Annotated in this window: 81 protein-coding genes, 1 tRNA gene and 6 pseudogenes; 23 read left to right on the top strand and 65 right to left on the bottom strand. The window is 71.1% G+C overall.

Features of this window, described 5'->3' with window-relative positions; genetic code table 11:
• From AB0L21_RS27870 to AB0L21_RS27850, 5 genes are all read left to right on the top strand, one after another.
• The coding region (locus tag AB0L21_RS27870; protein ID WP_365787118.1) for a thioester reductase domain-containing protein at positions 1–4002 on the top strand (4002 nt) is incomplete at its 5' end.
• Between the two features lie 99 nt (positions 4003–4101).
• A complete protein-coding gene (locus AB0L21_RS27865) occupies positions 4102–4857 on the top strand; it encodes an alpha/beta fold hydrolase (protein WP_365787116.1) in 756 nt (251 codons plus the stop codon).
• A 124-nt stretch (positions 4858–4981) separates the two neighbouring features.
• Positions 4982–5545, top strand: coding sequence for a dihydrofolate reductase family protein (locus tag AB0L21_RS27860; RefSeq protein WP_365706331.1), 564 nt, complete (start codon positions 4982–4984; stop codon positions 5543–5545).
• Positions 5546–6108: 563 nt separating this feature from the next.
• On the top strand, positions 6109–7173 hold the full coding sequence (locus AB0L21_RS27855; protein ID WP_365787114.1) for a biotin/lipoate A/B protein ligase family protein: 1065 nt from the start codon (positions 6109–6111) through the stop codon (positions 7171–7173).
• Between the two features lie 217 nt (positions 7174–7390).
• Positions 7391–8059, top strand: a complete 669-nt coding sequence (locus AB0L21_RS27850) for a hypothetical protein (RefSeq protein WP_365787112.1) — start codon at positions 7391–7393, stop codon at positions 8057–8059.
• A gap of 409 nt (positions 8060–8468) precedes the next feature.
• Here the strand turns inward: AB0L21_RS27850 and AB0L21_RS27845 are convergent, their stop codons facing one another.
• The 9 genes from AB0L21_RS27845 to AB0L21_RS27805 form a co-directional block, all read right to left on the bottom strand.
• Positions 8469–9992 (bottom strand): NCS1 family nucleobase:cation symporter-1, encoded by a 1524-nt coding sequence (locus AB0L21_RS27845; RefSeq protein WP_365787110.1) that lies wholly within the window; start codon positions 9990–9992, stop codon positions 8469–8471.
• Between the two features lie 123 nt (positions 9993–10115).
• Positions 10116–11135: a TIGR03842 family LLM class F420-dependent oxidoreductase gene (locus tag AB0L21_RS27840; protein ID WP_365706322.1), complete on the bottom strand. Its 1020-nt coding sequence runs from the start codon at positions 11133–11135 to the stop codon at positions 10116–10118.
• Between the two features lie 11 nt (positions 11136–11146).
• Positions 11147–12541 (bottom strand): dihydropyrimidinase, encoded by a 1395-nt coding sequence (gene hydA / locus AB0L21_RS27835; protein WP_365787108.1) that lies wholly within the window; start codon positions 12539–12541, stop codon positions 11147–11149.
• Between the two features lie 106 nt (positions 12542–12647).
• Positions 12648–13490 (bottom strand): nitrilase-related carbon-nitrogen hydrolase, encoded by an 843-nt coding sequence (locus AB0L21_RS27830; RefSeq protein ID WP_365706318.1) that lies wholly within the window; start codon positions 13488–13490, stop codon positions 12648–12650.
• Positions 13491–13645: 155 nt separating this feature from the next.
• The gene (locus tag AB0L21_RS27825; RefSeq protein ID WP_365787107.1) at positions 13646–15211 is read right to left on the bottom strand and encodes a PucR family transcriptional regulator; all 1566 of its coding nucleotides are present in this window, start codon (positions 15209–15211) and stop codon (positions 13646–13648) included.
• Positions 15212–15228: 17 nt separating this feature from the next.
• On the bottom strand, positions 15229–16512 hold the full coding sequence (locus tag AB0L21_RS27820) for an aspartate aminotransferase family protein (RefSeq protein WP_365787105.1): 1284 nt from the start codon (positions 16510–16512) through the stop codon (positions 15229–15231).
• Positions 16509–17351: a nitrilase-related carbon-nitrogen hydrolase gene (locus AB0L21_RS27815; protein ID WP_365787103.1), complete on the bottom strand. Its 843-nt coding sequence runs from the start codon at positions 17349–17351 to the stop codon at positions 16509–16511. The genes AB0L21_RS27820 and AB0L21_RS27815 overlap by 4 nt, the downstream gene beginning before the upstream one ends.
• 204 nt (positions 17352–17555) lie before the next feature.
• Positions 17556–19244 carry a hypothetical protein gene (locus AB0L21_RS27810; RefSeq protein ID WP_365787101.1) on the bottom strand — a complete coding sequence of 563 codons (1689 nt, stop codon included), beginning with the start codon at positions 19242–19244 and terminating at the stop codon, positions 17556–17558.
• A 150-nt stretch (positions 19245–19394) separates the two neighbouring features.
• A complete protein-coding gene (locus AB0L21_RS27805; RefSeq protein WP_030645334.1) occupies positions 19395–19646 on the bottom strand; it encodes a helix-turn-helix transcriptional regulator in 252 nt (83 codons plus the stop codon).
• Positions 19647–19708: 62 nt separating this feature from the next.
• Between AB0L21_RS27805 and map the strand changes: the two genes are divergently transcribed.
• Both map and AB0L21_RS27795 read left to right on the top strand, forming a co-directional pair.
• The gene (gene map, locus AB0L21_RS27800; RefSeq protein WP_365787099.1) at positions 19709–20485 is read left to right on the top strand and encodes a type I methionyl aminopeptidase; all 777 of its coding nucleotides are present in this window, start codon (positions 19709–19711) and stop codon (positions 20483–20485) included.
• Positions 20486–20608: 123 nt separating this feature from the next.
• Complete coding sequence (locus tag AB0L21_RS27795; protein WP_365706306.1) at positions 20609–23152, top strand: ATP-dependent Clp protease ATP-binding subunit; 2544 nt, start codon at positions 20609–20611, stop codon at positions 23150–23152.
• A gap of 361 nt (positions 23153–23513) precedes the next feature.
• Here the strand turns inward: AB0L21_RS27795 and ggt are convergent, their stop codons facing one another.
• Positions 23514–25316, bottom strand: coding sequence for a gamma-glutamyltransferase (gene ggt / locus AB0L21_RS27790; RefSeq protein WP_365706304.1), 1803 nt, complete (start codon positions 25314–25316; stop codon positions 23514–23516).
• A gap of 108 nt (positions 25317–25424) precedes the next feature.
• Here ggt and AB0L21_RS27785 point away from each other — a divergent pair, with 108 nt between their 5' ends.
• Positions 25425–26171 carry a hypothetical protein gene (locus AB0L21_RS27785; RefSeq protein WP_365706302.1) on the top strand — a complete coding sequence of 249 codons (747 nt, stop codon included), beginning with the start codon at positions 25425–25427 and terminating at the stop codon, positions 26169–26171.
• Between the two features lie 108 nt (positions 26172–26279).
• Positions 26280–27845, top strand: coding sequence for a CocE/NonD family hydrolase (locus tag AB0L21_RS27780; protein WP_365706300.1), 1566 nt, complete (start codon positions 26280–26282; stop codon positions 27843–27845).
• 48 nt (positions 27846–27893) lie between these two features.
• On the opposite strand, the gene AB0L21_RS27775 is transcribed toward AB0L21_RS27780, so the two are convergent.
• The 9 genes from AB0L21_RS27775 to AB0L21_RS27735 form a co-directional block, all read right to left on the bottom strand.
• The gene (locus AB0L21_RS27775; RefSeq protein ID WP_365706299.1) at positions 27894–28772 is read right to left on the bottom strand and encodes an amino acid ABC transporter permease; all 879 of its coding nucleotides are present in this window, start codon (positions 28770–28772) and stop codon (positions 27894–27896) included.
• Entirely contained in the window at positions 28769–29413 is a 645-nt protein-coding gene (locus AB0L21_RS27770) for an amino acid ABC transporter permease (protein WP_365706297.1), read from the bottom strand. Before AB0L21_RS27770 ends, AB0L21_RS27775 begins: the two co-directional genes overlap by 4 nt.
• Before the next feature lie 11 nt (positions 29414–29424).
• Positions 29425–30336 (bottom strand): glutamate ABC transporter substrate-binding protein, encoded by a 912-nt coding sequence (locus AB0L21_RS27765; RefSeq protein ID WP_365706295.1) that lies wholly within the window; start codon positions 30334–30336, stop codon positions 29425–29427.
• Positions 30337–30353: 17 nt separating this feature from the next.
• Positions 30354–31097: an amino acid ABC transporter ATP-binding protein gene (locus AB0L21_RS27760; protein ID WP_365787097.1), complete on the bottom strand. Its 744-nt coding sequence runs from the start codon at positions 31095–31097 to the stop codon at positions 30354–30356.
• Positions 31098–31232: 135 nt separating this feature from the next.
• Positions 31233–31652, bottom strand: a complete 420-nt coding sequence (locus tag AB0L21_RS27755) for a DUF6278 family protein (RefSeq protein WP_365706291.1) — start codon at positions 31650–31652, stop codon at positions 31233–31235.
• Positions 31653–31667: 15 nt separating this feature from the next.
• Positions 31668–32447: an exodeoxyribonuclease III gene (locus AB0L21_RS27750; protein WP_365706289.1), complete on the bottom strand. Its 780-nt coding sequence runs from the start codon at positions 32445–32447 to the stop codon at positions 31668–31670.
• Positions 32448–32482: 35 nt separating this feature from the next.
• The gene (locus tag AB0L21_RS27745) at positions 32483–33118 is read right to left on the bottom strand and encodes an MBL fold metallo-hydrolase (RefSeq protein WP_365787095.1); all 636 of its coding nucleotides are present in this window, start codon (positions 33116–33118) and stop codon (positions 32483–32485) included.
• 36 nt (positions 33119–33154) lie between these two features.
• Positions 33155–34444: a 4-carboxymuconolactone decarboxylase gene (gene pcaC / locus AB0L21_RS27740; protein WP_365706285.1), complete on the bottom strand. Its 1290-nt coding sequence runs from the start codon at positions 34442–34444 to the stop codon at positions 33155–33157.
• Between the two features lie 489 nt (positions 34445–34933).
• The gene (locus AB0L21_RS27735) at positions 34934–35572 is read right to left on the bottom strand and encodes a site-specific integrase (RefSeq protein ID WP_365787093.1); all 639 of its coding nucleotides are present in this window, start codon (positions 35570–35572) and stop codon (positions 34934–34936) included.
• A 16-nt stretch (positions 35573–35588) separates the two neighbouring features.
• Between AB0L21_RS27735 and AB0L21_RS27730 the strand changes: the two genes are divergently transcribed.
• Entirely contained in the window at positions 35589–36041 is a 453-nt protein-coding gene (locus AB0L21_RS27730; protein ID WP_365787091.1) for a hypothetical protein, read from the top strand.
• A 45-nt stretch (positions 36042–36086) separates the two neighbouring features.
• On the opposite strand, the gene AB0L21_RS27725 is transcribed toward AB0L21_RS27730, so the two are convergent.
• From AB0L21_RS27725 to AB0L21_RS27700, 6 genes are all read right to left on the bottom strand, one after another.
• Positions 36087–36803, bottom strand: coding sequence for a hypothetical protein (locus tag AB0L21_RS27725; protein WP_365787088.1), 717 nt, complete (start codon positions 36801–36803; stop codon positions 36087–36089).
• Between the two features lie 32 nt (positions 36804–36835).
• Positions 36836–37666, bottom strand: coding sequence for a hypothetical protein (locus AB0L21_RS27720; protein WP_365787086.1), 831 nt, complete (start codon positions 37664–37666; stop codon positions 36836–36838).
• Positions 37629–37973 carry a hypothetical protein gene (locus tag AB0L21_RS27715; RefSeq protein WP_365787084.1) on the bottom strand — a complete coding sequence of 115 codons (345 nt, stop codon included), beginning with the start codon at positions 37971–37973 and terminating at the stop codon, positions 37629–37631. Before AB0L21_RS27715 ends, AB0L21_RS27720 begins: the two co-directional genes overlap by 38 nt.
• A 123-nt stretch (positions 37974–38096) precedes the next feature.
• The gene (locus tag AB0L21_RS27710; protein ID WP_365787082.1) at positions 38097–38477 is read right to left on the bottom strand and encodes a hypothetical protein; all 381 of its coding nucleotides are present in this window, start codon (positions 38475–38477) and stop codon (positions 38097–38099) included.
• A gap of 87 nt (positions 38478–38564) precedes the next feature.
• A complete protein-coding gene (locus AB0L21_RS27705; protein WP_365787080.1) occupies positions 38565–39512 on the bottom strand; it encodes a hypothetical protein in 948 nt (315 codons plus the stop codon).
• Position 39513: 1 nt separating this feature from the next.
• Positions 39514–39795 carry a hypothetical protein gene (locus tag AB0L21_RS27700; RefSeq protein ID WP_365787078.1) on the bottom strand — a complete coding sequence of 94 codons (282 nt, stop codon included), beginning with the start codon at positions 39793–39795 and terminating at the stop codon, positions 39514–39516.
• 641 nt (positions 39796–40436) lie between these two features.
• On the opposite strand from AB0L21_RS27700, the gene AB0L21_RS27695 reads away from it, so the two are divergent.
• A complete protein-coding gene (locus tag AB0L21_RS27695; protein WP_365706271.1) occupies positions 40437–41981 on the top strand; it encodes a M1 family metallopeptidase in 1545 nt (514 codons plus the stop codon).
• A 117-nt stretch (positions 41982–42098) separates the two neighbouring features.
• On the opposite strand, the pseudogene AB0L21_RS27690 reads toward AB0L21_RS27695, so the two are convergent.
• A pseudogene (locus AB0L21_RS27690) lies at positions 42099–42158 on the bottom strand (DUF4186 family protein); the annotation flags it as partial.
• Positions 42159–42893: 735 nt separating this feature from the next.
• Here AB0L21_RS27690 and AB0L21_RS27685 point away from each other — a divergent pair.
• Positions 42894–43103 (top strand): annotated as a pseudogene (locus AB0L21_RS27685) (transposase); the annotation flags it as partial.
• Here AB0L21_RS27685 and AB0L21_RS27680 read toward each other — a convergent pair.
• Positions 43098–43231, bottom strand: a pseudogene (locus AB0L21_RS27680) (helicase-related protein); the annotation flags it as partial. The pseudogenes AB0L21_RS27685 and AB0L21_RS27680 overlap by 6 nt on opposite strands.
• Positions 43232–43597: 366 nt before the next feature.
• Here AB0L21_RS27680 and AB0L21_RS27675 point away from each other — a divergent pair.
• Positions 43598–43699 carry an LPXTG cell wall anchor domain-containing protein gene (locus AB0L21_RS27675; RefSeq protein ID WP_365787076.1) on the top strand — a complete coding sequence of 34 codons (102 nt, stop codon included), beginning with the start codon at positions 43598–43600 and terminating at the stop codon, positions 43697–43699.
• Between the two features lie 252 nt (positions 43700–43951).
• Here AB0L21_RS27675 and AB0L21_RS27670 read toward each other — a convergent pair whose 3' ends face one another.
• Together AB0L21_RS27670 and AB0L21_RS27665 are read right to left on the bottom strand one after the other, a co-directional pair.
• Entirely contained in the window at positions 43952–45520 is a 1569-nt protein-coding gene (locus AB0L21_RS27670; protein ID WP_365706267.1) for an alpha-L-arabinofuranosidase B, read from the bottom strand.
• Positions 45521–45898: 378 nt separating this feature from the next.
• The gene (locus tag AB0L21_RS27665) at positions 45899–47332 is read right to left on the bottom strand and encodes a glycoside hydrolase family 43 protein (RefSeq protein ID WP_365787074.1); all 1434 of its coding nucleotides are present in this window, start codon (positions 47330–47332) and stop codon (positions 45899–45901) included.
• Positions 47333–48009: 677 nt separating this feature from the next.
• Between AB0L21_RS27665 and AB0L21_RS27660 the strand changes: the two genes are divergently transcribed.
• Both AB0L21_RS27660 and AB0L21_RS27655 read left to right on the top strand, forming a co-directional pair.
• Entirely contained in the window at positions 48010–49434 is a 1425-nt protein-coding gene (locus AB0L21_RS27660; protein ID WP_365787126.1) for a family 43 glycosylhydrolase, read from the top strand.
• A gap of 107 nt (positions 49435–49541) precedes the next feature.
• Positions 49542–49828, top strand: a pseudogene (locus tag AB0L21_RS27655) (transposase); the annotation flags it as partial.
• A gap of 382 nt (positions 49829–50210) precedes the next feature.
• Here the strand turns inward: AB0L21_RS27655 and AB0L21_RS27650 are convergent.
• Complete coding sequence (locus tag AB0L21_RS27650) at positions 50211–50696, bottom strand: transposase (protein ID WP_365787072.1); 486 nt, start codon at positions 50694–50696, stop codon at positions 50211–50213.
• Positions 50697–51521: 825 nt separating this feature from the next.
• Positions 51522–51695 (bottom strand): hypothetical protein, encoded by a 174-nt coding sequence (locus tag AB0L21_RS27645; RefSeq protein ID WP_365787070.1) that lies wholly within the window; start codon positions 51693–51695, stop codon positions 51522–51524.
• Positions 51696–52023: 328 nt separating this feature from the next.
• Here AB0L21_RS27645 and AB0L21_RS27640 point away from each other — a divergent pair, with 328 nt between their 5' ends.
• Positions 52024–55356: a type ISP restriction/modification enzyme gene (locus AB0L21_RS27640; protein WP_365787068.1), complete on the top strand. Its 3333-nt coding sequence runs from the start codon at positions 52024–52026 to the stop codon at positions 55354–55356.
• Positions 55357–55530: 174 nt separating this feature from the next.
• Here AB0L21_RS27640 and AB0L21_RS27635 read toward each other — a convergent pair whose 3' ends face one another.
• A complete protein-coding gene (locus tag AB0L21_RS27635; RefSeq protein WP_365787066.1) occupies positions 55531–56016 on the bottom strand; it encodes an IS110 family transposase in 486 nt (161 codons plus the stop codon).
• Between the two features lie 154 nt (positions 56017–56170).
• Here AB0L21_RS27635 and AB0L21_RS27630 point away from each other — a divergent pair, with 154 nt between their 5' ends.
• Positions 56171–56446 carry a hypothetical protein gene (locus AB0L21_RS27630; RefSeq protein WP_365787064.1) on the top strand — a complete coding sequence of 92 codons (276 nt, stop codon included), beginning with the start codon at positions 56171–56173 and terminating at the stop codon, positions 56444–56446.
• 258 nt (positions 56447–56704) lie between these two features.
• Here AB0L21_RS27630 and AB0L21_RS27625 read toward each other — a convergent pair whose 3' ends face one another.
• The 6 genes from AB0L21_RS27625 to AB0L21_RS27600 form a co-directional block, all read right to left on the bottom strand.
• The gene (locus AB0L21_RS27625; protein ID WP_030052720.1) at positions 56705–56908 is read right to left on the bottom strand and encodes a cold-shock protein; all 204 of its coding nucleotides are present in this window, start codon (positions 56906–56908) and stop codon (positions 56705–56707) included.
• A gap of 244 nt (positions 56909–57152) precedes the next feature.
• Entirely contained in the window at positions 57153–57491 is a 339-nt protein-coding gene (locus AB0L21_RS27620) for a MerR family transcriptional regulator (RefSeq protein WP_365706237.1), read from the bottom strand.
• 396 nt (positions 57492–57887) lie between these two features.
• A complete protein-coding gene (locus tag AB0L21_RS27615; protein WP_365706235.1) occupies positions 57888–58196 on the bottom strand; it encodes an SCO5918 family protein in 309 nt (102 codons plus the stop codon).
• A gap of 49 nt (positions 58197–58245) precedes the next feature.
• Positions 58246–58650, bottom strand: a complete 405-nt coding sequence (locus tag AB0L21_RS27610; protein ID WP_365787062.1) for a CBS domain-containing protein — start codon at positions 58648–58650, stop codon at positions 58246–58248.
• 46 nt (positions 58651–58696) lie between these two features.
• Positions 58697–60187, bottom strand: coding sequence for a DEAD/DEAH box helicase (locus AB0L21_RS27605; RefSeq protein WP_365706231.1), 1491 nt, complete (start codon positions 60185–60187; stop codon positions 58697–58699).
• Between the two features lie 345 nt (positions 60188–60532).
• Complete coding sequence (locus AB0L21_RS27600) at positions 60533–60736, bottom strand: cold-shock protein (protein WP_006136369.1); 204 nt, start codon at positions 60734–60736, stop codon at positions 60533–60535.
• A gap of 1618 nt (positions 60737–62354) precedes the next feature.
• Between AB0L21_RS27600 and AB0L21_RS27595 the strand changes: the two genes are divergently transcribed.
• Positions 62355–63563, top strand: a complete 1209-nt coding sequence (locus AB0L21_RS27595) for a PP2C family protein-serine/threonine phosphatase (protein ID WP_365787060.1) — start codon at positions 62355–62357, stop codon at positions 63561–63563.
• Positions 63564–63746: 183 nt separating this feature from the next.
• Here AB0L21_RS27595 and AB0L21_RS27590 read toward each other — a convergent pair.
• The 9 genes and pseudogenes from AB0L21_RS27590 to sigJ form a co-directional block, all read right to left on the bottom strand.
• A pseudogene (locus AB0L21_RS27590) lies at positions 63747–63845 on the bottom strand (sensor histidine kinase); the annotation flags it as partial.
• 2 nt (positions 63846–63847) lie between these two features.
• Positions 63848–64249, bottom strand: coding sequence for an ATP-binding protein (locus AB0L21_RS27585; RefSeq protein ID WP_365787058.1), 402 nt, complete (start codon positions 64247–64249; stop codon positions 63848–63850).
• A 414-nt stretch (positions 64250–64663) separates the two neighbouring features.
• Positions 64664–64737 (bottom strand) — tRNA-Met (locus AB0L21_RS27580).
• 463 nt (positions 64738–65200) lie between these two features.
• Positions 65201–65593 carry a hypothetical protein gene (locus tag AB0L21_RS27575; protein WP_365787056.1) on the bottom strand — a complete coding sequence of 131 codons (393 nt, stop codon included), beginning with the start codon at positions 65591–65593 and terminating at the stop codon, positions 65201–65203.
• Positions 65594–66842: 1249 nt separating this feature from the next.
• Positions 66843–68762 (bottom strand): ABC transporter ATP-binding protein, encoded by a 1920-nt coding sequence (locus tag AB0L21_RS27570; protein WP_365787054.1) that lies wholly within the window; start codon positions 68760–68762, stop codon positions 66843–66845.
• A gap of 184 nt (positions 68763–68946) precedes the next feature.
• Complete coding sequence (locus AB0L21_RS27565) at positions 68947–69405, bottom strand: carboxymuconolactone decarboxylase family protein (protein WP_365706220.1); 459 nt, start codon at positions 69403–69405, stop codon at positions 68947–68949.
• A 47-nt stretch (positions 69406–69452) separates the two neighbouring features.
• Positions 69453–69935, bottom strand: coding sequence for a cupin domain-containing protein (locus AB0L21_RS27560; RefSeq protein ID WP_365787052.1), 483 nt, complete (start codon positions 69933–69935; stop codon positions 69453–69455).
• Positions 69932–70870, bottom strand: a complete 939-nt coding sequence (locus AB0L21_RS27555) for an NADP-dependent oxidoreductase (protein ID WP_365706216.1) — start codon at positions 70868–70870, stop codon at positions 69932–69934. Before AB0L21_RS27555 ends, AB0L21_RS27560 begins: the two co-directional genes overlap by 4 nt.
• A 160-nt stretch (positions 70871–71030) precedes the next feature.
• Complete coding sequence (gene sigJ / locus AB0L21_RS27550; RefSeq protein WP_365706214.1) at positions 71031–71957, bottom strand: RNA polymerase sigma factor SigJ; 927 nt, start codon at positions 71955–71957, stop codon at positions 71031–71033.
• Between the two features lie 435 nt (positions 71958–72392).
• Here sigJ and AB0L21_RS27545 point away from each other — a divergent pair, with 435 nt between their 5' ends.
• A complete protein-coding gene (locus tag AB0L21_RS27545; protein WP_365787050.1) occupies positions 72393–72644 on the top strand; it encodes a hypothetical protein in 252 nt (83 codons plus the stop codon).
• 381 nt (positions 72645–73025) lie between these two features.
• Positions 73026–73514, top strand: a complete 489-nt coding sequence (locus AB0L21_RS27540) for an SPW repeat protein (RefSeq protein WP_365706210.1) — start codon at positions 73026–73028, stop codon at positions 73512–73514.
• 106 nt (positions 73515–73620) lie between these two features.
• Here AB0L21_RS27540 and AB0L21_RS27535 read toward each other — a convergent pair whose 3' ends face one another.
• From AB0L21_RS27535 to AB0L21_RS27480, 12 genes and pseudogenes are all read right to left on the bottom strand, one after another.
• Positions 73621–74211, bottom strand: a complete 591-nt coding sequence (locus AB0L21_RS27535; protein ID WP_365706208.1) for a hemerythrin domain-containing protein — start codon at positions 74209–74211, stop codon at positions 73621–73623.
• An 11-nt stretch (positions 74212–74222) separates the two neighbouring features.
• Positions 74223–75422 carry a hypothetical protein gene (locus AB0L21_RS27530; RefSeq protein WP_365787048.1) on the bottom strand — a complete coding sequence of 400 codons (1200 nt, stop codon included), beginning with the start codon at positions 75420–75422 and terminating at the stop codon, positions 74223–74225.
• Positions 75423–75642: 220 nt separating this feature from the next.
• Positions 75643–77364, bottom strand: a complete 1722-nt coding sequence (locus AB0L21_RS27525) for a RecQ family ATP-dependent DNA helicase (protein ID WP_365787124.1) — start codon at positions 77362–77364, stop codon at positions 75643–75645.
• Between the two features lie 117 nt (positions 77365–77481).
• Positions 77482–78332 (bottom strand): annotated as a pseudogene (locus AB0L21_RS27520) (AfsR/SARP family transcriptional regulator); the annotation flags it as partial.
• 146 nt (positions 78333–78478) lie between these two features.
• A complete protein-coding gene (locus AB0L21_RS27515) occupies positions 78479–80233 on the bottom strand; it encodes an SWIM zinc finger family protein (protein ID WP_365787123.1) in 1755 nt (584 codons plus the stop codon).
• An 887-nt stretch (positions 80234–81120) separates the two neighbouring features.
• Positions 81121–83976: a DEAD/DEAH box helicase gene (locus AB0L21_RS27510; RefSeq protein ID WP_365787046.1), complete on the bottom strand. Its 2856-nt coding sequence runs from the start codon at positions 83974–83976 to the stop codon at positions 81121–81123.
• 96 nt (positions 83977–84072) lie between these two features.
• Positions 84073–84654 (bottom strand): sugar kinase, encoded by a 582-nt coding sequence (locus AB0L21_RS27505; RefSeq protein ID WP_365706201.1) that lies wholly within the window; start codon positions 84652–84654, stop codon positions 84073–84075.
• Entirely contained in the window at positions 84651–85796 is a 1146-nt protein-coding gene (locus AB0L21_RS27500; protein WP_365706199.1) for an ROK family glucokinase, read from the bottom strand. The genes AB0L21_RS27505 and AB0L21_RS27500 overlap by 4 nt, the downstream gene beginning before the upstream one ends.
• A 116-nt stretch (positions 85797–85912) precedes the next feature.
• Entirely contained in the window at positions 85913–86683 is a 771-nt protein-coding gene (locus AB0L21_RS27495; protein WP_365706197.1) for an ATP-binding cassette domain-containing protein, read from the bottom strand.
• Positions 86680–87723, bottom strand: a complete 1044-nt coding sequence (locus AB0L21_RS27490; protein ID WP_365787044.1) for an ABC transporter permease — start codon at positions 87721–87723, stop codon at positions 86680–86682. The genes AB0L21_RS27495 and AB0L21_RS27490 overlap by 4 nt, the downstream gene beginning before the upstream one ends.
• Positions 87720–88724, bottom strand: coding sequence for a sugar ABC transporter substrate-binding protein (locus AB0L21_RS27485; protein ID WP_365706193.1), 1005 nt, complete (start codon positions 88722–88724; stop codon positions 87720–87722). The genes AB0L21_RS27490 and AB0L21_RS27485 overlap by 4 nt, the downstream gene beginning before the upstream one ends.
• 163 nt (positions 88725–88887) lie before the next feature.
• Positions 88888–89625: a GntR family transcriptional regulator gene (locus AB0L21_RS27480; protein WP_365706339.1), complete on the bottom strand. Its 738-nt coding sequence runs from the start codon at positions 89623–89625 to the stop codon at positions 88888–88890.
• Positions 89626–89755: 130 nt separating this feature from the next.
• Between AB0L21_RS27480 and AB0L21_RS27475 the strand changes: the two genes are divergently transcribed.
• Positions 89756–90772, top strand: coding sequence for a Gfo/Idh/MocA family oxidoreductase (locus AB0L21_RS27475; RefSeq protein ID WP_365787042.1), 1017 nt, complete (start codon positions 89756–89758; stop codon positions 90770–90772).
• Between the two features lie 446 nt (positions 90773–91218).
• On the opposite strand, the gene AB0L21_RS27470 is transcribed toward AB0L21_RS27475, so the two are convergent.
• From AB0L21_RS27470 to AB0L21_RS27460, 3 genes are all read right to left on the bottom strand, one after another.
• Complete coding sequence (locus AB0L21_RS27470; protein ID WP_365787041.1) at positions 91219–92403, bottom strand: cytochrome P450; 1185 nt, start codon at positions 92401–92403, stop codon at positions 91219–91221.
• A gap of 149 nt (positions 92404–92552) precedes the next feature.
• A complete protein-coding gene (locus AB0L21_RS27465; RefSeq protein ID WP_365706187.1) occupies positions 92553–93230 on the bottom strand; it encodes a response regulator transcription factor in 678 nt (225 codons plus the stop codon).
• Between the two features lie 98 nt (positions 93231–93328).
• The gene (locus tag AB0L21_RS27460; protein ID WP_365787038.1) at positions 93329–94591 is read right to left on the bottom strand and encodes a histidine kinase; all 1263 of its coding nucleotides are present in this window, start codon (positions 94589–94591) and stop codon (positions 93329–93331) included.
• A 199-nt stretch (positions 94592–94790) separates the two neighbouring features.
• Here AB0L21_RS27460 and AB0L21_RS27455 point away from each other — a divergent pair, with 199 nt between their 5' ends.
• Positions 94791–94991: a hypothetical protein gene (locus tag AB0L21_RS27455; RefSeq protein ID WP_365706184.1), complete on the top strand. Its 201-nt coding sequence runs from the start codon at positions 94791–94793 to the stop codon at positions 94989–94991.
• A gap of 147 nt (positions 94992–95138) precedes the next feature.
• Entirely contained in the window at positions 95139–95525 is a 387-nt protein-coding gene (locus tag AB0L21_RS27450; protein WP_365706182.1) for a ribonuclease domain-containing protein, read from the top strand.
• 105 nt (positions 95526–95630) lie between these two features.
• On the opposite strand, the gene AB0L21_RS27445 is transcribed toward AB0L21_RS27450, so the two are convergent.
• The 3 genes from AB0L21_RS27445 to AB0L21_RS27435 all read right to left on the bottom strand — a co-directional run.
• Entirely contained in the window at positions 95631–97970 is a 2340-nt protein-coding gene (locus AB0L21_RS27445) for an MFS transporter (protein ID WP_365787036.1), read from the bottom strand.
• Between the two features lie 247 nt (positions 97971–98217).
• The gene (locus AB0L21_RS27440; protein ID WP_365787034.1) at positions 98218–99126 is read right to left on the bottom strand and encodes a DMT family transporter; all 909 of its coding nucleotides are present in this window, start codon (positions 99124–99126) and stop codon (positions 98218–98220) included.
• 142 nt (positions 99127–99268) lie between these two features.
• The coding region (locus tag AB0L21_RS27435; protein WP_365787120.1) for an integrase core domain-containing protein at positions 99269–99368 on the bottom strand (100 nt) is incomplete at its 5' end.

Raw genomic sequence — 99368 nt, 5'->3', positions numbered from 1 at the left:
CTGGAGATCGGCCCCGACGCCGTCCTCACCGCCCTGACACAGGACACCCTCGAAGACGCCACCGCCATCCCCCTCCTGCGCCGCGACCACGACGAAAGCCGGAGCCTCGTCCGGGCCGTCGGCGCGCTGCACACCCACGGCGTCCGAGTGGACTGGGTGGCCTTCTTCGCCGGTACCGGCGCCCGCCGCACCGAGGCGCCCCTGCCCACCTACGCCTTCCAGCACGAGCGTTACTGGATCAAGCCCGTCGCCGGTGCCGTGGATGCCGCCGGCCTCGGTGTCCGGTCGGGCGGACACCCGCTCTTCGGCGCCCAGGTGGAACACGCGGACGGCCGGGGCGCGCTGTTCACCGGCCGCGTCTCGGTGCGCAGCCACCCGTGGCTGACCCGCTACGCCCTCCTCGGAGCGACCGCACTGCCGCCGGAGGCGCTGGTGGACGCCCTCGTGCGCGCCGGTGACGAACTCGGCACGGGCGCCGTGGAGTCACTGGTCCTGGACATGCCGCCGACGCTGCCCGAGGACGGCCGGCTCCAGCTCCAGCTGTCCGTCGAGGAACCGGACGCGAACCTGGCGCGGGCCTTCACCCTGCACGCCCGCCCCGACGGCGGCGACCTGCCGTGGACGGTGTACGCGCGGGGACGGCTGGGCCACGGCACCGCGAGGGCGCCGTTCCGCCCGGCCGCGTGGCCGCCCCCCGAGGCCGCCGCGCTCGCCCTCACGGACACGGACACGGCCCAGGGCGTCACCGCCGCCTGGCGGCTCGGCGACGAGGTGTTCGCCGACGTCGTCCTCGACGAGGCGCTGCACGGCGAGGCCGCCGACTTCGGCCTGCACCCGGCGCTGCTGCGCTCGGCCCTGTACGCCGGAGGGCTCACCGGCCCGCACGCGGAACGCGACGAGGAGACGCTCGCCGTCGAGTGGAGCGGTTTTCAGCTGTACGCCACCGGGGCCACCGCCCTGCGCGCCCATCTCGTCCGGACGGGCGAGCACACCGTCGCCGTGCGTCTCGCCGACCGCTCCGGCCAGCCCGTGGCCTTCGCTCGGGCCGTCACCAGCCGCACGGTGGACGCCGGCCGGGTGCGCGACGCCGTGTCCCGGGACGCCGACGCGTTGTTCCGCGTGCACTGGCGGGCCACGCCGCTGCCCGCGCCGCTGACCGCACCGGCCCTCGCCGTCGTCGGCGAGGACTTCGACCGCCTCGCCGACGCCCCCGCCGGTGCGGGAGCCGACCGCCTCACCCTGGCCGAGGCGACCAGGCGGGCCGAACGCGGCCAAGCCGACGCGGTCGTGGTGTTCAGGCCCGCCGTCGACCCGCAGGGCGCGGACGTCGTGGCCGCCGTGCGCGCGCACACCCACGCCACCCTCCGCCTCGTCCAGCGGTGGCTGGCCGACGAGCGGCCCGGTGCCGTGCCGCTGGTCGTGGTGACCCGGGGCGGTGTGGCCACCGGAGCCGAGACGTTCCTCGACCCGGCCGGCTCGGCCGACTGGGGTCTGCTGCGCTCGGCGCAGTCGGAGGCCCCGGACCGGATCGTCCTCGTGGACGCCGACACGGACGACCCCGACGCCCTCGTGGGCCCCCTGTCCGCGGTGGTCGCCTCCGGAGCCGGCCAGGCCGCGATCCGCGACGGCCGCGTCCTGCTGCCGAGCGTGCTCCGCGCCCCCCGCGCCGGAAACGACGGCGCCCGCCCCTGGAACCCCGAGGGCACGGTCCTGATCACCGGTGGCACCGGCAGCCTCGGCGCCCTGTTCGCCCGCCACCTGGCGCGCGAGCACGGGGTGCGGCATCTGCTGCTGGTCAGTCGCCGGGGCCCCGCCGCGCCGGGCGCCGAGGAGCTGCGGGCGGAGCTGGCCGCGCTGGGTGCCACGGCGACCGTCGTCGCCGCCGACATCGCCGACCGCGCCGCACTGGCCGCCGTCCTCGGCGCCGTGCCCGCCGAGCACCCGCTGACCGGCGTCCTGCACCTGGCCGGTGTCATCGACGACGGACTGGTCACCGACCTCACCCCAGAGCGCCTCGACGCCGTGTTCGCGCCGAAGGCCGACGCGGCCTGGCACCTGCACGAACTGACCGAGGAGCTGGACCTGTCCGCCTTCGTCCTGTTCTCCTCCATCGCGGGAGTCATCGGCGGCGGCGGCCAGGCCAACTACGCGGCGGCCAACGCCTTCCTGGACGGGCTCGCCGCCCTGCGCGCCGCCCGGGGCCTGCCCGCCACCTCGGTGGCCTGGGGGCTGTGGGCCCAGGACTCCGGCATCACCAGCGACCTCGACGAGGCCGACATCGCCCGCATCACCCGCGCCGGGTTCGGAATCATCTCCCCGCAGCAGGGCCCCCGGCTGCTGGACGCCGCCCTCGCCCTGCCCCTGGCCGCCCCCGTCGTCACCCCGCTGGACCTCGCCGCGATGCGGGAGCGCCCCGCGCAGGTGCCGCCGCTGCTCACCTCCTTGGTGCGCAGGCCGGTGCGGCGCGCCGCCAACAACTCCGAGCGCACGGCGGGCGACCTGGCACGGCGCCTGACCACGGCCGACGAACGCGAACAGCTCGCCCTCGTCCTGGACGTGGTGCTCGCCGCCACGGCGGCGGTCCTCGGCCACGGCAACCCGTCGTCCGTCGCCGTCGAACAGGCCTTCACCGGGCTCGGATTCGACTCGCTCACCGCGGTGGAACTGCGCAATCGCCTCGCCGCGGAGCTGGACCTGCGCCTGCCCGGCACCCTGGTCTTCGACCACCCCACCCCGCGGGCCCTGGCGGAGTTCCTGCGGACCGCCCTGGTGGACGGTGCGGGCGGCGGCACGGGCGCGGCCCCCGACCAGGGGGAGGACTACGCGGCGGAGATCCGCCTGGACGAGGCGATCCGGCCCGCCGCCGAGGTCGTACGCCGGGTGGACGACCCGGCGCACGTCTTCCTGACCGGTGCCACCGGCTTCCTCGGCGCGTTCCTGCTGCGCGACCTGTCGCGTTCCACCCGCGGCACCCTGCACTGCCTTGTCCGCGCGCGCGACGCGGCCGACGGCCTGCGGCGGCTGCGGGAGAACCTGCGGTACTACCGCGTCTGGGACGAGGTGGATCCCGCCCGGATCAAGGTGGTCGTCGGTGACCTCGCCGAGCCCAGGTTCGGCCTGAGCGAGGAGGAGTTCGACGACCTGGCCCGCACCGTCGACGTCGTCTACCACGGCGGCGCCCAGGTGCACTGGCTGCACCCGTTCGGCACGCTGAAGGCGGCCAACGTGGGCGGCACGCAGGAGGTCCTGCGGCTCGCGGCACGGCACCGCACCGTACCGGTGCACCACCTGTCCACCATCGGGGTCTTCGCGGGCGAGCGTGCGGGGGGCCGGCCGCTGGGGGTGGACGACCCCACCGGCCCCCCCGAGGCACTGCCCAGCGGCTACCTGCGCAGCAAGTGGGTCGCCGAGCAGGTCATCGGCATCGCCCGCGACCGGGGTCTGCCGGTGTCCGTCTACCGCGTGGACGTCCTCTCGGGCGACGGGGTCAACGGCGCCTGCCAGACCCGTGACTTCGTCTGGCTGAGCCTGCGCGGACTGATCCAGGCCGGAGCCGTCCCGGCCGGCCTGGACGCCGCGGTCCCGCTCACGCCCGTGGACTACGTCAGCTCCGCGGTGGTCGCCCTGTCACTGTCGGGTCGGAGCGGCCCGGGCACCTTCCACCTCTACAACCAGAGCCACATGACCTTCGCCGAGTTCGTCACCGAGCTGCGGGCCCGGGGTCACGTCCTGGAGGAGCTGGACTGGGACTCCTGGAGTGCCCTCGTGAAGTCGGACTCCGACAATGTGATGCTTCCGCTGCTGGAGGCGTTCGAGATGCTGGCGAAGGGCAACGGAACGTTCTACCCGCCGGTCGACTCGAGCCTGGCCGAAAAGGCGCTGAAGGACACCGGGATCGAGTGCCCGGAGATGACGGTCGACCTGTTCCGGCGGTACGTCACCTTCTTCACGGAGGCCGGCTTCTTCCCGCCGGTGGAGGCGGACGCACACCTCTCCGCCTGACCCCGAGCCATCTCCCCCAGCCGTTCGCGACGACAAGCGGCTGCCCGTCTCGCCCGGACCGGCCGGGCGGGGCGCGGCAGCCGCTGGATTGGAACCGACATGTCCGTAGTGGAGAGCCGCTGGTTTCGGCGGTTCGCGAGCTCCGAGGGCAGCAAGCTCCAGCTCGTCTGTTTCCCGCACGCGGGCGGCGCGGCCAGCGCCTACCTGGGCCTGACCCGGGCCCTGGCGCCCGACATCGACGTCGTGGCCGTCCAGTACCCGGGGCGTCAGGACCGCCGGCTGGAGCCCGCGCTGACCTCCCTCACCCATCTGGCGCGTGCCGTCGCCGAGGAACTGGCCCGAGCCCCGCGGCGCCCGTACGCGTTCTTCGGCCACAGCATGGGCGCGGTCGTCGCCTATGAAACGGCCCGTGCGCTCACCGAGTTCGACCTGGCCACCCCGCTGCGTCTGATCCTCTCCGGGCGGGGCGCCCCGAGCGTGGAGCCCCGGGCCGGCGACCGCCTGGAGGGCGACGCGCCCCTGATCGCCGAGATCCGCCGCCTGGGCGGCACGGGCAGCCGGGTCCTGGACGACCCGGAGCTGCTGGAGATGGTGATGCCCACCCTCCGCGCCGACTACGGGGCCCTCGGGCGCTACCGCTGGCTGCCGGGGCCGCCCCTCGACATCCCCCTGACCGTCATGGTCGGCACCGCCGACCCGATCGTCACGGTCGACGACGCCCGCGGCTGGCTCGCCCACTCCACGCGCCCGGGTGACCTCCTCACCTTCGACGGCGGCCACTTCTACCTCGACACCCAGCTCCCGTCGGTGGCGCGAGCGGTGCGCACGCTCCTCGCACACGCCACGCCGGTGTGAACGGGCCCCGCCCGACGGAAAACGGGAGGCAGGACGGCCGCTTGCAGGGGATCCGGCGCGCCGCGATGAGTCCTGCGGCGTCCGGCGGTCGTACTGTCGAACCCGTTACCGAGGAGGACTCCTGATGCGCAGCGTGACCTATTCGATGAGCGTCTCACTTGACGGCTACATCGTCGGGCCGGACGGCGACTTCGACTGGTCGGGGCCCGACGAGGAGGTCTTTCGCTTCTGGATCGACGAGATTCGAGACGTCGGCGTCCACCTGTTGGGACGACGGCTGTACGAGACGATGCTGTACTGGGAGACCGCCGACCAGGATCCCTCGCTCGACGACGCCATGCTCGAGTGGGCCGCGCTCTGGAAGCCGCTCCCGAAGGTGGTGTTCTCGACCACGCTGTCGGCGGTGCAGGGCAATGCCCGCCTGGCCTCCGGCGGCCTGGCGGAGGAGATCGAGCGGTTGCGGGCCGAGCCGGGGGAGGGCGACATCGCGATCGGCGGCGCGACTCTCGCCGCCGAGGCGGCCACGTCGGGTCTGGTCGACGAGTACCGGGCCGTGGTCTACCCGGTGCTGGTCGGCGGCGGCATTCCGTTCTTTCCCCGACGGGAGCGCCGGGTGGATCTCGAACTCGTCGAGACGCGCACCTTCAGCTCGAAAGTCGTCTACCTCCGCTACCGCGTGGCGCGTTAGCCGGCTCGTCCGCCGGGCCCTGGGAAGAACGGGCCGGTCAGGCGGCGCGGGTGATGTCGCCGACTCGGCCTCGGCTGAGGGGGACACGGTGGGCGGCCGGCCGGTCTGAGCGGGGGTGTGCGTCGCCCTGGACGCCGGTGCGGCACCGCGCCGAGGCACCGCCGGGGAGGCGCGGGTGGTCGGTGGCGGCCCGCCGGCTGGGGAGCCGCGCCCCGGTCCACCTCCTCGAAGAGGGTCGCCGCCCGTGCGGCGGTATCCTTGGCCCAGCCGCCGGTGCCGGGCAGCGCCAGGACGACGCCGGCGAGGCCGACCAGCAACGCGCTGGGCCGCCGGCGAGCGCACGGGACCGGCCGAGGTCAACGCCCTCGCGCCGCGAGTGCCACGGCCGGCCTTCCCGCACGCCATCCCCTCGGCGGTCCGCGCTGGCCGTGGCCCTGGCCTGTGCCGGTCCGTCGCGTGGACGGCTGCCTCTCCCGGGTGATCGTACGGACGTGACCGGCGGCCGGGGAACACCACGCCCGGCCCCCGCGTTGATCTCGTGCGGGAGGAACGGAGGCCAGGCAGTGCACGGTGAGTACAAGGTTCCGGGCGGCAAGCTCGTCGTCGTGGACGTGGACGTCGAGGACGGCGTGCTGCGGCACGTGCGCGTGGCGGGTGACTTCTTCCTGGAGCCGGACGAGGCGCTGGAGGCGGTGAACCGCGCGCTGGAGGGCGCCCCGGCGGACACGGACGCGGCGGGGCTGGCCGCGCGGATCGATGCGGCGCTGCCGGCGGGGACGGTGATGTACGGGCTGACGTCGGAGGGCGTCGGCATCGCGGTGCGCCGCGCGCTCGCGCACGCCACGGACTGGACGGACTACGACTGGCAGCTGATCCACGAGGCCCCGCAGCCGCCCGCCCTGCACATGGCGCTGGACGAGGTGCTGACCGCCGAGGTGGCCGCGGGCCGGCGGCCACCGACGCTGCGGGTGTGGGAGTGGGGCGCCCCGGCGGTGATCATCGGCAGCTTCCAGTCGCTGCGCAACGAGGTGGACCCGCAGGGCGCCGCGCGGCACGGCATCGAGGTGGTGCGGCGGATCTCCGGCGGCGGCGCGATGTTCGTGGAGCCCGGCAACACGATCACCTACTCGCTGTCGGTGCCCGAGTCCCTCGTCCAGGGCTTGTCCTTCCAGGACAGCTACGCCTATCTGGACGACTGGGTGCTGGGCGCCCTCGGCGACATGGGGATCCGGGCCTGGTACCAGCCGCTGAACGACATCGCGACCGACCAGGGCAAGATCGCGGGCGCGGCGCAGAAGCGGATCGTCGGACCCGGCGGCGGCCCGGGCGCCGTCCTGCATCACGTGACCATGTCGTACGACATCGACGCGGACAAGATGGTCGAGGTGCTGCGGATCGGGCGGGAGAAGCTGTCCGACAAGGGGACCAGGAGCGCGAAGAAGCGGGTCGACCCGCTGCGGCGGCAGACGGGGTTGCCGCGCGAGGCCGTGATCGACCGGATGATCGCTTCCTTCCGCGCGCGCTACGGCCTGGCGCAGGGCAAGGTCACCGACGAGGAGCTGGCCCGGGCGGTGGAGCTGGCGCGCACCAAGTTCTCGTCGCCGGAGTGGACGGCGAGAGTGCCGTAGCCGTACCCGCGCCGGACCGGCTGCCGTCGGCGGCTGGGGGCGTTCACGGTCGGCTGGGGTGCATAACGGGCAGAGCGGTACGTCGTGCACGCGCGGCCGTGACCGGGCGGGTACGCAGCGAGTTGGCACTTCCGCCCCACAGGGAGTCGTGTGACACTGTCGTCCCCGTCCACCATGCGGACCCCTTCCGCACCCCCTCCCCCACGAGAAGTGCGCTGTGCGTTCCCTTCCTCTGCCGCTCGCCCTCACCGCGCGTCTGACGCCGGTCGCGGTGCTCGCCTGTGCCGGCTGGGCGCTGACGTCCGGCCCGGCCGCGCCGCCGGCCTCCGCCGGGCACCCGGCGGCCCAGAAGACGCCCGCCGGGTCCTCCGCCGCCGCCCCGTCGTCCACCACGGCGGCGAAGACGTACACCACCGCGCCCGCTCCCTGCTCCGCCGTGCCCGCCGGCACCGTCAAGTCCCTGGTGCCCGGGGCGAAGACGGCCGGCAAGGAGATCCCGTCCACGGACACCGAAGTGCGCCGCACCTGCTCCTGGAACGCGCTCCAGGGCTACGACTACCGCTGGCTCGACGTGTCGTTCGAGATCAGCGAGTCGGACCAGGAGGCGAAGGAGGAGTACGGACAGCGGGTCGCCGAGAAGAGCGGTGGCGGGGTGGTGCCGGGGCTCGGGGACAGCGCCTACTCCGTCGTGAACCTCACCACGGAGGACGGTCAGCAGACCCGTGAGGGCGTGGTGTTGGTCCGTGCCGCCAACGCCCTCGTCGTCGTCACCTACAACGGAAGCGACTTCGAGAGCAAGAAGGCCCCCGGGACGGACGAGATCAACAAGGGGGCCATCAAGGCGGCGAAGTCCGCGGTGGCCGCGCTGGGCGGCGGCCGGGGCTGAGCCCCTGCGCCGGTGGTCAGGCCGCGGGTCCGTGTCCGTGGGTGCCTCCTCGATGCCGCGGACCACGAAGCCGACCCGGGGGCCGAGTTCGACGCGGTCGCCGTCGCGCAGGCGGACGGCCCGGTCCGGCACCAGGACACGGTCGTTGACGCGCGTGCCGTTGGTGGCGCCCTGCGCGACCTTGCCGGACAACGCCCGGCTCCCGGCCGGTTTCCGCCCGGTCCGCCGTGGCACGGGAGGGCTGAAGTCGGCGTGCTGGGGTTGCCGGTGAAGCCGGGGCGCACCGAGGACGGAGTGCTGCTGGTCAGGACGGACACCGGTGAGGTCGCGGTGCGGATGGCCCGGGCGGAGGCCGTGACCGCGGTCGACGACTGCCCGGGCGCCGCGCCTCCTGATGACGCCGGTCCGCTCAGCCGCCGGCGCGCCGTCCCGAGGCCAGGGTGAGGGTCAGGTACAGCACCAGGGAGGTGCCGAGGCCCACCGCCCAGCCGTAGTCCGCGAGGGGCGCCAGGGCGGGGATCGGGCGGCCGTCGGTCAGGGGTTTGAGGCTCGCCCCGCCGATCGCGAGGACGCCGCCCGCCAGGAACGCGACGACCGCCCGCCAGTTCCAGCCGCGCGCGTACCAGTACCGGCCGCCCGGGCGGTACAGGTCGCCGAGGTCCAGGCGGGTGCGGCGCAGCAGCCAGTAGTCGGCGACGAGGATGCCGGCGACCGTGCCGAGCAGGCCGCCGACCAGGCCGAGCCAGGTGAAGATGTAGCCCTGCGGGTCGGAGTACAGCTTCCACGGGAAGATCAGCACGGCGAGGACGGCGGTGATCAGGGCGCCGGTGCGGAAACTCACCTTCCTGGGCGCCACGTTGGAGAAGTCGAAGGCCGGGGAGACCAGGTTGGCGGCGATGTTCACGGACAGCGTGGCGACCAGGACGGTCACGAGCGCGTACAGCAGGCCGGCCACGTTGTCCGTCTTCGCGGCGAGCTGCACCGGGTCCCAGACCGGTTCGCCGTACACGGCCTGCGAGCCCGAGGTGACCAGCACGGACAGGAACGCGAACAGGGTCATCGTGGTCGGCAGGCCGAGTGCCTGGCCCCAGGTCTGCGCGCGCTGGCTCCTGCCGTAGCGGGTGAAGTCGGGGATGTTCAGCGACAGCGTCGACCAGAAGCCGATCATGCCCATGAGGGAGGGCCAGAACAGCTTCCAGAAGTCGCCGCCCCAGCCGAGCTTGGACGGCTGGTCGAACAGTGGCCCGACGCCCCCGGCCTTGTCGCTCATCCACCACAGCATCACGAACGCGCCGACGAGGACGAACGGCGCGGCCCAGTTCTCGAAGCGGCGGATGGTCTCCATGCCGCGATGGATGATGGCCACCTGGATCGCCCAGAAGATCGCGAAGGACAGCCACATGGTCCAGGCGTAGCCGCCGATGTGCGCGGCGTTCTTCCAGGTGTCGCCGATGAGCTTCCCGGCGAGGAAGTAGATCGCCTCGCCGCCGATCCAGGTCTGGATGCCGAACCAGCCGCACGCCACCAACGCCCGTACGACGGCGGGCAGGTTGGCGCCGCGCACGCCGAAGGAGGCGCGGGCGAAGACCGGGAAGGGGATGCCGTACTTGGGGCCCGCGTGCCCGGTCAGCAGCATCGGCACGAGCACGATCAGGTTGGCGAGGGCGATGGTGAACACCGCCTGTTTCCAGTCCATGCCCACCGCGATCAGCCCGGAGGCGAGGGTCCAGGAGGCGGTGTTGTGGGCCATGCCGACCCACAGGGCGGAGAAGTTGTACGTCGTCCAGGTGCGCCCGGCCACGGGGACCGGGAGCAGGTCCTGGTTGGCGTAGGGGCCGCTGGGCGGTGGTGTGCCGGGGGCGAGTTCCACGCGCCCGTCGGGGAGGGTGACCTGGCCGGATATCGGTACGGCCGTGGGAGCGGTGTCGGTCATGGGCTGGCCAATCGGGGAGAGACGGATCGGGCATGGCCGTGCGGGCACCAGCCCCCTCCCCCGGGACGGCGGGGAGGGGAGACCAAGAGGGGCGTGGGGGGACTCGGCGAGCGTGGACGGGGGTCAGGAGTTGACGGCGGGGATGACGTGGTGGCCGTAGGCCTCGATCGTGGCTTCCTGCGCGTCGTGCATGTCGTACACCGCGAACTGGTCGACGCCGAGGGCGCGCAGCGCGGTCAGTTTCTCGATGTGCTTCCCGACCGGGCCGATGACGCAGAACCGGTCGACGATCTCGTCGGGCACGAACGCGGTGTCCGGGTTGCCGCTGCGCCCGTGGTGGGCGTAGTCGTAGCCCTGCCGGGCCTTGATGTAGTCGGTGAGTTCCCCGGGGACCTGCGCGGAGTGCTCGCCGTACCTGGTGACGAGGTCGGCGACGTGGTTGCCGACCATGCCGCCGAACCAGCGGCACTGGTCGCGGGCGTGCGCCAGGGCTTCGGGCGAGTCGTCCTCCGTGACGTAGGCGGGCGCGGCGACGCAGATCGTCACCTCCGACGGGTCACGGCCGGCCGCGACCGCCGCGTCCTTGACGGCCTTCACCATGTACTCGGTCAGGTACAGGTCGGCGAGCTGGAGGATGAACCCGTCGGCCTCCTCGCCGGTCATCTTCAGCGCTTTCGGTCCGTACGCGGCCATCCAGACCGGGAGTTCGGCACCCTCCTTGATCCACGGGAACCGGATCTTCGTGCCGCCGAGGTCGGCCTCCTCGCCCCGGCCGAGGGCACGGATGACCTTCATGGCCTCGCTGATCCGGGCGAGCGTGTTGGGTTTGCGGCCCGCGACACGCATCGCGGAGTCGCCGCGGCCGATGCCGCAGACGGTGCGGTTGCCGAACATGTCGTTGAGGGTGGCGAAGGTGGAGGCGGTGACCTCCCAGGTGCGGGTACCCGGGTTGGTGACCATCGGGCCGACCTTGAGCTTCTGTGTGTTCGCGAGGATCTGGCTGTAGATCACGAACGGTTCCTGCCACAGCACGGCGGAGTCGAAGGTCCAGCCGTAGCGGAAGCCGTTGCGTTCGGCCCGTTTCATCAGGCTGATGACCCGGGATGCGGGCGGGTCGGTCTGGAGGACGAGTCCGAAGTCCATGGGCGCCACTCCTAGGTGAGGTACTGGCAGGTGGAGCGCGGGGTGAAGACGCCGTGCCCGGCGCGTCCGGTGTACTCCCGCTGGTCGATGACGAGTTCGCCGCGCGACAGGACCGTCTCGACGCGGCCGGTGACGCGCTTGCCCTCGTACGCCGAGTAGTCGACGTTCATGTGGTGGGTCTCGGCGGACATCACCTGCTGCGCGTGCGGGTCGTAGATGACGACGTCCGCGTCGGCGCCCGGGGTGATGGTTCCCTTCTTCGGGTACAGGCCGAACATCCGGGCCGGGGTCGCGCAGGCGATCTCGATCCAGCGGCGGCGGGAGATGTGCCCGTCCACGACCGCCTGGTGGAGCAGGTCCATGCGGTTCTCCACGCCCGGCAGCCCGTTGGGGATCTTGGAGAAGTCGCCGCGGCCCAGTTCCTTCTGGCCGGTGAAGCAGAAGGGGCAGTGGTCGGTGGAGACGACCTGGAGGTCGTTGGTGCGCAGGCCCTGCCACAGCCTGGCCTGGTGCTCCTTCGGCCTGAGGGGCGTGCTGCACACGTACTTGGCGCCCTCGAAGCCGGGCTCGGCCAGGTTGTCCGTCGACAGGAACAGATACTGCGGGCAGGTCTCCCCGAAGACGTTCAGCCCCTCGTCGCGTGCCCGCGCCAGTTCGGCCACGGCCTCCATGGCGGAGACGTGCACGACGTACAGGGGCGCGCCGGCCACCTGGGCGAGCCTGACGGCCCGGTGGGTGGCCTCCGCCTCCAGCAGGGCCTTGCGTACCTCGCCGTGATAGCGCGGATCGGTCTCGCCCCGGGCGAGCGCCTGCTCGACCAGCACGTCGATGGCGATGCCGTTCTCGGCGTGCATCATGATCAGCCCGCCGTTCTCGGCGGAGCGCTGCATGGCGCGCAGGATCTGCCCGTCGTCGCTGTAGAAGACCCCGGGGTAGGCCATGAACTGCTTGAAGCTGGTGACCCCCTCCTCGATCAGCAGGTCCATCTCCTTGAGCGTCTCCTGGTTCACATCGGAGACGATCATGTGGAAGGCGTAGTCGATCGCGCAGTTTCCCTCGGCCTTGGCGTGCCAGGTGTCCAGTCCCTCGCGCAGGGTGTGGCCGACGCTCTGCACCGCGAAGTCCACGATGGTCGTCGTACCGCCCCAGGCGGCGGCCCGGGTGCCGGTCTCGAAGGTGTCGGAGGCGAAGGTGCCGCCGAACGGCAGCTCCATGTGGGTGTGGGCGTCGACGCCGCCCGGGATGACGTACTTGCCGGTGGCGTCGATCGTGCGGTCCGCGCTCCAGTTCTGTGAATCGGGCGCGGCGAGGGCGACGATGCGGGAGTCCTCGATGAGGACGTCGGCGTGGATCTCGTCGGACGCGGTGATGACTAGGCCACCGCGGATGACGGTGCGCGTGGTCATGGGGTGCCTCTCTCTCGTGGCCGTCTGCGGGTCGTCTGTGGCTGGTCGCGCCCACGCGGCGGGAGCCGCATGTCCGCTACGGCCCCGCGCCCCCTCGGGGCGCGCCTCACGGCGCCGTCAGCGGCCCGTACGCCCCCGGCGCGCGGTCCCGGTAGAACTGCCAGCGGTCGCGGACCTCGCGGAGTGTGGCCAGGTCGAGGTCGCGGACGACCAGTTCGGTCTCCTTGTCGCTCGCGACCTCGCCGACGAACCGGGCCTCCGGGTCCACGAAGTAGGTGGTGCCGTAGAAGTCGTTGTCGCCCAGGTCCTCCACGCCGACCCGGTTGATCGCGCCGACGAAGTACTCGTTGGCGACGGCCGCCGCCGGCTGCTCCAGCTGCCAGAGGTAGCGGGACAGGCCGCGCGAGGTGGCCGACGGGTTGAAGACGATCTCGGCGCCGGCGAGGCCGAGCGCCCGCCAGCCCTCCGGGAAGTGGCGGTCGTAGCAGATGTAGACGCCGATCCGGCCGGCGGCGGTGTCGAAGACGGGCCAGCCGCTGTTGCCGGGGCGGAAGTAGAACTTCTCCCAGAATCCCTGGACTTGGGGGATGTGGGTCTTGCGGTACTTGCCGAGGTAGGAGCCGTCCGCGTCGATCACGGCGGCCGTGTTGTAGAGGACGCCCGGCTGCTCCTCCTCGTACATGGGCAGGACCAGGACGATGCCCAGCTCGCGGGCGAGGGTCTGGAAGCGCCGGACGGTCGGGCCCTCCGGGATCCGTTCGGCGTACTCGTAGAACGCCTTGTCCTGGACCTGGCAGAAGTAGGGGCCGTAGAACAGCTCCTGGAAGCAGAGGACTTGGGCGCCCTGCGCGGCGGCGTCGCGGGCCGCCTGCTCGTGCACCTGGATCATGGACTCCTTGTCGCCGGTCCAGGCGGTCTGGAAGAGGGCGGCACGGATCACTCGGCTCATCGGGACCTCCGGTAGCTCGGTGTGCGGTGAGCGTAGGAAGCCCGGACGGCCGGTTCGACGGGCAGCGTGTCACGTCCGCGGGTGGTCGGCGTGCCACCGTGTCACGCGTGCGCGGTCCCATGTTTCACCACCGTGGTCGCAGGTCGTCGCATGTTTCACCCCTGTTGCGCGTCATGCGCGAGGAGCGCGATGTGCACGGAGGCCGCCTGTTCGAAGTCGTCCAGGTCGACGCCGAGGCGGGCCTGTATGGCCTCCAGGCGGCGGTAGAGGGCCGGCCGGGAGACATGGTGGAGCTGGGCGGTGCGGGACTTGTTGCGGCCCGTCGCCAGATAGGTCCGCAGGACGTTGAGCAGCTCCGGTTCGGCGTCGCACAGCAGTCCGTCCAGCTCGCGCTCGGCGAAGGACTGCACCTGCGGGTCGTCGCGCAGCAGGCGGATCAGCCCTCGCAGATGGACGTCCTTGAGGCGGACGACGGCCGGCAGGTCGAGGGCGGCCGAGGAGCCGGCGACGGCGTCGGCGACGTGCCGGGCCTCGCGCAGCCCGGCGGGCACGTCGTCCCACGCGGTGCGGGGACCGGCGGCGGCGACCACGGCCGGGGACGCGGCGCGCAGCCGGGTCGCGAAGTGCGCGGTGAGCGCCTCGGCGTCCTGGTCGCGGGCGAGGCTGAGCAGCACGGTGGAGGCGCCGTCCGCGAGTTCGGCGACGAGGCCGGGCAGCCCCAGCAGGCGCAGCACGCGGTCGAGTCGCTCCGGCGTGCGGCCTCGCACGACGAGCGGGACGAAGGTCCGCCGGTTGACCGGCAGCCCGGCCGCCCGGGCCCGCGGCAGCAGCTGCCGGGCCGGTACGACCCCGGAGACGAGGTCGGTCAGCAGGCTCTGCGCGGACTGTTCCTCCCAGCTGTGCGCGCAGGCGCCGCCGAGCATCCGGTGCAGCACCAGGGCCTCGGCGGCCCGCTCCGCGAGCAGCCGCCCCGTGGCCGCGTCGCCCCGGTAGCCGCACAGCAGCAGCCGGCCCCACCGCTCCCCGCGCCCGCCCAGCTCGGCGCGGATCCAGCCGTCGCCGGCGCTGCCGCCGGCCTGCCGGGCGATCCGCTCCCAGTCGCGCAGTACGTCGTCCACCGCGGACCGCTCCCCCGCCGTGCCGAGGACGCGGTGGGCGAGGTTGGTGACGACGACCGGGCAGCCGCTGTGCCGGGCGACCTCGTCGAGCAGCCGTTGCAGTGGGGCCCCGGCCGTGATCAGCCCGGTGAGGGCGGTGCGTACGGTCTCCGACAGGCTGATCGCGGCGAACTTCCGCCGCACGAGCCGGGACTGCACCTCCTCCGTCAGCTCGGCGAAGGGGAACGGCCGGTGCAGTACGACCAGGGGCAGCCCGCACCGCTCGGCGGCCCGGCGCATCACCTCGGGCGGGGCGGGGAAGGCCCGGCCGAGACCGAGGACGACGGCCGCCGCCTCCGCCCGGTGCAGGGACTGGATGTACTCGGCCTGCCGGGCCTCGTCCCCGGCGAGCAGCACGCCGGTGGTGAGGACCATCTCCCCGCCGCTGAGCATGACGCCGACGTCGGCGGCCTCGGCCACGTGCACCCAGCGCACCGGCCGGTCGAGCTGTGCGGCGCCGGCCACCACCTCGGGCTCCCCGGCGAGCACGCGCTCCAGGGTCAGCACCTGGCGCACGGAGAGGGCGGGTTCCAGGACGTGCCGGGACTCCGAGGTGATGCTCATGGCCGTACACCCGTTCTCTAGTACGTGCTCCTCAGCGCCTGTTCCAGGATCGCCGCGCCCTCCTCGGCCTCGGCGACCGTCAGCGACAGCGGCGGGCTGATCCGCAGGGCGCTGGTGTCGTGCCCGCCGCCCTTGCCGAGGAGCAGCCCGCCCTCCCGGGCCGCCTCCAGCACCGCGGCGACGGCCCGCGGGTCGGCCTCGTCCGTGCCCGGTCTGACCAGCTCGACGCCGATCATCAGCCCGCGTCCGCGCACCTCCCGCACCCCGGGCAGCTGCGCGCCGACCGCCCGCAGCCGCTCGAGGAGCAGGCCGCCGACGCGCCGGGCGTTGCCCTGGAGGTCGTGTTCCAGGAGGTAGGTGAGGTTGGCGAGGCCGGCGGCCATGGTGATCTGGGTGCCGCCGAAGGTGGAGATGCTGTTGGCGTCCAGGCAGTTCATGATCTCGGAGCGGGCGATGACCCCGCCGATGGACATGCCGTTGCCGATGCCCTTGGCGAAGGTGACGATGTCCGGCGGGCCGCTGCGGGCGTGCGCCTGCCAGCCCCAAAAGTGGTCGCCGGTGCGGCCCCAGCCGGTCTGCACCTCGTCGGCGATCCACAGGACGCCGTGCTCCTTCAGCACCTCCCGGAAGGCGGCGTAGAGGCTGTCCGGCGGGGAGGTGAACCCGCCGACGCCCTGGACGGGTTCGGCGATCAGCGCGGCCGGCGGCCGGGTGTGGCCGAGGACGTCCTTGAGGTCGGCGACACAGGCGTCGATGAACGCCCGGTCGTCGAGGTGGGCGAACGGCCCCCGGGTGCGTACACCGCCGTGGACGTACAGGGTCTGCAGCGGGGACAGCGAGGTCGGGGACCAGCCGCGGTTGCCGGTGACACCGATCGCGCTGAAGGACCGGCCGTGGTAACTGTTGCGCATGGCGAGGACGGTGTTGCTGCGCCGGTAGGTGGTGGCGAGCAGCAGGGCGGTGTCGTTGGCCTCGGTGCCGGAGGTCGTGAAGAACACCCGGGCGTCCGGGATGCCGCTCAACTGGGCTACCCGCTCGGCGAGTTCGACCATCGGCCGGTTGAGGTAGAGGGTGGAGGAGTGGATGATCCGGCCGGCCTGCTCGGTGACCGCCTTGGTCACCTCGGGCAGCGCGTGCGCGGTCAGCGTGGTCAGGATGCCGCCGAAGAAGTCCAGGTACCGTCGGCCGGCGGAGTCCCAGACGTGGCGTCCCTCGCCGTGGCTGATCTCGATCGGGTCGTCGTAGTAGAGGGCGAGCCAGTCGGGCAGGGCCCTGCGGTGGCGGGAGTAGAGGTCGTTCACGGCTCCACCAGCCCTTCGTAGGCGTCGGGGCGGCGGTCGCGGTAGAAGGCCCACTGCCGCCGCACTTCCTCGATGAGGTCGAAGTCCAGGTCGCGGACGAGGAGTTCCTCGCTCTTGTCGTCGGCGACCTCACCCACGAACTGTCCGCGCGGATCCACGAAGTACGACGTCCCGTAGAAGTCGTTGTCGCCGTACTCCTCCTGTCCGACCCGGTTGATGGCCGCGATGAAGTACTCGTTGGCGACGGCCGCGGCGGGCTGCTCCAGCCGCCACAGGTGGGCGGACAGGCCCCGGTGGGTGGCCGACGGGTTGTAGACCAGCTGGGCACCGTTCAGCCCGAGTTGCCGCCAGCCCTCCGGGAAGTGGCGGTCGTAGCAGATGTAGACGCCGACCTTGCCGACGGCGGTGTCGAAGACGGGCCAGCCGAGGTTGCCGGGCTTGAAGTAGTACTTCTCCCAGAAGCCCTTGACCTGCGGGATGTGGTGCTTGCGGTACTTGCCGAGGTAGGTGCCGTCCGCGTCGATCACGGCGGCGGTGTTGTAGTAGAAGCCGGACTGCTCGACCTCGAAGACCGGGACGACCGTCACCATGCCGGTCTCGCGCGCCAGCTCGCGCATCCGGCGGACCGTCGGCCCGTCGGGCACCGGCTCGGCCCAGCGGTAGTGCTCCGGCTCCTGGACCTGGCAGAAGTAGGGGGCGTTGAAGACCTCCTGGAACCCGATGATCCGCGCGCCCCGGCGGGCCGCCTCGCGGGCGTGCTCCTCGTGTTTCGCGACCATGGACTCGGTGTCGCCGGTCCAGGTGGCCTGGACCAGAGCGGCGCGGACGACGTTGGTCATGAGCTGCTCCTTCGACACGACGTCAGAGCCTCTACGCCCGTAGAGCAGGCCGTAGAGGGACGAAAGTAAGCCTCCGCACGGCCCTTGCCAAGACCATCGCCGTCAACCCGCTGAGTCGATCACGATTCGCACCCCTGTGGGTGAGCTGCCGGCCCGACCGGGCGCGGAACCGTGACACACCAGGACACTACCCACCCCGGCCCGTCACGCGTTGTACCCGGCGACGCGCAGCGCGTGCACGAGGTCCCAGTGCCGCTCGTCGGAGACACCGAGCGCCGCGTCCAGGAGCAGCGGGACCAGGCGCCCGGGGTCGGCGGCGACAGACCGGGCGGCCTCCTCGGGCGTACGGACGCGTACGTAGGCGTCCAGCAGGGCCCGCACCTCCCGGCGCCTGCCCTCGTCCTCCAACCGCAGCACGGCCGCGCCGATCTGCTCAGCGGGCCGGGCCACGCCCTGCCGCAGCAGCTGCCGGCCGTCGCCGTCCCGGCCGGCCGCGGCGAGCGCGTCGGCGGCGGCGGCCAGCCGCTCGGCGGGCAGCGCGGCGGCTTCCCACAGCAGCGTGGCCCAGTCGGCGCCGAGCCCGGCCCCGTGCAGGGCGTCCGCGAGCAGCGGCAGCCCGCCCACGGGCCACCGCGCGGCCTCGACCAGCACCACATGCGCCTCCCCGCTCCGCCCCTCCCCCCGCAACCGCGCCAGCCGCCCGACAACCCCGTCGACGGCCTCCCTGGCCCCCTCGTCCACGGCCGCGGCCTCCGGCACCAACGGCTCCGCCGCCTCCCCGGCCCCCGCGAACCGGGCCCCCCGCGGCGTCCGCGGCCCGCCGTCCGCCCCGACACCCCCGGAAGCCTGCGGTACGACGACGGGTGCGGCCTCCTCGGCATCGACGACCCCGGCGAACCGGGCACTGCCACGGCGACGTTTGCGGGGTTTGGCGGTGGGGTCGGCGGAGGCGGGCGTGGGCGAGGGGCTGACGCCCGGCAAGGAGGCACCGTGACCGGCGGCCGGTGAAGGGGGCACGTCAGAAGCGGTCGTCCGGGAGGCGGAGGCGGGCAGTACGACGCCGCGACGGGCCTCCTCGGAGGGCACGGTGACCCGGGGGCGGGAAGCCATGGGCGGAACGGCACGGGAAGGCCCCACGTCGACGTGCGACGCGGGAGCGACACCGGGGGCGGGTCCGGGCTGAGCGGACTGGCCGGCCTCGCCGGGCTCGATGGGCGGGACGGCCTGGCCGCGCTGGGCGAACTGACCAAGCTGACCGGGCTGGGCGGGCCGGCCGAGCTGGGCAGGCTGACCGGGCTGGCCGAGTTCGGCGGGCTGGGCAAGTTGGGCGGACTGGCCGGACTGGCCAGGCTGACCGGGCCGGCCGGGGTGGGCTTCGCCGTAGCCGGTGCGCCGGTCCAGCGCCTCCAGTCGGGCGCGGAGTTCCGCGCAGCGGGACGTGGCGCGGGTGTGGTCGTCGCGGGCCCAGGCGAGGTCGAGCCGGAGGGCGTCGGCCTGGTCCTCGGGGACCGGCGTGGACAGGCGGCGGGTCAGCCCGGCGTGGCGTTCCGCGGCGTACCGCTGCTCGCGGAGCATGACGTCGAGCCGGTCGGCCAGGGCGTCCCGGGCGCCGGGCCGGGCGTCGTACGCGGTGACCGCGGCGGCGTACAGCGCGCGGGCCCTTTCCCGCTCGGCCCCGGCGGCGGGGCCGTACAGCGCGCCGAGATCCTCCAGCAGCGCCTCCACCACGTCCCAGGGCGGCACCTCACGCCCGTCCAGGCAGGCGCGCATGCCCTCGGGGTCCCGCTGCCAGAAGACCCCGTTCCAGCCGCCGCGCGGTTCGAGGCGCGCCAGCAGAGCGTCCAGGTAGCCCGCGAACCCCCGTACCGGACCGGGGAGTTGATCCACAGCCATCGTCCAGCTCCCGCCCGACCGCCAGCACCTTCGTCCGGGTAGGCAACACCAGTCGTGTTACGGGCTTGCTACGGAGAGTTTTCCGGCAGCACGCGGTCCGCTCATTGCGGGGTCCTGGCCGTTGCGCGCCCGGCCCGCCGTACGGGCCTCTCAGACGGCTGCCAGGGCGCACCGGGCGACCAGGTCGTCCATCGACAGGCCGAGGACGCGCGCCAGCGCGGCCACGGTGAAGAACGCCGGCGTCGGCGCCCGCCCGGTCTCGATCTTGCGCAGCGTCTCGGCCGAGACGCCCGCCTCGGCGGCGACGTCGACCATGCTGCGGTCGCCGCGCGCCGCCCGCAGCAACTGCCCGAGCCGCTCGCCGCGTTCGCGCTCTTCGGGGGTGAGGGGGGTGCGCACCATGCGGCCCATTCTAATACCACCCCCCACCTCCTCCCCATTCAAATACCGGTATAGTAATTGGCATGGTGGAACTGAAGACGGACACGTCGATCGACGCGATGCACGCGGCGGGCCGGGTCGTCGGCCGCGCCCTGACGGCCGTACGGGAGGCCGCGCACGTCGGCGTCTCCCTGCTGGAGCTGGACGAGGTGGCCCGGGAGGTGCTGCGCGAGGCGGGCGCGTCCTCGCCGTTCCTCGGCTACCGCCCCTCCTTCGCCCCGACCCCCTTCCCCGCGGTGATCTGCGCCTCGGTGAACGACGCGATCGTCCACGGCATCCCCACCCGGTACCGGCTCCGCGACGGCGACCTGCTCTCCGTCGACTGCGGCGCGCAGCTGGACGGCTGGGCCGGCGACTCGGCGATCAGCTTCACGGTGGGCCGCCCGCGCCCCGCGGACCTCCGGCTGATCGAGACCGCCGAGCGGGCGCTGGCGGCGGGCATCGACGCGGCCGTGGCAGGGAACCGCATCGGCGACATCGCGCACGCCGTCGGCCGGGTCTGCCGTGCGGCCGGTTACGGCATCCCGGACGGCTTCGGCGGCCATGGCGTGGGCCGCCGTATGCACGAGGACCCCGAGGTCCCCAACGAGGGCCGCCCCGGCCGCGGCCTCCCGCTCCGCCCCGGCATGGTCCTCGCCATCGAGCCGATGGTGATCGCGAGCGGCGAGGACGCCTACTACGCGGCGGCCGACGGCTGGACCCTGCGCACATCCGACGGCTCGCGGGCGGCCCACGTCGAGCACACGGTGGCGATCACGGAGAACGGCCCCCGGGTCCTGACGGCACGAGAAGTCCCTTGAGGGGCGCGGGGCCGTATCCGGGCGAACATGCCCACCCCCACGGATCGTGTCATCGTGGGCATGAGCAACCCGCCCCCGGGTTACCCGGCCGCTCCGCATGTCGTCAGCGAAGGAACTCACGCGATGACCAACGGCTACCCTCCTGACCCCTTCGGTGAATTCCTGGCCCGCTTCTTCGGCGGCACGGGCGGAGCCCCCGGGCCCCGCCACATCGACATCGGCCGCCTGCTCAGCCAGCCGGCCCGGGAGCTGGTCAGAGGAGCCGCCCAGTACGCCGCGGAGCACGGCAGCCGGGACCTGGACACCCAGCACCTGCTGCGCGCGGCCGTGTCGACGGAGCCCACCCGGAGCCTGCTGAGCCGGGCGGGCGCGGACCCGGACTCGCTCGCGACGGAGATCGACGACCGGGCGGGCCCGGTCCAGCACCCGCCGGGGGAGGCACCGCCGCCGACCTCGCTGTCGCTGACCCCGGCGGTCAAGCGCGCCCTGCTGGACGCGCACGACATGGCGCGGGCGAGCGGTGCCGGGTACATCGGCCCGGAGCATGTGCTGAGCGCGCTGGCGGCGAATCCGGACTCGGCGGCAGGGCACATCCTGAACGCGGCCCGGTTCTCGGCGGGCGCCCTGCCGCCCGAGGCCCCGGAGAGCGCGCCGCCCCGCCCGGAGCGGCAGCGCCAGCGGCCCACCGGCACGCCGACCCTGGACAAGTACGGCCGTGATCTGACCGACATGGCCCGGCAGGGCCGGATCGATCCGGTGATCGGCCGGGAGACGGAGATCGAGCAGACCATCGAGGTGCTGTCGCGGCGCGGCAAGAACAACCCGGTGCTGATCGGTGACGCGGGCGTCGGGAAGACGGCCATCGTGGAGGGCCTGGCCCAGCGGATCGCGGACGGGGAGGTCCCGGACGTCCTGGCGGGGCGCAGGGTGGTCGCCCTGGACCTCACCGGGGTGGTGGCCGGCACCCGCTACCGGGGCGACTTCGAGGAACGCCTCAACAACATCGTGGAGGAGATCCGCGCGCACTCCGACCGGCTGATCGTGTTCATCGACGAGCTGCACACCGTCGTGGGCGCGGGCTCCGGCGGCGAGGGCGGCGCGCTGGACGCCGGGAACATCCTCAAGCCGGCGCTGGCCCGGGGCGAGCTGCACATCGTGGGCGCGACCACGCTGGAGGAGTTCCGCCGGATCGAGAAGGACGCGGCGCTGGCCCGCCGCTTCCAGCCGGTCCTGGTGCCCGAGCCGACGGCCGAGGACACGATCGAGATCCTGCGCGGGCTGCGGGACCGGTACGAGGCCCACCACCAGGTCCGCTACTCCGACGAGGCGCTGGTCGCCGCCGTGGAGCTGTCGGACCGGTATCTCACCGACCGGCGGCTGCCGGACAAGGCGATCGACCTGATCGACCAGGCGGGCGCACGGGTCCGGCTCGGTGCCCGGACGAAGGGCACGGACGTACGCGCGCTGGAGCGCGAGGTCGAGCAGCTGGTCCGGGACAAGGACCAGGCGGTCGCCGACGAGGACTACGAGCAGGCGAAGCAGCTGCGCGACCGGATCGGAGAGCTGAAGCAGCGGATCGCCCAGGTGTCCGGCGGCGACAAGGCCGACGAGGGGCAGGACCTGGAGGTGACGGCGGAGGCCATCGCCGAGGTGGTGTCCCGGCAGACCGGCATCCCGGTCAGCCGGCTGACCCAGGAGGAGAAGGAGCGGCTGCTCGGCCTGGAGCAGCACCTGCACCAGCGGGTGGTGGGCCAGGAGGAGGCGGTCGCCGTGGTGTCCGAGGCGGTGCTGCGCTCCCGCGCGGGGCTGGCGAGTCCCAACCGGCCCATCGGCAGCTTCCTCTTCCTCGGCCCGACCGGCGTCGGCAAGACCGAGCTGGCGCGGGCGCTGGCGGAGGCGCTGTTCGGCAGCGAGGACCGGATGGTCCGGCTGGACATGAGCGAGTACCAGGAGCGGCACACCGTCTCCCGGCTGGTGGGCGCGCCGCCCGGGTACGTCGGCCACGAGGAGGCCGGTCAGCTCACCGAGGTGGTGCGCCGGCACCCGTACTCGCTGCTCCTGCTGGACGAGGTCGAGAAGGCGCACCCGGACGTCTTCAACATCCTGCTCCAGGTGCTCGACGACGGCCGGCTCACCGACTCGCAGGGCCGGACCGTGGACTTCACCAACACGGTCATCGTGATGACCAGCAACCTGGGCTCGGAGGCGATCACCCGGCGAGGTGCCGGGATCGGGTTCGGGCCGGGTGGCGCGGAGGCCGACGAGGAGGCGCGGCGCGAGCAGGTCCTGCGGCCGCTGCGCGAGCACTTCCGGCCGGAGTTCCTGAACCGGATCGACGAGATCGTGGTGTTCCGGCAGCTGACGAGCGAGCAGCTGCGGCAGATCACCGATCTGCTGCTGGAGACCACCCGGCGGCTGCTGGACGGGCAGGGCGTCTCGGTCGAGTTCACGAGCGCGGCCGTCGACTGGCTCGCCGAGCGCGGCTACGAGCCGGAGTACGGCGCCCGGCCGCTGCGCCGCACCATCCAGCGGGAGGTGGACAACCAGCTGTCCCGGCTGCTGCTGAACGGCACGATCTCCGAGGGCAGCCGGGTGACGGTGGACGCGCGGGACGGGCGGCTGGACTTCCGCACGGAAGCGGCCCAGCCGCCGGCGCCCGAACTCTGACCGCGACCTCCGGGCACCGGGCCACGCTGCGGCCGTCGGCCGGCGCCGTCAGCGCGTCGCGCCTCCGGCCGCCAGCGCGCCCTGGCTCGGCGCCCCGGGCTCCGACCATCAGCCCGCCACGGCTACAACCGCCAGCCGCCCCACCACAGCACCCGGGGCTCCGACCACCAGCCCGCCATGACTACGACCACCAGCCCACCCCAACACAGCACCCCCCGGCACCAGCCACCAGCCCACCCCGGCACAGCACCCCAGGCGCCGACCATCAGCCCGCCACGGCTACAACCGCCAGCCGCCCCACCACAGCACCCCGGGCACCGGCCACCAGCCCGCCCCGGCACAGCACCCCCGGCTCCGGTCGTCAGCGCGCTGGTTGGACCACCATCGCCGAGCCGCCGCCGCGCCGTACCTTCTCGGCGGCGGCCAGCCACTTGCCGCCCGGCAGCCGCTGCACGCCCGTGGCCGCCCCGATCTCCGGGTTGAGGCTGAAGGAGTGCCCGATCGCCTCCAGCCGCTTCCTCAGGTCGCTGTTGTAGAGCCCCGGTTCCAGCTCGGTCCTGGCGGCGTTGCGCTGGCTGGCGCGTGGTGCGGCGATCGCGTCCACCAGGGGCAGTCCCCGGTCCAAGAACCCGGTGAGCGTCTGCAGCACGGTGGTGACGATGGTCGCGCCGCCGGGTGAACCGAGCGCCACGACCGGCCTGTTGTGCCGGTCCAGGACGATCGTCGGGGAGATGGAGGAGCGCGGGCGCTTGCCCGGGCCCGGCAGGTTCGGGTCGTGCACGGCCGGGTTGGCCGGGGCGAAGGAGAAGTCGGTCAGCTCGTTGTTGAGCAGGAAGCCCCGGCCCGGGACGGTGATGCCGCTGCCGCCGGTCTGCTCGATGGTGAGCGTGTAGGCGACGACGTTGCCCCACTTGTCGGCCACGGTGAGGTGGGTGGTGTTCTCCCCCTCGTAGGTCGTCGGGGCCGCCGTACCGCCCTGGCCGCAGGGCGCCGGGTGCCTCGGGTCGCCGGGCGCGAGCGGGCTGGTGAGGACCGCGTCGTCCTTGATCAGGCAGGCGCGCGAGTCGGCGTACCGCTGCGACAGCAGTTGCGCGGTCGGTACGTCCTCGAAGGCGGGGTCGCCGACCCAGCGCCCGCGGTCGGCGAAGGCGATCCGGCTGGCCTCGATGAAGTGGTGCAGGTACTGCACCTCGCTCGCCTTGGACAGGTCGGTGTTCTGAAGGATGTTGAGCGCCTCGCCGACCGTGGTGCCGCCGGAGGAGGAGGGCGCGATGGAGTACACGTTCAGGCCGTGGTACGACGTCCTGGTGGGCGCCTGGAGCTTGGCGCGGTAAACGGCGAAGTCCTTCTCGGCCAGCTTGCCGGGGCGGGCGTTCCAGCCGGAGGCGGGGTCCACGGGCGGGTGTTCGACCGTTTTGACGATGTCGTCGCCGATGTCCCCGCGGTAGACGGCGCCGATGCCCTGCCGGCCCAGCTGCTGGTAGGTGCGGGCGAGTTCGGGGTTCTTGAACGTGGAGCCGACGACGGGCAGCTGTCCGTGCGGCAGGAACAGCTTCGCGGTGTCCGGGAAGTAGCGGAACCGGGTCTCGTTGGACGCGGTCTGCGCGCGGAAGGTGTCGTCCACCGTGAAGCCGTCGCGGGCCAGCCGCTCGGCGGGCTTCAGCAGGGTGCCGAGCCGCTTGCTGCCCCACTGGTCCAGCGCCTTCTGCCAGGTGGCGGGCGTGCCCGGGGTGCCGACGCTCAGGCCGCTGCTGACGGCGTCGGCGAAGGCGAGCGGCTTGCCGTTCTCCGTGAACAGGTCGGCGTCGGCGCTCAGCGGCGCGGTCTCGCGCCCGTCGATGGTGTGCACCGTACGGGACTTGGCGTCGTAGTAGACGAAGTAGCCGCCTCCGCCGATGCCGGCCGAGTAGGGCTCGGTGACGCCGAGCGCGGCGGCGGTGGCGACGGCCGCGTCCACCGCGTTGCCGCCGTGTTCGAGCACCTCGATGCCGGCGGCGGAGGCGTCGGCGTCGACGCTGGCGACGGCGCCGCCGTAGCCGACGGCCACGGGGACCTTCGCCGGCGTCCTGTTCGTCGTCGCGGCGGGTGGCGCCGCCGCCCCCACCGACACCACGGCGGCCGAGACCGCCAGTACCGCCAGTTTCCGCGTGCCTGGACGACCCATCCGTACCTCCCGTCGGGACAGTCCGCGCAGCGTAACCGGATTCTCGGTACTACCGACAGTACGCCTGCGCACCGGGGTCGTCGCCCGGGCCCGCTACCATGCGCGGCCATGAACGACGACGTGCGCAACATCGTCCTCGGGGTCATAGCCGCGGGCGTCTCGGCCGCGCTGGGCTGGGTCGCCCGGACGTACCTGTGGAAGCGGCGGCTGCGCCGCAAGCAGGCCTTCTTCGGGCTGCCGGACCACGCCGAGTCGCTGCTGGTGGTCAACCGCAACGCGGGCGGGCCGGAGCTGTCGGTGATGCGGCACGACGTGTTCGCCCTGCTGGAACTGTCCGCCCTCATCAAGGACTGCAACGCGCACGCGCGGGTGGTGGCGCACGACGCCGCCCAGCAGGGGTTCGGCGAGCGCACGGAGTTCTGCCTCGGCGGTCCCGCCTCGAACCGCCGGATGGAGGCCCACCTCTCCTCCCTGTTGCCGGGCGTGCGGGTGAACGCGGAGGCCGCGACAGGCCCGGACGTCGGTACCTTCCGGATCGGCGGCGAGGAGTACCGCATGGAGGGCGGCCGCAGCGAGTACGTGCTGCTCGCCCGGCTCACCGCGGACGGCGGCCGGGACAGCCGCCCGGTGTTCCTCTTCTGCGGCCAGCGGGCGATCACCAACCAGGCGGCGACCCGCTATCTCGCCCGCCACCACGAGCGGCTGGCCCGCAAGTACGGCGGCGGCTCCTTCGTGTTGCTGCTGAAGGTGGTCAACTCCCAGGCGTACGGCCCCGATGTGGTCGAGCTGGTGGCGGACGTGACGCGGGCGGCGCGGACGCCGCTGCCGGAGCCCGCTTCCACCACCGCCGAGTGACGCTTCAACAATCTTTACCCGCACGTAACTTACCGACGGGTTACTTGCGGTAAGGAGGCGCGGTTACCGTCGGGTCACTTTGCATGGACACGAGTGAAGGAGTGACCCATGGGACACGGTCGCACCGCGCTGCGCGCCTCCGCCGCCGGAGCCGTCTCGGCGGCGCTGCTCGCCGGCTCCGTCGTCGGTCTCGCGCCGGCCGCCGAGGCCGCCCCGAGCGTCCGGTTCGTCGACATCACCGGCGACGGCGGCACCGTACTGAAGGCCAACGTCCTCACGCCCGGGGGCGCCGACGGCTCGCGCCGCCATCCGCTCATCGTGCTGCCCACCAGCTGGGGCCTGCCGCAGGTGGAGTATCTGGCCCAGGCCCGGAAGCTGGCCGACTCGGGCTATGTGGTGCTCACCTACAACGTGCGCGGATTCTGGCAGTCCGGCGGCCGGATAGAAGTGGCCGGTCCGCCCGACACGGCGGACGCCTCCAAGGTCATCGACTGGGCCCTGGCGCACACCCCCGCGGACCCGGAGCACATCGGCATGGCCGGGGTGTCGTACGGCGCCGGGATCAGCCTGCTCACCGCCGCCCACGACAAGCGCGTCAAGGCCGTGGCCGCGCTCAGCGGGTGGGCCGACCTGATCGACTCGATCTACTCCGGGCGCACCCAGCACCTCCAGGCGGCGGCCGTGCTGGACGGCGCGGCCACCCTCACCGGCCGCGAGAGCGCCGAACTGCGCGCCATCTTCGACAACCTGTACTCCTCGGACCTGTCGAAGGAACAGGAGATGATCGACTGGGGGCGGACACGTTCCGCCGCGACCTGTGTCGACCAGCTCAACGAGAACGGCGCCGCCGTCCTGCTGGCCAACGCCTGGGGCGACACCGTCTTCCCGGCGAACCAGTACGCCTCCTTCTACGAGAAGCTGACCGTCCCCAAGCGGCTGGAACTGCGCCCCGGCGACCACGCGACACCCGAACTCACCGGCCTGTTCGGGCTGCCCAACGACGTGTGGACGGACACCCGGCGCTGGTTCGACCACTACCTCAGGGGCGCCGACAACGGCGTCGACCGTGAGCAGCCGGTCCGGCTGAAGTCCCGTACCGCGGGGGAGTACGAGGGCTACCCGGACTGGAAGTCGGTCACCGCGACCCGGCGGAAGCTGGCACTCACCGGCTCGCCCACCATCCACGCGAACGTCGACTCCGGCGCGGACGGCGGGACCGTCTTCCTCTCCAGCATCCTGGACCAGGTCGCCCAGCTGCCGCCCGTCGCCTCCCTGCCGCTGCTGCCGCGCCGCTGGGCGGCCGTGTGGCAGTCGGAGCGGTACGGCGCCGCCCAGCGGGTGCGCGGCACGGCCACCCTGCACACCACGCTCACCCCGTCCAGGGAGAGCGGCACGTTCATCGCCTACCTGTACGACGTGGGCCCGCTCGGCCTCGGCAAGCTGGTCACGCACGCGCCCTACACCTGGCACGGGCGGACGCCCGGCGAGCCGTTCGCCGTCGGCCTGGACCTGTTCTCCACGGCCTACGACGTCCCCGCCGGGCACCGCCTCGCGCTGGTGGTCGACACGGTCGACCCGCTCTACGCCGAGCACAACCCGTCCGGCGCGCAGCTGACCTTCTCCTCGCCCCCGGACGACCCGTCGTACGTGTCCGTCCCGCTCGGCGAGCAGTGATCTCCGGCTGCCGCCGGACGAGCCTGGCCCGTTGAACTGCCGCCCCCCTCATGGTTTCGGGGCCGTGGGGGGCACCCCACCCGGCAGCAGCGCCCCCGGCCCGGGGGTGGCGACCGCCACCCCCTTGGTCTTGGGGCTGCGCCGCTCCCGCCGGGACACCCAGTCGGCGAACCAGGAGAGCAGCATGCACATCCCGATGTAGATCGGCGAGATCACCATCACCACAGGGATGAACGGCAAATCGTAGTCGAGGTTGGAGGCGATGAGCTTCCCGGCGTGGAGGAACTCCTCGTAGGTGATGAGAAAGCCGAGGGAGGTGTCCTTCAGGGCGACCACCAGCTGGCTGATGATGGCGGGCAGCATGGCGCGCACCGCCTGCGGGACGAGGACGTGCGCCATGACCTGGGTCTTGCGCATGCCGAGCGCGAACGCCGCCTCGCCCTGGCCGCGTTCGACGGCGTTCACGCCCGAGCGGAAGACCTCGGCGAGCACCGAGCCGTTGTAGAGGGTGAGTCCGGCGACCAGCGCGGGCAGCGGCTGCACCTTCAGCGCCACGAAGATGAAGAAGATCATCACCAGGACGGGCATCGCGCGGAAGAACTCCACGACGACCGTGGCGAGCCAGCGCACCGGCCGGTGGTCGGACAGCCGGCCGGTGGCCAGCAGCCCGCCGAGCGCGAGGGAGAGGACGGCCGCGAGGGCGAACGCCTTGAGGGTGTTGCCGAGCCCGCGCAGCAGCAGTTCCTGGATGCCCTTGTACGCGAAGGGCATCCACTTGGTGTACGTGAACTGGCCGGTGGCGAAGAGGAGATACAGGATCCAGGCGAGGAGCGCGAGGATGACGACGGTGGACAGGACGGCGTAGAGGGCGTGCCGGCGGCGGGTGCGCGGGCCCGGCACGTCGTAGAGCGCGGTGGCCTCGGTCATCGGGCCACCCCCCAGGTCCGCTCCAGCACGTTGAACAGGGCGCTGATGGCCAGCGTGATGACGAGATAGCCGACGGCGATCCAGACGAACGTCCAGATGATGTTGTAGCCCAGTTCGTTGAGCGTCTTGTACGTGCCGAGCAGTTCGGTCACGCTGAACGCGCCCGCGATCGCCGAGTTCTTGGCGAGCGCGATGAGGGTGGAGCCGACGGGCGGGATCACGGATCGGAACGCCTGCGGCAGCACCACCAGCGACAGGGTCTGCCCGAACGTCATCCCGAGGCTGCGGGCCGCCTCGCCCTGCCCCTTGGGCACGGTGTTGATGCCGGAGCGCAGCGCCTCGCAGATGAACGCCGAGGTGTAGCAGCCCAGGGCGAGGACGGCGAACACCTGGAAGGGCAGCACCAGTCCGAAGCGGGGCAGGCCCAGCAGCACCGCGAAGAACAGCAGGGTGAGCGGGGTGTTGCGCAGCACGGTGACCCACACGGTGCCGAAGACCCGCAGCGAGGCGACGGGGGCGACCCGGAAGGACGCCATCAGGAAGCCCAGAGCGAGGGCCAGCAGGGAGGCGTAGACGGTCAGTTGCAGCGTGCCGAGGAAACCGTCGCCGTAGGTGGAGAAGTTGTCGGTCAGTACGTTCATGCCGTCCTCGGTCAGCTCGCCGGATAGCGGTCGATGGCGGGAGGTCTGGGTGCGGGCACGCCGGACAGGCCGAGCGTGGCGTCGTACGCCTTCTTCCAGTCGCCGTTCTTCTCCCGGGCCGCCAGGGCGTCGTCGAGGGCGAAGCGCAGCGCGTTGTCGCCGTGCGGGACGCCGATGCCGTACGGCTCCTCGGAGAACGGTTTGCCGACGACCTTGAGTTCGTCGGGGACCTTGGCCGCGTAGCCGATCAGGATGGCGTCGTCGGTGGTGACGGCGTCGACCTGGTAGGTGAGGAGGTTGTCCACGCAGACGGAGTAGGTGTCGTAGGCGACCAGGACCGCCCTCGGGTAGTCGGCCTTGATGCGCTGGTACGGCGTGGAACCGGCCGCCGAGCAGACCCGCTTGCCGGCGAGGTCCTGCGGGCCGTGGATGTCGTTCTCGTCCTTGCGGACCAGGAGCGACTGGCCGGCCAGGTAGTAGGGGCCGGCGAAACCGACGAGCTTCTTGCGGCCCGCGTTGATGGTGTAGGTGCCGACGTAGTAGTCGATCTGGCCGTTCTGCAGGGCGGTCTCGCGGTTGGCGGAGGCGATCGTGCGGAAGCGGACGGTCTTCGGCGGGAAGCCGAGGGATGCGGACATCATCTTGGCGATCTCGATGTCGAAGCCGGAGTAAGTGCCGGTGGCCGGGTCCTTCTCGGCGAGGTAGGGCTGGTCCTCTTTGGCGCCTACGACGAAGTAGCCGCGTTTCTTCGCCCGGGTCCAGGTCGGGGAGGCGGGCAGGCGGAAGTCCCGGGCCACCTGGTAGTGCGGGAGCTTCTCGGGCGCCGGGCCCTTGCCGGGCGGGCTGCCGCCCTTGCCGCAGGCGGCGGCCAGCAGGGCGAGGAGGACGCACAGGGCGTGGGGCACACGGGTGGGACGGAACACGGGTCGCACTCCCCCGGTCAGTGCTTGAGGATCTTGGAGAGGAAGTCCTTGGCGCGGTCGCTGCGCGGGTTCGTGAAGAACTCGTCGGGGCTGCGGTCCTCGACGATCCGGCCGTCGGCCATGAAGACGACACGGTTGGCGGAGGCGCGGGCGAAGCCCATCTCGTGGGTGACGACGACCATGGTCATGCCGTCCCGGGCGAGTTGCCGCATGACCTCCAGCACCTCGTTGATCATCTCCGGGTCCAGGGCGGAGGTGGGCTCGTCGAAGAGCATCGCCTTGGGTTCCATGGCGAGCGCGCGGGCGATGGCCACGCGCTGCTGCTGGCCGCCGGAGAGCTGGGCGGGGTACTTGTCGGCCTGGTTCAGCAGGCCGACGCGGTCGAGGAGATCCCGGGAGCGGCGGTCGGCGTCGTCCCTGTTCCGCCTGCGGACCTTGACCTGGGCGAGGGAGAGGTTCTGCAGGACCGTCTTGTGGGCGAAGAGGTTGAAGGACTGGAAGACCATGCCGACCTCGGCACGCAGCCGGGCGAGGGCCTTGCCCTCCGCGGGCAGCGGCCGCCCCTCGAGCAGGATGGTGCCGGACTCGATGGTCTCCAGCCGGTTGATCGTCCTGCACAGCGTCGACTTGCCCGACCCCGAGGGGCCGATGACCACGACCACCTCCCCCCGGCCCACGGTGAGGTCGATGTCCCGCAGGACATGCAGCTCCCCGTAGTACTTGTTGACGTTCCGCAGTTCGATCAACGGATCGACGGCCATCCGCAGGCCCACCCACTCTCAGCTGTGTCGTGGTGCCGCAACCTATCCAGACGACAGCGGAGTTGAGGGACGACACGCACCTTCCGGGCAATAGCCGTATTTACGCCAACGGGGGGTACTGGGGGGCAGCGGACGTCAGGTCTCGGCGATCTCCGCGTACAGCTGGGACAGCTCGGGAACCCCGCTCACCGCCCACTCCTCCCCGGCCGGCACCACCTCCACCGCACGGCCGGAGGCGAGGCGTACGACGGGCTCGCCGCCGGGCCGGATCCGCCAGGCGGCGCCGGGTACGGTGCGCACCACGACCGTGCCCAGGTACAGCCCCGCGTCGTGGCCCAGCCAGGGCAGGACCTCCGGGTCGTCCCGCCAGCGCGGGACCATCTGGTCCAGGGCCTCCAGGGAGGCCGGGGTGTCGTCGAGGCGCACGCCCGCCTGAGCCGCCTGCGAGCGCAGCAGATCGCACTCGGACAGCAGCGCGGCGACCGCCTCGGGGTCGGCGCGGAGCGCCGCTTCAGCCTTCTTCTCGTGCCGGGGACCCAGGAACGGAAGGTGCATGGACCCAGCGTGGCATCACACGTCCAGGTCGACCACCACCGGCGCGTGGTCGGAGGCACCCTTGCCCTTGCGCTCCTCACGGTCGACGTAGGCGTCCTTGACGGCCTTCGCGAACGGCTGGTTGCCGTACACCAGGTCGATGCGCATGCCGCGGTTCTTCGGGAAGCAGAGCTGGCGGTAGTCCCAGTAGGTGAACGGGTGGTCGTACTTCAGCGGGCGCGGCACGACGTCGTCCAGGCCCGCCTCGCGCAGCGCGGCCAGCGCGGCGCGCTCGGCAGGGGTGACATGGGTGGAACCCGCGAAGGCGGCCGGGTCGTAGACGTCGTCGTCCGTCGGCGCCACGTTGTAGTCACCCAGCACCGCGAACGGGCGGCTGCCCTGCGCGTCGCCGTACACGGCCGCCTTCAGCGCCTCGAACCACTGGAGCTTGTACGCGTAGTGCGGGTGGCCGACCTCGCGGCCGTTCGGCACGTACACCGACCAGACGCGGACCGGGCCGCACGTCGCCGAGATGGCGCGCGGCTCCGTCACGCCGTCGAAGCCCGGGTCGCCGGGCAGGCCCTTGACCACGTCCTCGATGCCGACGCGGGAGAGCACCGCCACGCCGTTCCACCGGCCGGTCGCGTGGACCGCGGCCTCGTAGCCCAGCTCGCGGAGCTGGCCGAACGGGAACTGCTCCTCGGCGATCTTGGCCTCCTGGAGGCAGAGCACGTCGGTGCCGCTGCTCTCCAGCCAGGCCAGCAGCCGGGGAAGGCGGGCGGTGATCGAGTTCACGTTCCAGGTAGCGATGCGCATGCCTCACAACCTACCCGGAGCCACTGACAGCGGGCTCAGACCTCTGTCCAGGCCCCCGGGTGGAGCCGCTGGTGGTCCGTGCCGCCCAGCCGGCCGAGGTGGCCATCGTAGATCGGCCGGGCGAGATCGGTGAGCAGGGCGTCGTGCACGTCGTAGGCGCGCCGCGGGGCGACCTCGCGGACGTAGTCGATCACCTCGGAGATCTTGTTCCAGGGGGCCATGACCGGCAGCATCAGCGTCTGAACCGGCTGGTCCGGGACGGTGAGGGCGTCGCCGGGGTGGAAGACCTTCCCGCCGTCGATCAGATAGCCGACGTTGGTGATGCGCGGGATGTCCGGGTGGATCACCGCGTGCAGCTCGCCGTGGACCTGGACGTCGAAGCCGGCGGCGGTGAAGGTGTCGCCGTGGCCGACGGTGTGCACCCGGCCCGGGAAGGCCCCCTCGATCCGGTCGGCGACCGACTTCAGCGTCCAGATGTGGGCGGCCGGATTGTCCTCCATGGCCGCCCGCAGCCGGAACGCGTCGAAGTGGTCCGGGTGCTCGTGCGTGACCAGGATGGCGTCCGCGCCGAGGGCGGCGTCCTCCTCGGAGAACCCGCCCGGGTCGATGACGAGGGTCTGCCCCTCCTTCTCCAGGCGGACGCAGGCGTGGGACTTCTTCGTCAGCTTCATGTCTCCCCATCCTGCCGTCTGCGGCCGCCCGGGGCGCTACTCGGCGGGCGTGGTCTCCTCCCGGATCACCTGCTGGGCCACCCGGAAGGCGCTGTTCGCGGCCGGCACCCCGCAGTAGACGGCCGCCTGGAGCAGCACTTCCTTGATCTCGTCCGGAGTGAGCCCGTTGCGCAGGGCCGCCCGGGTGTGGAAGGCCAGCTCCTCCAGATGACCGCCCGCGACCAGCGCGGTGAGCGTGATGCAGCTGCGGGTACGGCGGTCCAGGCCGGGCCGGTCCCAGATCTCCCCCCAGGCGTAGCGGGTGACGAACTCCTGGAAGTCCCCGGAGAACTCGTCGGCCTGCGCCAGCGCCCGGTCCACGTGGGCGTCGCCCAGCACCTCGCGGCGGACCTTCAGCCCGGTCCGGTACCGGTCGGGCTGCCCTGCGGGCTGGGCCGGTACGGCGGCCGGGGCGATCTCGGCGACCGGCGCGGGCTGCGGCGCCGCGGCCGGGACCGGGACGGCCGGCACGCCCGGCAGGGCGGTCTGGCCGGTGTCGTAGGGCTGCTGCCAGGCGGTGGAGAAGTGGTGGACGAGCAGGTCGGTGACGGCGGCGGGCTGCTCGACCGGCACCAGGTGGGAGGCGCCGGGGACGACCGCGAGCCGGGCGTCCGGGATGCCGGCGACCAGGGTACGGGCCTCGGCCGGGCCGGTGACCTGGTCGTCCGAGCCGACCAGCACCAGCGTCGGCACCCCGACCCGGCCCAGCTCGGGCCGTACGTCGAAGGCGGCCAGGGCCTCGCAGGCGGCGATGTAGCAGCCGGGGTCGGTGGTGCGGACCATCTGCACGGCCCACTCGGTGATCGCGGGCTGCGCGGCGGCGAACCCGCCGGTGAACCAGCGGTCGGGCGCCGTCCGGGCGATCGGGTCGAGCCCGTTGGTACGCACCACCACCCCGCGCTGGCGGAACTCGTCGGCGGTGCCGAACCGGGGCGAGGCCGCGACCAGGGCCAGGGAGGCGAGCCGCGCGGGGTGGCGCAGGGCCAGCTCGATGCCGATCGCACCGCCCAGCGCACAGCCCGCGTAACCGAACCGCTGCACGCCGAGCGCGTCCAGCGTCGCCAGCAGCCGGGAACCCAGCTCGGCGACCGAACCGGCCGGGTACGCCGGGGCGCCGCCGTGACCGGGCAGATCGAACCGGAAGACCCGCCACTGCTTGGCAAGCTCCGGCACCTGGCGGTCCCACATGTGCCATGTGGTACCCAGTGAGGGACCCAGGATCAGGACCGGAGCGTCTTCTGGCCCGTCGAAGCGGTATTGCAGGGTGTTCGGGGGTGTCTCACTCACGCCCCAGACCCTCTCACGTCTCACGAAATCTCACACGGCCGGGGGAACCCGGCGGCGTGACCTCGCGGCGCGGCATGCCCGGCACCACCGAGACCCTCATGGGTCCACGTACGGGTTCTTCGATGTGCACGTCTGACCATGGGGACAGTGCGTCCTCCCGGCTCGCGCACCCTCCCAATCCCTGCGCCGCACAGCTTCCCACCCTCGGCATGGCTTCCATGCGGTCTGGTTTGCAGCAAAGCGTGTAGTGCCGTCCCCAAGGATCGGCATGACGCACCTGAAAACCTTCCGGGATTCACCGGCGAACAGCCCGAACGCCACACGGCGGGCAAGCTCTGCCTTCCCTCGCAGGAGGGGAGACGTTGGCCGTAGCCTGGCCGCCCCTCCCCCGTTGCCGTCCCTGGTCCACAGCCAGCAGCCGGCCTCCGGGTCACCTCGGTTCGACTGCCATACGGCTCGGCAGGTCGCTCAATCGGCAGGCCGCCTGAGTCACGCTTGCCCCTCCGTCGCAGCACCGTGCAGGCCGTCCCACGTTGTGGCGGCTCCGCGGAGGTCCTCCACGTCCGGCTTCACGTACCACTTCTTGGTGGTCCTGACGTTCGTGTGTCCGGCCCACCGGGCAAGGATGTGATCCGGCACGCCTTTGTTGGCGAGGTATGTGAGGCAGGAGGAGCGAGCGTCGTAGAGGTGCACTCTGCGGAGTTCAAGAATCTCCATGAGCCGGTAAGCGTGTCTGCGGAGCTGCTTGATCGTGAAGGCTTCCCCGGTCTCGTGCACCACGACGTATCCAGAGTCCGAGTAAGCCTCACCGAGGACGAGCTTCTCCTTGGCTTGGAGAGCCTTGAACGACTTGAGGGCAGCCAGCACGGGTGCCGGCAACGGAAGATCCCGTTCCCCGGCCAGGGACTTGGTGTCTTTCTCCACCACGTACCGATTTCCCATCATTGTCCGCGTGTTGGCTATGCTGATCGTGGCGGCCTCGAAGTCCACGTCCTCCCATTGGAGTCCGCAGACTTCAGCCGGGCGTAGACCCATGAGGGACAGCAAGAGGGCAGCGTAGAGCCGTTCTGTCCGGACACCGTGAATGAACGTCTGAACCTCCTGGACGTTCCACGCAGAAACCGTCACCGCGGTATGCGCGGTCGTGATCGCCGTCGCGTCGCTGGTCGTCTCGGTCTACCAGACGCACGCCATGCGGCAACACAACCGCCACTCGGTGCGCCCGATGCTCCAGCTGCACCGCGGCTGGCCGCCGGGAGGCAGAGCGGGGATCCGGCTCATCAACTCCGGACTCGGGCCGGCTGTGATCGTCGGCAGCACGCTCACCGTCGACGACGAAGTACTCAGCGCCTGGAACGCACCCAGTGTCGACCACGTCCGAGACCGCCTGTCGGTGCGCCCATCCGCTGTGACCTTCAACCAAGGAGAGGTCATCGCCACCGACTACGAGCAGTACTTGTTGAGTGTGGCGAGCTACGACCCGCAGAACCACGCCGAAGTCGAGGACCTGATCAACCGGCGGCTCACGCTCAAGATCCACTACGAGTCCCTCTACGGCGGAGAGAACTTCACAGCCGTTCCAGGTCCAATCCGTTGACAGGGGCGCTGCGCACCGTGCCGCCGATCATTCTGTTAGAGCTTGTTAGCCCGGGCAGGTCTGTGCGGGCACGGAGAAGACCTGCGAACCGTCACGCGTGATCCGGTAACACTGCCGAGTGGTCTCTTCCGACACCACGACCGACACCCTCACCGTGCTACCGGTCCTAGTGACGGCGCTGACCGTGAGAAACCGCCGGTAGGGCGCGAGAGCCCTCCGCACTCCGGCACGGTTCAGCTCCGACGCGTCCAAAGCAGCGACACGCTGGCCGGCTATCCGGGCGCCGCTGCCGATCGAGACGGACGGGTCGCAGGTGTCGTACTTCAAGGCGGACATCGTCGACGTCCAACCGTGGCCTTTCGCCGGGGCGTAGGTGTATTCGAGGCATCTGTCGATCACTCCCTGGCTGATGCCGAAGAGTGTCCTGGACTCGTACTCGACCCGTTTGACCACGCGGGCCCTGAACGCGTGACGGGACGCGTCGTAGGAGATGATGGGAGCGCCGGTGTGCTGGTGGATCACAGCCGTGAGAGCGTCCGGATCAGCCGTGCCTTCATCGCCGAGGGCACGTATGGTCTCGTTCTTCGTTCGGCGGAGCTGGTCGTCGAACGCAAGCAGAGCCTGCTGCCGGTGCTCGGCATTGACCTTGTCGGTGTGCCATGACCAGTACCACAACGCGCCGAGTACGGTGCTGAGCACGACGATCAGCACGACCAGGACGATCAGACAGCCGGTGGTCATGGCACGCTCCAGCCGTGCCATGACCACCCGACCACGCCCGTGAAGGGACTGCACTAGCTGCCCTTGTATCCGATGTCGGCCAGAGCCTGGCCCATGACCTGTGCGTAACCTGTCGTTCCCGCATTCTTCGGGTGGAACGATTCGAGGCTGAGGCAGATGTTCTGCCCCGGCTTGGGGATGCACGCAGCCTGGTTGGCGGGGTCTCCGTCGTGGAAGTCACCGTCCCCATTGGGACCTGCCACCACTCCGTTGATCCATTCGTCGCTGTCACACAGCCCATGGCCCTTGAACGCGGGGATGGGATCGGCGAACGCCACCTTGGTGCCGCTCCTCTTCAGCTCGTCGACCTTGGCCTTCTGCTTGTCGCGCATGTAGTCAGCCAGGTAGTTGAGAGTATCGAAGTCGCCTGCCCAGCACTGACTTTCCCCGACGATGTGGGGGTAACCCATCAGAACGATCTGCGCGTTCGGTGCCGCATTGGCGATCTCGTCGATCACGGTTCCGGTATCGGCGACCGCCTGGTCGATCTTTCCCGTGTAGTCGTTCCTGTCGCATACGCCGATCACGTAGCAGTTCTTGACGGCGTTGGTGAAGTTACCGCCGTCGTTTCCGCCGATGGTCAGCATGACCAATGTCGTGTCCGAGCTGAGGACACCGGAGTCGATCTGCGTCTTCTCGTGATAGTTCCCCATCCACCCCCACGAGTTGGGGTCTCCCGTCCTGAGCTGCGACGTTGTTGCGCCGGAGCAGGTGACGTTCTGGAAGTCGACCGAGGTCGTGTGGCTGTCCGAGCGACTGCCGAGAGGTGTGGTGTAACCGGGCAGGAGCAGCTTGCGGCCCCACGAGTCAGGGCTGCGCCGGCATGCGTTCCAGGTCGCACGCATTGCCGATCCACGCATCCGCCGGCATGCCCGGCTCGGCCAGCTCGGCGGCGGTCCGCCACTGGTAGGCCGTCTTGCTGTCCGCGACGAGGATCTCGAAGCCGGATGTGTCGGCCGCAGTGGTCATGGCACGGTCGGAAGACGTCCTCCAGTCCTTGCCGAGGTTCTTGCCGGGATCCGTGACACGCAGCGGCGAGGTCTGCCGCTCACTCCTGCCTGGCGGCGACGGCGGCGGCGGATCGGATGCCATCGCCGGGGCCGCCTGAAGCAGGCCGCCGGTGAGAACGGCGGCCGCTGTGACAGCAGCCAAGGGCATGTGTCGTCTTTTGCGCCTCAAGACGGAGATTCCCCCACTTCTAGGTGATGGGATATCCCGGGCCCCGGTCGCAGGGCACGGCTTGACACTCGACGAGGAAGAAATGGATGAGACCGGTCAGTCCCGCTGAACTTCGAGGACGCGGGCCCCGTCGAGGGCTTCCAGCCGGTCCCATGGGATGCTGACGCTGCCTGTGTAGCTGTCGTGTGCGGCAACGCGCTTGACGACGGTCTTGGTGAAGGCAGTGTCGTCCCCGAAGCCGAACGTCACGGTGTAGGTGACCGGTTCGGGGGCTGTGTCGTTGTGGATGACATACTCGGCGACCGCCATCCGCCGCCCGTGACTCTGGTCGACGCCGTACTGCGTCACCTCGACCGCCGACCTCTCACGGACAGGCTTCGGGTCGGCATTGACCTGGGTCTCGATGTACCAGGCTGCCGCGCCGAAGACGACTGCGAACATTGCCAGCAAGCCGACGACGGTTCTTCTGCCAGGCATGGAGAGGCCTCCCCCACCGGCGCGCCCCCGGCCCCGTATGAGAGACACGCGGGGCGCGCCGGTCATCTGATGGGGCGCGGGACGCCCTTAATGGATGTGTGTCGTGGCGAGGACAGCGCGGGCCCTGGCGAGCAGCTTGGTGTTGCGGTCCTTATGCTGCTGGAGCTGCTTCCTGTGGGCGGCGATCTGCTTCGTCTGGTAGGCGACCTCCGCCTTGAACCAGGTGTCCACGAGGTGGCTGTTCTTCTTGCAGGTGACGTCCGCTGTGGCGGTCTGCACCTCTGCCTGTGAGGGCTTGGAAACGGTACGGCCGGCGGCAGCGGGCGGGAAGGCAGCGGCGGCGTCGAGGGGGGCGCGTAGGCTGTGTCCCGCCCGGTTCATGCAGGACGACCACGCGGCGAGCACCTTCGTCACCGGCGCCTGTGTCTTCGTCGCTTCGAACGACTGGGCGGACAGCTCACCGGCCGGGTCGGTGGGGTTGATGATGCCGATCTTCTTGTTCGCCTCGGGGATGCACACTTCGTCGAGGGCCTTGTCCCACGCGTCGGTGCGGTTTTCCGCCTTCTCCTCTGCGTCCGATTCAGCCTGCTCGTGGGAAGGGTCTGCCGCGCCGGGGAGCTGGTAGCCGTGTGTGCGGGCGGCCGAGTCGTCGGTGAGGCCGTAGCGCCGCTCCATGTTGGCCTCGTCGTAGCCGGCCGGGACACTGTCGCGGGCGGAGGGCGGGTTGAAGGTGAACCCCTGACGCTGCATACATGCGGACTCGACCGCTGAGCGGGCGTCCTCGATTTGGGCGGTGTCCGCGTTGGAAAGCATGTAGTCCTCGACCGGCAGTCTCATGCCCTTCACGAGTCCGCGCTGGGGCACCCGCTGGGGCTGTGCGAGACGTTGGGCGGCCTCGGCCTGCGGGCGGCTTGCCGCCGCCTGGGCCGTGGCACGGCTATTTCCCTGGCTGTGGTGAGTGGTGGCGTAAGCGGCGGTGGCGATGGTGGCACATGCGGCGGCAGCGGCCGCCACTCGCACGGACTTGGCAAGCACGTCAGTTCCTCCGCTGGGACTCGTTCTTGTTCTTGACGTTGGATTCGAGGTTGTGGGCGATGCCGTCCTTGCGGGGGAAGTACGTCGTGTAACCCGAGTAGTTGGTGCTGGAGAACACGTTGTACGAGTGCGACGGGTCGTCGTTGGACCCGGATGCCGCGTTGTGGTAGATGCCTTGCTTGTAGCCCGCGTCGTCGTAACAGGCGTTCGAGTGGTAGTCGAAGGTGTACCGGACCACGGTGGCCTGGTTCGGCGAGTAGCCCCACGCATTCGGAACCGACACGTTGGACAGGAAACACGAACCGTGCGACACCCACGTCTGTGACGACCGTGAGTTGTAGTGAAGACGGAAGCAGTACTTGTTGCCGGAGGACGAGCAGATGTCGCTCTCGTACGAGGTTCCGGCGTAGGCGGACGACGCCCCTGCAAGAAGGGCGGCGCAGGCAGCGGTGGCGGTCAGGGCGGCTGCGGAGGCTCGTATGCGACCCAAAGGATTCCCCCTCGTGAAGGCGTAGCTGCACGGGAGGCGCCTGTTGATGCTGCGATGTCTTGTCTCCCCCGTGCATGGTCGTGTGCATCCGTTCGGCCTGGTCTGGACCTTTGGATAACACGGCAGCACTCTAGACGCAGACGTCCAGAATTAGACCGAAACAATGCGCCACGTCCGTCGACCCACGCGTCCTCGAGGGGCGTCTCACGCCTGGTTCATGGCGCGCGGCGCAGCGCCGGCTGACATCAGCACACGAGCTCGGCCTGATCATCGGGTTCCGTGCCCGCCGGGCGGCCGGATGGAGCAGCTTCCGGGCACACCGGGCACGTGCGCGTACGCCGGGAACCGACGGGCCCTTCCTTTGGTCTAGACATGCGATCGCCCACTCACCGACGGCCGGACCGACCATCCGGCCGCCCGAGCGAAAGCGGACCATGAGATATCGCAGCAGAGTGACGGCCCCCGTGGCCGCCCTGATCGGCACGGCGACCGCACTGACCGTGGGCCCCGCCGCCCACGCCGCCCCCGACCCGGACGGACCGGGGGGCGAGGCCCCGGAGACCCTCGGCGACCCGGTCTTCCCAGCGCTCGGCAACGACGGCTACCGCGTCTCCTCCTACGACCTCGACCTCGCCTACGACCCCGCCACCAAGCTCGTCGACGCCGTCGCCACCCTGCGGATACGCGCTGACCGGGTGCTGAGCCGCTTCTCCCTGGACGCCCTGGGACTGGACATACGCTCCATAGACGTCGACCGCCGTCCCGCCGCCTGGGAACAGGCCGAGGAGAAGCTGCGGATCACCCCCGCCGGGCCGCTGCCGCCGAAGGCGTCGGCGACCGTCCGTATCACCTACTCCGCCGACCCGCGCCGCACCCTGCCGCACACCGCGTGGGTGCCCACCCCGGACGGGTTTGCGATCTGTCCCCAGCCGAACTCCGCGCACACCGTCTTCCCCTGCAACGACCACCCGTCGGACAAGGCCGACTTCTGCTTCCGCCTGACCGTGCCGGACGGCCTGCGCGCGGTGGCCAACGGTCTGCTCACCGGCACCGAGACGCTCGGCGACGGCCGGACCGCGTACGCCTACCGCTCGGCCTCCCCGATGGCCACCGAGCTCGTACAGCTCACCGTGGGCGACTACGTGATCAAGGAGCGGCAGGGCCCGCACGGGCTGGCCCTGCGCGACGTCGTCCCCGCCGCCCGGGCCGACGCCCTCGAACCGGCCCTCTCCCTGACGCCCGGCCTGGTGAGCTGGCTGGAGGACCGGCTCGGCGCCTTCCCGTTCGAGACGTACGGCCTGCTGCCGTGCAACTCCGACGACCCGAAGGCGTTCGACTTCACCGGCCTGGAGACCCAGACGCTCACGCTGTACAAGCCGAACTTCCTGCTCCAGGAGGAGAAGAAGATCGGTTCGCACATGATGCACGAACTGGTCCACTCCTACTTCGGCAACCTCGTCAGCCCCGCCACCTGGGCGGACCTGTGGCTGAACGAGGGCCACGCCGACTTCTACGGCCTCCTGTACCGCTACGAACGCGGCTGGACGGACTCCCTCGGTCTGACCACCATGGAAGCCCGCATGCGGGACACCTACGCCAAGGGCGACCAGTGGCGCCATGACTCCGGCCCGGTGGCGGCGCCCAGCGCGGCGAACCTCTTCGACAGCCAGCGCTACCTGGGCGGCGTCCTCGTCCTGTACGCGTTCCGGGAACTGGTCGGCGAGGACGCCTTCCACGCCGTCGAGCGGACCTTCCTCGACTGCTTCCGCAACTCCTGCGCGTCCACGGAGGACTACATCGCCGTCGCCTCGCGGGTGACCGGACAGGACCAGTCCGGCTTCCTGCGCGAGTGGCTGTACGGCACGAAGACCCCGCGGATGCCCGGCCACCCCGACTGGACGGTGAAGCCCGTCGCCTCGCTCTTCGCGGCCCCGAAGCGGCGCGACGGCCACTGGCACGAGAACTCGGCGACGCTCTGAGTCACCTTCGGCGGGCGGGATCCGGCCCGGCCCCGCCCGCCGTCTCCCGCTGGATCCACGGCAGATCACGTCCACCACGTACACGTGCTCGGCACGGGTCAACTCCCGGCCCCTGGGTATGCCGTACCAGCGCTGGAGGCAACCGCGGCAACAGGTGACGGTCGCGTGCTGGGCCACGAACACCGGGTGCCCGCGGTAGGGCGTCTGCTTGCCGTCCTTGTTGGGGCGCGGCCGGGGCCAGCCGCTTGGCGACCAGGTCGTAGGCGTGCCACCGGATCGTCGCTAGCCCTTTCGCCTCGGCGGTCGCCAGTTCCCGCCGCGCAGGCGGAACCCGGCCCGGAACGGCTGCCGCGCGATCGAGTCGATCCGGTCATCGAGGGAACGGAGGCCGCCGCGGGCCATGCCCGGACCTCCCTGACGGACGCGCACAGAGCCGGCAGCCGGCTCCGTGGAGGGCGCGGGGAGTCCGGGGCCGTGGAGTCCGGGTCCGCGGGGCCGGGGTCCGTGGGGTCGGGGGCGCCGGAGGAGGGGACGGGAGTCATGCCGACCTTCTGGAACGTGTGGGCAGGACGAGGTACTAGAGGTGAGATCCTGTTCGGGCCGGACGACCCCATGCTCGTCATCCGCCGGATCGTCCGCACCTGTGCTGATGTCCCTGACGGAGGCATGACACAGTGGCGGGTCGGCGCCGAGAAGGAAAAGGGCTTGAATCCTACGGCCTCGGCACGTTGAGGCTACGGACTCCGTTCAGGATCGGTCACGCCCTATCTGCGATCCTGCACCCGGACCGTCGGACGGCACCGGCCCGGTTCGGCCCGCCGGACCCGGTTTGCCTAGAAGGCTCATGAAGATCTTGTTGAGAGGCTGTCCGGCCGTAGGCCGGGCAGCCCCTGTTCGCTATGCGGTGGCTTCGACCGGGGTCGGGCAGGCTCGAAACACCACTTGATCACCGACGGGCATGGCACCCCGCTCGCCGTCCTGCTGACCGGCGGCAACCGAAATGACGTCACCCAGCTCCTGCCCTTGCTCGACGCAATCCCGCCCGTCCGCGGCCGTGTCGGACGGCCGCGCCGCAAGCCCGACTCGCTGTTCGCCGACCGCGGCTACAACCACGACGTCTACCTCGACCACGAGATCGAGGTCGTCGACGTGCAGGCCACGGGCCGCGACATTGGTCGCCACCAGAAGGTGATCTGGCTGTTATTGAACTGCGCCAGGGTCCGTGTGCGCTGTGGCTGGGACTTGCCGGCCCTGGGCCAGCAGGTAGCGGGACAGGGCAGCCCCGAAGGAACCGGTACCTACCACTCCGGCCCGGCGCACCGTACCCGACGCCCTGGCCCACCCCAGCAGGTCTCGGTATCCAGCCGCACTGGCCGGGAACTCCTCGGTGCCGATCGCCTCCCGCACCAGGGAGAGCACAGCGGCCACATGGACATCCCGGTACGTGTCCACTCCCAGGACCGCCTCCCCCGCCGGCCGGCGCCGACGAGCCGGGCAGCTACCCCGTCGACATCGCCCACCGCAAAGGATCCGGACTCACCGCCCGGCAGACGCATACGACCATCACCGTCGCGGGGGCCGGCTCGTACTGCGCCCGGGCATCCGGATCGTCCGCGATGAACACCACCACGGTGGCGGCGGCCGGCGCCTCCGCCGTCGTACTGGCACTCGCGGGATTCGCCGTCGCCAGGCGCCGGCGCAGCAGGACACAGCCGTAGCCCTGCCACGGCCGTGACCGTCGGACGGAAGGTCAAGGAGTTGCAGACGGTGGATCGCGCAACGGCCGGGGGTTGCGATGTCGCAAAGGTGGAGCGGGTCTTCGCGGATGTGGCGGCCAAGTGCGCGCCTGCCGACGGGCCGGGGACCGTCGGCGGCTGTCCCTGTGAGAAGGAAGCGAGCACGGCCTGCCTGCGATTCCGCAAGGCTGCCGTGCTCGCTCCGTGTAGGCGCTCAGAGAGGCCGGTTGCTCGTCAGCTCCAGGGAGAGGCGGTGAGCCAGCTGGTGTCCTGGGCCCATGACGTCGTGGAGTCCCAGGTGTTGGTGCCGCCGTTGCTGGCTATGTAGGCCGTGAAGTTGTAGTGGCGGATGTACTTCGTCGGGAAGTTGAACGACTGGAACGACTTGCCGACCCCGCTGTTGCCCGTGGTGGGGCAGAAGGTGGCGTCCTGGGCGAACGAACTAGCCCCGTTGTCGGTGTTCAGATAGAGCTGGTAGTTGAAGTGGCGCAGGAACTGGCCGGGCTTGTTGGCGGACTCGAAGGACAGGCAGGAGCTGTTGGCGAGGCCGTTGCGGACGATCCAGGTGGCGTCGGCCTTGTCGGTGGCCGGGCTGGCGGTGTTGATGCTGGAGATGACGACCTTGGTGTCGGCGTCGTTGTGGCGCAGGTAGTGCGAGGTGCAGCAGGGCGAGGTGGTGGCCTGCAGGGAGATCCGGGAGCCTGGGGTCAGTGAGCCGGTGCTGGTCGAGCCGCTGTTGTAGCCGGCCGCGGTGATGTTGGCCTGGACGGCGTTCTCGGTGGCGTCCGAGGGGTAGCCGGCGGTCATCACGCCTTCGTAGAAGGTGCCTTGGCCGGTGTTGCTGTTGTCACCGCCGATGCCGAGGATGATCGCGCCCTGCTTCTTCATCGGGTTGTAGCCGGTGTCGTTGGGGCGTACGCCGTTGTAGAAGGTGGACAGGCCGCCCGACTGGGCGTCGCCGCCGCGGATGGCCCACTGGTTGGGGCCGCCCTTGAGCATTGCGGTCAGGAACCGGTTGTTGATGCTGGGGTCGCCCGCGTTGAATCCGCGGTTCACGCCGGAGAACAGGCCGTTCTCCAGGTCGGCCATGACCCAGGGACCGTTGCCGCTGCCCCAGCCCCAGCCCTTGCTGTTGCCGAAGTAGAGGGCCTCCATGGTGCCGTTGCCGTCGTCGTTGCCGGTCGTCTCGGCGTTGCCGTAGTCGAAGCAGCAGCCGCCGTTGAAGTGCGTGCCGTCGAAGATCGCGTACATGCCCTCGGGCTGGTCGCCGGTGGCGATGCCGTTGGTGTTGTTGTTGCGGTAGCCGGTGCCGGGGGCCACGTAGACGCCGTACGCCTTGTGACCGCCGACGGTGACCGGCGCCTCGAAGGCGTTGGCCAGGTTGTCGTTCCCGCCCGCCGCCGGCCCGGGCCAGTGACCCCTGAGCGCCTGGGTGAGGTTGTTGCCCTTGGGGGACTGGTCGTAGATGACGGTGATGACGCAGCTGGTGTTCGCGCAGAACGAGTCCTGCTGCGCGGCGTCGGCGACACCTCCGGCGCTCAGCAGGCCGATGTCCTTGGTCGCATTGTCGGAGGCACGCTTGACCTGGTACAGCGGGCCGTTGTACGCCCCGTACAGGGCGCGGGTGGTGCTGTGCGCCGCGACGCAGGGGGTGTTGCCCGCGGCGTAGATGTCACACGGCCCCTGCGTGGCGGCCTGCGAGGGGGCGGCCGTCGCGGTGAGCAGACCGGCGGCGAGCGCGGCGGTGGCACCCGCCGCGAGCAGCGCCCGTCTGACGCCGCGTATCCACGGTGACTTGGTCATGAAGAGCTCCTTCAGAGGGTGGGGTGTGATGCGTCGACGCACCCTCGGTGTCCGGTGGTGCGGTCGGCGCGGGTTGCCTCGACGCTGACGGGCCCGGTGCCGGAGTCGGCTCTCTTCGGCACCGGGCCCGGTGCTGGTTGCTCGTCGGCTCCAGGGGAGGGGGCGAGTCAGTCGGTGTCCTGGCCCCACGACGTCGGGTGGTCCCGGGCGCATGTCCGGCAGCGGATCTGCCCGTGCGGGGACATCAGCCGGGCTTCACAGACCCGGCGCCGCCGGCGTACTCCGGGAAGTGCTTCCGCTCGCCCCCCGGCGGACCAGGGCCGGCAGCAGTCGCATCCCGGTGTCGTCAGCGCGTCCCGCGTCCCTGTCGACGTGGGGTCAGCTCGTCACACGGAAGGTGGCGTCGCCGCGTCCCGTCGCGGTGGTGATCGGGTCGAGGCGCAGTTCGTAGGCGTAGTGGCGGATGTAGCGGTCGGGGTAGTTGTACGACTGGAACGACGACCAGCCGGCGTCGGCGAGGCCGGCGACCTTGCGGAAGGTGGCGTCCGCGGCGAACTGCGTGGTGCCGTCGTTGTGGGCGAGCTGGAAGTCGAAGTCGAAGTGGCGCAGGAAGTAGCCGGGGTGGTTCACCGACTCGAAGGAGACGGTGCCGGTGCCCACCAGGCCGGGGCGCAGCCGGAACTGGGCGTCCTCGGCGGGGCTCACGTCGGGATCGATGCGCACGTCGAGGTTGGTCTGGCGCACGTACCGGTCCCGGAAGTTGTACGACTGGAGCCGCTGGGCGGGGGTGTTGGGCCAGCGGGCGAGCACGCGGCTCTCCTCGGCGGCGGTCAGGTTCATGATCCAGCCGTGGCGCTTCTTCGTGCCGCCCATGTTGTAGCTTCCCGAAGCCTGCCTCTGGTAGGAGGCGGGATTGGACGGGTCTGTCGTCAGGACCGGCATGTAGCCGCCACCGGAGGCGTACTGGTCGAGGTAGAGGGCCCACTTGTTGGTGCCGTTGAACTTCATCCACATCGGGCCCTCGACCATCGACCCGGTCAGGCCGATGCCGGAGAGGTCGCCGAGCCGGGTCCAGGTTCCGAGGATGGAGTTGCTGCCCTCGAGGGTGATCTGGCCGTCACCGGAGGCCCGCACGTAGCGGTAGTTGCCCACTCCGGCCGGCATCTCGATGACCTGGGTGTCGATGATCTCCTGCGTGCCGGGTCGCTCGATGTAGGTCTGCGGGGTGGTGATGGTGCGGAAGTCGCTGGTGTGGGCGTAGTAGATGCGGTGCTTCGTCTTGCCGTCGAGGGGCACGTTCGTCGCCCAGTACAGGACGTAGTCGTTGGTCTGCGGGTCCCAGATCGCCTCGGGCGCCCAGGCGTTGCGGCCGTCGGGGATCGCGCCGGCGACGTTGAGCAGCCACGGCTGCGACCAGGTGACCAGGTCCGTCGACTCCCACACCACCAGGTTGCGGCTGCCGTTGTTGATGGCGGCGTTCCAGTCCTGCCCGCAACCGATGCACAGGTCGGTCGCGATGATCCAGTACTTGCTGCCGTCGGGAGATCTCACGATTGCGGGGTCGCGCACCCCCTTCGTGCCGACCGTGGAGCGCAGGACCATCCCGCCGCCGTTGAGGTCGTTCCAGTGCAGGCCGTCCGTGCTGTGCGAGAGGTACATCTGCTGGTTGGTCGCCCCCTCACCGGTGAAGTGCACCATCAGGTAACCCGGATCGGCTGCGTCGGCCCGTTGGGGTGTGGTCAGGGCCTGGCCGGCGAAGAGGAGGCATGCGGCGAGCAATATCACCGTCAGCCGGGCGCGGAGCGCGGACATGTGGATCTCCTGTCTTCGTGCAGGTGCCACCGTCGGGAGAGGGGAAGAGCGGGGTGGCGGGGGAGCTCGTCTCGGTGGGGGGTGGGACAGGACGGTTACCGCACGATCCGGAAGGGGGGCGGATCCGGGCAACGGTGTGTCTCCCGGGGGTGCGGTGCGTATCGCCGTGGTGACGGCGGGCCCGGGCACGGGAGCCGGTGTGTGTGGTGTGACGGCGTTTTCGGCGCCCACGAAGTGCTTCATTCGTGCGCGGCTTCGGCCTCCTTTCTCAGAGGGCTCCTGTTGTCTGTGGTCCGGCACGGCGGTGGCGGCCTTCGGAATGCGGCGATATCAGCGGCGGTGACCGAGTTGCCGCCTCAGTCAACCGGGAGCCGATCGGTCATGTAGTGCGATATATCGAACAACGTTCGTAGAATCGGGCAGACATTAAGTGGGGGAATCGGGATGCGTCAATACATCCGACAATCCATGGGCCTTTCGCGGCGGGCGTCGACCAACTCGTCAGATGCTTCTTTGACCAAAGCGTTGACGGGGGCGAGCGCAGGACTTATGTTCTGGCCGAATTCACGAACGGCGTTCGAAATACCGAAAAGGTTGAGCGGACGGTTTCTCTGCGCCGCCCGCACCAGAGGGAGCAATCCGTGAGACCTGCGCTCACCCGTCGATCGGTCCTCGGCTTGATCGCCGGCTCGGCCGCCGCCACCATCACCGGTGTCTCGGCCGGTACCGCCCACGCCGCCGTGCCCGCGTCACCCGGGGTGACGTACACGAACACCATCGCCGAGAAGCGGGCCGACCCGCACATCTTCAAGCACACCGACGGCTTCTACTACTTCACCGCCACGGTGCCGGAGTACGACCGCATCGTGCTCCGCCGTGCCACCACGATCCAGGGGCTGTCCTCGGCCACCGAGACGACCATCTGGACCAGGCACGCCAGCGGTGCGATGGGCGCACACATCTGGGCCCCGGAGATCCACTTCATCGACGGCAAGTGGTACGTCTACTTCGCCGCCGGTGATGCCAACGACATCTGGCACATCCGGCCCTACGTCCTGGAGTGCACCGCCGCGAACCCGATCACGGGCACCTGGACGGAGAAGGGCCGCATCGCGCTTCCGCTCGACACCTTCTCCCTGGACGCGACCACCTTCGCCGTGAACGGCACCCGCTACCTCGCCTGGGCGCAGAACGACCCGGCCGTCGGCCGCGGCACCAACATCTACATCGCGCAGATGTCCAGCCCCTGGACCATCACCGGCACACCGGTCATGATCAGCCGGCCGACCGCCGCGTGGGAGACCGCCGGAGGCGAGACGGTCAACGAGGGCCCGGCCGTGATCCAGCGGGGCGGCAAGGTCTTCCTGACCTTCTCGGCCAGCGCCACCGACGCCAACTACTGCATGGGCATGCTGACCGCGTCCGCCTCGGCCGACCTGCTCAGCGCCTCGTCGTGGGCCAAGAGCGCCGGGCCGGTCTTCGCGAGCAACGCCGCCACCAGCCAGTACGGCCCCGGGCACAACCAGTTCACGGTCTCCGAGGACGGCAAGTCGGACATCCTCGTCTACCACGACCGCAGCTACAAGGACATCAGCGGTTCCCCGCTCAACGACCCCAACCGCCGCACCCGCGTCCAGAAGATCTACTGGAAGGCCGACGGCACGCCCGACATCGGCATCCCGGTCGCCGACGGTCTCACCCCGATCCGGCTCTCGTCGTACAACTTCCCCGACCGGTTCGTCCGGCACTGGGACTACCGCGCCAAGATCGAGGCGAACGTCTCGCCGCTGGCCGACTCGCAGTTCCGGGTCGTCACGGGTCTGTCCGGCACGGGCACCGTCTCCCTGGAGTCGGCCAACTTCCCGGGGTACTTCCTGCGCCACAAGAACTACGAGGTGTGGGTGGAGAAGAACGACGGGACGGCGCAGTTCGCGTCCGACGCGTCCTTCACCGCCCGGGCCGGCCTCGCGGACTCCGCCGGGGTCTCGTACGAGGCGTCCAACCTCCCGGGCCGCTACATCCGCCACTACGACTACCTGCTCTACGTCCAGGCCCCCAGCACGGCGGCCGACCGGGGCGACGCCACCTTCTACACGCAGTGAGCCACAGCGGCGGCCGTTACCTCTCGGGAACTCCGGCGGACCCCGTCGGCGAGTCTCCCGGGAAGAGGGACGCCGCATCAGCGGGGAGTGGCCTCTCGCGCGGCCAGAAGGTCCGCGAGGGCGCCCGCGCCATCAGCGTCCACGCGCCCATCGGGTCCGGCGTCCACGCCGACGGACCCCGTGAGACCCTTGCCCTGGACGCGGCCACCGCCGAGGACGGCGCCCACGGGCTCGCCTTGCCGCGCTCCCTGACCGCACGCTGCCTCTCCGGCGTCCAACTGCTCATCTCCGACGCGCACATGGCGCCGCCCTACCGGGCGCGAGCCGGCAGCGCTGCCGTACTCACTGTGCCCGCGCGCTGCTGAGCCAGGTACCCAAGTCGGCCCGGCCGTGGGCGGCCGCCCTGGCACTGACAGCGCACTCCCGGAATGTAAAGGCACCGCTCCGGTGCGGCTTCGCCTTTTCACGGCTCCGCGTAGAGGCCCCGTCAGGACAGACCGGACCCCACTGGCGCCCCGCCGTATCACCCGCCTGTCACACAGCCATCACCAACTGGGCGGCCCCTCACAGACCAATGGGCCCTGACCTGCTGTTTCATTACCGTGCTGGACTGGCATAGACGCCCCCGGACGATCTTTACAACCTGTGCCACGTGGTACCCAGTGAGGGACCCAGGATCAGGACCGGAGCGTCTTCTGGCCCGTCGAAGCGGTATTGCAGGGTGTTCGGGGGTGTCTCACTCACGCGTCAGACCCTCTCACGTCTCACGGACGCCTCTATAACGGGGGGACGCTGAAAGCCGTCCTGACCAGGTTGAAGACCTCGCGGGCGGCAAACCGCTTGAGGCATCGGATGATCTCACGTCGGGTCTTGCCCTCCTGGGTGCGGCGTCCGTAGTACGCCTGGGTGCGCGGGTCGACACGCAGGCGGGTCTGCACGATCCGGTGCAGGGCCGCATTCGCTTGCCGGTCGCCGCTCCGGTTGAGGCGGCGGTACTGCCGACTGCCCGAGGAGCGCTCGACGGGGCTGACCCCGCACAGCGCCGCGAAGGACGCCTCACTGCCCAGGCGTTCCGGGTTGGCCCCGATCGTGATCAGCAGAGTGACGGCTGTGTCCGGACCGATGCCGATGACCTCGAGCAGCTTCGGAGCGTGGCGCTCCACCAGCCGGGTCAGGCGGCCTTCCAGCTCCTGGACCTCTTCGCTGAGCTGCCTGATGCGCCGTGCCAGCAGGCACAGGGTGACGTGGGTGGCGTGGAGCACCGATCCCTCGCCAGCTCGTGGTTCAGGCTGTCGTCGACGAGCCCTGCGCAGGTGCGGATGAGCTCTGCGTTGCCCAGCCCGGCCTGTTCCTCCCTCAGCTGCGGATCGGCACGGATGAGGACGGCCTTGAGCTGGTTGATCGCCTGGGTGAGGGCCTTGACCGGCTTGCAGCCACGTCAGCTCGCTCGTTCGGACGAATCGAGTCGAAGCACCGATCGTCTACCCACGGAACTGACACCATGCCGCCGTCGTAGGTCACTTCGAGTCGAAGGGGGACCATTGGAACGGCGGGTCAATGAGCGGCAGCTCTCGGTGTTGCAGTGGGTGGAAGCCGGGTGCCCTGCCGGCGTATGGGAGACCAACTCCTACAAGACCACCTGTCAGGCACGGCACAACCGGGGCCTGGTCACGGTCTCCCGGAAGGCCGGGCAGTGGAGCGTCGCTCTGACTAGCGCCGGCCGGCACTACTTGGTGCACGGCACGTACCCTCCCCACGGATCACGCCAGCGGAAGCCCCAGGCCGCCACTCCACGCCCCCAGTCCGCCCGAGGGGGGCAACTCAGGCCGCCCTGCGGAAGCCAAGCCCTCCCTCACAGCCTCGTGTGACGCTCACGGAGCAGTTGTTACAGGAGCTCGCGGAGGCCGACGGCAGGATCGTCAAGAGCGGCAAGGGTCCCGACTTGGAGAAGTGGCCGTCCCGCGTCGCCGCCGCACGCAGATCCGGAAGGGTTCCGGCGACGAAGGAGCTGTACGGAAGCTGGTGCAGCGGCGGCTACGAGATCACCCTTCCTCGGGCACTGGAGCCCCTACGGCCCCTGAGCCGCGCTAGCGGGCGCGCACCGACTGGGTGGCACTCAAATGATCATCCGTGATCTCAGACAGAACGGCACGGCCTCGTCGCACGCAATGTCGGATGTCGTCGACCGCGCTGAGCACCGCTGCACGGCCCAGCTCGCGGGTGGCGACGTGGTCGATCTCCGAGAGCAGCAGCGGGGACATACCAGAAGCCCCCGCAGCCATGATGGCTTCGTTTGACGCACGCACGCTGCCCCCGCGATCGCCCCAGCGTGCCGGCAGATCGCCGTACCGTCCACCGATTGCGCTCCGCACGTTGACCCACGCCCGGGACGCCCTCCCGGCTCACGCTCCAACCGACCTCCGTACGCGGGGCTTTGGCGGCTTGTCACCAATCGACCTACATCCACTGGTGTTTGCTGCTTGAGATGCCATGGGCATTCTGTATGGGTCTGATCGTCGGCGTGGGTGCAACCTTGGGGGGCCGATGGCAAGAGGGGACGTCTGGGCGGGAAAGGGCACGACTGGATCAGTGGCGGACCTCGTTGCCCAGTTCGGCGAGGAGGTCAGGGCCAAGCTGCGAGGTCCCGCAGGGGCGGTCAGCAGTAAGGAGGACAGCCTGACCGCGCCGGTGGAGCATCTGCTGCGCGGCATGGCCTCGCGGCAACGCCTCAAGCTCATCGTCCACGGTCAGAGTCGCATCAAGGAACTCGGGATCCGGCCCGACTTCGCCATCGCCTGCGGCGGCAGGACCATAGGGCACGTCGAGTTGAAGCAGCCGGGCTCGGGGGCCGATCCGGAGAAGTGGTCGGTGAAGAGCCACGACCGCAAGCAGTGGGAGAAGATCAAGGCACTCCACAATGTGCTGTACACCGACGGATACCAGTGGGCGGTCTACCGTTTCGGCCTACAGGTCGGCCCGACGGGGATCCTGGCCGGAGACCTTGATTCCGGTAGTCGGCAACTCGTCGTCGCGGACACCGGGTTCGAGCGTGCCCTCACGCACTTCTTCCTGCCAGCGCCCATCGTCCACAACAGCGTCAATGAACTGGTCAAGCGCATCGCGGGAATCTGCGCCCTGCTGCGTGACGAGGTCACCGAGCGGCTCACCCGCGAGGAGCACGGGGAGGCTGACGCTGCGTTCTCGATCCTGGCCGACAACTGGAAGGACCTGCTCTTTCCCGATGCTCGCCCGGAGGAGTTCGCGGACCAATACAGTCAGACGCTGACGTTTGCCTTGCTGCTGGCTCGCCTTGAGCACATAGATCTGGGCAGGCTCACGCTTCCCGAGGTCGCGATCCGACTGGGCAAGCGGCATTCCTTGATGGGCAAGGCGCTGGCGGTGCTGACGGACGACGCCCTCGACGATCTGCGGGGCATCATCGACCCGCTGATCGACGTCTTATCGGCCGTCGACCCCGAGATGTTCAAGGACGAGACCGGAGACGCCTACCTCCACCTGTACGAGGGCTTTCTGGGCGCCTACGACCCGGAACTGCGGCGGCGGACGGGTACTTACTACACGGCTGGCGAGGTCGTCCGCTTCATGGTCGGCTTCACCGACGAGGTGCTGCGCGACCGGCTCGGCCAGGAGGACGGCTACGGAAGCGAGGACGTCACCGTCGTCGATCCGGCCATGGGCACCGGGACCTTCCTCATCAACATCATCGACCACGTCGCCAAGTCCCTGTCACTGAAGTACGGCAGCACGCTCAAGTCCGGGCTACTCCGGGAGCTCTCGGGCCGACTGGTCGGGCTGGAGAAACAGACCGGGCCGTACGCCGTCGCCGAACTCCGTGTGCACCACGCCTTCCGGTCCCACGACGCCGACATCACGCGCCGCCCGCCGAGGCTTCTGGTGGCCGACACACTCGACGATCCCGCCGTCGAGCACCACCTGGGCTTCATGTACGAGGCGATCGCCCGCCACCGCCGAATGGCGAACAAGATCAAGGCGGACGAGAAGGTCATGGTGGTCATCGGCAATCCGCCCTACCTGCGGGGTGCGAGACAGTCGGGCGTCGGACGCTGGATCACCGAGGGCAACCCGAACGGCCAGGGCCCGATCCTCGCCCGCTTCCACCCAGAGGACAACGGACGCGTCGGATACGCCCTCGACAACCTCTACGTCTACTTCTGGGCGTGGTCCACCTGGAAGGTATTCGACCAGTTGACTGCCTCGGGAGCGCCGAAGGCCCCCAGCGGGATCGTCGCCCTCATCACCAACTCCGGGTACCTGGACAGCGAGGGATCGGCCGGCATGCGCCACTACCTGCGCGAGGCCGCCGACGAGGGCTGGGTCATCGGTCTCTCCCCGGAGGGCGCCTACTCCGACACGCGCACCCGTGTCTTCCAGGATGTTAAGCGGGAGATCTGCATCGCCGTCTTCGTCCGCCATGGCGCCCCGGACGCGTGTACACCGGCGCGGGTCTGGCGACTTGACGTCCCCGCGGGCACACGCGAGGAGAAATTCAACTGGCTGGAAGGGCTTGGCCTCGACGGTCATCGCGACGGGACCTCCTGGCAACTATGCCCCACACAGTGGACCGCGCCTTTTCACGTCCTGTCCGACTCCGAGTGGTCAGCAATGCCACCGGTGGACGCCCTGCTGCCCTGGACGAGCTCCGGCAACAAGAACAACCGCAGCTGGCCCGTCTCACCCAGCCGGGACGTCCTGGAGAGCCGGTGGCGCAGGCTCGTCCAAGCCCCAGCGGAGGACAAGGCCGCCCTGCTGAAAACCACCAGAGACCGCCGTCCGGATAAGCCGGAACCGCCACTGCCCGGGCAGCAGGAAAGGGAAAGCCTTGCCGCGGAGAAGGAGATGGTGCCGGTGATCGTTCCCTACGGCCGGATGACCTTCGACCGGCAGTACATCATCGCGGACAGGAGAGTGATCGACTTTCCGCGACCGGCCTTGTGGTTCGCCCACAACGACCAGCGTCAGATCTACCTATCCGAACTCCACACGGAATCAGGCCGTCCGGGGCCGGCGGTGAGTTTCACTGCCCTGCTGCCCGACATGCATCACTTCAAAGGCACCGAAGGCGGCCGCGTCGCCCCTCTCTACCGCCACCCTCACCAGGCTGAACCAAACGTCACCCCTGGCCTGCTGCGTCTTCTCACCAAGACGCACGGCGTGACGGTCACCGCCGAGGACCTCTTCGCGTACATCGCGGGAACGACCGGCCACAGCGGCTACACCCGCCGCTTCGCCGCGAACCTCGCCGAGCGCGGTGTCCGTATCCCTATAACACGCGACCCGGCTCTATGGGCGGAGCTCGTGGAAGTGGGCAGGCGCACGGTGTGGATCCACACGTACGGCCAGCGCTTCGCCTCCCACCACGACAGTTCACCTGGCTCGGCCCCGAGGCTTCCCCCGGAGGAACAACCGGAATGCGTCGTCGTGATCGGAGAGGACGACGGGTTACCTGCGGACATCTCTTACGACGCGTCCACGCGAACCCTCACGGTGGGCACGGGCTGCATACGTCCGGTGGCGCCGGAAGTCTGGGACTATCGGATCGGCGGGGTGCAGGTGATCCGCAAGTGGTTCAGCTTCCGCAAGCGCAAGCCAGACGTGGAACGACAGACCCCGTTGAACGACATCCTGCCCCCGACCTGGCCTGCCCGGTGGACCGTTGACCTGCTTGACCTCATCAACGCGCTCGGACTCCTCGTAGCCCTCGAACCCCGACAGGCCCGGCTGCTGGACGCAGTGAGCAGCGGCCCGCTCATCAGCACCGACGACCTACGGGGCGAGGGCATCCTGCCCGTACCTGCCTACGCAACCAAGGAACCGAAACCGCCGCGGAAGTCTCGACGCGCCCCCGGCCCTGGTCAGGAGAGCCTCGACTTCTCGGACTGACACCCGTCCGGCCTGAGTGCCTGACGCCCGCGACATCAACGGAATATTTGCACGACGACGCCCCGCCGCAGCAAGCCAGCGGGGCGTCGTTGTATCAGGTCCCCGTCTACGCAGGACCCCCGCCCGAGCGATCCGACGGGAATCCTCACCTGTCACGAGCGGCCACAGACGCCCCTATAATGCGGGGGCGCGGGAAACCGGTCCGACCAGGTTGAACACCTCGTGGGTGGCATATCGCTTGAGGCTTCGGATGATTTCGCCTCGGGTCTTGCCTTCCTGGGTGCGGCGTTCGTAGTACGCCTGGGTGCGCAGGTAGTGGCGCAGGCGGGTGAAGACGAAGCGGTGCAGGACCGCGTTCGCCTGGCGGTCGCCGCCGTGGTTGAGCCGGCGCGTGCTCCGCCGGCCGGATGAGTACGCGATGGGGCTGACTCCGCAAGGGGCAGCCAAGGACGCCTCGGTGTTCAGCCGATCGAGGTTGTCTCCCATGGTGATCAGGAGCGTGACGGCGCTGTCCGGACCGATGCCCACCCGCTCGAGCAGCTGCTGTGCGTGGCGTACGACGAGCCGGGTCAGGCGCTGGTTCAGCTCATCGATCTGCCCGGTGAGCTGCACAACGCGCTCGGCGAGCATGCGCAACGTCAGGTAGGCGGCCTGGGCCACCGCGTTCCTCCTTGGCCGGACCAGCGGTCCGTGCTGCTGCCTCGGGCTGCTGGCCGCGCTGCCTGCCCCCACCGCGGCAGGAGAGCGCTTCTGGTCGGACCTGTGGAGGTCTTCGGGCACCGCGTACCTGCTGCCCGTCAACATCAAGGATCCGGTGCTGCGTTCGCTGGCAGGAGAGGGAACCGCCCTGGCCCGGCAGATCCTCTCGGCCGTCGATGAGATGACCCCGCCCCAGCGCTTCGCGGCCGGCGAGGTGATCGGTCAGGCCCTCGTCGAGTCCGACCATCTGCCCGACCTCAAGACACAGGTCATCGGAGAACTGTGGCTCCGAGATCTCGAGCTCACCGCCTGGCGCGTCCTGAACGCAGACCGCAGGTCGGACGATCCGGCTGGACGGAAAGCCTTCCTCGACGCCTGGACGAGCGTCTGAACGTCGGATCCTCCAAGCCGCACGGTCGCCGCGCCAGACATGCGGCTCCCGTGCCCGACGACGCTTGCAGCGACTGAGGTCCGGAAGTTCCAGGCCGAAGTCGCAACGGCCCCGGGCCTCCACAGACCAGGGGCCGCGCAGCCATTGCTGCGCGGCCCCTGATCCTGCACCGGCCCGGCACGAGAGCAGACGCCTTCGCCCAGGTGGGCGGCAGCCACCGGACGCGGCGTGCGCGATCCCTCGAGCAGGTCTGCGAGGTCAGGCCAAGTTGATGTTCTCGGCCTGCGGGCCCTTCTGGCCCTGGGTGACGTCGAACGTCACGGCCTGGCCCTCCTGGAGCTCACGAAAGCCGGTGGAGTTGATCGCGGAGTAGTGCGCGAAGACATCCGGGCCGCCGCCGTCCTGGGCGATGAAGCCGAAGCCCTTCTCCGCGTTGAACCACTTCACTGTTCCCGTTGCCATGTCTTATGCCTTCCAGTCGATGAACGCCTCCCACTCCACGTGGCAGACGGAGGTGATCGCCCTGGTTCCTGCGGCACAGCACAGCAAAACGCCCACACCAGAGGCGTGAGCAAGGGGGAATTCCGAACCACGACAGCTGACCCAGACGTTACACGCCCACACACCGCGTCACCACAGGAAAGGATCGCTCCGCACACCGAGACCGTGCGTGCGATGCCTGCCGGCGCTGACGGGCACGCTCATCTCATTCTGCTGCCATCGGGTTCACTGATTCGGCGGCGCGGCGATACTCGGCGTTGATGCGCTGGGCGTCCTCGAGCTGGTCTTCGAGGATGACGATCCGGCAGGCGGCCTCGATGGGAGTCCCGTGGTCGACGAGTTCCCGGGCCCGCGCGGCGATGCGCAGTTGGTAGCGGGAGTAGCGGCGGTGGCCGCCTTCGGAGCGCAGGGGGGTGATCAGGCGGGCTTCGCCGAGGGCGCGGAGGAAGGCAGGGGTGGTACCGAGCAACTCGGCGGCTCGGCCCATGGTGTAGGCGGGGTAATCGTCGTCGTCGAGACGGCCGAACGTGTCGTCTGCTGTCATTGCACCTCTCTGTGGAACGCGCGAGGGGCCCTGGCGCCGTACTGGCACCAGGGCCCCGAAGGAACTACTACACCATCTGCCGGCCCTGATGCTGCACCGGGCCTCTGTTTCCGTGGTCACCGGAGGCGCTGACATCAATGGTCGATTGGCTCTCGCGGACACGTGAAGGCAGAGGGTGTCGGATGTACTGACGGATTTCGCCCGCTTGGACGAATTCACCGCCGGCACTTCCATGCCACCCGGATCCCGCAGGGCACCCCGGAGGCCCCGAGACAGGTGGGAGATACCGGGTTGCGATCGAGGAAGTCAGCCCCGCTGCACGTAGTGTGGGCCCGACCGGCGTACCGGTCGGGCCCACACTGCTGGTCAGGCGACGGCTCGTGTCTGTCTACCCGGTCAGACCGTGACGGGGGAGCCGAGCATCGCGGAGGCGTGCTGCATCGGGCTCAGAATGCCCGGGGGCGCTGTCTTGGGAACGGCGCGGCAGGTGAAGCCGAGCTGAGTCATGGCCCGCAGGACTTCGGCGGCGCTGAAGTCTCGGCGGTCCTGGCGGGTGATGACTTGGCCGACTTGCTTGAGGGGGTAGTGGCGGCGGCCGATGATCACCGAAGCTCCGGTGACCGGTTCGGGCTTGATGCCCTTCATCGATTCCAGCACTCCGCCCCTGGTGAGCTCGAAGGGGAAGCGGGCGATGACGCAGCGCATGTGGCCTCACAGGGAGAAGGGAAGAACGGTCCGATCAGGGGCGAGTGTTTCAGCGGGAGAGGGCGAGGACGCCCAGGCCGCTGCCTTGCTCGTCGACCACCGGCAGGACACCGAGCCGACGGGAGCGCGTCTCGTGCTCGGCTTCGGCCATCGTGGTCACGGGTGAGGTGGACGATCCGTGGTCGCCGAGGATGTCGCGCAGGCGGACACGGTCCGTGTAGTCGGAGCTGTCACGGACGGCGGCGAGTTCGGTACGGGTGACCAGGCCGGTGCGCTGGTCGTCCTGGTCGCAGACGACCAGTCGGCTCGTGCGTGCGGCGGCCATGACGGCCAGCGCCACCTCGACGCTCATGTCGTCACAGACCTGCGGTCCGGCCGCTTCCATGCCCTTCTCCGCCGTCCTGTGCGCGGGGTTGGCGTCCGCCGGGCGGGGCTGCGTATGAATCAGTGTCAAAAGGTGCCTCCTGCTGAGATGGGCCGGCTTCCTGATCACGAAGGTTCTATGCCACCGTGTCGAGGACGGGCTGGCGTACGCGGGCGCGCCGGGTCGCCGAGGAAGGGCGGCGTCGGCCTCGGGAGGTGGCGCCGCGCTTGGGACGTTCGACCACCGGTGCGGTGATGACGACCGGGATGCCGGACGGGGCCTGGGCGCCGGTGATCCGGCTCAGGGCCTCGTCGCCCGAGCGGATCTGGGTGGTCCGCGGCCGGATTCCGGCGTCCGACATGAGGCGGACCATGCTGCGGCGCTGGTTCGGCGTGACGAGCGTGACGACGCTGCCGGACTCGCCGGCGCGGGCGGTACGGCCGCCACGGTGGAGGTAGTCCTTGTGGTCGGTCGGCGGATCGACGTTGACGACCAGGTCGAGGTTGTCGACGTGGATGCCACGCGCCGCGACATTGGTCGCCACCAGCACGGTGACGTGCCCGGTCTTGAACTGCGCCAGCGTGCGGGTGCGCTGCGGCTGCGACTTGCCGCCGTGCAGCGCGGCGGCGCGTACCCCGCTGTTGAGCAGCTCCTGGGTCAGCCGGTCGACGGCGTGCTTGGTGTCCAGGAACATGATCACGCGGCCGTCGCGGGCGGCGATCTCGATCGTGGCGGCGTGCTTGTCGGCGCCGTGGACGTGCAGGACGTGGTGCTCCATCGTGGTGACCGCACCGGCCGACGGGTCGACCGAATGCACGACGGGGTCGGTCAGATAGCGGCGCACCAGCAGGTCGACGTTGCGGTCCAGGGTGGCGGAGAACAGCATGCGCTGCCCCTCCGGGCGCACCTGGTCGAGCAGCGCGGTGACCTGGGGCATGAAGCCCATGTCGGCCATCTGGTCGGCCTCGTCCAGCACGGTGATGCCGACGTGGTTCAGCCGGCAGTCGCCGCGGCCGATGAGGTCCTTGAGCCGGCCCGGTGTCGCGACGACGACCTCGGCTCCTCCGCGCAGCGCGCTGGCCTGCCGGCCGATCGACATGCCGCCCACCACCGTGGCCAGCCGCAGCCGCACGGAGCGGGCGTACGGGGTGAGCGCGTCGGTCACCTGCTGTGCCAGCTCACGCGTGGGTACGAGGATCAGCCCCAGCGGCCGGCGGGGCTCGGCACGCTGTCCGGCGGTGCGGGCGAGCAGGGCGAGGCCGAAGGCGAGGGTCTTGCCGGAACCGGTGCGGCCGCGGCCCAGGACGTCACGGCCCGCCAGGGAGTTCGGCAGCGTCGCTCCCTGGATGGGGAACGGTGCGGTCACACCCTGCCTGCCGAGTTCGGCCAGCAGCTGCTCGGGCATGTCGAGATCGGCGAAGCCCTCGACGGCGGGCAGCGCGGGGGTGATCGTCCTGGGCAGCGCGAACTCACCTTGCACCGCGGCAGGCCGACGGCCGTAACCGCCGGAGCGGACGGGGCCGCCGGTACGGCGCGGTGCCTGCGAGCCGTAGCCGCCGCCCCTTCCGGCGTCGGCACGGCGGTCACGGGTGCGGGCGGGGCGGTCGTTCGTGTACGTGCGGTTCAATGCGGAACCTTCCTCGATGTGGCACATATCAAGGAATTCCCGCTGCGATGAATGGCACGGAGAATTACAAGTATGGACCGGTGGCAAAAGAAAGCAGACCTGGCCGGCGAAGACATCCGTGGGCACAGGTGCTGAAATGGGTGACGCGATGGGGCCTTGCGATCCGGGCGCCGGCTGTGGTGCAGCGCTTCAGGCTGCGTCTGCACCCTGAGGGAGGAACCGCTTGTAGTGGTACTGCGGATTCCTCCGGGGCGTCCCGCGGGTGAAAGCCGCTGCGGGATACGCATGCAGCTGGGGCCCGCACCCCGAAGGATGCGGGCCCCAGCTACGGATTGCGCGTGAGCGTCAGGCCGGAACGATGTTCTCGGCCGTCGGGCCCTTCTGGCCCTGCGCGATGTCGAAGGTCACCTTCTGACCCTCGAGCAGCTCACGGAAGCCCTGCGCGGCAATGTTCGAGTAGTGGGCGAACACATCGGCGCCGCCGCCGTCCTGCTCGATGAAGCCGAAGCCCTTTTCCGCGTTGAACCACTTCACGGTACCAGTAGCCATGTCATATCTCCTTTGGGGCAGTGCATCGGCGTCCGCACCACGCGGACGCCGTGTCGCCGCGATGATCACCCCGCCCGGAAATGACCGGAAATACAAAAGTGCTACCGACCGGCAGAAGCCTGGTGGGAGCACCTGAAGTTTCGGGAACCACAACTGCAACTGAGATAGACAGTAGCACGCCGGAGCGGCCCGTGTGCGGTGGATAATCCCACTCTGCTCTTCGCGGCAAAAACTCCCACTGCACGGCCCCCAAAAATCTGATCCCTCGGGAACAGATATTGATTCACTCGGAGTTCAACGTCTCAGGAAGAGCTGCCAACCGGCACGCTGCGTGACGGCCGCTGCCGCCCAGGAAATGCAGCTTCGAGACTGTGGGGATGACCAGGCAGCGGCTGCCGTTCCCGGTTCCGGATGAGCGAGCCCACCTCCTCAGTGCGGGTGAGGCGTCTGGTCATGAGGGTGATGGCGGCCCAGGTGATCAGGCTCTCGGACTGCTGGATGAACCGTTCGTACCCGCGCATGCCGACGGGACGTCTTCGTGTACTACTCCGACAGAGTGGCCAGGCAGGCCGACGGTGCGACGTGTGCCGGTGACCGTCGGCTGAAGCGCCCGCTTGCATGACATCAGCCAACCGGGCCGATAGGTCAGAGCACTTCTTCCAACCGTGTTCGGTCCAGATGGTTCGCCCGCAACGGTGTAGCGGCTGCCTCAACGATGGGTCAGTCGCGCCACCAGGAACAGGCCGCGGCCGTCTTCGTCCGTCCACCGGGCCCGTCGCAGATGCGCATGCGTCTGGCTGGGATCGGAGACCTCGCAGATCACACGTTGATCCCGAAGCAGCCGCAGGCCCACTGGGGCGTCGCCGTAGCGGATGGCGTTGCGGTCTGCACGATCACTCTCATGCTGTCGTTGCTCGCTGCACGGCCTGCCTGGTCACGGGCGAGCGCGGTGAACCCGTCCGAGGCCGTCCACCGCACGACACCCCGGTCGCCTGCCCACGAAGCACGATCATGCCACCGGCCTGCACAGTTCGGACGGTGGGAGAACGCGGTGGACCCAGGACGACGGCAACCGGCGGGTGGGCCACGCCTGGCCCGGCCGGACACACCTGGACGGCTCCCGTCCTGCGAGCAGGAAGGGAGCCGTCCAGGTGTGTCCGGAGACGTTGTGCCTTCAGCGGGTCGCGTGACGGTGCGAATGCCGGTTGCCGGTGACGAGGCGGTAGAGGGCGAGCAGGATGACGGAGCCGGCGATCGCGGAGTAATGATCTTTCGGTCGGACACGCGGGTGCCAGCTTTTGGGATCGGGCGTCGCCCCCCTCCACTGGCAACCAAACCTGGCCGAATAGGGCCGCACCGGCACCGCGTCGAGCAACCACCGTGGACCGGAGCGGCATCGCCCGTTCCCGGATCGCTCGCCCTGCAGTCGACATGCTGTTTCCTCCGCATCCCATGTCCGCCGACGCACCGGCCGCACGATCTCCCACGAACGCCGCCTGACGAAGGCAGGACGTGCTCGCGCCGATCTGCAATGCCGCCCTGACCAGGTAAAACGGGCACAATAAGTGAGGTTGCACAGACTCGGGGAAGGAGGTGCGGCAACCGACAGGAGGTTGCTGTGAAGGGTGGAGATCTGGAACTGGGCGAGTTGCTGGCCGCTGCGGAAGCGGCCCCGCCCGGTGAGTCCGTCGACGTGGTGGCACACGACCTGCAGAAGCGGTTCGGTGCCGAGGCCGTGTCCTTCCTGTTCGTCGACCTCATCGGCCAGCGGCTGGTGCGCCTCGCCGCGACCGGTGACAAGGCCGCCGACCCTGGCGAGCCGATCGACCTGCAGGGCAGCGTCTACGACAGCGTTCTGCGAAGCCAGCGCCAGAATGTGGAACCGGACGGCCAGGGCGGACGACGCGTCATCACGCCCGTCACCAACCGCGGCGACTGCGTCGGCGTCCTGGAGGTGAGCCTGCAGTCCGCAGACGACACCGTGCTGCGCCAGGTCCGCCACGCGGCCCACGCGCTGGCCTACATCATCGTCACGGACCGCCGCTTCACCGATCTGTACCACCAGGGCCGACGCACTACCGAGACCAGCCTGGCGGCGGAGATCCAGCACCAGTTGCTTCCCTCGGCCTCCTGCTGCGAGGCGGCCCAGTTCACTCTGGCCGCCGGACTGGTCCCGGCCGACGACATCGGTGGCGACACCTACGACTACACGCTGGACCGCGACACTCTGCACCTGTCGATCACCGATGCCATGGGTCACGACACGGACTCTGCTCTGTTGGCCAGCTTGCTGGTCGGCGCGCTGCGGCGGGCACGTCGCAGCGGCTGTGACGCCCTCAAGCAGGCCCGCCACGCCCACGAGGCCCTGCTGAGCCACAGCCGCGGCCTGGCCACCGGACAGCTGCTGTGCGTCGACCTCGCAACGGGCCTGTGCGAACTGGTCAACGCCGGCCACCCCCGGCCCCTGCTGCTGCGTGACAACACCGTCGAAGAGGTGAAACTCGCCGTCAACCTGCCCTTCGGTGTGGCGGCACCCACCACCTACCGCCTACAGGAGCTACTCCTGAGACCCGGGGACCGCCTGGTCCTGCTCACCGACGGAATGCAGGAACGCGGTGCCGCGGCCGTCGACCTGGCCTCGGTCATTCACGACACCCGCGCGCTGCACCCGCGAGAAGCCGTCCGGACCCTGACCGCCGCGGTGCTCGACGCCTGCCACGGCAACCTCAAGGACGACGCCACGGTCCTGATACTGGACTGGCACGGCAATAGCGGCCGTCCGGCCGGACCGAGCCCCGACCCCGCAGCCATGATGGCCTACTCCTGAGTCCCTACTGGCAGCGGGCCTGCTCGACGGTGGGGTGGCAGGGGATGAGCACGGCGATGGCCAGTCACCTTTGAGCGTCACTCACGTGCCGGTGAGCGGTGGGGAAGACGTTGATCGGTAACGCTCTCGAGCGTGGTTGATACGTGGCCCGGCCGTGATGCGGTGTCGCGCGAGTCCGCCGCCGTGGATCTCGCAGACGATCCGGTCGCTCTCGGCCCAGATCCGCAGCGTGCCCGAGCCGGCGCCGTGGACGACGCTGTTGGTGGTCAGCCCCGCCACCGCGCTCAGGAGTCGAGGCTGAGTTCGGCCCAGACCGTTTTGCCGGGGTGCCCCGGGGTGACGCCCCAGCGTCGGGCGAGTCGGTCGAGGAGTTGCATGCCAAAACCGCCGGGCTCGGTGTTCGCAGTGGCGCGCTTGCGGGGCCAGCGGTCGCTGGAATCGCTGACGGCTATGCGCAACCACCGCCCGTTCCAGGTGAGCTGGATCAGGGGCGGACCGGAGCCGTGGCGGATGGCATTGGTGATCAGTTCCGAGACGAGCAGTTCGGCGGTCTCGATCATCCGCTGGCGCAGCGGGCCGCCGAAACCGTCCACGCAGTCGCGGACCCAGTGCCGGGCCGCGGTGATGCTCGCCGTGACTGCGGGGAAGCGCGTCTCGCAGAATGGGATGGTCGATTCGCCGTTCACGAGGTTCCTCCAGCGCGGGTGGCTCTGGGCGGCCGCCGACCAGTGCTCTGCGCAGCCGGTGGGAGCCATCTGCCGGGTTACCCCTGCCTGCCCGGTGAACCATCTGTGTCTGCCGGGTGACCGGCAGATCCCGCGAAAGTCATCCGGCGGGAGTTCGACAGTGCCGGCACGTGCTGGGTGAGTGCGCTGCAGCCCCCCTCGCCGCCTTCGGCACCGGGATGGACGACGACACCGCCGTCCTGGCCGTTCCCGCCCCCCGACGGCGAAGCACAGCTGTGAGCGAGATTCCCGCCGACACGAGGCGCACTCCTTCTGACGCCTTCTGTGACCGCGGTGCCCTGTTCGCCGAGAACAAGGTCCGGCCCGGCACACACGCAGTGAAGGCCCGGTGGATACCGGGCCTTCACGTTTGAGTAGCGGGGACAGGATTTGAACCTGCGACCTCTGGGTTATGAGCCCAGCGAGCTACCGAGCTGCTCCACCCCGCGTCGGTACGGTGAACTGTACGGCACCGATCGGAATCGGCCCAATCGACTTTCGCCTGCGCTCGGAGCAGGCCCGATTGCTCATGATCGACCGACATGGCCACTGCTCACCCGGTCTGCATCTGGATCGTGAGTTCGAGTGCCGCTGGAGTACGGGCACACCTGGAGATGTCTCCACGACCGAGGAGGTTCGTACATGGGCAGACCTGTTACGAGCAGCACCGGCATTCGTCCGCGCTTGGGAACGTCGGTGTCAGTCAGCTCCAGAACGCGCCGGCGGGGGGGCTGTATGCCGCGTGCTTCCGCCGTGCCGCCGCTCGCAAGGACATGCCGGCGCACGTATTGCAATAGTTTCACGCTCGCACAGCAGTACGCCCTGCACGACACTGCCGCAGGGAGCGAGCGGTAGCAGCCGGGACGGCCGTGTTGGTGAACGCCGGCGAGGCTGCGGTAGCCGACCGCATTCCTAGGGTTTGTCGCGGGTGCCGGCCAGGCCGGGAGCGTCAGCGACGGCAACGCGGGCGGTGATGCGTTTGCCGACCGGATCGCGCCGGGCTTCCACGCCCTGCGCGACGGCCATCACGATCTCCAGGCCGTGCTGTCCGACGCGGCCGGCGTCCGAGGCCCTCGCCACCGGCAGCACCGGGTCGGAGTCCCACACGACGACCTGCGGCTCGGCGCACCTCTTGAGCACACCCTCGCCACACTCGCCGAACTGGGCGCCACCTGGCCCCACTGCTACGGCGATCTGTGCCGCGGCGTACCGGCCCGCCTCGCCGCCGTTCCTAGGAAGGTCTCCAGGGACATCGACAAGATCATCGCCCTGGCCGCGGCCTACCGGGCCGCCGTACAGGTCCACGAAGGCACCGCCGACACCTTGCGGGCCCTGCGCGCCTGTCTGAGGGAACTCGCCGGCGGAGCCCTGCCCGTCGCCCCTCACCCCATCGTGCTCCACGGTGTGGCGAACACCCTGTGCCATCCCGGGGTCCGGATCGCGCCGTCGGCGCTGCGCCCGCACTCGCGCTCGCCGCCGCGTCCGCGCCCAACGGCAACACCCGCAAGGCGATCGCCCGTCACCTCCTGTGCCCGCTGCTCATGGCGGCCGACGCGCCGGCAGGCCGGACGGCACGGGAGTGGTGCCGTGCGCAGACCTCGCACGCACAGGTGCGGCAGGTCCCCCAGCCGCCCGCCACCACCCTGGCTCTGACCGCCCTGGCACAGCGGTTGCCCGCCTCCGTGGTCGCCGCGTCACTGCCCAACGACCGCAGATCGGAGAAGCCGCGCGCGACGACGCTCCTGCCGTGGACCACGGCTCCCTGGGACCCGGAGCTGACCGTCGCCGCCGCGGCCGGCGGCCATCACCTCGCCATCCGCGCCCTCGACCGTCTCACCGGTGTCACCCCCGGCGGTCCGGAAGCGGCGCAGGAGGCGTCCGGGAAGGAGCAGCAGAGCGAGGAGCACCCCACCGGGCAACGCCCCGGCGATGACAGGGCCTCAGAGGAGAACGCGGAGAAGGACACGGAGAAGAGCACCGGAAAGCGCCGGCGCAGAGGGCGGCAGGCGCGCAAGCGGCTGCCGGCGCCATGCGAGGAGGTCGTCGTCCGCGTCCCCGAGGCCCCCGGAATCCTGCTCCCCCTGGCTGCTCAAGGACGCGCGACTCCGGTCGAGCAGCGACGCCCTGATCGCCTTCGTCCATGCCCACGAGGCACAACAACTGCCCGCCGAGCACACCCGGCAGCTGTCCCTCATCGCCTCTCACTTGCGGGAACAGAAGAAGGATCACCTGGCGTGGGCGGCAGCACACCGGCTGACCGCCCGCATGATCAGCCGGGGTCTCACACCGCTCGGCACCCCCGCCGACGTGGTGGAGCAACTCGACGCGCTGCGCACGAGCGCCGGCGCTCAGACCGCACTGCTGGAGGCGGCGACTCAGGCCGTCACCGCCGATCCCACTCTCTGGGACCTCACCGCCGCGCGGGCGACGCTGACCCCTTTCCTCGCAGAACTCGTCGGACGTGCCTCGGAGATCGCCGCCACCGTCACCCGGCCGCAGAAAGGGCACGACGCCTACATGCTGGCCGGAAACGCCGCTGCGGGAACCGACGCGGTCACGTGGACCCGGTGCCCGTACGAGCGTGCGACGACGTCCTGCGGTCCCCGTCCGATGCCGGGTCGGCCGGTCCGGGCAGCCCGTCGAGACCGGCTTCCGGGGCCGGGCGTCCGAGGGTCGACTCGGTGCTCTCGCCGAGGAAGCCGCCCGACTGGTGCTGCCACAGCCTGGCGTAGGCGCCGTCCGCCGCGAGGAGTTCCTCGTGGGTGCCCTGCTCGACGACGGTTCCGCGGTCCAGGACGACGAGACGGTCCATGCCGGCGACGGTGCTCAGGCGGTGGGCGACCACGAGGGCCGTACGTCCGTCCATCAACCGCCACAGGGCGTCCTGGACGAGGAGTTCGCTCTCCGAGTCCAGCGCGCTGGTCGCCTCGTCGAGCAGCAGGATCGGGGCGTCGCGCAGGATGGCCCTGGCGAGGGCGACGCGCTGGCGCTGGCCGCCCGAGAGTTTGACTCCCCGCTCCCCCACCAGAGTGGCGAAGCCGTCGGGGAGTTGGTCGGCGAACTCCGTGACGTGCGCGGCCGCGGCCGCCGCGTGGATCTCCTCGTCGGTGGCGCCGGGCCGGGCGAAGGCGATGTTGTCCCGCAGGCTGCGGTGGAACATGGCGGGTTCCTGCGGGACGTAGGCGATCAGTGAGCGCAGGTCGGTCTGGCGCAGCCGGCTGATGTCCTGGCCTCCGATCAGGATGCGTCCGTCGTCGATGTCCGACATCCGCAGCAGGAGCCGGGTGAGCGTGGTCTTGCCTCCGCCGGACCTGCCGACCAGGCCGATCCGTGCGCCGGCGGGCACGTCCAGGTCGAGTCCCTGGAAAATCGGCTTCGTCCCCGTGTGGGCGAAGGTCACCGCCTCGAAGCGGATGCCGGTGTCCCGCGGTGCGAGCTGTTCGGGTGTCGGCGGGTCGAGCACGGTGGGCGGATCCAGCAGCAGCTCCGTGAACTGCGCGGCCTCGGTCATCGAGCTTTCCAGACGCCGGTAGATCTGGTTGAACTCGAACATGATCTGTGTGGCGTTGGAGTAGTAGGTGAACGTGACGACGACCTCCTCGACTCCCTGACCGGAGCCACCGAAGGCGATGGCGACCAACAGACCCAGCACGTTGGTCAGCACGGACATGGGGGCGACCAGGGTGTCGACGCGCAGATTGCCGTAGTCCCACGACCTCAGCGTCAGACGCCGGGAGTCCGCGACACGGCTGCGGTGTTCCCCGGCCTCCCGGCGCTCCGCCGCGAACGCCCGGATGGTCTCCATGTTCATGAGGCTGTCGGCGACGTGGCCGGAGACCCGGGCGATCGCCGCCTCACGGTCGTTGACGAGCCGCTGCCGGCGACGGATCAGAGGCGTCGCGGCCACCGCGGTCAGCGCGATCATCACAAGAAGGCCGGCGACGAGCACCGGTTCGTAACGCCACAGCACGACGGCACCGAACACCAGGGGGACGAGACTGCCCACGATCCGGTACGTCACCGTGTCGACGAAGTCCTCGAAGCGCTTGCCGTAGCTGAGCACCCGTTTGGTCAGGGAGCCGGCGAAGTTGTCGTGGAAGAACGCGGCGTCCTTGGCGAGGAGTTCGTCCATGCCGCTCACGTACAGGTGTTCCATGCCGAGGGCGTCCACGCGGTTCAGGCAGTGCTGCCCGATCCGCCACACGGCCTCGGCGAGCAGCAGCGTCACGCCGAAGCCCAGCACGTACGGCAGCGCCGAGCTGAGGGAGAGACCGCCGTCGTCGGCGGCCTGTCCTGCCAGTTTGGCGATCAGCAGGGGGGCGACGTAGCGGATGCCGATGTTGCCCACGGCCGGCAACAGCAGCGCGGGCAGGGTCAGCCGTCGTAGTCGCAGCAGTTCCCGGCCGTAACGGCGCAGCGCCAGAACGACCGCGCTCCGGCCCGGCGTCGGCCCCGGCGTATCTGTTGTCCCCATCACACTCCCGGAGGTTCGGAAGTCGGAAGTCTCCCGTCCGCCGAGTTTCTCAGTCCAGGCATTTACCGCGGACCGTCGAGAACCGGACACCGCCGCGTTCAGCGCGCGCAGCGGGCTTGTGGGAGCCGGGGCAGCTCGCACGAACCGCCCCGGCTGGTTCCCTCATCCGGTGTCACCCTGGAGGTCAGCCGCCGACGGGGTACCGGCTGGTGATCGCGACGCGGTTGAAGGCGTTCATCACCGTTGCCAGCCAGGCGATGGCCGAGACCTGGTCCGCGGTGAGTACGGCAGCGGCGGCGTCGTAGTCCTCGTCGCTGACGTGTCCGTCCGGCACGCGTGTGATCGCCTCGGTCAGGCGGAGGGCGGCGCGGTCGGTCTCGGAGAAGTAGCCGGTCTCCGCCCATCCGGGCAGCACGGCGATCCGGTCGGGGTTCTCACCCTTGCGGAGGGCGTCGCGGGTGTGCATGCGCAGGCAGAACGCGCAGCCGTTGATCTGGGAGGTGCGGATCCTCAGCAGCTCGACCAGGAGCGGGTCGAGGCCCGCCGCGGTGGCGGCCTCGCCCACCTCCGACGACAGGGCGATGAGGGCCTTGTAGGCGGTCGGGTGCTGCTCGCCGATGTTGACGCGCTGGGTGTCTGTCATGGTTCCTTCGATTCGTTGGTGTGGTGTGCGCCGCGCCCTTCGGGCGTCTATGACGTGGGGTCGTCGACCTTCAGCTTCTCTCCGGTGTTGGAGACGAAGACGACCAGGAGCTCGGCCCGTTCGGTCGGGCTGGTGTTCTCCGTGAGGACGTGGTGGGCACCCGGCTCCTCGACCCAGTTCTCGCCCTGGTGGTAGCTGCGCACGGGCTGGCCGTCGAGCCGGCTGCGCACGGTTCCTTCGAGGACGTACGCGTAGACGAACGCCTGGCCGTGCCGGTGCGGCATCGCGCGTGCGTGGGGCGGGAAGTCGACGATCACCGAGGTGAACGTCTTGCCCTTCACATTCGGAAGTGCCTGCTGGAGCAGCGGCCTGAGGGTTTCGGCGGGGCGTGTCGACGCCATGGCCGCAGGCGAGGCCACGGCCGCGGTCGGCCTCTTGGCGTGGCCGGGCTGGTCGGAGGTCGAGCAGGCCGTGGCCGCGCCCAGCGTGGCGACGGCCAGCAAGCCGCCGGCGATCCGCGTTCCGATCATGATCGGTCTCCTGTTCGGTCTTCCGTGACGTGGATGATCGTTCTGCCCGGGGTGCGTTTGCCGGGGGCGAACGCCGAGGGTGCTTCGGCGAGCGGCCGCACAGCACCGACGACCGGCTTGAGCCGGCCGTCCCTCACGCGCGCGGCGAGATCGGTGAGCCGGGCGCGGTCGGGTTCGACGACGAAGAAGACCGCCCGCCCGTCCTTGGGCCGGACCTTGGGCGGCATGGCGATGGTGACGAGCGTGCCACCGGGGCGGACCAGGGCGGCCGAGCGGTCGAGGATGTCGCCGCCGATCACGTCGAACACGACGTCGGCCTCGCCGGCCTCCTCCAGCCTCTCGGTCTGCAGGTCGATGAAGGTGTCGACGCCCAGGGCGAGCGCTCTTTCCCGGGCGGAGGACCGGCCGGTGCCGATGACGCGCGCGCCGGCCTCGCGGGCGAGCTGTACGGCGATGGAGCCGACGCCGCCCGCCGCACCGTGGATCAGGACGGTCTGGCCCGTGGTGAGACGGCCGTGGTCGAACAGGCCCTGCCAGGCGGTGAGCCCGGAGATCGGCAGTGCGGCGGCCACGGTGTGGTCGATGTCCGCCGGCAGCGGGGCGAGGTTGCGGGCTTCCACCGCGGTGTACTCGGCGAGGGTGCCGTCGCGGGCCCAGTCGGCCAGGCCGAACACCCGCTGTCCGACGCTCAGGCCGGTGGTGCCGTACCCGAGTTCTACGACGACACCCGAGAGTTCGTGCCCCGGCACGCTCGGCGTCCGGTCGCGGCCGGCGCGGTCGGTCCACGTGGCCGGCCAGTCCAGCTCTCCGGGGGTGAAGCCCGCGGCGTGCACCCGCACGATGACGTCGTTCTCGGCCGCATGGGGGTAGGGCATGTCCGTCAGGGACATCCCGGCAAGACCGGCGTCACGGTCTCGAACGGTGATGGCTTGCATACAGGTCCTTACTGGGAGGGGCGACTCGAGCGCGCAGCCCGTTCACGCACGGGCTCACAGCGGCTCGTCATCGGGAAGAGGCAGCAGGGAGATGTATGCCGTTCCGCATGATCGATCTCACCTGCTCGCGCAGTCCCTCGTCGCCCGTCGTGCGTACTCGTCAGGGAGACGAGGTAGCCCCTCCGGGTGTGACAGCTCGGACGCGCACGAGTTTGTCCGGGTTGATGACCCTGCGGTACGCGGTGATCAGACCGTCCGTGATCTGGACCGTGTCGACGGAGTAGACCCGGCCTTCCCGGTGGAACACGAGGGCGAGTTCCCCGCCGACCTCGGCGAAGTCGATACGGTCCGGGTGCCACTGGCGCCCCGTACGCACCATGACCCCGGCGACGCGCTCGCCGCCGTGTATGAGCTTGCGTGCCGCGCAGACCCTGCCGCCGCCGTCGGTGACGTAGACGGCGTCCGGGTGAAGGAGCCTGACCAGGCCGGCCAGGTCCCCGGCCTGGTAGGCGGCGCGGAAGACCGTGAGGACGCGTTCGCGCTCCGTCTTCGACGCCTGCGGCGTGGAATCCTTCGCCTTGGCCACCCGCCGTCGTGCCCGCGAGGCAAGCTGCCGTGCACCCGGCACGGAGACGTCCAGCACTTCGGCGATCCGGCCGAACTCAAGACCGAAGACATCGTGCAGGACGAAGGCCACCCGCTCCGGCGGGCTCAGCTCTTCCATGATCAGGAGCATCGCCGAACTGACGGACTCGTCGACGAGTACCGGCTGCGACGCGTCCGCCCCTGTCAGCAGCGGCTCCGGCAGCCACGGTCCGACATAGGTCTCCCGGCGCAAACGGGCACTCCTGAGAATGTCGTACGACCGGCGCGCGGCCACCGTCACCAGCCAGGCCCGCAGATCGGCGATGCCGCGCAGATCCGCTCCGGCCGCCCGCAGCCACACGTCCTGGGCCACATCCTCGGCATCGGCCACACTCCCCAGCAGCCGGTAGGCCACACCGAAGACCGCGGGTTGATGCCTCTCCCATTCGCCTGCGAGCGGGTCCTCCTGCTCGGACCGTCCCGGCCCGTGCCGGTCACCCATACAGATCGCGACCTCCTCCCAAACCCAGCGGGGTCGTGTGCCGCGCGGTCGCCGTCGACTCCACACTGCCGACCACCCGGTGTCCGGCGCCGCCTCGGTCCGGCCATGAGTCACCCGCATCCGGACAGGCGGGCAGCGGGGGCTACGTGTCCGCCACGCAAGCGGTCCGGGACGCCCAGGTGGCGCCCACCCGCACGGGAGCGTTCTGCTCCCCCGCGCTGGCTCGGCGCGCTGTGCTGAAGCGGCGCTGACAGGCGGCGGGGCTGATCGTTCGCCGCCGTGCTCCGCGCGGTCGTCCCGCCCCTGGAACCGCGTGAACCCGTGCCCTGTCCGCGCCTGCTGGGATCGGTCTCACCCCTGTGGCGCGCCATCGCGCGGCACCCGCGGCCCTGGCCGTCCGGGCCGCGGGTGCCTCGGAGTTTCCCGTTGTTCTCGATGTCGACGCCCTACCTGCTGACGGCCGCGCCGTTCTCCTGCTCGTCGAGCCGGATCGGCCTGCTGGGCCTGGCCGGCGTCCTCGCCGCACGGCGCGCCGGCGCCACCGCACGGCCGGGGCGGTACCGCACTCGCACGGCTGGGGTCGGGCTGCTCCTCGCTGTCATCGTGCTCGACATCGCCGCGCAAAGCATCGGCGTGCTGGGACAGGCCCGGGTGTTCGCCCTCCCTGTTCGGCACGCAGTCGGCTGAACACGGGTCTGGTCGTCAGCACCTTCCTCGGCGGCGTCATCGGATCGGCTGCCGCGGGCCCTCTGCGGGTGCTCGGCGGCTGGCCGACGGTCTCATGGGCGCCTCCTCGGGCATCACCCTCGCCGGCCTCGACGTCTGGGCCGCCGCCCGCGACCGCCTCCCACCGGTGGCGGCCCTGAGTGATCACCTGCGGGAATCGGGGTTTCGCGGGGCGCGAGCGGAGCGGAACGCTCCGCCGGCCCGCGTCCAGGGTGTCCGGGGGGTGCCGTGAACAGGCACGACGCGCCCGGCGGCGTATCGTCCCTTTCGTCCAAGGTTGCGCGCCCGGATCGGGGTACTCGCGGAAGTCAGGACGTACTACACCCTCCGAAGGTGAAGACCATGACCACTTCCCCCAGGCCGTCCATGGAGACGCACCCCGACCTCGTCGACATGCGCCTTCGGCACGAGATGGCCGAGCGCGCCACGAGCACGCCCAAAGGCCAGGCCATCGAGACCATGGCGCTGCTGACCGGTCTCTACCTCGCGGCATCGCCGTGGATCACGGGCTTCAACAATCTGTCCACCCTGGCGGTCACCAACCTGCTCACCGGTATCGCCTACGCGGTCCTGATGAGCGGCGGATTCGGCCGCGCCTACGAACGCACCCACAGCATGGCCTGGGCATCCTGTGCTCTGGGTCTGTGGGCGATCATCGCGCCGTGGGTGGTCGCCGGCAACGTCAGCACGACGAAGACGATCGTGAACAACGTCATCGTCGGCGTGCTGGCCCTCCTGCTGGCCCTCGCCGCCAGCGCGGCCGCCCGAGCGGCGGAGTCGTCCGAGGCACGGCGCGGCATGTCGACGTCGTACGCGCCCGGTCGCGGCTGACCGCGTTCCGCGATCGGACGTGAGCGATCGGACGTGAGATCGCGGGATCACCGGGCCCGAGCCCGGGATCCCGCGATCCTCGCCGTCGCCGTCCGGCGTCCGCCTCTCAGTCCTTGCCCATCGCTTTGCGGACGGCGTCCTTGGTGCGGTCCATGAGGGCGGCCACGGGGCCGAGGGCCACGTTGGCCGCGGCGGACTCGACGCCGGGGTGCGGCCGGGTGGGGGCGATGGCCTCGGCGGCCTTGACGGCCTTGGCCATGGCGGCGAGGTTGGTGACGTCGGTGCTGCGCCGGATGTGCGCGAACTCGTAGCGCTCCTCGGCCCGGGCGTGCTCCTGCACGTCGGTGCGCAGCTTCATCAGCCGGGGCAGGAACTGCGGGTCGTCGGTGTCCATCTCGTCCATGGCCGCGAGCGTCTCCTTGGCCGACTTCTCCTCCGCGAGGCGGTCCCGGACGATCTGCTCGCCACCTTCCACCGCGCGCCGGACGAAGGGGTGGACGACCTCCTCCTCGGCGGTCTCGTGCACGGCCAGCAGACGGACCAGGCGGCGGTAGGCGTCGCGGCGCTCCTCGCCGGTCGTGGCCTCGACCTCGTCGAAGAGGTTGCGGATGTCGCCGTGCTGGCGCATCAGCAGGCCGACCACGTCGATGTCGGGGGCCTGGTCGTCGCCGGCCTGGGGCGTGTGCGGTGCGGGCATCTCCGGCGGCCTCACTTCTCGCGCTGGGCGGGGTCGGGGTGCTCGCCCTCGGTCTGGACGCGGTACTCGCGGCCGAACATGGCGTCGTGCTCGGCCATGACCCGGTCGCTCGACGGGGCTTCGCCGCCGTGGATCTGCTCCTGCATCTTCTCGAACCGCTCGTGGGCCTCCCGCACATAGCCCGCGCCGAGGGTCGTCAGGTCCATCTGGGTGTCCAGCAGCTCCCGCAGGTACTGCTTGTTCGGCTCGAAGGTGAGCACGTTAGGCAGCTCCGGGGCCAGGACCTCCTGCGGCTCACGGCCGTCGATGCGGCGCATCAGGTCACAGGCCGTGTGCAGGTGCTCCAGTTCCATGTTCAGGTGCAGCTCCCAGATCGCCTTGACCCGGGGGTCGCTCTCCTGCTCCATGAACGAGTAGTACAGGTAGCACTCGTTGTACTCGTGGTTGACCAGCTGCTCCCACCACGTCTCGCCCGGGTCGACCAGGGACTCGTAGTGCGTGACGTGCTCTTCCTCGATCAGCCCGATCTCCTGGTAGAGCTGGCGGGCGATCGGCTCCATGTAGGTGGGGCCGGTGTTCATGTAGAAGTTCATCGTCTGCTGCTCCGCCGACATGATCGTCAGCGCGTGCAGCTTCGACAGCGGGTCGGTCGTGTTCTTGTCGTACGGGTCGCGGACGTTGTCGACCGGATCGCGGTGGTGGAACCGCGTGGGCCTGCCCGGCATCACCTCGGTGAGGTTGTCCACGATCGACTCCGCCTTGCGGTGCTCGATCATCTCGTAGAGGTTGGCGTACCGGTACAGGTGGTCGAAGTCCTCCAGCACACCGAACTGGTACGCCTGCTTCAGATAAGGGTCCGGCTCCATGCGCGCGACCCACGCCGTCAGGTCCACGGCGACCTGCTCGTAGGCGATGGTCGTCTCCAGCACCGAGGAGACGCCCGGCAGCAGCCAGTTCACCACCTTCTGCTGCTGGGCCTCGATGTACCGGGTCCGCGCCAGCTGCCGCTTGACGTCCGGGTCGACCGTGTTGCGGGCGAGCTGGTGGCTGAAGAGGATCGCCTCCACCTCGATCCCGTTCATCGTGATGATCCGGCACCGGGTGTACGGGTCACAGCGGTCGGGGTCGATGGGCTGCACGTTCAGCTCACGCCAACTGCGCAGCTGCCGGTCCAGCGGGATACCCCGCTGCTCCAGTGGGTTGAAGGTCATGCGGGTGCCTCCTGATGCAGGGCGACTCGTGCGCCCGCGGGTACCCCCGCCGCGGACGACGAGCCCAGGTCCGTCATCGAGTCTGGCCACCACCGATACGTTCCGGCCACCCGTGGACGCCCCCGGGGCGCGTGGTTCCCCCGGCCGGGCCAGTCCGGTTGACAGCGCGCTCGGCGGCCCGGAACTCCGGTCGGCTCCGGCCCCCGGCTCCGCCGTCAGGTCAGGTCTCCGGCCGTTCCTCGCCGGGTCGGCGCAGGACGGTGAGCAGGTCGCCGTGGTCCGCCACGGCTTCCAGGGAGAGCGTGTGGTACCCGGCTCGGTCGAACAGCACGGTGATGCGATCCGGCTCCTCGCTGAGCACTGTGCCCTCACCCCACTTCTCGTGCCGTACCTCGGTGCCGGTCGGGTAGGAGGCGGCGGTGGGATGCGCGGGCCGCTGGTCGCGGGTGGCGCCACCGCCCGCCCGGGTGGCCTCTTCCTCGCAGCTGTCGCAGTTCCCGCACGGGGCTTCGTACGCCTCGCCGAAATAGCCGAGGAGGAAGTGCCGTCGGCAGCCGGTCGTCTCCGCGTAGGCGCGCGCCATGTCCACCCGTGACCGGTCGGTACGGCGGTGTGCCTCGGCCGCCCGTTCCGCTCGCTCCACCGCCCGGCCGGACGGCACGCCCTCGGCGGGGCGCACCGCGCCGCCCTCCGCCGTGGTGACGGCTCCGGCCTCCTCCAGGAGGTTGACCGCGGCGGTGACCCGCTTCCGGGACAGCCGCGTCTCCTTGCGCAGCTCCTCCAGGTCAGGGGGGTTGCCGCGACGGCGGTGGACGGCCTCGGCCACCCGGGACAGGGTCGTGCGCCCCGGGGTCCTGCCCGCGAAGTACGTCTGCATCCCGGTGTCCCGCGCCCGGTAGTGCAGCACGGCGAGCGCGGGGTGCCCGTCCCGGCCGCAGCGGCCGATCTCCTGGTAGTAGGCGTCCAGGGAGCCGGGCAGCGAGGCGTGCAGGACGTACCGTACGTCCTCCTTGTCGATGCCCATGCCGAACGCCGAGGTCGCCACGACGACGTCGGTCTCACCGGCCAGGAACGCACGGTGGACGCGGGCGCGTTCGGCGGCGCGCAGTCCGGCGTGGTAGGCCTCGGCGGCCAGCCCGAGCGAGGCGAGTTCGGCCGCGTACGCCTCGCTGTCCTTCCGGGTCGCCGCGTAGACGATGCCGGGCTTGGGTTCGGCGGCGGCCCGCTCGATCACGGCCTGCCGTCGCTCGTCCTCGTCGAGGAAGCGGCGGACCTCCAGCCGGATGTTCGGCCGGTCGAATCCGGTGACCATCAGCCGGGGCCGGCGCATGCCCAGACGCTCGGCGATCTCCCGGCGCACGGGCGGGGCGGCGGTCGCGGTCAGGGCCAGCACGGGCGGTCTGCCGACACGGTGCGCGGCCTGCTCCAGGCGCAGGTAGTCGGGGCGGAAGTCGTGTCCCCAGGAGGAGACGCACTGGGCCTCGTCCACCACGAACAGGGCCGGACCCACCCCGGCCAGCGCGTCCACGACGTCGTCCCGGGCGAGCTGCTCCGGTGCCAGGTAGACGAGACGGGCCCGGCCCGACCGTACGTCCTCCCACGCCGCCTCGGTCTCCGCCGCACCCAGGTCCGAGTTGACCGCGACGGCACCCGGGGCGTCGTCGCCCTCGGGGAGACCGGCGATCTGGTCCCGCTGGAGCGCGAGCAACGGTGACACCACGACGACCGGGCCGGGCAGCAGCAGCGCCGGCACCTGGTAGACGGCCGACTTGCCGGAGCCCGTCGGCATGACGACCAGGGTGTCATGGCCCTGCAGCACCCACTCCATGGCCGTGAGCTGCTCCGGCAGGAGGTGCTCCCAGCCGAAGACGTCCGCCGCCGTACGGCGCAGACGCTCGGCCCGGGCCCGGCCTTCCGTTCCCGGCCCCGCCTTCCTCACCATGTGCATCGCTCCCTGGGCTCCCTCGGACGACCGGGTACCCGACGGGCCGGGGCGTACCACCTCGCCGGGGGTGAGCAGAGCTGCTGTCAGGAAACGTCACGCACCGCGTCGGCGGGCTCAGGCGGCCTGGTCCGTCAGCCCGGCCAGGGTGGTGCGTGCGTGCTCCTCCGCTTCGGCGGGGGTCAGCCGCTCGCCGCGCTCGAACGCCTCCGTGAAGGCGCGCGGGCCCAGGACCGCCTGCGCCGCGGCGGTGACGCGGTCGACGTCGCCGCGCTCGGCGGGCGGCAGGGGTGCGCCCACGCTGCCGGGCGCCGCGTGGGCGGTGCCGAGGAGCAGGGCCGCGCAGGTGGCCCCGGACCGGTGTCCGCCAGGGCGGCCGTCCCGGCGAGCCCTTCCAGGGAGAGCGCGAGGGCGCGGGGCTCGTCCAGGGAGCGGGCGATCCGCAGGCCGCGCAGGTGATGGGCGGCGGACCGGGCGGCATCGCCGCGGAGTTCGGCGAGGAAGCCGAGTTCGGCGTGCAGGAGGTGGTCCCCGGCCGGGGAGGAGACGTCGGCGTGGGCGGCGCGGATGCGCAGCAGGTGCGCCTCGGCCGCGTCGGGGTCGCCGGAGCGCCGCGCGCCGAGGGCCAGACCCATGTCGGCGTGGATCTCGCCGTACTTGTAGCCCTGTTCGACGGCGATCCGGCGGGCCTGCTCGTGCAGTGCGCGGGCGCGGTCGAAGTCGTGGGCGAGCAGCGCGAGGCGGCCGAGCCCGGAAAGCCGCGCCGACACCTCGGCCTCCGGACACAACTCCCGGGCGATCTGGAGCCCTTCGTGCTGACGGTGGGCCGCCTGCGCGTACTCCCCCTTGATCTCGGCGAGCGCGGCGAGCGGTGAGACGGTCTGCAACTCGCCCCAGCGGTCGCCCAGTTCACGGAAGAGGGCACGGCTGCGCTGCCCGTCGCGGTCCAGTCCGTCCAGGTCACCGCGCCGCCACGCCGGGTGGGCCGCTGCCATGAGCGCGGTCCTCCTGATCGAAGCGGTGGCTCTGGGCCGGCATGTGCCGCATCTGGCATACGGCCGGCGGCGGTCGGGTACGGCCCTGCGGCAACGCCCCTGAGGAAGGGGGGTGTCGCTCAGATCGCGTCGTCGGGTATGCCCAGGCCGGTCAGGGCGCCGACCGGGTCGAGATCCGGAGTGCCGCGGGGCCACCAGTCGTCCTGGCCGGGGTCCGACTCGTAGGCGTACCACAGGCCGTCGCGGCCCAGGCGGAGCTGGACGTGACCGCGCGGGTGGGTGAGACGGTTGCGCCAGGGACGGAACGCCGGCAGATCGGCGGCGAGCAGCAGCGGGCGGGCCCGGTCGAAGCGGCCGGCCGGCGGGTCCCACGGCTCCTCCAGCGCGGCCAGCCCCGCCGAGCCGCCCTGCCGCCAGGCCGCGACGGCACGCGCGAGATCGGCCGGGGTGCGGTGGGCGGCGTCGGCGAGCGTGGCGTACAGCGTGCGGGTGGCCGCGGTCAGCCCGGAGCCGGGACGGGCCGCGGCGAGCCGTACCGCGTCCTGCCACAGGGTCAGCTCGCCGACCGGGTCGCGTCCGGTGGCGAGCAGGGCGTGGGCGCGAGCGGCGGCGTCGGTCGCCAACTGGTCCAGCGCGAAGGGGTCCGGTCCGCCGGGCGCCGACGGATACACCGGAGGCTGCTCGGGGTGCGGCGGCACCGGCAACGGCTGGGGCAGCGGCGGCAGTTCGCGCGGAGCGAGGGCGTCGGCGGCACGGACGCCCGGCAGCGTCTGCGGCCGGCGTTCCTGGGCGGCGCGGGCGGCTCGGGCGGCACTGCGCCGGGACAGCGCGTCGAGCAGTTCCTTCTCGCCCCGGCCGCGCAGCAGGAGCAGCACGAAGGGGTCGGCGTCCAGCAGGCGGGCGGTCTGGTAGCAGAGGGCTGCGGCGTGCTTGCAGGGGTGGCCGGAGTCGGGGCAGCTGCAGCGGGGGGCGAGGTCGCCGGGGCCGGGCAGCAGGGGCACCCCGCAGTCGGCGAGCGACTGGGGCAGCTCCTTGTCGAGCAGGGCCGCGATGTGCCCCGGCCGGTCGGCCGCGGCGTCCAGGAACCTCTCCCAGTCCTCGTCCTCCAGCGTCCGCACCCGCACCTGCACGCGGTACGGCCGGGGCCGGCTTCCGCGCACGTACGCCAGCAGGAGTCCCGGGGTGACGGTGATGGCGTCCACATGCCCCTGGTCCGCGTACCCCCGCCCCCGCGCCAGCCGCTTCGCGTCCAACGCGCCCTGCTCCAACGCCCCGACCCAGGCGTTACCCCACCAGGTCCCGGCGAACGAGCCGTCCGCACCGGCCGTCTCACGCGCAGCGAACGCCGGGAAGGTACGGCGGAGTTCGGTGTCACGGTGGGGTGCGGCCATGGTCGGCGGTATGTGCGGGGCGGCGGGAGGGGGAGGAGTGTCGGAGTCAGGGTGCGCGGGGGAAGCGGCCGAGTCCCAGGAGGCGGAGGGCGCGGACGGACCAGCCTGCGCCGGGGCACGCCCAGCCGGGGTGGGCCGGGCGGACGGGGTCCAGCGGGCGAACGGCTGGGCTGGGCCGGGGCGGACGGACGTGTGCGTCGAAGGCGCGGGCGTGGGCGCCGACGCGGACGGGGCCGAGGGAACGGCTCGGGACGCCTCGTCGGAAGGACCGGGCAGCGAAGGCGCGGGCGGCAGGGAGGCCGGAGGCTCCGGTGGGAGGGCAGGGGCCTGCGCGGCAGCAACCGGGTACGAAGGCTCGGACGCCGAGGGTGGCGGTGCTGACGCAGGCGTCGACGGGGTCGGTTCGGTCGGCGTGGGCGAGGCGTGCTCCTCCGGCTCCTCGGCGGTTTCCGCCCACGTGGGCATGCGGAAGGCGGTCGCCATGTAGTGCCGCATGTCCTGCACGGCCTTGGCCCTGGCGGCCGAGGTCTCCTGCCCGGCTGCGGGCGAGGTGCGCGGCGTGGCGGTACCGGTATTACGCGCCGGTGCCCGCTGCTCACGCCGGGGTTCCGCCGCCTGCGCGCGCAGCGCGTCGGCTTCCCGCCGGGCCGCGCGCAGCGCCTCCCGGGCGGCATCGCCAGGACGCCCGCCCGTGGCACCGGCCGGCCCCGCACCCTCCGCACCAGCCTCAGCCGAGCCCGCTTCCCGCCCGGAGCCCGCTCCAGGACGTGCGGCCTCCTCGCAGCTTCCATCCGCCACCGGACCGGCGTCTGACACCGGTGCCGAACCAGCAGCCGTCGGCGGTACGCCCTCACCCCGGCGCGTGGCGACAGCGGCCCTGAGAGCCGCACGCGCCACATCGCCGGGCCTGGCCCCCGGAGTGCCGGAACGCCCGGCCGGCTCCCCATCCCCCGGCTCCCCCTCACCGCGGGCCGTCACCGCGCACACCGCACCGCCCGGCTCCGCGCCACCCCCAGACGGCACCCCGCGCACCCCACCACCCAGCGCGGCCACACCCCCACCGGAAAGCACCGCTCCCGGCACATCCCCCGGCTCCCCCTCACCGCCGGCCGTCACCGAGGCCACCTCGTCACCGCGCTCCGCCCCGTCGCCAGAAAGCCCCGGTCCCACCCCAGGCCGGGTCCCGTCCCCGCTGTCCGTGTGAGCCGTCGCCTCCGCGGCGGAGGCCTGCGGGCCCTCAGCCGGCTCGGAAGCCGTTTCCTTCGGCGTGTCCCGCGTCGCCCCCGCCGTACGAGCCCGCTCGGTCTCCGCTCGTTCGCGGGCCGCTCGGAGGGCCCGGCGGGCGGCGTCGCCAGGGCGGGGCGGGGGTGTCACGGGGTCCTCCGCAGGGAGACGAGGTCGGAGAGTTCGCGGTCGGTCAGCTCCGTGAGGGCCGCCTCGCCGGAGCCGAGGATGGCGTCGGCCAGGGCCCGCTTGGACGCGAGCATCTCGGCGATCCGGTCCTCCACCGTGCCCTCGGTGACCAGGCGGTGGACCTGCACCGGCTGGGTCTGGCCGATGCGGTACGCGCGGTCGGTGGCCTGTTCCTCCACGGCCGGATTCCACCAGCGGTCGAAGTGGATGACATGGCCCGCACGGGTGAGGTTCAGGCCGGTGCCGGCCGCCTTCAGGGACAGCACCAGCACCGGCGTCTCGCCGTCCTGGAAGCGGTCGACCATGCGCTCGCGCTCCGGCACCGGCGTGCCGCCGTGCAGCAGGTCGACGGGGATCGCGCGGGCGGACAGGTGGGCGGTGAGGAGGCGGGCCATGCCGACGTACTGGGTGAAGACGAGCGCCGACCCGTCCTCGGCGAGCAGCGTGTCCAGCAGCTCGTCCAGGAGGGCGAGTTTGCCGGAGCGGGCGGCCAGGCGGTCGGGGCGCGCGTCCTCCTTCAGATAGAGCGCCGGGTGGTCGCAGATCTGCTTCAGGGCGCCGAGGAGCTTCAGCACCAGGCCCCGGCGGGCCATGCCCTGCGCCGTCTCGATGGCCAGCATCGACTCGCGCACCACCGCCTCGTACAGCGCGGCCTGTTCCCGGGTGAGCGGCACCGGGTGGTCCGTCTCCGTCTTGGGCGGCAGCTCGGGCACGATGCCGGGGTCGGACTTCTTGCGGCGCAGGAGGAAGGGGCGGACCAGCCGGGCCAGGCGCTGCACCGCTTCCTCGTCCTCGCCGTTCTCCACCGCCCGCGCGTGCCGCGCGCGGAAGGACTTCAGCGGGCCGAGGAGCCCGGGGGTGGTCCAGTCGAGCAGGGCCCACAGTTCGGAGAGGTTGTTCTCCACGGGGGTGCCCGTCAGCGCCACGCGCGCGGGGGACGGGATCGTGCGCAGCGCCTTCGCCGTGGCCGAGTAGGGGTTCTTCACGTGCTGGGCCTCGTCGGCGACGACCATGCCCCAGGGCTGTTCGGCGAGGCGGGCCGCGGTGGAGCGCATGGTGCCGTACGTGGTGAGGACGAAGCCGCCGTCCACGCCGTCCAGGGTGCGCTCGGGGCCGTGGAAGCGGCGGACGGGGACGCCGGGCGCGAACCGGGTGATCTCCCGCTGCCAGTTGCCGAGGAGGCTGGCCGGGCAGACGACGAGGGTCGGCTCGGTGCGGGCCCGCTTCAGGTGCAGGGCGATGAGGGTGACGGTCTTGCCGAGGCCCATGTCGTCGGCGAGGCAGCCGCCGAGGCCGAGCGAGGTCATCAGGTCGAGCCAGGCCAGGCCGCGCAGCTGGTAGTCGCGGAGGGTGGCGCGCAGGCCGGGGGGCGGGTCGGCGGGGCGCAGGCCCGCGGTGAGCCGGTCGCGGAGGGCTGCCAGCGCACCGGCGGGGACGGCCTCGACGGTCTCGCCGTCGACCTCGGCGGTGCCGGTGAGGGCGACGGCGAGCGCGTCGACCGGGTCCAGCAGGCCCAGTTCGCGTTTGCGGGCCTTGCGGACCAGCGCGGGGTCGACCAGCACCCAGCGGTCCCGGAGCCGTACGACCGGGCGGTGGGCCTCGGCGAGGGTGTCCATCTCGGCCTCGCTGAGCGGGTCCCCGCCGAGGGCCAGCTGCCAGCGGAACCGGAGCAGGTCCTCGCTCTCGAAGAACCCGGTGCCGTCGGTCGCCGAGCCGGGGGCCGGGCGGACCACGGCGGTGGCGGTCAGGTCGCGGGCGAGGTCCCGGGGCCAGTGCACGGCGACCCCGGCGGCGGCGAGCCGGGAGGCGGCCACGCCGAGCAGCTCGCCCACCTCCTCCTCGGACAGGGCGAGGACGTCGGGGACGTCCTGCTCGGCGAGGCGGTCCAGGGGCGGCCACACCCGTGCGGCGCGCCGCACGGCGAGGGCCGCGTCGACGCGCGCGCGGGGCCCGAACGCCTCGTCGGCCTCGCCCGCCCACAGGGCCGCCGCGTCGGCCACCAGGGTGGGGTCGGCGAGGCTGTGCACCTGGACGACGGCCGCTCCGGCGGCGCGGGCGCCCTCGTCGGCGCCGGCGTCGAAGACGTCGTACGCGGACAGGTCCAGGCGGAGCGAGATCCGGACGCCCGCGTCCATCCCGGCGGCGACCTCGGCCGCCCACGCGTGGGCCGCGGGCAGGGTCTGGGGTTCGCGGGCGGCGAAGGGCCGGCCGACGGTGCAGGGGGCCGCGGGGGTGCGGGGCAGGGTGTCGGCGACCGCGTCCAGGAAGGAGCGGATCAGAGCCTCGGGCTCGGGCAGCCGGAGCGCGCCCGGGCCGGGGAGGGGCACGGCGTGGCCCTCGGGGGGCAGGGCGGCGGCGATGGCGCGGAGGTGGGCGATGTCGTCGGGTTCCAGCGGGCCGGCCCGCCAGGCGTCGTGGCCGGCCGGGGTCAGGCCCGGCAGCAGCCGGCCGCGGGCGACGAGCCGCAGCGCGTGCAGGGCGGCGGCGCCCCAGCAGGCGGTGGCCGGGTGGGCGGCCGGGTCTCGCCGGGCGCGGACCAGCAGCGGCAGGGCTTCGGGGAGCGGCAGGGTCAGCGCGGGCACCTGCCGGCGGCGCACACCTGCGCCGTGCCGTCGTACGACCGTCAGCTCCTCGGGGTCGCCCCCGCTCGCGGTGGGCAGCGGGTCGCCGGCGGGGTCCCAGAAGGCGAGGCGGCCCTGGCGCGGCAGGGGCGCGGGCAGGTAGACGGACGCGAGGCGCACCGGGACCGGGTGCCCGGTCCCCGTCTCCCGGGAACCCCCCGTGCGCTCGGCCACCGCAGCCGTGCCGCTCATACGTCCTGCCACCTCCCGCCCGTGCGTCGGATCAGACGTCTTCGACTCTACGGGCGGGGTCTGACAATCGGCTCCGCAGGCGGGTCACGGCCCCGGCTACGGGACGGTGCGGGAGACCACGAACACCCTCGGATACTGCGGGTCGGACAGGTTGACGACCACGTCCTGGGTGGGCGCCGGGTTCTTCTGTTCGTGGGTCAGGCCCCACCAGGGGCCGGGGCCGCCGAAGGTCCAGCCGCTGACCTTGCGGTCGCGTTCGCCGACGGCGATGTAGTCCTTCTTCAGCTGGTCCCGGCGCACGCCCAGGGCCTCCAGGAAGCTGTCCAGGCCGGCGGGGTTGGTGCGGAACCGCACGTAGAGGCGGCTGGTCTTCCAGTTGTTCGTCTCGTAGTAGGCGATGTCGTCGGCGGGGTGCGGGACGGTCACCTGGTAGAGACGGCGCTGCACCTTCGACGGCCACCCCGGGGTGAGGCCGGTCGCCGAGTACTTCGCCTCCTTGTCCTTGCCGCTGTCGCGGCTCTGGTTCGCGGAGATCACCAGGTAGCCGGCCGGGACGCCGATGAGCAGGACGATGATCAGCAGGGTGAGCGCCCGGCGCCTGGCCTTGTGGCGCGGGTCCTCGGCGGGCGGCTGCGGCTCGTCCGGCGGGCCGCCCTGGTGGGGCAGCGACGGCGTCATGCGGTGTCCCGGTCGCGGCGGGCCTGGGCGTACCGCTCGTAGCGCTCGTACCGCTCCACCCGGCGCCGCTTGGCCCGGCGGAACCGGCGGGCGACCAGCCGGGCCAGGTCGGCGGCGCCCACCATGCCCGCCTCGGGGCCGAGCTGGGCGCGGGTGATGCGGGCCTCGGGGCGGTAGCCGCGGCCGGTGAGGTGCCGCTTGAAGGCGTCCCGGGCCGGGCCGATGAGCAGGTCGTCGGCGGCCGAGACACCGCCGCCGATCACGAAGCAGGAGGGGTCCAGGGCGGCGGCGAGGTTGGCGATGCCGACGCCGAGCCACTGGCCGATGTCCTGGAGCAGTTCCACGCACATCGCGTCGCCCTCGCGGGCCAGCTCGGTGATCATCGGGCCGGTGATGTCGCCGATGTTGCCCTTGACGTGCTCGATGATCCCGTAGGCGACCGGCGAGTCGGCGGCGGCCAGCTCGCGCGCCTCGCGGACCAGCGCGTTGCCGGAGCTGTACTGCTCCCAGCAGCCGCGGTTGCCGCACGGGCAGCGGTGTCCGCCGGGGACGACCTGCATATGGCCGAACTCGCCGGCGACGCCGAACTTGCCGCGCTTGACCTGGCCGTCCTCCAGGATGGCGCCGCCGATGCCGGTCCCGAGGGTGATCATGACGAGGTGGTCCTCGCCGCGGCCGGCGCCGAAGCGCCACTCCGCCCAGGCGGCCGTGTTGGCGTCGTTGTCCACCAGGACCGGTACGGAGAGCCGGCTGGCGAGGCGGTCGCGCAGCGGTTCGTTGCGCCAGGACAGGTGGGGGGCGAACAGGACGCGGTTGCGGTCGGCGTCGACCCAGCCGGCGGCGCCGATGCCGACCGCGTGCACGTCGTGCCGGTCGGACAGGTCCAGCACCAGCTCGACGATGGTGTCCTCGACGACCTTGGGGCTCTTGGACTTGTCCGGGGTCTCCGTGCGGAGCTTCTCCAGGATGTTGCCGTCGGCGTCCACGACACCCGCCATGACCTTGGTGCCGCCGATGTCGATGCCGACGGTGGGGACACGGGGTGCGGTCAGGTGTGACCGGCGCTCTCGTGTGCCTACGGTGCGCAGGACCGGGGCTCGGCGGGAGCCGATGGGGGCGGTGAGGTCGCGGTAGGTGCTCATCGGCCTTGATTCTGCCTCACCGTAGGGGCAGGTGCCGTGCGGGGCAGGGGGAGGAACTGCATGATCGTCGCCGGACGCGGGCCCGTCGTGGTCGATCGCGCAGTTCCCCGCGCCCCTTAGCCTCGTCGCAGTTCGTGGCGTAGAGCGTCGAGGTCGGATCCTCCCGCCATCTGCTGCGTCAGCTCGTCCAGCGTTATGCCGTCCCGTGTGTAGTTGCCCACCATCGTGCCCCTTCTCAGCAGCACGAACCTGTCCCCCACCAGATACGCGTGATGCGGGTTGTGGGTGATCAAGACAACACCCAGGCCCTCGTCCCGTGCCGCCGCCACATATTTGAGGACCACACCGGACTGCTTGACTCCCAGTGCCGCCGTCGGCTCGTCCAGGACCAGTACCTTCGCACCGAAGTGGACCGCCCTCGCGATGGCGACACACTGGCGCTCGCCACCCGACAGCGTGCCGATGGGCTGGTCGACGTCCCGGAGGTCGATGCCCATGCGGAGGAGCGCCTCGCGGGTGGTGCGGCGCATGAAGTCGGTGTCCAGGCGCTTGAAGGGGCCGGCGCCCTTGCGGGGCTCGGAGCCGAGGAAGAAGTTGCGCCAGACCGGCATGAGGGGGACGACGGCCAGGTCCTGGTAGACCGTGGCGATGCCCCGGTCCAGGGCCTCGCGCGGAGAGGAGAGGGTCGTCTCCTCGCCCTCGACGCGCAGGGTGCCGCCGTCGTGCCGGTGCAGGCCCGCGACGATCTTGATCAGGGTGGACTTGCCGGCGCCGTTGTCGCCGAGGACGCAGGTGATCTGACCCGCGTGGACCTCCAGCGAGACCCCTTCGAGGGCGCGGACAGTGCCGTAGTGCTTGCTGACGTCGGTCAGCTCGACCAGTGTCACTTGGTGGCCTCCGCGCGCTTGCGGACCCAGGCGTTGAGCAGGGTCGCGAGGAGCAGCATCGCTCCGAGGAAGAACTTGAACCAGTCCGGGTTCCACTCGGCGAAGACGATGCCCTTGCTGGTCATGCCGAACAGGAGCGCGCCGACGGCCGAGCCGACCGCGCTGCCGTGGCCGCCGGTGATCAGGCAGCCGCCGATGACGGCCGCGATGATGTAGATCAGCTCGTTGCCGACGCCTTCGCCGGACTGGACGGCGTCGAAGGAGAAGAGCAGGTGCTGGCCGGAGATCCAGGCACCGAACGCGACGCCCATGTAGAGGCCGATCTTGGTCCGGGCGACCGGGACGCCGACCGCGCGGGCCGCGTCCTCGTTGCCGCCGACGGCGAAGATCCAGTTGCCGGTGCGGGTGCGCAGCAGGATCCAGGAGGCCAGGACGACGAGGCCCAGCCACCACAGGATGGTGACCTTGACGTCGACGCCGCCGACGCCGATCGTCGAGGCGAAGACGGCGTGGGCGCTTGTGAAGCCCTCCATGTCGGCGATGGTCTTGGTGGAGACCGTGCCGTCGATCAGCTTGGTGAAGCCGAGGTTCATGCCGGTCAGCATCAGGAAGGTGCCCAGCGTGATGATGAAGCTGGGCAGCTTGGTACGGGTGAGCATGAAGCCGTTGAAGGCGCCGATGGCCAGCGTGACCAGCAGGGACACGGCCACGCCGACCCAGGTGTTCGCCGTCATCTGGTAGCTGGACATCGAGGAGATCAGCGCGGACGACGTCACCAGGACGCCCGCCGAGAGGTCGAACTCGCCGCCGATCATGAGCAGGGCCACGGGTACGGCCATGATCCCGATGGTCGAGGAGGCGTACAGGACCGTGCTGAGGCTGGTGGCGCGCAGGAAGCCGTCGGCGGCGAAGGCGAAGAAGACGAAGACGGCGAGGGCGCCGACGACCGAGCCCAGTTCCGGGCGGGCCAGCAGCTTCCGCAGCGGGGAGGTCCCCAGAATCCTTTCGTCGAGCAGTTTCTCGTCCGTGACCGCGCTCATCGGGTGCCCCGCTCGGTGTACTGGGCGAGAGCGGACGCCTGGTCCTTGGTGATGATCTGCGGGCCGGTCAGCACCGGCTTGCCACCGCCGAGGACGTCGCCGTTGTACTTGTACAGCCACAGCAGGTCGACGGCCTGGTAGCCCTGGAGGTACGGCTGCTGGTCCACGGCGAAGCCGAGGGTGCCGTTCTTCAGCGAGGCCGCCACCTTGGCGTTGAGGTCGAAGGTGTCGATCTCGGCCTTGCTGCCCGCGTCCGTCCGCGCCTTCACGGCGGTGTCGGCGTAGGGCGCGCCGAGGGTGACGACGGAGTCGATGGACTTGTCGGCCTGGAGCTTGGCCTCGATCGCGGACTGCACGTCGGGCATGTTGGTGCCGTTGACGTAGAGCTTGCGCAGCGTGCCGTGGAAGGTCTTCGCGACACCGTCGCAGCGCTGCTCGTGGCCGACGTTGCCCTGCTCGTGCAGCACGCACAGGGCCTTCTTCCTGCCGCGCTCGTTCAGCTCGTCGCCGACGGCCTCGCCGGCGACGGTCTCGTCCTGGCCGATGTGGGTGAGGGCGCCGAAGGCCTTGGACACCTCCGAGCCGGAGTTCACGGTGATCACCGGGATGCCGGCCTTCTCGGCGCGGGCCACGGCGGCCTTCATGGCGTCCGGCTTGGCGAGGGTGACGATGATGCCGTCGACCTTCTTGTCCACGGCGGCGTCCACGAGCTGGGCCTGCTGCTGGGCCTCGTCGTCGTGCGAGTAGAGGAAGTTGATGTTGTCCTTGACGGCGGCCTGCTTGGCGCCGCTCTGCACGATGTCCCAGAAGGTGTCGCCGTCTCCCGAGTGGGTGATCATCGCGAAGGTCCAGCGCGGAGTGTTCACCGCCGCCCTGCCCTGGGCGGCGGCGGCCTTGCGCGCGTCCTCCGCCCGCTTGCCCCCGGTGCTGCTGCATCCCGCCAGGGACACGGAGAGTGCCCCCGCCAGCGCTATGCCTACCCAGGTCCGAAACCGTGCCACGAGGCCGTGCCCTTCTTGCCGTGTTCGTACAGACGCAAGGGGCCGTCGATCGCATCAGCGGCCCCAAACGCTCCAGTATCGAACACGGGGAACACCCATGACATGACCGGGGAGCCCCCACCGGTCGCATTGTCCGGACATTGCGACGAGGCCGGTCGGTCGGTCAGGGGCGTACGAGCAGCTGGAACTCGAAGGAGTAACGGCTCGGCCGGTAGGTGTGGTCGCCGAACTCCACCGCGCGGCCGGTGTCGTCGAAGGTGGTGCGCTGCATGGTGAGCAGCGGGGCCCCCTCGGCCTCGCCGAGCCGCTCGGCCTCGGCGGCCGTCGCGCCCCGGGCGCCGATGGACTGGCGGGCGCTGTGCAGGGTGATCCCGGCGGAGCGCATCAGCCGGTACAGGCCGGTGGCCTCCAGCTGGCCGGTGTCCAGGTCGAGCAGGCCGGGCGGCAGGTGGTTGATCAGGTACGCCATCGGCTCGCCGTGCGCGAGGCGCAGCCGCTCGATGCGGTGGACGTCACCGCCCTCCGCGACACCGAGCGCGGCGGCGACCTCGGCGGAGGCCGGGACGACCGTGTTGACCAGCACCTTCGTCGCGGGGCGCTGGCCGGCCGCCTCCAGGTCGTCGTAGAGGCTGCTCAGTTCCAGCGGGCGCTTGACCTGGCTGTGCACGACCTGGGTGCCCACACCCCGGCGCCGCACGAGGAGGCCCTTGTCGACGAGGGACTGGATGGCCTGGCGGACGGTCGGCCGGGACAGCCCGAGCCGCGCCGCCAGCTCGATCTCGTTGCCCAGCAGGCTGCCCGGGGTGAGACTACCGCGCTCGATGGCGGCCTCCAGCTGCTGCGAGAGCTGGAAGTACAACGGCACCGGGGAGCTACGGTCCACACGGAGGTCGAGCGACACGGTCGGGTCCACATCTGGTTTCGGCACGGGCCCGAGCGTAGCCCTGTGCCCGGTTGACGGGAAGTCGTGTAGTCCGGTTGTCCGGACATACGCATTGACAGCGTACGGGGTCCGCCCTCACTTTGTTTCCATGCGCATCGGGGTCATCGGTACGGGCCGCATCGGCACCCTTCACGCGAGGACGCTCAGCCGCCACCGCGAGGTCGGATCCCTGATCCTGACGGACACGGACCCGGCGCGGGCGCAGACGCTGGCGCACCGGCTGGGTGAGACGGCGGCGCCGGGCGTGGACGAGATCTTCCGGTGGGGCGTGGACGCGGTGGTGATCACCACGGCGACGGCGGCCCACGCCGAGCTCATCGGCCGGGCGGCCCGCTCGGGCCTGCCGGTCTTCTGCGAGAAGCCCATCGCGCTCGACCTGCCGGGCACGCTGCACGCGCTCGCCGAGGTGGAGACGGCCGGGACGGTTCTGCAGATGGGCTTCCAGCGGCGGTTCGACGCGGGCTACGCCGGCGCCCGGGAGGCCGTCCGCACGGGCCGGCTCGGCCGGTTGCACACCGTACGGGCCCTGACCTGCGACCAGTCCCCGCCACCGGTGGAGTGGCTGCCGCTGTCCGGCGGGCTCTTCCGGGACACGCTGATCCACGACTTCGACGTGCTGCGCTGGGTGACGGGCCGGGAGGTGACCGACGTGTACGCCACCGGCTCGGACCGCGGCCCCGCGATGTTCCGGGAGGCCGGGGACGTCGACACGGGCGCCGCGCTGCTCACGCTGGACGACGGCACCCTGGCCACGGCGACGGCGACCCGGCTGAACGGCGCCGGCTACGACGTCCGCATGGAGCTGGCCGGGGAGCGCGACACGGTGGTGGTGGGCCTGGACGACCGTACGCCCCTCGCGTCCACCGAGCCGACCGGTCCGCCGCCCGCGGACAAGCCGTGGACGGGCTTCCTGGAGCGGTTCGGCCCCGCCTACGAGGCCGAACTGAACGCCTTCGTTGAGGTGGTGCGCGGCGAACGGCCCAACCCGTGCGACGGCCGGGAGGCCCTGCAGGCGCTGCGTATCGCCGAGGCATGCGAGCGTTCCCGCCGCGAGCGGCGTCCGGTCGCACTGGCGGAGGTGCCGGGTGGGGCGGGGGCGCTGTAGGGCCGAGGGGGTACGGCGCTGGGGCGGGGACGGGGGCGGGCGGCAGGGTGCAGCGCTCGGACGGCTGAGGGACGTACGCCGTCGCAGCCGGGACACCACAGAGCGCAACCCTCATACCCCTGAAGCCGTAGCCCTCGCGGCCGGGCCGAACCCTGGCACCGCCCAGGTCATACCCCGTCGCGGCCGGCGCGCGGCACACAGGGCCCGTACGCCCCAGGGACGTACGCCGTCGCAGCCGGGACACGGCAGGGCGCAGCCCTGGTGGCGCTGAGGGTCGTACGCCCTCGTGGCCGGGTGGGGGCGCGGCGGGGCGCGGGCCTGTGTGCCTCGGCCGGGGTGCAGACCCCGTACGGCTGAACGTCGTACGCCGGCTCGGGGAGGGGCGCTGCGGGGCGCGGCCCTCGCACGGCCGGGCCGTCTGGGCGGGGGCGCCCGCTACGCGCCTGTCACCAGCGGACCGGCAGGCTTCTCACGCCTCGTATGAGCATGCCCGGCAGCCACTCCCCCGGCTCGCCGTCCAGGGTGAGGCCGGGAGCGCGGTCCAGGAGGGTGCCGAGGGCGATGCCGGCCTCCAGGCGGGCCAGGGGTGCGCCCAGGCAGTAGTGGATGCCGTGGCCGAAGGCGAGGTGGCCGCGGGTGTCGCGGCGGATGTCGAAGCGGTTCGGGTCGGCGTACCGGGCGCCGTCGCGCTGGGCGGCGGTGAGGCCGATCAGCACGTCGTCGCCCCGCCCGATCCTGGTGCCCGCGATCTCCAGGGGCTCGGCGGCGTACCGGTACGTCGCGTTCTCCACCGGCCCTTCCCAGCGCAGGGTCTCCTCCACCGCTCCGTCGAGGAGGGTCATGTCGGCGCGCAGCGCCGCCAGTTGGGCGGGATGGGTGAGCAGCGCGAGGACGGCGTTGCCGATGAGGTTGACCGTGGTCTCGTGGCCGGCGATGAGCAGCAGGTAGGCCATGCCGCGCAGCTCGTCCATGGAGAGCCGGTCGCCGTCCTCGGCGGTGGTGCGGAGCAGGTCGCTGAGCAGATCGCCCGTGGGGCCCGCGCAGCGCTTGTCCTCGATCAGCTCGGTGAGGTACTCGGCGAGGCGGACGATCGCCGCGCGTTCGGAGTCCGCGTCGGTCGGCGCGACCACCTCGGTGGAGATCTTCCGGAACTCCGCGCGGTCCATCTCCGGCACCCCGAGCAGCTCGCAGATGACCGTGATCGGCAGCGGGTAGGCGAGGGATTCGATGAGGTCGGCGCGTCCGCGCGGCAGCATGTCGTCGAGCAGTTCGTCGGTGATCTGCTGGATCCGCGGGCGCAGGCGCTCGACCCGGCGCATGGTGAAGGCGCGCGCGACGAGGCCCCGCAAGCGGGTGTGCTGCGGCGGGTCGGCGACGAGCAGGTACTTGCCGATCAGCTGCTCGTCCAGGGGCACGAAGCCCGTCTTGGCGCTGTCCTTGGCCAGCCGCTGGTCGGCGAGGGCGGCCCGGGCCTCCTCGTACCCCACGACCAGCCAGGTCTCCCAGGCTCCGCCCGGCATGGCGAGCCGGACCCGGTGGACGGGACCCCGCTCGCGCAGCCGCGCGTACACCGGGTGCGGGTCGCGGCGGAGCGCGTCGCCGAACTCCGTCAGGTCGATCACTCGTTCCATGTCTCCCCCTGTGGACTGCCCCGAGGTCCCGGACAGCGGCCGGTACCCGGACAACGCGCACGGCGTCCGGGTAGTGCCCGCCGACGGGTGTGTGTCGCCCCGTGCCCGCCGCCTGCTGTCCGTCGTCGGCGTCCTCCAACAGCCCCGCGTCAGTCGTCGGTGTCCTCCAACAACCCCGCGTCATAGGCGAGCAGGGCGATCTGGACCCGGTTGTCCAGGCCGAGCTTGGCGAGGATGCGTGAGACGTGGGCCTTGACGGTGGCCACGCTGAGGAAGAGTTCGGCGGCGATCCGGGCGTTGGCGAGGCCGCGGCCGACGGCGACGGCGACCTCGCGTTCGCGGTCGTTGAGGACGGCGAGCCGTTCACGCGCGCGGGTCTGCCGGGCGTCGGCGGCGGTACCGGCCGCGTGCCGCATCAACTGCCGGGTGACGGCGGGCGACAGGACCGGGTCGCCGGCCGCGACCCGGCGCACGGCGTCGACGATCTCGGCGGGCGGGGTGTCCTTCAGCACGAAGCCGGCGGCTCCGGCGCGCAGGGCGTGCAGCACCTGTTCGTCGGCGTGGAAGGTGGTGAGCACGACGACCTGCGGTGCGTCCGGCCGCGAGCGCAGCCGTCGCGTCGCGGTGATCCCGTCCACCGCCGGCATGCGGAGGTCCATCAGGACGACGTCCGGCCGGGCCCGCCGCGCTTCTTCCTCGGCCTCCGCGCCGTCGGCGGCCTCACCGACGATCTCGATGTCCTCGGCCCCGCCGATCATCAGTGCCAGACCGGCGCGTACGAGGGGGTCGTCGTCCACGAGGAGGAGTCTGATCGGCGTCGCAGTCATGTGGTTACGTAATCACGGGCGGGGAGGCGGGGCGGGCGGAACGGTCGGGAGCCAGGGGCACGCGCGCGTGCGTACGCGGTGTACGACGTCGGCGTCCCTCAGCCCCGCGGCCACGGCAGCCACCCCCGCACGGCGAACCCCCCGTCAGGACGCGTGCCGTGTTCCAGGTGCCCGCCCGCCAGCGTGGCCCGCTCCCTGAGGCCGATCAGGCCCTGGCCGGAGCCGGGGACGGGCGGGACCTCGGCGGGTGGGGCGGGGTTGGCGACCGTGATCGTCAGGCCGTCGCCGGGGGTGCCGGTGAGGCGGACCGTGACCTCGGTGCCGGGGGCGTGCTTGCGGGCGTTGGTCAGGGCCTCCTGGGCGATGCGGTAGGCGGTGCGGCCGACGGAGGCGGGGACGGCGGCCGGGTCGGCGACGCGGTGGTCGAGGGCGACCTTCATACCGGCCTCGCGGCACTCGGCGACGAGGGCGTCCAGCGCGGCCAGCGTCGGCTGGGGACGCCCGCCGGAAGGTTCCTCGGACTCCCCGGCCCGCAGGACGCCGATGATCTCCCGCAGGTCCTGCAGGGCCTCGTGGGCACTCTCCCGGATCACCCCGGCGGCCCGCGCTATCTCCTCGCGGGGCGCGTCCGGCCGGAACTCCAGGGCGCCCGCGTGCACGCTGAGCAGGGTCAGCCGGTGGGCGAGCACGTCGTGCATCTCGCGTGCGATGGCCTCGCGGGCGAGCCGCTGGGCCTGCTCGGCGCGGAGCCGGGCCTCGGTCTCGGCCCGGTGCGCCCGGTCCCTGAGGCTCAGCATCAGCATCCGCTTGGAGCGGACGAACATGCCCCAGCCGGTGATGGACACGGTGAGCAGCGTGGTGAACGCGACGACGCCGGCGTAGGGCAGGTCGGGGTCGGGCCGCACCCAGTAGAACAGGGGGATGAGCGCGAGGTCGACGCCGCCGATCCAGGCGACGTACCGGAAGGGCCGGTGGACGGCGAGCGTGAACAGGGCGACCATCGCGGCGCCGCCCGAACTGTTGGACAGCAGGCCGATCGCGATCATCGCGATGGCGAGCCCGACGGGCCACCGGCGGCGCAGCCAGACCGCGCCGCAGGAGAGGGCGCCCAGCGTCTGGTCGAGGACGGCGAGGGAATGCGGCAGGCCGGGTTCCTCGGACAGTCCCTGGGCTGCCGCCAGGCCGAGGACGACGGCCAGGAGGAAGCAGGCGAAGTCGACGACCCAGTCGCGCGCCGTGCGTCGCGGCCGTCGGCCGGAGGCCACGGCGTCCGGGTCCAGCTCGTGGACGAGGGCGGAGGGGAACAGCCACCGGCGGCCGGTGAACTCTCTGGGCGCCCGCGCCTGTTCGTCTTCGGTCACGGTCGGCAAATCTACGCACGGACCGGGCCCGTCGCCTTCCCGCGTCCGGGATCTCCGACCGGACGATCGGGATCGTCGACCGAAGTCGCACCGCCGTGGACTTTCGGTGCCACCCGCCGGTGCGGGCACAGTCTTTCGGCGCCGTGCGCTCGCCCCGCGGCCGATGCGTGGGGAGAGGCCGCGGGGCAAGAGTCGTCGCGTGAAACAGGTACTGGAATTCCTCGGATTCATCGCCCTGGTACAGGGCGCGCTGGGCCTGGTGCACGAGTTCACCGACTGGCATGTGGGTCTCGTGCAGCGGATCGGCTTCCTCGACGGCTACGAGGTCTACGCGAGCGTCGCGCTCCTGCTGCTCGCGTTCGCCCTGTTCGCCGCCGCGGAGAGCCGGGGGGCCGACTGAGACGCCGGGCGTCGGGCGTCGGGCGTCGGGCGTCGGGCGTCGGGTGTCGGGTGTCGGGTTAACTCCCTGAAAACTCCTCGCACTTCACGGGAAATTCTTCAGGGTTGTCATTGACATGCCATCTTCTACGCGCGTCATCATGAGGCCATGAGATTCCCCCCACGGATCACACGCGTCGGCGCCGCGGCCGCTGTCCTGTCCGCCCTCCTCGTCGGCGGCACCGTCACCGCCACCCCGGCAGCCGCCGCCGTCGGCAGCATCTGCCACAGCGACCTGCCCCCACAGGCGTACGACACGCTCGACCTGATCGAGCAGGGCGGCCCGTTCCCGTATGCGCAGGACGGCACCGTCTTCCAGAACCGGGAAGGCGTCCTGCCCAGCCGGCGGTCCGGCTACTACCACGAGTACACGGTGATCACCCCCGGCTCGTCCACACGCGGCGCCCGACGCGTCGTCACCGGCGACCAGTACCAGGAGGACTACTACACCTCCGACCACTACGCCACGTTCGACCTGATCGATTTCGGCTGCTGACGTCCGACAAGGACTCCTCGCCCCGCGTACCCCCCACGGAGAACCCGGACGCGGGGCGAGGCAGTTGACGCGTTCACGCGGACGCCGCTCGTGCGCCCGTCGGGACTACGCCTCCTGGTGGCTGAGCAGGATGTCGACTCCCGCCCGGCTGCCGTCCACGGTGACCTCCGTGGCCACCGGCGCGTAGCCGGCGGCGATCACGGTGTACTGCTCACTGGCGAGGTCGGTGAAGGAGTAGCTGCCGTCGACGCTCGTGGTACGTGTCCCGACGACGTTTCCAGCGGCGTCGATCAGGGTCACCCGGGCGTCCTCCAGCACCCGCCCGTCCTGGGTGTGCACCGTCCCCCGCAGGGTCGCCGCGGTGGACAGCCGGATGTCACAGCGGGTGGTCTCGGCGGAGACGGTGGCCGGCACGGCGGCCGGGCGGTGGCCGGGCGCGCTGGCGCTGAGCGTGTAGTCCCCGGGCAGCAGGTCGCCGATCCGGTAGCCGCCACCGGTACCGGTGGTCGCGGAAGCCGTCACGTCGCCGTGCCGATCGGTGGCCACCACCAGGGCGCCGGGAAGCACCTCCCCGTCCCCGCCGCGCACCGTGCCGGCCAGGCCGCCCGGGCTGGGCAGGAGCACGAGGTCGTGGGAGACGGGCGTGCCGTCCAGGGTCAGTGTGGCGACCTGCGGCTGGTATCCGGACGCCGAGCCGATGAGGACCAGGCTGCCGCGCTCGGGAAGGTCCACCGCGTACCAGCCGTCCTCCCGGGAGGTGGCGCGGGCCAGCTGGTGACCCGCCGTGTCCAGCACGGTGATCGCGGTACGGGGTACGGGTACGCCCGCACCGTCCCGCACCTGTCCACGGATGGCCGCCGCACCGCCCGCACCGACGGCCGGAAGAGTGGCGGTGGGGGTCCGCCCGGCGGCCTCGGGCACGATCTCGGTGGCCGGGGCGGCCTCGGCCCGGACCCGCCCCTCGGCGTCCTCGGCGGGCAGGCTCGCCCTCTTCCTGGCGCGGAACAGCAACACGGTGACGAGCACGGCGAACGCGAAGAAACCGGCCGACCACCAGTAGGCGACGGTGTAACTGTGCAGCGCCGCGTCCGCCTTGACCAGCGGGTCGGTCAGATGGTGCTTCGCGTAGTCGGTGGCCGCGCTGGTGGCCAGGGTGTTCAGCAGCGCCGTGCTGATCGAACCACCCACCTGCTGGGTGGTGTTGACGGCCGCCGAGGCCACGCCCTGGTCACTCGCCCGCACCCCCAGGGTGGCGTAGCTCATGGCCGCGGGCATCGACATTCCGAGGCCCGCGCCCAGCAGCAGCAGCGGCGGCAGCACATGCGGCGCGTAACCGCTGTGCAGGTCGAGACGGGTCAGCAAGACCATGCCGCCCACGGCCAGCAGCATGCCGATGGGTACGACGATCCTGGGCCCGATCCTCGGCACCAGCCAGTTGGTGGACAGCTGCGCCATCACCATCAGCGCGCCGACCATCGGCAGGAAGGCCACGCCGTTCTTGACCGGCGAGTAGCCCAGCGTGGACTGGAGGTAGTAGGTGAGGAAGAGGAAGACGCCGAACATCCCGGCGGAGGAGATGAGCACGGTCGACAGGGCGGCGGCGCGGTCGCGGTCGGCCAGGACGCGCAGGGGCAGGACGGGGTGCTTCGCGCGGGTCTGCCAGAGGAGGAACGCCAGCAGCAGGAGACCGCCCGCGGCGAGGAAGCCCCAGGTCATCCAGTTGTCCCAGTCGTGTGTCTCGGCGTTGGCGAAGCCGTAGACGACGCCGAACAGGCCGCCGGAGACCAGGACCGCGCCGAGGATGTCCAGCTTGGGCCGTTCGGCCGGGACGGAACGGCCGATGAGGACGACCGCGCCGATCAGCGCGGGAATCGCGATGACGTCGTTGACGTACAGCGTCCAGCGCCAGTTGAGGTACTCGGTGAGCAGGCCGCCGAGGACCAGGCCGACGGCGGCGCCGGAGCCGGCGATGGCGCCGAATATGCCGAACGCCCTGGCGCGTTCCTTGGGTTCGGTGAACGTCGTGGTCAGCAGGGAGAGCGCCGCCGGCGCGAGCAGGGCGCCGAACAGCCCCTGCACGGCACGCGCGACGACGAGCATGGTGAAGCCGTTCGCCGCGCCGCCGACCGCGGAGGCGGCGGCGAAGCCGACGATGCCGATGATGAAGGTCGTCTTGCGCCCGAAGAGGTCGGCGAGCCGGCCGCCGAGCAGCAGCAGGCTGCCGAAGGCCAGGGAGTAGGCGGTGACGATCCACTGCCGCCCGTTGTTGTCGAAGCCCAGGTCCTGCTGGGCGGAGGGCAGCGCGATGTTCACGATCGTGGCGTCGAGCACGACCATGAGCTGGGCGAGGCCGATCACGGCCAGTGCCCACCATCGGTGCTTCGGTGGGGCATGGGTCTGGCCGGACGGTCCGGCCTGGACGGTGGCGACCGGGATGGCTTCCACGATGGGACTCCCTGAGGGGGCTCGGATTGCTCGGTTGTGCGTCGGCGCGGGCGGGACGACGGTGTCCCCGCCGCCATCGGTCCGAAACGGTTTCGTACCGCGAAGGTAGGCAATCCCACAGCGAAACTCAAACGTTTCGATCTCCTCTTTGACCGAGAGGCCGGGGTGGTGCCCGTCGCGGGTGGCCAGGCCGACGCCGATGACGCCGGTCCGGACGCGGTCGGGCGACGGCCGGCCCGCGCTCGTGTCAGCCTGCCGTCCGGCGCCCCCACGCCGTCCCCAGCAGCACGAGCGCGCCACCCGCCAGGCCGAGCGCGCCGAGCCGGTCGCCACCCAGCGCGATGCCGGCGCCGGCGGCCCACAGCGGCTCCGTGCCGAGCAGCAGGCTGACCCGGGAGGGAGAGGTGCGGCGGACGGCCCACATCTGCACGAAGAAGGCGAACACCGTGCACAGGGCCGACAGGAACAGCAGCCCCGCCCACTCCCGGGCGCCGAAGCCCGTCGCGGCCGTCCACGGTGCCGGTCCGCCGCCGCCGGCCGACAGCAGGGCGAACACGGCGACGGCGGTACCGAGCTGGACCGTCGTCAGCGGCAGCGCGGCGGCGCTCTGGACGGCCCTGATCCGGGACATGGCCAGGACGTGCACGGTGCGGGCGCACGCGGCGAGCAGCATCAGCAGGTCGCCGAGGGAGGGCCGGGTGAAGCCGGCGCCCTGGGTGAGCAGGACGACGCCCAGCACCGACAGGGCCGCCGCGCCGAGGAAGGACGGCGTGGGCCGGGTGCGGGTGACGGCGGCCTCGGCGAGCGGGGTGAAGATCATGGTGAGGCTGATGATCAGGCCGGCGTTGGTCGCCGAGGTGTGCACCACCCCGTACGTCTCCAGCAGGAAGATCACGGCGAGGATCAGTCCGAGCAGGGCAGCGCCGCGCCACTGGGCGCCGGTCAGCGTGCGCAGGGCCCGGCGTCCGGCGACGGCCAGGGCGGGCAGCGCGAGGGCGAACCGCAGCACCAGGACGGCGAGCACCGTGCGGGCGGTGGTGATCTCCTTCGCCGCGAGGTAGCTGGCGCCCCAGCAGACCGCGACGAGCAGCAGGGGCAGGTCGGTGTGCCAGGCCCGGCGGGGTGCGAGCGCGGCGGGCACGGCGAGCGAGGACATGGGTGCGGCTCTCCCGGTCTCCGAAAGGGGGGTGCGGAGACATCGGCGGCTCGCACGGGGCGCGCTCACCGTAGCGACACGGACGATCTTCAGCCAGGCCTTTCGGTCCGGGGCCCGTTCTTCCGGATCAGCCGGCCCCGGCCTAGGTGTGCTGTCCGGGGAGGTTGGTGACGCGGCTGGCTGGTGTTTGGCCGCCGATGCCGGTGTGGGGTCGGTGGTAGTTGTACCAGTGAAGCCAGTCG

This window comes from Streptomyces sp. NPDC052721 (assembly GCF_040678315.1).
In the GTDB taxonomy this organism is placed as follows: domain Bacteria; phylum Actinomycetota; class Actinomycetes; order Streptomycetales; family Streptomycetaceae; genus Streptomyces.
This window is presented reverse-complemented; position numbering and strand designations above follow the sequence as displayed.

Excerpts from the sequence above, each read along its gene's own strand:
- AB0L21_RS27865 (WP_365787116.1), top strand. The coding sequence starts at position 4,102 with ATGTCCGTAGTGGAGAGCCGCTGGTTTCGGCGGTTCGCGAGCTCCGAG.
- AB0L21_RS27860 (WP_365706331.1), top strand. The coding sequence starts at position 4,982 with ATGCGCAGCGTGACCTATTCGATGAGCGTCTCACTTGACGGCTACATC.
- AB0L21_RS27845 (WP_365787110.1), bottom strand. The coding sequence starts at position 9,992 with ATGACCGACACCGCTCCCACGGCCGTACCGATATCCGGCCAGGTCACC.
- AB0L21_RS27840 (WP_365706322.1), bottom strand. The coding sequence starts at position 11,135 with ATGGACTTCGGACTCGTCCTCCAGACCGACCCGCCCGCATCCCGGGTC.
- hydA (WP_365787108.1), bottom strand. The coding sequence starts at position 12,541 with ATGACCACGCGCACCGTCATCCGCGGTGGCCTAGTCATCACCGCGTCC.
- AB0L21_RS27830 (WP_365706318.1), bottom strand. The coding sequence starts at position 13,490 with ATGAGCCGAGTGATCCGTGCCGCCCTCTTCCAGACCGCCTGGACCGGC.
- AB0L21_RS27825 (WP_365787107.1), bottom strand. The coding sequence starts at position 15,211 with ATGAGCATCACCTCGGAGTCCCGGCACGTCCTGGAACCCGCCCTCTCC.
- AB0L21_RS27815 (WP_365787103.1), bottom strand. The coding sequence starts at position 17,351 with ATGACCAACGTCGTCCGCGCCGCTCTGGTCCAGGCCACCTGGACCGGC.
- AB0L21_RS27810 (WP_365787101.1), bottom strand. The coding sequence starts at position 19,244 with ATGGCTGTGGATCAACTCCCCGGTCCGGTACGGGGGTTCGCGGGCTAC.
- AB0L21_RS27805 (WP_030645334.1), bottom strand. The coding sequence starts at position 19,646 with ATGGTGCGCACCCCCCTCACCCCCGAAGAGCGCGAACGCGGCGAGCGG.
- map (WP_365787099.1), top strand. The coding sequence starts at position 19,709 with ATGGTGGAACTGAAGACGGACACGTCGATCGACGCGATGCACGCGGCG.
- AB0L21_RS27795 (WP_365706306.1), top strand. The coding sequence starts at position 20,609 with ATGACCAACGGCTACCCTCCTGACCCCTTCGGTGAATTCCTGGCCCGC.
- ggt (WP_365706304.1), bottom strand. The coding sequence starts at position 25,316 with ATGGGTCGTCCAGGCACGCGGAAACTGGCGGTACTGGCGGTCTCGGCC.
- AB0L21_RS27785 (WP_365706302.1), top strand. The coding sequence starts at position 25,425 with ATGAACGACGACGTGCGCAACATCGTCCTCGGGGTCATAGCCGCGGGC.
- AB0L21_RS27780 (WP_365706300.1), top strand. The coding sequence starts at position 26,280 with ATGGGACACGGTCGCACCGCGCTGCGCGCCTCCGCCGCCGGAGCCGTC.
- AB0L21_RS27775 (WP_365706299.1), bottom strand. The coding sequence starts at position 28,772 with ATGACCGAGGCCACCGCGCTCTACGACGTGCCGGGCCCGCGCACCCGC.
- AB0L21_RS27770 (WP_365706297.1), bottom strand. The coding sequence starts at position 29,413 with ATGAACGTACTGACCGACAACTTCTCCACCTACGGCGACGGTTTCCTC.
- AB0L21_RS27760 (WP_365787097.1), bottom strand. The coding sequence starts at position 31,097 with ATGGCCGTCGATCCGTTGATCGAACTGCGGAACGTCAACAAGTACTAC.
- AB0L21_RS27755 (WP_365706291.1), bottom strand. The coding sequence starts at position 31,652 with ATGCACCTTCCGTTCCTGGGTCCCCGGCACGAGAAGAAGGCTGAAGCG.
- AB0L21_RS27750 (WP_365706289.1), bottom strand. The coding sequence starts at position 32,447 with ATGCGCATCGCTACCTGGAACGTGAACTCGATCACCGCCCGCCTTCCC.
- AB0L21_RS27745 (WP_365787095.1), bottom strand. The coding sequence starts at position 33,118 with ATGAAGCTGACGAAGAAGTCCCACGCCTGCGTCCGCCTGGAGAAGGAG.
- AB0L21_RS27725 (WP_365787088.1), bottom strand. The coding sequence starts at position 36,803 with ATGGCACGGCTGGAGCGTGCCATGACCACCGGCTGTCTGATCGTCCTG.
- AB0L21_RS27720 (WP_365787086.1), bottom strand. The coding sequence starts at position 37,666 with ATGCGTGCGACCTGGAACGCATGCCGGCGCAGCCCTGACTCGTGGGGC.
- AB0L21_RS27710 (WP_365787082.1), bottom strand. The coding sequence starts at position 38,477 with ATGCCTGGCAGAAGAACCGTCGTCGGCTTGCTGGCAATGTTCGCAGTC.
- AB0L21_RS27695 (WP_365706271.1), top strand. The coding sequence starts at position 40,437 with ATGAGATATCGCAGCAGAGTGACGGCCCCCGTGGCCGCCCTGATCGGC.
- AB0L21_RS27675 (WP_365787076.1), top strand. The coding sequence starts at position 43,598 with ATGAACACCACCACGGTGGCGGCGGCCGGCGCCTCCGCCGTCGTACTG.
- AB0L21_RS27670 (WP_365706267.1), bottom strand. The coding sequence starts at position 45,520 with ATGACCAAGTCACCGTGGATACGCGGCGTCAGACGGGCGCTGCTCGCG.
- AB0L21_RS27665 (WP_365787074.1), bottom strand. The coding sequence starts at position 47,332 with ATGTCCGCGCTCCGCGCCCGGCTGACGGTGATATTGCTCGCCGCATGC.
- AB0L21_RS27645 (WP_365787070.1), bottom strand. The coding sequence starts at position 51,695 with ATGTCCCCGCTGCTGCTCTCGGAGATCGACCACGTCGCCACCCGCGAG.
- AB0L21_RS27625 (WP_030052720.1), bottom strand. The coding sequence starts at position 56,908 with ATGGCAACGGGAACAGTGAAGTGGTTCAACGCGGAGAAGGGCTTCGGC.
- AB0L21_RS27620 (WP_365706237.1), bottom strand. The coding sequence starts at position 57,491 with ATGACAGCAGACGACACGTTCGGCCGTCTCGACGACGACGATTACCCC.
- AB0L21_RS27615 (WP_365706235.1), bottom strand. The coding sequence starts at position 58,196 with ATGCGCTGCGTCATCGCCCGCTTCCCCTTCGAGCTCACCAGGGGCGGA.
- AB0L21_RS27600 (WP_006136369.1), bottom strand. The coding sequence starts at position 60,736 with ATGGCTACTGGTACCGTGAAGTGGTTCAACGCGGAAAAGGGCTTCGGC.
- AB0L21_RS27570 (WP_365787054.1), bottom strand. The coding sequence starts at position 68,762 with ATGGGGACAACAGATACGCCGGGGCCGACGCCGGGCCGGAGCGCGGTC.
- AB0L21_RS27565 (WP_365706220.1), bottom strand. The coding sequence starts at position 69,405 with ATGACAGACACCCAGCGCGTCAACATCGGCGAGCAGCACCCGACCGCC.
- AB0L21_RS27560 (WP_365787052.1), bottom strand. The coding sequence starts at position 69,935 with ATGATCGGAACGCGGATCGCCGGCGGCTTGCTGGCCGTCGCCACGCTG.
- AB0L21_RS27555 (WP_365706216.1), bottom strand. The coding sequence starts at position 70,870 with ATGCAAGCCATCACCGTTCGAGACCGTGACGCCGGTCTTGCCGGGATG.
- sigJ (WP_365706214.1), bottom strand. The coding sequence starts at position 71,957 with ATGGGTGACCGGCACGGGCCGGGACGGTCCGAGCAGGAGGACCCGCTC.
- AB0L21_RS27545 (WP_365787050.1), top strand. The coding sequence starts at position 72,393 with ATGTCGACGCCCTACCTGCTGACGGCCGCGCCGTTCTCCTGCTCGTCG.
- AB0L21_RS27540 (WP_365706210.1), top strand. The coding sequence starts at position 73,026 with ATGACCACTTCCCCCAGGCCGTCCATGGAGACGCACCCCGACCTCGTC.
- AB0L21_RS27535 (WP_365706208.1), bottom strand. The coding sequence starts at position 74,211 with ATGCCCGCACCGCACACGCCCCAGGCCGGCGACGACCAGGCCCCCGAC.
- AB0L21_RS27530 (WP_365787048.1), bottom strand. The coding sequence starts at position 75,422 with ATGACCTTCAACCCACTGGAGCAGCGGGGTATCCCGCTGGACCGGCAG.
- AB0L21_RS27525 (WP_365787124.1), bottom strand. The coding sequence starts at position 77,364 with ATGGTGAGGAAGGCGGGGCCGGGAACGGAAGGCCGGGCCCGGGCCGAG.
- AB0L21_RS27515 (WP_365787123.1), bottom strand. The coding sequence starts at position 80,233 with ATGGCGACCGCCTTCCGCATGCCCACGTGGGCGGAAACCGCCGAGGAG.
- AB0L21_RS27510 (WP_365787046.1), bottom strand. The coding sequence starts at position 83,976 with ATGAGCGGCACGGCTGCGGTGGCCGAGCGCACGGGGGGTTCCCGGGAG.
- AB0L21_RS27505 (WP_365706201.1), bottom strand. The coding sequence starts at position 84,654 with ATGACGCCGTCGCTGCCCCACCAGGGCGGCCCGCCGGACGAGCCGCAG.
- AB0L21_RS27500 (WP_365706199.1), bottom strand. The coding sequence starts at position 85,796 with ATGAGCACCTACCGCGACCTCACCGCCCCCATCGGCTCCCGCCGAGCC.
- AB0L21_RS27490 (WP_365787044.1), bottom strand. The coding sequence starts at position 87,723 with ATGAGCGCGGTCACGGACGAGAAACTGCTCGACGAAAGGATTCTGGGG.
- AB0L21_RS27475 (WP_365787042.1), top strand. The coding sequence starts at position 89,756 with ATGCGCATCGGGGTCATCGGTACGGGCCGCATCGGCACCCTTCACGCG.
- AB0L21_RS27470 (WP_365787041.1), bottom strand. The coding sequence starts at position 92,403 with ATGGAACGAGTGATCGACCTGACGGAGTTCGGCGACGCGCTCCGCCGC.
- AB0L21_RS27465 (WP_365706187.1), bottom strand. The coding sequence starts at position 93,230 with ATGACTGCGACGCCGATCAGACTCCTCCTCGTGGACGACGACCCCCTC.
- AB0L21_RS27450 (WP_365706182.1), top strand. The coding sequence starts at position 95,139 with ATGAGATTCCCCCCACGGATCACACGCGTCGGCGCCGCGGCCGCTGTC.
- AB0L21_RS27440 (WP_365787034.1), bottom strand. The coding sequence starts at position 99,126 with ATGTCCTCGCTCGCCGTGCCCGCCGCGCTCGCACCCCGCCGGGCCTGG.